The following is a 111608-nucleotide window of genomic DNA, read 5'->3' as shown; positions in this document are numbered from 1 at the left end:
GGAGCGCACCGGGTTGACGGTCAGCGGCGGGGAGTCGGCCGGGTAGTCGCCACCGGTCATCCGGTAGAAGGTGGTGTTCCACGGCGAGGTCAGCTCGCGGCGCGACACCTCGAGCGAGCCGAGCCACTTGATGCTCGCGATGCCGATCCAGCCCGGCAGCACCAGCCGCAGCGGGAAGCCGTGGTCGGGCAGGAGGTCCTGGCCGTTGGCGCCCCACGCGAGGATCGCGTCGTCGAGGGCCTTCTCGACGCTGAAGGGGCGCCGTACGCGGCCGTAGTTGGTCTCGCCGCTGACGAACTCGTCGTCCAGGCCCGTGGCCATGATCGAGACGGCCCGCGGCGAGACGCCGAGGCGGCGCAGCACGTGGCGCAGCCGGACGCCCTCCCAGCGGACGGTGCCGACCGCGCCGAGCTTCCACGAGGTGCCGCTGACGGTCTGCTCCTGCTGGCTCGTGAAGAAGCTGCGGCCGTTGCCGGTGCACTCGAGCACCGTGGTGCGGGTGTGGGCCGGCATCCGCTTCAGGTCCCTCAGGGTCAGGACGTGCGCCTCGGCCTCGGTACGACGCTCGCCGAGGCCGTCGCCGAACACCCTCAGCGCGTACGTCGCGGGGTCGATCGTGGGCGTCCGCGTGTGGTTGCGGACGAACAGGTCGCGCTGGGCGGTGAAGTAGCGCTCCGGGTCGACGGAGTCCCACCGCATCTCGGCGTTGGTGCCGTAGTCGTGGAACCGCTCGGCGGGCAGCGGCTTGAGGATGTTCGGCGCACCGGCGTGCGCGAGGGGGCCGGGTCGGACGAGGGTGGCGGCGAGCGGGGCCACCGCGGCCGCGGACAGGACGGTGCGGCGCGTGGGCCGGGGGCGGGTCGTCATCGGAGCATTCAACACTATTGAGTTAGTCGACTTTGATCGATCTACCCTCGTGTCGTGCAGCTCAGCTTCGACGGCGTCGTGTGGGAGTGGCGCGGGCCGGCGCCGTACCACTTCGTCACCGTGCCGCCCGACGAGGCCGAGGAGATCGCCGAGGTCGCCCGGGCGGTCACCTACGGCTGGGGGATGATCCCGGTCGAGGTCCGGGTGGGGGTGACGGTCTCGACGACGTCGCTGTGGCCGAAGGACGGCGGGTACGTCGTCCCGCTCAAGGTCGCGCTGCGGAGGCCGGAGCGCATCGCGCTGGACGACACGATCACCGTGACGCTGACGATCGACGTCTGAGGCGACGTCTAGCCTGCGTCGGGTGAGCGAGCCCGTCGTGCTGAGCGCCGCCGAGGCGCGGCGGGTCGCGGTGCGCGCGCAGCTGCTGGCCGGCCCGCGGGCGACGGACGCGCTCGACGTGGTCCGGCACCTGACGTCGCTGCAGCTGGACCCGACGGCGTACGTCGCCCGCAGCGCCGACCTCGTCCTGTGGGGGCGGCTCGGGTCGTCGTACGACCCCGGCGACCTGCGGGACCTGCTGGAGACCGGTCAGCTGGTGGAGCTGCGGATGCACGCGGTCCCGGCCGAGGACCTCCGCCTGCACACCGCCGAGATGGCCGCCTGGCCCGCGGCGGCGGGGACCGAGGCGGAGGCGGAGCACCTCGCCGGGTGGGTCGCCGCCAACGACGGCTGCCGGCGTGACGTCCTCGCGGCGCTCCGGGCCGACGGGCCGCTGCCGACCGCGGACCTGCCGGACACCTGCGTGAAGCCCTGGCGCTCGACGGGGTGGACCGGCGGCAGGAACCTCCAGCGGCTGCTCGACCTGCTCGTGCAGCGCGGCGAGGTCGCCGTCGCCGGCCGCGAGGGCCGGGTGCCGCTGTGGGACCTGGCCTCACGCGTCTACCCGGACGACGAGCCGGTGCCGCTCGACGAGGCGCGCGCGGAGCGGGGTCGTCGCCTGCTCGCGGCCCGGGGGATCGCCCGGCCCCGTGACGTCGGTGAGGCGGGCGTGGAGACGCGCGTCGACGGCGTCCGGGGGCGCTGGCGGGTGGACGGGTCCCACCTGGCCCACCTGGCCCGGCCCTGGGACGACGAGGAGGGGCGCGTCGTCCTGCTGTCGCCGCTCGACCACCTCGTGCTCGACCGCCGGCGGACGAGCGAGCTGTTCGCCTTCGAGTACGTCCTCGAGATGTACAAGCCGGTCGCGCAGCGCCGACACGGCTACTGGGCGCTGCCCGTCCTCGCCGGTGACCGGCTCGTCGGTCAGGTCGACGTGGAGCGGGTCGTGGACGCCGGGGAGCTCCACGTGAGGGGCGTCCACCCCGACGGCGTCTGGTCGTCGGCCCTGCGGGCCGCGGTCGACGCGCAGCTCGAAGAGCTCGCCGCCTGGCTCGGCGTTGCGCGCGAGGACGTGGCCCCCGGGGGTCGATGATCGGCGCATGATGCCTCGCCTGGCGTCCGCCGTGGTCGCCGCCCTCGTCGCCGGTCTGCTCGCCGCGCCCGCCCCGCAGGCGAGCGCCGAGGGCGCCGGCGGGTCCACGAAGGACCTCGACCTGTTCGTCCCCCGCGGGTACGCCGACCAGCGGGTGCAGGCCACCGTCCGCCTGCGCAAGGCCGACGGGCGGCCCGACGTCGGGCAGCGGGTCCGCCTGCAGCGCTTCGACGGCCGCACCTGGCAGCTCCTCGCCTCCCTCGAGACGGGCGAGGACGGCCGCGTCAACCGGCCCGTCCTCCTGCGCCGGCGTACCGAGCTCAACCGCTTCCGGGTCAAGCACACGACCCCGAGCCGCACCCTGACCACCCGCCGCGACCTCGCGCTGCGCAAGCGGAACAGCCGCGTGGTGCTCTTCGGGCAGAAGAAGCTCCGCGACGAGCGGTCGATGACGCTGCGGATCGGCTGGGCGACCGGCCAGGGGGAGCGGCTGAAGGGCAAGGTCCGGCTCGAGCAGGACACCGGCTCGGGCTGGCGGGCGGTGGACACCGTCAAGACCAGCAGGCGCGGCAAGGCGCGGGTGCGCGTCCGACCCCGGGTCGACACCCGGTTCCGGGCCGTCGGGCTCGCGTCGACCTGGTTCGACGGCGACACCAGCAACGAGGTCGCCGTCGACAACCTGCCGCCCGGGGACCCCGTCCGCCTGCCCTCCGGGGCGCCCCGCCCGCGCCGCGCCCTCCCGCTCCAGCCCCGCGCGGTCGGTGGCGGCGCCAACGCGGTCGCGACCCGCATCCCGGACGACGTCTGGAACGACATGGTCGGCGTCAGCTGGCGCCGCGGCTGCCCGGTCGGCCGCGCCGGCCTCCGGCTCGTGCGGACCAACTACTGGGCCTTCGACGGCTACCGCCGCCGCGGCCAGCTGGTCGTCAACGCCGACGTCGTCGGTCGGGTCCTCGGCGTGGTCCGCGACCTGTACGCCGAGGAGCTGCCGGTCCGCGGGATGTACCGGGTCGACCGGTTCGGCTACTCGCCGCGGTTCCGCGGGGCCGACCCGATCGCGTCGATGGCCGCCGACAACACCTCCGCCTTCAACTGCCGCGGCGCACTCGGACGCCCGCGCGACCGGGCCGTGTCCGCCACCGGGCGCACCATCGAGATGAACCCCTGGGAGAACCCGTCGCTGACCCCGAACGGGTGGGTCCCCGACGACTGGTGGGTCGGGAACGCCCACCCCCGCGTCGCCTGGCGCTCGACCAGCCACCCGGTGGTCCGGGTCTTCGCCCGCCACGGGTTCCGCTGGCGCTACGGCAGCTTCACCGCGCGCCGCTGACCACACAGGCCCCACGGGCCCCATGATCGTCCGGTGCTGACACGCCTCGGAGCCCTGCTGGCCCTGGTCCTCACCGCCGGACTGCTCGCCGCGCCCGCCACGGCGGCGGACCGCGACGCCCGCGCCGCCGACGGCCGCCTCGACCTCGCCGTGCCGCGCGGGTACGCCGACGCGACGGTCACCGCGACCGTGCGGCTGCTCGACGCCGACGGTGCGCCGCAGCCGGAGCAGCAGGTGGACCTGCAGCGCTTCGACGGCAGCGACTGGCAGCCGGTGGCGACCCTCACGACCGGCCCGGACGGCACCGTCGAGCTGCCGGTGACGCTGCGCCGTACGCCGGAGCGCAACCGGTTCCGGGCGCTGCACACGACGGCGGACGGCCGGTTGAGCGATCGTCGCGACGTCGCCGTCCTGCGTCGCAACACCGTCCTGAAGGGGTTCGTGCAGAAGAAGGTCCGCGACGGCCGCCCGGTCACCCTCCGGATCAGCTGGGCCACCGGCAGCGGCGTCGCCGTCCCCGGGGCGGTCCGGGTCGAGCGGGGGGTGAGGTCGGGCTGGACGACGGTCCGCCGCCTGCGCACCGACCGCGACGGCAAGGCCCGCTGGACCACGACACCGCGCTCCGACGTCCGCTACCGCCTCGTGGGTGAGGCGTCGTCCTGGCACACCGGCGACACCTCCCCGGTGCTGCGCGTCGACAACCTGCCGCCCGGCACCCCGGTGAACCTCCCGGCCGGCGCGCCGGACCCGCGCCGCGACCTGCCCGACCAGGCCCGGGCGGTCGGGAAGGGCGCCAACGCCTCGGCGGTCCGGATCCCCGACGCCACCTGGCGCTCGATGGTCGGGACGAGCTGGCGGGAGGGCTGCCCGGTCGGGCGGCCCGGTCTGCGCCTGGTCCGCACCAACTACTGGGACTTCGAGGGATACCGACGCCGCGGGGAGCTGGTCGTGAACGCCGCGATCGCCGGCAAGACCGTCGGCGTGATGCGCGCGCTGTACGCCGCGGACATCCCGATCCGCCACATGTACCGCGTCGACCGCTTCGGCTACTCCGACCGTCTGCGCGGCGCGGACGACTACGCCTCGATGGCCGCCGACAACACCTCGGCGTTCAACTGCCGCGACGTGGTCGGGGCCCCGGGTCGGACCTCCCCGCACTCCTACGGCCGCTCCATCGACATCAACCCGTGGGAGAACCCCTACCGGTCCAACGACGGCTGGACGCCCAACACCTGGTGGGTCGGGAAGTCCCACCCCCGCGTGGCCTGGCGCTCCTCCGAGCACCCGGTGGTCCGGATCTTCGCCGCCCACGGTTTCCGCTGGACCTACGGCACCTTCGACGCCCACCACTTCGACGGCCGCCCCGTCGCCCGCACCACCCGCCGCCCGCTCGCCTGCGGTGGGGGCGTCTGCCACTGACGTGGGTCTGCCGGTGGTCGAGGTGTCCCGGAGCGACGCAGGAGCGCAGGGGCCACGAGACCCGGTGAGGGGCCGTCGTACGTCGTGCGGGATCTCGTGGCTCGGTCGCTGCGCGACGCTCGCACCTCGATCTCCGCGCTCCAGGTGGTCGAGCAGCACGCGAGCGCAGCGAGCGTGCGTCGTCGAGACCCGTTGAGCGGCCGTCGTACGTCGTGCGCGGTCTTTGCGGGCGGTTTTCCGCTCCAGCAGCGGAGAACTGCCCGCGAACACGAGACGCTGCCGCCTCGTGTGCGTGACCTACCGGTGGTCGAGGTGTCCCGGAGCGACGCAGGAGCGCAGGGACCACGAGACCCGGTGAGGGCCGTCGTACGTCGTGCGGGATCTCGTGGCTCGGTCGCTGCGCGACGCTCGCACCTCGATCTCCGGCCGGGCGCGCCGAGCGAGGAGTGACACAGTGACGTCATGCACCCCGCGCGCACCTACTGGCGGGCCTCCGAGCCCCTCCACGCGATCAGCTACTTCCAGCCGGCGTTCAGGGAGGACATGGCCGCCCGCGGCCTGACCGGCGGCTGGAACGACTACTTCGCGGCAAGGTCCGCCCCGCTGGGCGAGGTCCCGCCGGCGGTCGTGACCGCGCTGTTCTTCGGTTTCGCCCCGGCCCGGGTCGAGCGGGCGCTGCCGAAGGTGTGGGGCCGCATCACCCCGGACGTCGCGATCACCTCCCGCCTCGAGACCGCCGGCCGGGTCCTCGAGCCCGCCGCGGCGACGGTCGACCGCGCCGATCTCGAGCTCGCCGTCACCGCGCTCGAGCGCGCCGCCGACGTCGCGTCATATGACGGGCGCGCGCTCGCCGCGGCCTGGGCGAGCGTGCCGCGGCCCGACGACCTGCTCGCCCGGCTGTGGCTGGCCACCGCCGTGCTGCGCGAGCACCGCGGCGACGGCCACGTCCTGGCCTGCGTGCACGCCGGGCTGACCGGGCTGACGGCGTCCGTGTCGCACGTCGCCACCGGCGACACCGGCCGCGAGATGGTGCAGGGCAGCCGGGGCTGGACCGACGAGGAGTGGGAGGCGGCCCTCGACGACCTCCGCGGGCGGGGCCTGGTCGAGGGGGAGACCCTCACCGACGCCGGGCGCGCCCACCGCGAGGCCGTCGAGGCCGAGACCGACCGGCTCGCGGAGTCCGTCCCGGCCGCGCTCGGCGAGGACGCCGACAGGGTCGTCGAGACCCTGCGGACCATGTCGCGCGACGTCGTGGACCGGGGCGAGGTCGGCATGCCGAACCCGATGGGCCTGCCGCGGCCGTGAGCGGGCGCTGCGTGTTCTGCGCGATCCTCGCCGGGGAGACCGAGGCCGAGGTGGTGCTCGACGAGCCGTCGTACGTCGGGTTCCTCGACGTCCGTCCCCTCTTCCCCGGCCACGTGCTCGTCGTGCCCCGCGAGCACGTCGACACGCTGCCGGACCTGCCCGCGGAGCTGCGCGACGGCTTCCTCGAGGCCGTCCAGCGGGTGTGCCGCGCGGTGGTCGACGGCCTGGGCGCCCAGGGGTCGTTCGTCGCGATGAACAACGTGGTCTCGCAGTCCGTGCCCCACCTGCACTGCCACGTCGCGCCCCGCACCAAGGGCGACGGGCTGCGGGGGTTCTTCTGGCCCCGCACCACGTACGCCGAGGGGGAGGCCGCCGAGGTCGGCGACCGCCTCCGCGCGGCGCTGGCGCCGCCCGGCGCGTGAGCCCGCGCGGGCTGCGCCTATCGTGACGGGCGTCCAGTTACCGAACGGTAGGAGTCATTCTGATGGGTCGCTTCGACGAGCGCGTCGCCGTCGTCACGGGTGCGGCGCGAGGGATCGGGCTGGCGATCGCCACCCGGTTCGCCGAGGAGGGCGCCGCCGTCGCGGTCCTCGACCTCGACGAGTCCGCCGCCCAGCAGGCCGCCTCGGGCCTCCCCGGCAAGGCCGTCGGCATCGGCTGCGACGTGTCGAGCGTGGCGGGCGCCGAGGCAGCCGTCGACCGGGTCGTCGCCGAGCTCGGGGGCGTCCACGTGCTGGTGAACAACGCCGGCATCACGCGCGACAACCTGCTGTTCAAGATGAGCGAGGACGACTGGGACCTCGTCATGGGCGTCCACCTCAAGGGCGCCTTCGCCATGACGAAGGCCGCGCAGAAGCACTTCGTGCCGCAGCGCTACGGCAAGATCGTGAACCTCTCCAGCGTCTCCGCGCTGGGCAACCGCGGCCAGGCCAACTACTCCGCGGCCAAGATGGGCGTCCAGGGCTTCACGCGGACCCTCGGCATCGAGCTCGGCCCGTTCGGGGTCAACGCCAACGCCATCGCCCCCGGCTTCATCGCCACCGACATGACCGACGCGACCGCCGCGCGGGTCGGGATGAGCGTGGAGGACTTCCGCGCCGCCGCCGCCGACCGCAACCCGGTCAAGCGCGTCGGCCACCCCGAGGACATCGCCGCCATCGCCGCCTTCCTGTGCAGCGACGAGGCGTCGTACGTCACCGGCCAGACGCTGTACGTCGACGGCGGGGCCACGCTGGTCTGAGTGCGTCGGCCCCCGGCCGGCACCGCGCCGGGGTCGGCGCGCCTCCCGCGGGCGCTCCACCCCGGTGCCACACTCGAAGTCGACCCAATCGGTAGACCATGAGGAGGGACGCCGTGCGCACTCGCCGCGGGCTCGCCCTGAGCGCAGCCGTCCTGAGCACCACCCTGCTGCTCTCCGCGTGCAGCGGGGACGACGAGCCGCAGGCCGCCGGTGGCGGTGACCCGCTTGGTGTCTCCGAGGGTCACAAGCTCACCTCCTACTGGCCGCTGACCGGCGAGCCGGTCGGCGCCGACGAGACCTCCGAGCGCACCCACCCCGTGCTCGTGACGAAGATCGACAACTCGTCGTCCTCGAGCCCGCAGGAGGGGCTGGGGGAGGCCGAGCTCGTCGTGGAGCAGCTCGTCGAGGGCGGGACGACGCGTCTCGCGGCGTTCTTCTACCGCGACCTGCCCACCGAGGTCGGCCCGGTCCGCTCGATGCGCGCCTCCGACGTCGGCATCGTCGAGCCCGCCGGGGGCTCGATGGTCACCAGCGGCGGCGCGGCCCCGACCGTGGCCCGCATCCGCGGCGCCGGCATCCCGATCCTCACCGAGGGCTCGAAGGGCTTCTACCGGGCCTCCGACCGCTCGGCGCCGTACAACCTGATGGCGAACCTGAAGGAGGTCGGCGGCTCCGGCGAGCCCACCCGGCCGCCGGACTACCTGCCGTTCGGCGACGCCTCGGACAACCCGCAGGGCAAGCCCGCGAGGACGATCGCGGCGACCTTCTCCGGCGCCCGGACGTCGACCTGGCAGCTCACGGACGGGGCGTACGACCTCACGAACGGCTACGCGGCCGAGGGCGACCGATTCCGGGCCGACACCGTGCTGGTGCTGAAGGCCGAGGTGGGCGACGCCGGCTACCTCGACCCGGCGGGCAACCCGGTGCCCGAGACGATCTTCCAGGGCAGCGGCGACGCGACCCTGTTCCACGACGGCCGCGGGGTCAGCGGGACCTGGTCGAAGGACGGGTTCGGCGGCGCGCTGCGCCTGCGGACCGGCGACGACGAGCCGCTGGTGGTGCCGCCCGGCAAGACGTGGATCGAGCTGATCCCGGCCGACGGCGGGTCGGTCAGCTCCGGGAAGTGACGGCCGTGGTGGGGGCCCCGCTGCTCGGCAGCGGGACGCCCGCCTCGACCATCGTCCGGAGCCCGGTCACCAGGTAGGCCACCGCCGCCTCGACCCGGGCACTCGCCGCGTCGGGGTCGTCCGAGGCCGTCACGGTCTCGCCCGCGGTCGACATCGCGCCGAAGAAGATGTCGCTGATCGTCTCCAGCATCGGCTGGTCGACGACGCCGTCCGCGTCGGCCAGCACCGCCGCGACGAGGTCGACCACGATGGCCTGGCAGGTGCGCTCCTGCTCGCGGAACCGCTCGTGGCCCAGCACGGCCGGCCCCTCCTGCACCACGACGCGGCGGTACGCCGGCTCGCGGACGACGTCGAGGAAGGCGCGGAGGCCGACCAGGGCCTGGTCCCACGGTCCGCCCGCGTCGGCCAGCGAGGCGCGGATGCGGTCGCCGGCGTCGCGCTCGACGGTCGCGAAGACGTCCTCGAACAGCGCCTGCTTGCCGCCGAAGTGGTGGTAGAGCGCGCCCTTCGTGACCTCGGCCCCGGCCACGATGGAGTCGAGCGAGGTCGCGGCGTACCCCTGCTCGGTGAAGAGCTCCGTCGCGACGTCGACGAGGGTGCGGCGGGTGGCCGCGGAGTACTGCGCACGCCGCGTCGAGCCCGGCAGGGCGGGCACCGCGGGGCGGAGCCGCTTGGCGGCTCGTGCGACAGGCATCACACCAGTCTAGGCCCGTGCCGGACATCACCCCCGGACCGCTGGCATACCGCGAGTATGCGACGTACCCTCGGTACGTACCGTCAGTATGTGAGCCGACGCCCACGAGGAGTCCACGATGGCCCGCACGGACCGCACCCCCCGCCGCTCGACCCTCCCCCCGACCCGCCCCTCGACCCGCCACCGCCGCGCCGAGGTGCTGCGCGCGGTGATCGTCGCCGCCGACCGGCGCCGCGACGCGCTGCTGCCCACCGACGTCCCGGGCGTGTCCGAGACCTTCGCGGACGACCTCGACCTCGTCGCCGCCCTCCAGCTGCGCTGGTACACCCGCCTGGCCTCCCGCATCGAGGCCGCCCAGGCGTCCTCGCCCGAGGACCTGGCCGCCGCGACCCGGCGCGCCTGGGTGGGAGTGGCCGACGAGATGCCCGGCGTCCGCGCCGTCCTCGATCTCGCCCGGACCCGCGGCGACGACCCCCGCCTGGCCCGCGCCATGGGCCGGGCGCGTGCCAAGGAGCGCCTCCTGCTCGCCGCGTCCGCGGGCTGGTGCGGCCCCCACGACCTCGCCCGCGGCGCGGTCCTGGGCGCACGGCTCGAGGAGGAGGCCCGCGAGCAGTGGGCCGGCCCCGGGGCCGCGCCCCGGTCCCCGTCCGGCGACGAGCGCGGTGCCGTCGCCCTCCTCGGACGACTCCGGGCCCTGCTGCCTGCCTGAGGAACCCGTCCGGGGCCATGATGGGTCCATGAGCGGAGCATCGGGTGGGGTGACCGGAGGCGTCGGGGAGGTCGTCCCGGGGACGCTGCTCGTCGCCAGCCCCGAGCTGCTCGACCCGAACTTCGCCGACACCGTCGTCCTCATGATCGACGTGGACGACGACGGCGCGGTCGGTCTCGTGCTGAACCGCCCGTCAGCGGTCATGGTCGCGGACGTGCTCGCTGCCTGGCGCGACGTCGTCAGCCCGCCGGAGACCCTCTTCACCGGGGGGCCGGTGGGCTCCGACGGCGCTCTCGGGCTGGTCCGCCTCGCCGACCCGGACCCCGGGACCGCCCCCGTGGGCTTCCGCGCCCTCGTCGACGACCTCGGCCTGGTCGACCTCGACACCCCCGTCGAGCTCGTCGAGGGCAGCGTCAGCGCCGTCCGGATCTACGCCGGGTACGCCGGCTGGGGGGCCGAGCAGCTGCGTGGGGAGATCGCCGAGGGCAGCTGGTACGTCGTCCCCGGCGAGGTCGGCGACGTCTTCCGCCCCGAGGTCGAGGACCTGCGCCGCGACGTCCTGCGCCGTCAGCCGGGGGAGCGGGCCTGGGCGGCGACGCGGCCCGCCGACCCCGGCCTGAACTGACCCGTGCGCGCCGTAGGGTGGACGACGTGAGCACGCGCATCGGATTCGCTGAGCCGGAGACCCTGGGCGACGTCCGCGAGGACGAGCGGACCGTCCCCACCGACTCCGGCGACCACGAGCGGTTCAGCCACTTCGTCCCGAAGGACAAGCTGACCGAGGCGATGGTCATGGGCACGCCCGTCGTGGCGCTGTGCGGCAAGGTCTGGGTGCCGAGCCGCTCGGGCGACAAGTTCCCCGTCTGCCCGGAGTGCAAGGAGATCTGGGAGACGATGAAGGGCGACGACGCTGGGGACGGCGAGTGACGGGTCGGCCCCGTCCCTCCTCCGACCGCGACCTGCTCAGCACCGACGAACCCGACCTGCTCTCCCCGGAGCTGCCCGAGCCGGCCCTGCCGCCGGCCTGGCCCGAGCGGGCCGCGTGGGGCACGGCGCCGTCGCTGCGGGCCTGGCAGACGGCCGCCCTGCGGCTCTACACCGAGCGCGCGCCGCGTGACTTCCTCGCCGTCGCCACCCCGGGCGCCGGCAAGACGACCTTCGCCCTCACCGTCGCCGCCGACCTGCTCGGACGCCGCGTGGTCGACCGCGTCATCGTCGTCACCCCGACCGAGCACCTGAAGACCCAGTGGGCCCAGGCCGGCGAGCGCGCCGGCGTGCCGCTCGACCCGGCGTACGGCGCGGGGCGGGCGAAGACCTCGACGGACTACGTCGGCGTCGCCGTCACCTACGCCGGGGTCGCCGCGAACCCGCTCGCGCTCCGCATCCGCGTCGAGCGCTCCAAGACGCTGGTGATCCTCGACGAGGTGCACCACGCCGGGGACGCCCTGAGCTGGGGCGAGGGTGTCGAGGAGGCCTTCGGCCCCGCCACCCGCCGCCTGGCGCTCACGGGCACGCCGTTCCGCTCCGACACCAACCCCATCCCGTTCGTCACCTACGTCCCCGGCGACGACGGGGTGCCGCGCTCGATGGCGGACTACACCTACGGCTACGCCCAGGCGCTCAAGGACCACGTCGTGCGGCCCGTGCTGTTCATGGCCTACTCCGGGCAGATGCAGTGGCGCACCCGGGCGGGCGACGAGATCGACGTGCGGCTCGGCGAGCCGCTGACGAAGGACATGCACGCCCAGGCGCTGCGCACCGCCCTCGACCCCCACGGGTCGTGGATGCCCGCGGTGCTCGCCGCCGCCGACCGCCGCCTCGAGGAGGTCCGCCGCCACGTGCCGGACGCCGGCGGCCTCGTCATCGCCTCCGACCAGGACAAGGCCCGCGCGTACGCCGCCCTGCTCCGCGAGATCACCGGCCAGGCGCCCACCGTGGTGCTGTCCGACGAGAAGGCCTCCTCGGCTCGCATCGGCGCGTTCTCCGAGTCCGAGGACCGCTGGATGGTCGCGGTCCGCATGGTCTCCGAGGGCGTCGACGTGCCGCGGCTCGCCGTCGGCGTCTACGCGACGACGACCGCGACGCCGCTGTTCTTCGCCCAGGCCGTCGGCCGCTTCGTGCGCGCCCGCCGCCGCGGCGAGATGGCCTCGGTGTTCGTGCCGTCCGTGCCCAGCCTGCTCGGGCACGCCGCCGCGCTCGAGGTCGAGCGGGACCACGTGCTCGGCCGGGCCGTCCGCGACGACGACGACATCTTCGCCGCCGAGGACCAGCTGCTGGCCCGCGCGAACGCCTCCGAGGGCGCCTCCGACGAGCTCGAGGGGTCCTACGAGGCCATCGGCTCCGAGGCCCGCTTCGACCGGGTGCTCTACGACGGCGGCGAGTTCGGCCACGCCGGCGAGGTGCACGTCGGCTCCGAGGAGGAGATGGACTTCCTCGGGATCCCCGGCCTGCTCGAGCCCGACCAGGTGCGCGAGCTGCTGCACACCCGGCAGAGCGAGCGGGCCGCGGCCACCCGTCGTACGGCCGGACCGGCGCCCGTCCCGACGGTCGCCGACGACGCCGAGACCCGTCGTACGGCGCACGAGCAGCTCGCGATGCTCCGCCGCGAGCTGAACGGCCTGGTCGCCGCCTGGCACCACCGCACCGGCACCCCGCACGGCGTCACCCACTCCACGCTCCGCAAGGACTGCGGCGGCCCCGCCGCGGCGGCCGCCACCGCCGAGCAGCTGCAGCGCCGCATCGACCGCCTGCGCGACTGGGCGGCCCGGCCGACCGGCTGAGGGGTCCGGCGCCGGCCCGGGATTGTTCCCGCAGCCGGGTCACGGTCCGGCAACGATCGCCGCGCCGGTCTATCCGGGCGTCCCCGCGACACAGGAATCTCCTGGGGTTCCACCCCACCACTCCTCATCTCGGAAGGAGTCGACTGTGTCCGTCACACGTCGACGCCGTCTCGGGGCCGCCACCGTGGCCTCCGCAGCCGGCATCACCCTCGCCCTCTCGGCCGCCACCCCGACCGCCACCGCGGTCGTCGTCTCCGAGCGCGCGCCGTCCACCACCGCCGCGACCGACTCCGCGTCGATGCGCGCCGCCATCAAGCCCGCCGGGCTGCGCTCGCACCTCGAGGCGCTCGAGACCCTCGGCACCCGCTACAGCGGCCGCGCCTCGACCACCGAGGGCTACCAGGCCGCCGCCCGGTACGTCGAGTTCCAGCTCCGCGAGGCCGGCTACAAGCCGCAGCGCGACTACTTCTCCTACGACGCCGAGGAGATCGAGGCCGAGTCCCTGACCGTGGGGGAGGAGCCCGTCGACATCCTCTCCATGGCCTTCACCAACAGCACCCCGGAGGGCGGGGTGACCGGCGAGCTGGTCGTGCCCGCCGAGCCGCTGGGCTGCAACGCCGCCGCCTGGGACGGTGTCGACGCCACCGGCCAGATCGCCGTCGTGAGCCGGGGCACCTGCAGCTTCGCCGAGAAGGCCGACGCCGCCACGGCCGCCGGCGCGGTCGGTGTCGTCGTCTACAACAACACCGAGGGTGAGCTGAACGGCACCCTGGGTGCCGTGCAGGAGGGTCGCGCCCCCGCCGGTGGCGTCACCCAGGAGGCCGGCCAGGCGCTCGTGGCCGCCGCCGAGGAGGGCACCACCGCCACCCTGGACATCCGGATCCGACGCTTCGAGGCCGAGAGCTTCAACATCACCGCCGCCCGCGGCGGCGACGCGGAGAACGAGATCCTCCTGGGCGCCCACCTCGACGGCGTCGAGGACACCACCGCGGTCAACGACAACGGCACCGGCGTCGCCGCGCTGCTCGAGGTCGCGAAGAACATGCCCAAGAAGTCGCGCAACATGGTGCGCTTCGCCTTCTGGGGCGCCGAGGAGCTCGGCCTGATCGGCTCGACGGAGTACGTGAACGACCTCGTCGAGCAGCCGGGGCGCCAGCTCGACAACATCGCGACGTACCTGAACTTCGACATGCTCGGCTCGCCGAACCACATCATCGGCGTGTACGACGCCGACGAGTCGAAGTTCCCCGCGAGCGCCCCGGTCACGGCCGGGTCGATCGAGACGGAGCAGATGTTCCGCAGCTACTTCCGCAGCCAGAAGCAGGTCGCGGTCGACACCGAGTTCTCCGGCCGGTCGGACTACCAGGCGTTCCTGCTGAACGGCGTCGCCGCGGGCGGTCTGTTCACCGGCGCCGACGGCGTCAAGACGCCCTACCAGGCGAAGGTCTTCGGCGGCACCGCCGGCGAGACCTACGACCCGAACTACCACACCGCCGACGACAACCTGGCGAACGTGAAGATCGGGCCGCTGCACACGATGGCCGACGCGATCGGCCACATGGCGATCACCCTGGCCAGGAGCACCCGGGAGATCGACTCCCCGAACCGCGCGCCCGAGCGCACGGTCAGGAGCGGGCTGGCGGCCGAGCCGCGCCGCTGATCCACCGCTGTTCCACGGCTGGTCCACAGCCGTACGACGGCCCCCGAGCGTCCGCGCCCGGGGGCCGTCCGCATCACGGAGTTTAGTTAGGCTAGCCTTGCCTACATGACAGCGACCGTCGGCGGAGGAGCCCTCAGCGGGCACGACCTCGTGCTCGGCTACCGGGCGACCACGGTCGTCCACGGCGCCAGCATCGACCTGCGACCCGGGTGCGTCACCGCCCTCGTCGGTCCCAACGGCAGCGGCAAGTCGACCCTGCTGCGAGCCCTGGCCCGGCTGCACCGCGTCGACGCCGGCTCCGTGACGGTGGGCGGCGCGGACGACGCCCACGCGCTGTCCGCCCGCGACTTCGCCCGCCGCGTCACCCTGCTCTCCCAGTCGCGCCCCAGCCCCTCCGGCCTCTGCGTGCGCGACGTCGTCGGCTTCGGCCGCCACCCCCACCGCACCCGCTTCGGCGGCCTGTCCGACGCCGACACTGCCCAGATCGACCGTGCCCTGGCCGTCACCGGCACAGCCAACATGGCCGACCGCGCCGTCGACCAGCTCTCCGGTGGGGAGCTCCAGCGCGTCTGGCTGGCCTCCTGCCTCGCGCAGGACACCGGCGTCCTGCTGCTCGACGAGCCCACGAACCACCTCGACCTGCGCTACCAGGTCGAGATGCTCGACATGGTCCGCGAGCTCGCCGACGACCACGACGTGGCCCTCGGCGTCGTCCTGCACGACCTCGGCCAGGCCGCGTCCGTCGCCGACGAGGTCCTGCTGCTGCACGACGGCGTCGTCCGCGCCGCCGGCGCCCCCGCCGAGGTGCTGACCGGCGACCTGCTCAGCGAGGTCTACGGCCTCGAGGTCCACGCGCACGCCGACCCCGTCTCCGGCCTCGTCCGGATCGAGCCCCGCGGTCGCCACCACCGGCGCCGCCAGCCCGCCCCCGCCCCCGCACGACCGATCCAGGAGACCGCATGACCCGCCGCACCACCCTCGCCGTGACCTGCGCCGCCGCCGGCCTCGTCCTGTCCGCCTGCGGCACGACGCAGCCGTCGTCCGAGGAGGAGGAGCCCGCCGCCGACGGCGCGAGCGAGGCCAGCTCCGGCCCGATCGAGGTGACCGACCAGGCGAACCGCACGGTGAGCCTCGACGCGGCGCCCGAGCGGGTCGTCGTCCTCGAGTGGGGCCAGACCGAGTCGGTGCTGACGCTGGGCGTCGAGCCTGTCGGCGTCGCCGACGTCGAGGGCTACAACACCTGGGACACCGCCGAGGAGCTCGACCCCGACACCACCGACGTCGGCGTGCGCGGCGAGCCGAACCTCGACGCCGTCTTCAGCGAGAACCCCGACCTCGTGATCGTCGAGGCGACCCGTGGGGACCCGATCATCCGCCAGCTCGAGGAGTACGACGTCCCGATCCTGGTCACCGCCGCCGCCGACGCGGAGGACCCGATCGGCAACATGGTCGAGACCTTCGAGCTGATCGGCGCCGCGCTGGGCCGCGAGGAGCAGGCCGCCGAGGAGGTCGCGGCGTTCGAGGACGCCCTCGCCGAGGGCCGCGAGGCCATCGACGCCGCCGACCCCGAGAACCGGTCGTTCACCTACGTCGACGCGTACGCCGACGGCGCCAACGTCGCCATCCGGCCCTTCGGCCAGGGCTCCCAGACCGGTGAGATCGGCGAGGAGCTCGGTCTCGAGAACGCCTGGACCGGCGAGGTCGACGAGCTCTACGGCCTCGGCAACACCGACGTCGAGGGCATGACCGCGGTCAGCGACTCCACCCTGCTCTACACCGGCACCGAGTCCGAGTCGTGGCTCTCGCAGCTCGAGGGCAACCCCGTCTGGGACGACCTCGCCTTCGTCCGCGAGGACCGCGTCGAGGAGTTCCCGGCCGGCATCTGGACGTTCGGCGGCCCGAAGTCGTCGATCCAGCTGATCGACGCCTACGTGGCGGCGTACGGCGGGTGACCGCCCGCGTCGCGGAGGACGTCGCCGTCGCCGGTCCGGCCACCGGGGCCCCGCCCCGGCGGCTGGGCGCGGCGGCGGCGCTGCTCGGCGCGACCGCGCTGCTCGTCGTCGTCGCCGCCTGGCACCTGACCCAGGGCACCTCGGGGGTCGGCGCCGGGGACCTGCTGCGGCTCGACGACGCCGCGGTCGACCTCCTCCTGGGGTCGCGGGTCCCGCGCACCCTCGCGGGACTGGCGATCGGGTTCGCGCTCGGCGTCTCCGGCGCCTTGTTCCAGTCGCTCTCGCGCAACGCGCTGGCCTCGCCCGACACCCTCGCGGTCAACGCCGGCGCCTACCTGGCCGTCGTCCTCGCCGCGGTCACCGGCTTCACCCTGCCGGTGCTGGGCTCCAGCGCGGTGGCGTTCGGCGGCGGGATGCTCGCCGCCGGGCTCGTGCTGGTGATGTCGGGGGCGGGCGGCAGTTCGACCACCCGGCTCGTCCTCGCCGGCTCCGCGGTCTCCCTGGCGCTGTTCGCGCTGACCTCGACGCTGCTGATCCTGTTCGAGGAGGAGACCACCGGCCTCTTCGCGTGGGGCAGCGGGACGCTCTCGCAGCGCGGGCTCGACGCCGTCGTCGCGGTGGCCCCGCTGCTGGTCCCCGCGGTCGTGGTGGCGCTGCTGCTCACGCGCCGCCTCGACCTCCTCGCCGCCGGGGACGACGCCGCCCGCTCGCTCGGGGTGCCCGTCGTCGCGACCCGGGTGCTGGGGGTCGTCCTCGCCGTCCTGCTCGCCTCCGTGGCGGTCACGCTGGCCGGACCGGTCGGGTTCGTCGGGCTGTGCGCGCCCGCGCTCGTCCGGCTCGTGGCGGCGCGGGTGCCCGCGGTCGCCCGCCACCTCGTGCAGCTGCCGCTCGCCGGGATGGTCGGGGCGCTCATCGTGCTCGGCGCCGACGCCGTCCTCCGGGCGGCCATCGGCCCCGAGGCGTCCCTGCGCATCCCCACCGGCGTGACCACGACGCTGCTGGGGGCGGTCGTCCTCGTGCTGCTGGCCCGGCGCGCACCGGACGCCGGGCCGACCCGCACGCCGCCCGGCGCGGGCGGCAGGGTGGCCACCCGCCGTCGTACGATGCTCGCGCTGGCGCTCGTGTGGGTCCTCGCGGCGGGCGCGGTGCTCGCCGGGGTGCTGTCGGGCTACACGATGCTGCTCACCGGCGACGTCGCGAACTACCTCGCGGGTGAGGCCGTCCCGTCGGTGGCGTTCGCGCTCGACGAGCGCCTGCCCCGGGTGGCCGCGGCGGTCCTCGCCGGGGGAGCGCTCGCGCTGGCCGGCACCGTCGTGCAGGCCGTCTGCCGCAACCCGCTCGCGGAGCCCGGGATCATCGGCATCACCGGTGGCGCCGGGGTGGGGGCGGTCGTCGTCGTCACCACCGTCACCACCGCGTCGACCGCGCTGCTGGCGGGTGGTGCGCTCGCGGGCGCGATGGTCGCCTTCCTCGTCGTCTACCTCGCCTCCTGGCGGGGCGGGCTCGACTCCGACCGGCTCGTCCTGGTCGGCGTCGGCGTCTCCGCCGGCGCGACGGCGATCACGACGTTCCTGCTCGTGCGGTCGAACCCCTTCGACACCCCGCGGATCTTCACCTGGCTCGCCGGGTCGACGTACGACCGGAGCTGGGAGCAGATCCTGCCGGTGATGGTCGTACTGGGCGTCGGCCTGCCGGTCGTGTGGGCCCTGCACAGCCGGCTCGACCTGCTGGCCCTCGACGAGGACACCCCCCGCCTGGTGGGCGTCCCCCTGGAGGCGCTGCGCCTCGGGCTGCTGACGCTGGCGGCGCTGCTCACCGCGGTGGCCGTCAGTGCGGCGGGCGTGGTCGCCTTCGTCGGGCTCGTCGCCCCCCACGCCGCCCGGGCCCTGGTGGGCGCCCGCCACCTCCGCGTCGTCCCCCTGGCCACCGGGCTCGGGGTGCTGCTGCTGAGCGTCGCCGACACGATCGGCCGGACCGCCATCGCGCCCGCGCAGGTGCCGGCCGGGCTCGTGGTGGCGGTCATCGGGGCGCCGTACTTCATCTGGCTGCTGGCCCGCTCGCGGGCCTGAGTAGCCTCTGGCCGTGCCCGACCTGACCGCCGTCCACGTCGCCCCCCACGTCGCCCACGCCGTCGCCGGCGGCACACCCGTCGTCGCGCTCGAGTCGACGATCTTCACCCACGGCCTGCCCCGCCCGCGCAACGTCGAGGTCGCCCTGGAGGCGGAGGAGTCGCTGCGCGCCGCCGGCGTCGTCCCGGCCACGATCGGCGTCGTCGACGGCGTCCCGACCGTCGGGATGAGCGCCGAGCAGATCGCCGACCTGGCCGCGACCGACGGCATCGACAAGGCCAGCGTCCGGGACCTGCCGGTGCTGATGGCGCTCGGCCGCCACGGCGGGACGACGGTCGCGGCGACGGCGTACCTGGCCCACGCGGCGGGCGTCCGGGTCTTCGCCACCGGCGGGCTGGGCGGCGTGCACCGCGGCGCCTCGGAGAGCTTCGACGAGTCCGCCGACCTGCCGACCCTGGCCACCACGCCGATCGCGCTGATCAGCGCGGGCGTGAAGTCGATCCTCGACATCCCGGCCACGCTCGAGCGGTTCGAGACGCTCAACCTGCCCGTCGTGGGCTACCGGACCACCCGCTACCCGGGCTTCTACGTCGCCGACTCCGGCCACGAGATCGCGTACGCCGTCCAGTCGCCGCAGCAGGTCGCGTCGGTGCTGCGGGCCCGCGACGACCTCGGGCTCGCGCAGGCGGTGCTGGTCGCGAACCCGGTCGCCGCCGACGCCCAGCTGCCGCCCGAGGAGCACGACGCCGTCCTGGCGCGGGCGCTCGCCGCCGCCGAGGCCGACGGCGCGCGCGGCAACGCGGCGACGCCGTACCTGCTCGACTTCGTCCAGCGCGAGACCGGCGGGCGCAGCCTCGAGGTCAACGTCGCGGTCTACCGCGGCAACGTGGCCCTCGCCGGCGAGGTCGCCCGCGCGCTTGCCGACGGCTGAGCGGACGCGCCATGGTGCTCGCAGTGCTCGGCGACCTCGTCGAGGACGTCGTGGTGTGGCTCGACGGGCCACTCGTGATCGGGGCCGACTCGCCGTCGCGCGTGTTCCGCTCGCGGGGCGGCAGCGCCGCCAACGTCGCCGCGACCGCGGCGGCGCGGGTGCCCACCCGCTTCCTCGGGTGCGTCGGCGACGACGCCGCCGGCGACGCGCTGGTGGCCGCCCTGGAGCGCTCGGACGTCGACGTGCGGGTGGCCCGCGCGGGGGAGACCGGCACGGTCGTGGTGGTCGTGGACGAGTCCGGCGAGCGCACGATGTTCCCCGAGCGCGGGGCCTCCCGGCTGCTGGGGTCCGTGCCGGGCAACTGGCTCGAGGGGGTCCGGCACCTGCACGTGCCGGCGTACTCGTTCGACGGCGGACCGACCGCGGCCGCGGCCCACGACGCCCTGCTGCGCGTCCGGGCGGCCGGCGGCTCCACCTCGGTCGACGCGTCCTCGCTCGGGGTCGTCACCTCCCTGGGCGTGGGGCCGATGCTGGACCTGCTCACCGACGTCGCCCCGGACCTGCTGTTCGCCAACGCCGACGAGGCGAGGGCGCTCGACCTGCGCGGCGCCTCACGGTCCCGGTTGCCCGGGACCGCCCTGGTGCTCAAGCACGGTGCCCGGGCGACGGTGGTCGACGCGCCGGGCGAGCCGCCCGTCGAGGTGCCGGTGCCGCCGGTCGCCGACGTCCGGGACCTGACCGGGGCGGGCGACGCGTTCGCCGCCGGGTTCCTCGCGGCCCACCTCGACGGCGAAACGGTCACCGTCGCCGCCGAGCGGGGCCACGCGGCCGCCGCGGCGGTGCTGGCGACGCCGGGCGCCTAGGGGGTCCCCACCGCGGCCCGCGCCAGCGGCAGGACCCGCTGCCCGACCTGCTCGGCCAGGGCGATGACGGCGGTGGAGCGCAGCACGGACTCGTGGGCCAGGACGGCGTCGATGACGCGCTGGAGGTCGTCGTTCGACCGGGCGACGACGCGGCACCACAGGTCGCCGGCGCCGGTGATCGTCTGCGCCTCGATGACCTCGGGGATCCCCGCGAGGTGGGCGGCGGCCCGGCCGTGGCCGTGGGCCTGGGCGATCTCGAGGGTGAGGAACGCGGTCACCGGGTAGCCGAGCGCGGCGGGGGAGAGCCGCGGGCCCCACCCCGTGATCACCCCGCGGGCGGCCAGCTTGTCGAGCCGCGCCTGGACGGTCCCGCGGGCCAGTCCCAGCCGGCGCGAGGCGCCGAGCACGCCGATGTGCGGCTCGGCGCTGAACAGCTCGATCACGTTGCGGTCGATCTCGTCGATCACGGGGTCGCTCCTGGTCAGGTTGTGCAGTGCCTGACGGCAGCGTTGCACACTTTGTCCCCACCGGGCACGGTGCGCACATGAGCATCGACGCCCGACCCGAGACCCACGCCCTCACCGCCGAGGAGCTCAAGGCCGACCTGACGCTGGAGCAGCTGAAGGAGCTCGTCGGCCTCGTCGAGTACGACGCCTCCCGCGACCCGTTCCCGGTCACCGCGATGGACGCCGTCTGCTTCGTCGTCGGCAACGCCACCCAGACCGCGGCGTTCTACCAGCTCGCCTTCGGCATGACCCTCGAGGCGTACCGCGGCCCGGAGACCGGTCACCGCGAGTCCAAGTCGTTCGTGCTGCGCTCCGGCTCCGCCCGCTTCGTGGTCTCCGGCGGCGTCACCCCCGACAGCCCGCTGCTCGAGCACCACCGCGCCCACGGCGACGGCGTCGTCGACCTGGCCCTCGAGGTCCCGGACGTCGACCGCTGCATCGAGCACGCCCGCTCCGTCGGCGCGACGGTCCTCGTCGAGCCCCACGACGTCTCCGACGAGCACGGCACCGTCCGCACCGCCGCCATCGCGACGTACGGCGAGACCCGTCACACCCTCGTCGACCGGTCGTCGTACGACGGGCCCTACCTGCCCGGCTTCGCGGCCCGGACCTCCACGATCCAGCGCCCCGAGGGCCACCCCAAGCGCCTCTTCCAGGCCGTCGACCACTGCGTCGGCAACGTCGAGCTGGGCCGGATGGACGAGTGGGTGTCGTTCTACAACCGCGTCATGGGCTTCACGAACATGGCCGAGTTCGTCGGTGACGACATCGCCACCGAGTACTCCGCGCTGATGAGCAAGGTCGTCGCGAGTGGCAACCACCGCGTCAAGTTCCCGCTCAACGAGCCGGCCGTGGCGAAGAAGCGCTCGCAGATCGACGAGTACCTCGAGTTCTACGGCGGGCCCGGCTGCCAGCACATCGCGCTCGCGACCGGCGACCTGCTCACCACCGTCGACCACCTGCGCGCCAACGGCGTGGAGTTCCTCGCCACCCCGGACTCCTACTACGACGACCCGAAGCTCCGCGCCCGCATCGGCGAGGTCCGCGTGCCGATCGAGGAGCTCAAGTCGCGCGGCATCCTCGTCGACCGTGACGAGGACGGCTACCTGCTGCAGATCTTCGCCCGCCCGCTCGGCGACCGCCCGACGGTCTTCTACGAGTTCATCGAGCGCCACGGCTCGCTCGGCTTCGGCAAGGGCAACTTCAAGGCGCTCTTCGAGGCCATCGAGCGCGAGCAGGACGCCCGCGGCAACCTCTGAGGAGCTCCCGCACGACCGATCGGTGTCGCTGAGCGACACCGATCGGTCGTCGTGCGGCTCAGGCCAGGTCGCCCACGAGCTCGGCGTCCGCCTCGGCGGGGGAGTGCGCAGCGGGCGCCTCGCGCAGCGCGCGGACGACGACGCGCGAGCCCAGCAGCGCCACCACGGCGCCGACGGCGACGGCCGCGCCGCCGAACCAGAACGGTGCCCCGACGGACACGTTCTCGGCGAGCTTCAGCGCCACGAACGGGCCCGCGGCGCCGCCCGAGAACCGGACGAACGAGTACGCCGCCGACGCGACCGGGCGCGGCACCGGGGCGGCCCCCATGACGGCCTCGGTGACCAGCGTGTTGTTGATGCCGATGAACGCGCCCGCCAGCACGATGCCGGCGACCACGAACCCCTGGTTGCCGGAGAACGCGGCCACGGCCAGCAGGTCGACCGAGAACAGCGCGAGGCAGCCGATCATCGCCGGGACGGTGCCGACGAGGCGCTGCAGCCACGGGGCGACGACGACCGAGGTGAACGCGAGCAGCAGGCCCCAGCCGAAGAAGACCCAGCCGATGGCCATGATCCCGAAGTCCGGCAGCGCGAACGGGCCGGCGGCCAGCAGGCTGAAGAAGCCGAGGTTGTAGAACACCGCGACGACCGCGAGCAGCAGCAGTGCCGGGTGGCGCAGGGCGCGGAAGGGGTCCGCGAGCGAGGTCTTGGGGCCGTCGGGCGGGGTGGCGGGAAGCAGCACGGCGGTGGCGACCAGTGCAATCGTCATGAGCACCGAGACCCCGAAGAACGGCCCGCGCCACGACTGCTCGCCGAGGATCCCGCCGAGCAGCGGACCGGTCGCGATGCCGAGGCCCAGGGCGGCCTCGAAGAGGATCACGGCCTGCGCGACCGAGCCGGCCGACGAGGCGACGATGGTCGACAGCGCGGTCGCGATGAAGAGCGCGTTGCCGAGGCCCCAACCGGCGCGGAAGCCGATGACGGCGCCGACGGAGTCCGAGGCGCCGGCCAGGCCGGCGAACGCGATGATCAGCACGAGGCCCGTCAGCAGCGTCTTCTTGGCGCCGATGCGGCTCGACACGACGCCGGTGACGAGCATCGAGACGCCCATGACGGCCATGTAGCCGGTGAACAGCAGCGACACCTGGCTCGGCGTCGCGTCGAGCTTCGCCGCGATCTCCTTGAGGATCGGGTCGACGAGCCCGATGCCCATGAAGGCGATGACGCAGGCGAAGGCCACGGCCCAGACGGCGCGGGGCTGGCGGAGACTCATGAGGTTCCTTCCTGGGTGGGGTCGGCGAGGTCGGTGACGAGGACCTCCCGGAGCAGGCGGGCCGCCGTGTGCAGGTCCGCGGCGTCGTGGTCGGCCAGACGTGCGGCCACGGCGCGGGCGTTGCGACGTCGTACGTCGGCCAGGACGGCGCGTCCCTCGGCGGTCATGTCGACCAGGCGGGAGCGGCCGTCGGCGGGGTCCGGCCGGGTCGCGACCCACCCGCGGGCGACGAGCCCCTTGACGAGGGTCGACGCCGCCGGCTGCGACGTGCGGTCGAGCTCGGCCAGGCGGGTGACCGCCATCGGGCCGTGCTCGTCGAGCACCGACAGCGTGCGCAGACCCGCCGGCGGGAGGTCGCCCTCGAGCCGGCGCACGGCGCGGACGAGCCGGGCGGCCTGGATCACCAGGTCCTCGGCGGCGTCCTCGAGCGGGGTCGGAGCGTCGGTCACGAGAGACCAAACTACATAAGGACCTTATGCATTCCGCACTTGGGGGGTTGAGCGGTGACCGACCGGGGAAGAAGGCAGGGGTGTCGACACCTGGCCCGGGCCCCGCTGCGGGCGAGCCCGACTTCGCCACGCTGCTGCGCGACTCCGCACCCGCGCGGCGGCAGTACGACGACTCGGAGCTCGCGCGCCCGTGGCGACGCGGGTGCGCGCTCGCGCTCGACGCCGTCCTGGTCGCCGGGCTCGTCTCCGCGCTGGTGGGCTGGGCGGGTGCGGACCACGAGCTGGTGCTGTGGCTCGTCGCCGGCAGCCTCTACGAGGTGGTCTTCCTGGTGACCCGGCAGGCGACGCCGGCCCGGATGCTGCTCGGCCTGCGGGTCGAGCGCGTGGGTGGGGACCGGCTCGGCGTCGGTGTCGCGCTGGGGCGGCACCTGCTGGTGGCCCTGCCGCTGACGCTCGACGGCACCGGCGCGGCCTGGGTGGTCGCCGGGGCCTGGGTGCTCCTCGACCACCTCTGGGCGCTGGTGGAGAAGGAGCGCCGCACCCTGCACGACCTGGTCGTCGGCACCGTGGTGGTGCGGACGTGACGAGCCGCTAGAGCACCTTCGACAGGAACGACTGCGTGCGCTCGTGCTGCGGGTCGCCGAGGACCTGCCGCGGGTCGCCCCGCTCGACCACGACGCCGCCGTCCATGAAGACCAGGTCGTCGCCGACCTCGCGGGCGAAGCCCATCTCGTGGGTCACGACCATCATCGTCATGCCCTCGGTCGCGAGGTCCTTCATGACGGCGAGGACGTCGCCGACGAGCTCCGGGTCGAGCGCGGAGGTGGGCTCGTCGAACAGCATCATGTCGGGGTCCATCGACAGCGCCCGCGCGATCGCGATGCGCTGCTGCTGCCCGCCCGACAGGTGAGCCGGGTACGACGTCTCCCGCTCCGCCAGCCCGACCTTCTCGAGGTTCTTCCGCGCGATCGTGCGGGCCTCCTCGGTGCTGCGGCCCTTCACCTTGCGCTGGGCCAGCGTCAGGTTGCCCATGACGTCGAGGTGGGGGAAGAGGTTGAACTGCTGGAAGACCATGCCGATGCGGCTGCGGAGCCCGTCGACGTCCGCGTCGGGGTCGGTGATCTCGTCGCCCTCGACGAAGATCCGCCCGGACGTCGGCTGCTCGAGCAGGTTCACGCACCGCAGCAGGGTCGACTTGCCGGAGCCCGAGGGCCCGATGACGCAGACGACCTTGCCCTCGGCGACCTCGAGGTCGATGCCCGTGAGGACCTTGTTGTCGCCGAAGTACTTGTGGACGTCCTCCATGCGGATGGCGGGGGTGCTCATCAGCGGGCCCTCTCGGCTCGACGCTCCATCTGGCGCACCAGGATGCTGAGCGGGACGGTGATCAGCAGGTAGCAGAGCGCGACCACGACCAGCGGGGTCAGGTTGTTCTCGGTGTTGAGCCCCTGACGACCGAACGACGTCAGCTCGTAGGTGGCCAGCGACAGGCCGAGGACGTAGACCAGCGAGGAGTCCTTCGTCAGCAGGATCAGCTCGTTGGTCAGCGGCGGGAGGACGATCCGGAACGCCTGCGGGATGACCACGGAGATCATGGCCCGGCTCGACGACATGCCCAGCGAGCGCGCCGCCTCGGCCTGGCCCTTCGGCACCGCCTGGATGCCGGCCCGGATGGTCTCGGCCATGTACGCCGCCCCGACCAGGCCGAGGGCGATGGTGACGACGCCGAGCGTGCCCCCGGGGATCTGGCGGCCGGGGAAGGCGACCGGGAGCCCGTACTGGAAGGCGATGAACACCACCAGTGCGGGCACCCCGCGGAAGAACTCGATGATGCCCGTCGCGATCCACCGGTACGGCGCCACCGGCGACAGCCGCATGAGCGCCAGGACGAGACCCAGGACGAGGCCGAACGCGAACGCGCAGGCCGTGTAGATGACGGTGTTCTTCAACGCGACCACGAGCACGTCGGGGAACATCCCCGCCGCGATCTCGAGGTTGAAGAAGGTCTCGCCCAGCTTCGCCCAGTCCGCGGTGACGGCGAACGCCAGGACGACGATCGCCAGGACGGCGTACTGGATCAGGCGGTTCCTCTGGGCGCGCTTGCGCGGGCTCGTCGCCACGACGTCGACCCGGTCAGCCGGCGGGGGCGTCGCCGAACCACTCGGCGTACACCTCGTCGTAGGTGCCGTCCTCCTGGGAGTCGGAGATGACCGTGTTGATGGCGTCGAGGAGCTCGGGGTTGCCGTCCTTGCGGACCGCGAAGCCGTACTGCTCACCGGTGTCGAACTCGGCGACGACCTCGACGTCGTCGTTGGTGTTGGCGAAGTCGTAGAGCACGCCGTTGTCGTTGATGCCGGCGTCGACCTGGCCGGTGGCGACCGCGGTGGTCAGCAGGCCCAGGTCCTCGAAGACCCGCAGCTCGACGTCGTCGGGCGCGTTCTCGTTGGCGTAGATCTCCCCGGTCGTGCCCTGCTGGACGGCGAGCACGCCGCCGGACAGGTCCTCCAGCGAGGTGGCGTCGGAGTCCGCGGGCACCATGAGCGCCTGGGTGGCGTCGAAGTACGGGTCGGAGAAGTCGAGGACGCGGGCGCGCTCGTCGGTGATGGTCATGCCGGCCGCCGCGACGTCGCAGTCGCCGTTGTTGAGGGACTGACCGGACTGGATGCCCTCGAACCCGGTGTTGACGATCGTCGTCTCGAGGTCCTGGGTCTCGGCGACGAGGTCCATCATCGCGATGTCGAAGCCGACGACCTCGCCGCCCTGCTCGAACTCGAAGGGCTTGTACGGCAGGTGCGTGCACACGGTCAGCTCGCCGTCGGAGACCAGCTCGACACCGGACTCGGTGGTCGTGGTCTCGGTCGCGCAGCCGGCGAGACCGGTGACGAGGACGGTGGCGGCGAGGGCCGCGCCGGGCAGGCGGAGGCGGGAGCACGTCATGACGGAGCACCCTAGACCCGAGACGGACGTCACCTGTCGGGTGAGTCACCCCGTGCGCGGTCGGAGATGCCGACGCGCAGGTGCTCGGCGTGGTGCACGGCCTGCTCGATGAGCGCCGACAGGTGGTCGTCGAACAGCGAGTAGACGACGTGCCGGCCCTGGCGCTCCGACTCGACCAGCCCCATCGTCCGTAGCAGACGGAGCTGGTGGGACACCGCGGACTGCTCGAGGTCGACGGCGGTCACGATCTCGCCGACGCTCATCGGTCCCTCGCGCAGGGCGGCCAGGATCCGCAGCCGGCTGGGCGTCGCTAGCGCTTGCAGCGTCGAGGCCACCGAGGCCGCCGTGGCGGCGTCCAACCGCACCGCGACGTCGTCCCCACCGTGTCCCACACCCCGAGCCTACCGATCAACACATGAACATATGTACATGTATGGTCGGTCGGGTGAGACTGCTACGACTCGCCGCCGACGTCCCCGAGGCGCGGTGGGCCGCCGCCTCGACCGTGCTCTTCGCCCTGGGCGGGGTGGTCCACCTGCTCCACGGGCCCACCCTCGTCTTCTGGGCCCTCTACCTGGCCTGCTACGCCGCGGGCGGCTGGGACCCGCTGCTCGAGGGCCTGCGCGCCCTGCGGGAGAGGCGGCTGGACGTCGACCTGCTGATGGTGGTCGCGGCCGTCGCCGCGGCCTCGATCGGCGCGGTGTTCGACGGCGCGCTGCTCATCGTCATCTTCGCCACCTCGGGCGCCCTCGAGGCCCTGGCGACCCGGCGCACCGAGGAGTCGATCCGGTCCCTGCTGACCCTGGCACCGGAGCGCGCGACCCGCCTCGGCGCCGACGACGCCGAGGAGGAGGTCGACGCCGCGGTCCTCCTGCCCGGCGACCGCGTCCTCGTCCGGCCGGGGGAGCGGATCGGCGCGGACGGGACCGTCGTCGACGGGATCTCGGAGGTCGACCAGGCCGGGGTGACCGGCGAGCCTCTGCCCGTACGGCGGGAGCCCGGCGAGGCCGTGTACGCGGGGACGGTCAACGGCAGCGGCGCGCTGGTCGTCCGCGTCGAGGTGCCGGCAGGGGAGTCCGTGGTCGCCCGGATCGTGGCCCTCGTCGAGGAGGCCTCGGCCACCAAGGCGCGGACGCAGCTGCTCATCGAGCGCGTCGAGCAGCGTTACTCCGTGCTGGTGGTCGTGGCGACCGTGGCGCTGCTGACGCTCCCGCTGGCGTTCGGGGCGGCGTTCGAGCCGACCCTGCTGCGCGCGATGACGTTCATGATCGTCGCGTCGCCGTGCGCGATCGTCCTCGCGACCATGCCGCCGCTGCTCGCGGCGATGGCGAACGCGGGACGCCACGGCGTGCTGGTCCGCTCGGCGGTGGCGCTCGAGCGACTCGCCCGGGTCGACCGGGTCGCCCTCGACAAGACCGGCACGCTGACCCGCGGCGTGCCGGAGGTGACGACGGTGGTCCCGCTCGCAGGTCACGACCGCGACACCGTGCTCCGCCTCGCGGCGGCCGCCGAGCAGCCCAGCGAGCACCCGGTGGGCCGGGCGGTCGTCGCGGCCGCGGGAGGACCGGCGCCGCGGTGCTCCGAGTTCCGCTCGCTCGCCGGCCGGGGCGTCGAGGCGACCGTCGTCACCGACGGTGACCCGCGACGCGTGGTGGTCGGTGCCCCGCGCCTGCTGGACGACGCCGCCGCCGGGGCGGACGACGCCCGCGCTGTCGTCGCGACGCTGGAGGCCGAGGGCCGCACGGTCGTCGTCGTCCTGCTCGACGGCGGGGCCGCGGGCGTGCTGGCCCTCACGGACACGGCCCGGCCCGAGGCCGCCGCGGCGGTGGCCGCGACGCGGGGGCTGACGGCGGCGCCACCGGTCCTGCTGACCGGCGACAACGCGGTCGCCGCGCGCGCCCTGGCGGGCGAGGTCGGGATCGACGACGTCCGCGCGGGCCTGCTGCCGCACGAGAAGGTCACGGAGGTCCGGGCCCTGCAGGCCGACGGGACCCGGCTGGCGGTGGTGGGGGACGGCGTCAACGACGCCCCCGCCCTGGCCGGCGCCCACGTCGGGGTGGCCATGGGCCGGTCCGGCTCCGACCTCGCGGTCGAGAGCGCCGACGTCGTCCTGGTGCGCGACGACCTGACGGCGCTCCCGCAGGCCGTCGCCCTGGCGCGCCGGGCCGAGCGGGTGGTGCGGGCCAACCTCGTGATCGCGGGGTCGGTCATCGTCGCCCTGGTGACCTGGGACGTCGTCGGCACCCTCCCGCTGGTCCTGGGCGTCGCGGGCCACGAGGGCTCCACCGTCGTCGTCGCGCTGAATGGGATGCGCCTGCTCCGCGAGCGGGCCTGGCGTGACGCTCAGCCGGACGCGGTGGCCCCGGCGCGCTCCAGCCGTCGTACGTCGGAGCTGAGCAGCGTCACCAGCGCGAGCACGAGGTAGGCCACCCCCGCGGCGGCGACGACGGCGCCGATCCCGACGGCTGCGCCCAGCGGGCCGAACGTGAGCTGGCCGACCGGGATGGCGGCGAACGAGCCGAGCATGTCGTAGGAGTAGACCCGCGACAGCTTGTCGGCGGGCACGTGCTCCTGCAGCGAGAGGTTCCACCCGAGGTTGAAGAGCTCGGTGCCGGCGCCGGCGAGGAAGGCGGTGGCGACGAGCAGCACCAGCGTCGTCGTCCCCGACCCGCCGAGCCCGAGGACGAGCAGCGGCACGCCGCCGAGCGACACCCCGAGCATCCCGACCAGCAGCGGTCGCCTCAGCTCGACCCGGAGCATGACGAGGGTGGCGAGGAGCAGGCCCGCGGCGGTGGCGGACAGGGCGAGGCCCCAGCCCCGCTCGCCGACCGTCTCGAGCGCCCGGACGGGGCCGAGGGTGCTCCAGCCGCCGTTCCGCACCGCGTTCATGAGGGCGAAGGCGCCGACCACGACCCAGAGCCAGGTGGTGCCGCGGACGAAGGTCCACCCGACCCGCAGGTCCTCCAGGACGCCGGCGGTCGCCTCCTTCTCCCGCGGGGGCAGCCGGACGGCGAGGAGCAGCAGGGCGGCGAGCAGCCAGGTGGTCGCGTCGACGGCGAGCGCCCAGCCCGGTCCGGCGGTGACCACCAGCAGCGCCGACACCGACGGCCCGACCACGGCGAGCCCGCCGCGGGACATCGACACCAGCACGTTCGCGCGCTGGAGGTCCTCGCGCGGCACGAGCTGGGGCAGGATGCCGGCCATCGCGGGCAGGCTCGCGGCTGCGACGGTGCCGTTCAGGGCTCCGAGGACGGCCATGCTCCAGACCTCGGCGGTGTCGGTGAGCACCAGCGCCGCGAAGGTCGCCGACGTCGCGAACGCCGCGAGGTTGCAGCCCCGCAGCAGGATCCCGCGGTCGACGCGGTCGGCCAGCACGCCGCCGAGCAGCAGGAACACGATCATCGGGATGCTGTTCGCGGCGAGGACGACGCCCAGCGCGGTGGGGGAGTCGTCGACCTCCAGCACGGCGAACGCGAGCGCCACCGAGACCATCGTGGTCCCGAGCACGTTGACGGTCTGGGCGGCGAAGAACCAGCGGAACGAACGGTGACGCAGCGGCCCCGCCGAGATCGGGGCGGCCCTCACCGAGGTGGCCCGCCGCCGGAGTCGTCGACCTCCAGCACCTCGACGGGGTCGCCGAGCCGGACGGTGCCGGTGCCGTCCGGGATGAGGTTCATCCCGAACCAGGACTTGCCGTCCCAGCGCCGGTGCCGCACGAGCGTGGCCAGGGGCTCGCGACCGAGCTCGCCGGACGCGGGGTCGGTGGCGGTCATGACGCACCGCGCGCAGCCCTTGGGCATCCGGAACTCGACGGCGTCGTCCCCCGTGCCGACCCGGATGCGCCGCCAGGTGTCCTCCTCCCACGCCTCGGCGCCCGCGACGACGAGGTTGGGCCGGAAGCGGGACATCGGCAGCGGTCCCTCGTCGGCCCGGGGGCCGTCGTCGATGAGGTGGTTGAGCGCCGTCAGCGACCGGTCGGTGGTGAGGTGCAGCGGGAAGCCGTCGGCGAAGTTCACCCGGTCGTCCGTGCCGGCGTAGCGCGGGTCGACCGGACGCCGGGCCGGGTCGTCGAGGTGCAGCAGCAGCAGCTCGCCCGGGGCGGCGTCGAGCAGGTCGCCCAGCCACGCACTCGCGGCCGCGCCGGCGTCGGTGCCGGACGTGGCGGTGCCCCACAGGTCGACGGGGCGCTGGTCCTCGGCGGGGGCGGGGTCGGGCACGGCGACCGTGAACGGCCCACGGCCGGGCGCGCGCAGCGTGACGGAGCCGTCCGACGCCAGGTCGACCCCGACGCCGAGCAGCGTGGGGCACTCCCGCGCCGAGACCATCAGTCCCGTGGCGGTGGCGACCATCCAGCGGTGGTCGCCCGCCAGCCCCCAGGGCTCGACCCGGGCCTCGCCGAGGTCCTGGCCCCCGGCCGACTTCACGGGATAGCGGTGCAACGAGGACACGACGAGCGGCATACCCGGGACCCTAAGGGCCCGGGCACGCCGCTCGCCGTCGGTGCGCGAGGGTGGTGCGGGTCAGTCGCGGTCCTCGCGGTCGAGGCTGAGGACCTGCCGGCAGGTCTCGCCGTACCCGGACTTCGCGAACACGGTGAAGCGGGCGTCGTCCTCGGCCCGGACGACGCGGGTCACGGTGAGGTTGCCGCGGTTGTTCGTGCGCTTCGTCGTGGTGGCGACGCGCTGGCCGCCGCGCTTGACCTGGACCCTCCAGCTCCGGTTCGACTTGTCCGAGTTGATGAAGAAGGAGACGCGGGTGCGGTCCCGGTCGTCGCCGCCGGTGTCCCGCAGCTTCATCGTGTACGACGCGTCGCGGCTGCAGGAGCCGGACTTCTTGGCGAAGTCGTCGGCCTGGGCGGCGGGTGCGGACAGGCCGACGAGGCCGGCGGTGGCGAGGGTCAGGGTGGCGGTGGCCAGGAGCTTCTTCATGCCGAGGACTCCACCGCACCCCGGTGAGGTGCGGGTGAGGTGCGGGTGAGGAAGTTCTTAGGCGCCCCGGCTCGGTGCTCGACGGTTCAGTGCTCGACGGTTCAGTGCTCGACGGTCGGCAGCACGGCGTCGCCGCGCGACATCCGGGTCGCGGCGGCGGGCAGCTCGGCGACGACGCGGGCGTGCCGGTCGCGCGCCTCGGTCAGCGCCTCGCCCCCGACGGGCTCGCCGTCACGGACCAGCGGCACCAGCAGGTCCCGGAGTGCGGGGTCGTCGGGGCGCTCGCCGACGCCGACGACCTCGGCCGTGGCCGTGCCGTCCTCCACCCGCCGGCCCGCCCACTTGCGGCCCCCGTGGCTGTCCTTGCCGGGGCTGCGCTTCGCGACGGCGACCATGCCACCGTCGGCGCCCTCCCGGGCGACGAGCTTGTAGACGAGCCCGGTGGTCGGGTGGCCGGAGCCGGTGACGAGCTGGGTGCCGACGCCGTACCCGTCGACGGGCGCGGCCGCGAGCGCGGCGATCGCGTGCTCGTCGAGGTCGCTGGTCACCACGATCCGGGTGCCGGTGGCCCCCAGGGAGTCGAGCTGGTCACGCACCTCGTCGGCGAGGGCGCCGAGGTCACCGGAGTCGAGCCGGACGGCGCCCAGGCCGGTCCCGGCGACCTCCACGGCGGTGCGGACCGCCTCCTCGACGTCGTAGGTGTCGACCAGCAGCGTCGTCCCCGGACCCAGCGAGGCCACCTGGGCCGTGAACGCGTCCCGCTCGGAGTCGTGCAGGAGCGTGAAGGAGTGGGCGCTCGTGCCGGCGGTCGGGATGCCGTGACGACGGCCGGCCTCGAGGTTCGAGGTGCTCGTGAAGCCCGCGACGTACGCCGCCCGCGCGGCCGCGACGGCCGACTCCTCGTGGGTGCGGCGCGAGCCCATCTCGATGCAGGGCCGCCCGCCGGCGGCCACGACCATCCGCGACGCGGCGGCGGCCACGGCGCAGTCGTGGTTGTAGACGGACAGCGCGAGCGTCTCCAGCAGGACCGCCTCCGCGAAGGTGCCCTCCACCACGAGCAGGGGGGAGTGGGGGAACCAGACCTCGCCCTCGGGGTAGCCCCAGACGTCGCCGGTGAAGCGGTAGTCGGCGAGCCAGGTCAGGGTGGGCTCGTCGACGACCCCGGCGTCGGCGAGGTGGGCCAGTGCCTGCTGGTCGAACCGGAAGTCGCGCAGGGCCTCGAGCAGGCGGCCCACGCCGGCCACCACGCCGTACCGCCGGCCCGGCGGCAGCCGGCGCCCGAACATCTCGAACACCGAGCGACGGTGCGCGGTGCCGGAGGCGAGGGCGGCCTGCACCATCGTCAGCTCGTAGGCGTCGGTCAGCAGCGCGGTGCTCTGGCTCACCTGCCCGAGCGTAGGACCCCCCTGTGCCACGATGAGACGGTGACCGCACCGACACCCGTCGAGGTCGAGCCCGACCTCACCGCCGACGAGGTCCCCGCCGAGGTCACGGTCCCCGAGAAGCCGTGGACCACGATCGTGTGGAACGACCCCGTCAACCTCATGTCCTACGTGACCTACGTCTTCCGGACCTACTTCGGCTACTCCGAGAAGAAGGCGACCCGACTGATGATGGAGGTCCACGAGGACGGCCGCTCGGCCGTCAGCTCCGGCAGCCGCGAGGAGATGGAGCGCGACGTCCAGGCCATGCACGAGTACGGCCTGTGGGCCACGCTCGAGAAGGACGAGTGAGGCCCCGATGAGCGGTTTCGCCTGGCACCGGCGCAGCAAGCGGGTGATCGCGACCTTCTCGGGCTTCGAGGCCGACCTGCTGCGGTCGCTGACCTCCCAGCTCGTCGAGCTGCTCCGCAACGAGCAGGCCGCGCCCACGGACAGCGTGGACCCGCTCGAGGCGATGATGGACTTCAGCGGCCCGACCACCGAGCCCGAGGACCCGGTCCTGCGGCGGCTGTTCCCGACGGCGTACCCCGACGACGAGGAGGCCGCCGGCGACTTCCGGCGCTTCACCGAGGGCGCGCTGCGGGACACCAAGGCGACGTCGGCGAGCGCGATCATCGACGCCCTCGAGGAGGCCGGGCTGCCGCCCGAGCTCACCGAGGACGGGCTCGTGATCGACGTCGAGCTCGACCGCGGCGAGGCGCACGCGTGGATGAGGACGTTCACGGACGTCCGGCTCGCCCTGGCCACCCGGCTCGAGGTCGAGGAGGGCGACGAGGAGCGCTGGGCGGCGATGCCGGAGGACGACCCCCGCGCCCGCGCCCACGACATCTACGACTGGGTCGGCTACCTGCAGGAGACGCTCGTCCACGCCCTGACCAAGGCGGCCTGAGTGCCCGTCCCCGCGTTCGTCCTGCGGCTCCGGGAGCGCGTGGGGCACGACGAGCTCTGGCTGCCCGCGGTCACGGCCGTGGTGGTCCGTGGGGCCGGGGCCGACCGCGAGGTGCTGCTCGTCCAGCGCGCCGACAACGGCCGCTGGACGCCGGTGACCGGGATCCTCGACCCCGGCGAGCAGCCCGCCGTCGGTGCCCGCCGCGAGGTCCTGGAGGAGACCGGCGTCGACGTGTCGGTCGACCGGCTCGTCGACACCTCGTCCGGTCCGCCCGTGACCCACGTCAACGGCGACCGGGCGCGCTACCTGGACCTCACCTTCGCCTGCACCTGGCTGGCGGGCGAGGCGCACGTGGCGGACGACGAGTCGTCGGCGGTCCGCTGGTGCGATGTCGCCGAGGTCGAGGCGGCCCTCGACGTGCCGGCGCACCGCGAGCGGGTCGCCGCGGCGCTGTCGGGGGAGGACCGGGCGCGGTTTCGGGTCTGATCCCCGTGGGGATCCTCCGTGCATGACTCGCCCCGCCGCCGTCGTCGCGACGCTCGCGGCCGTCCTGCTCCTGGGTGCCTGCTCGGACGGCGCAGGGAGGACCCCCTCGGAGTCCGAGCCTGCGGGCCCGGCTCGGAGCTCCGCGGCGCCGGAACCGCCGGGTGTGCGGATCGGTGAGCCGGTCTGGGCGACGCGCACCTCGGGCCTGGAGGTCCCCCAGCTGCTGGGAGCCGGGGACGACGTGCTCCTCGTGGGCGACGTCCGGGGCGGTGGCGAGAGCAGCCTGCAGGTGCTGGACGCGGACTCGGGCCGGCGGCTCTGGCGGCTGCGCGACGACGACGGTGACGGCTCGAGCACGTACTACGCCGAGCCCGGGGTCGAGGTGGGGCGGGCCGGGAGCGGCCGGTACCTCGTCACCGTGCCGTACGAGCAGTACACCTGCCCGGCGACGGGCGATCCCGACGACTGCGTGGTCGAGGCCGGGATCGAGGCGAGGGACGCTCGTTCCGGCGAGGTGCCGTGGAGGTGGCGGGCGTCCGGCACGGACAGCTCGGACGGGTTCGTGACGGGGGCCGTGGTCACCGAGCAGGCGGTGCTGGTGCCCCGACGCGGGGGAACCCTCGGCCTGGACCCCACCACGGGCGAGCGCGCGTGGTGGGCCGACGTCCAGCCTCCCGGGGCCGTCGAGGGCGACGTCGGGGTCAGCGGACCGGCCGCGGGTGGCGACGGGCCCTACCGGGTCCTCGACCTCGCATCCGGGGACACCGTCCGCTCGATCGACCCGGACGAGGCGCCCGCCGGCCCGGTCGGCGACGTGCTGGCGCTGCCGGACGGCGACGCGGTCCGGCTCGAGGACGCCCGCTCCGGCCGGGTGCTGGGGTCGGTCGACGGCGGCGAGGTGCCACCGCTGGCCCTGCGCGCCGACGGGGGCCTGGCGTGGCGCGTGGCCGGCGACCGCCTGGTCTCGCTCGTCCCGGGTGAGGCCGAGCCGGTCGTGACACGGCTGCCGGAGGAGGTGGCGTCCGCGGACACCGCCCTGGCCCACTTCGCCGGTGGTGTCGACGGGGGCGTCTGGTTCGTCCTGGTCGACGGTGTCGTGCGGACGGTGGGTCGCGACGGTGCCGTCGACGACGACCCGGGGCCGGAGGCGGTCACGGTCCGCTCGGTGTCGGGTCGGACGCTGGTGCTCCAGGTCGGCACCGAGCTGGTCGGCCCCGAGCCGGCGGTCGCGGTCCGACGGATCCACTGAGCCCGACCCGGTCCGTGCCGCCTAGGCTGGTCCGGTGCTGAGGATCGACCGGGCGACGTACGACGCCATCGTGGCCCACGCCAAGCGGGACCACCCCGACGAGGCGTGCGGCATCGTCGCGGGCCCCGAGGGCTCCGACCGCCCCGAGCGGATGGTCGAGATGGTCAACGCCGCGGGCTCGCCCACGTTCTACGAGTTCGACTCCACCGAGCTGCTCGCGCTCTACAAGCAGATGTGGGCGAACGACGAGGAGCCGGTGGTCGTCTACCACTCCCACACCGCCACCGAGGCCTACCCCAGCCGCACGGACATCGGCCTCGCGCAGGAGCCCGGGGCCCACTACGTCCTGGTCAGCACCCGTGAGCACGGGAATAACGACGGCCCTGTGGAGTTCAGGTCGTACACCATCGTGGACGGCGAGGTGACCGAGGAAGAGGTCGACGTCGTCGCGGCACTACCCCCGAGGAGCGAGTAACCCCATGAGCGTCGAGGTCCGGATCCCGACCATCCTGCGCACCTACACCGGCGGCGAGAAGGCCGTCAGCGGTGAGGGTGCCAGCCTGAGCGCCCTGATCGACGACCTCGAGGCCAACCACCCCGGGATCAAGGAGCGCCTCGTCGAGTCGAAGGACGCGGGCCCCGACCTGCGCCGGTTCGTCAACGTCTACGTCAACGACGAGGACGTGCGCTTCCTCGGCGGGCTCGACGCCGAGCTGTCGGACGGCGACCAGGTCGTCGTCCTCCCCGCCGTCGCGGGGGGCTGACCCCCTAGGCTCCGGTCATGGAGCCGGAGCCCCGCCGTACCTACGTCCTGGTCGACGGCGAGAACATCGACGCCACGCTGGGCACCGGCGTCCTCCAGCGTCGCCCCGGACCCGAGGAGCGGCCCCGCTGGGAGCGGGTCACCCGTTACGCCGAGACACAGTGGGGCCAGCCCGTCACCGGGCTGTTCTTCCTCAACGCCTCGTCGGGCCACATGCCGACCGGCTTCGTCTCCGCCCTGCTGGCGATGGACTACCGGCCGGTGCCGCTGTCGGGATCCGCTGACGTCAAGGTCGTCGACGTCGGTATCCAGCGCACGCTGGACGCGCTCGTGGGTAGGGATGCGGACGTCTTCCTCGTCAGCCACGACGGCGACTTCATCGACCAGATGTCGGCGCTGCTCGGCGGGGAGCGGCGCCTCGGCGTCCTCGGCTTCCGGGAGTACGTCAACGCCCAGTACGCCGCCGCCGGGATCGGGATCCACGACCTCGAGGACGACGTCAAGGCGTTCAACGTCCCGCTGCCCCGCGTGCGGATCATCAGCCTCGACGACTTCGACCCGGACTACTTCCTGCGCTGAGGCGCCGGCGTGGCGCGGGCCACGGAATGTCGACCGCCGGGCTGCGGTTCACCCGGTGGCGCGGACGCTCCTGCCCGCGCGGCCCCTGACAGACTGGAACCCATGCGCTACGACAGCCTGATCGCCTCCGTCGGCGGGACCCCGCTGGTGGGTCTGCCGACGCTGTCGCCCTCGGCGGACGTCCGGCTGTGGGCGAAGCTGGAGGACCGCAACCCCACCGGCTCGATCAAGGACCGCCCCGCGCTGGCCATGATCGAGGAGGCCGAGAAGGACGGGAGGCTCCGTCCGGGCTGCACCATCCTCGAGCCCACCTCCGGCAACACGGGGATCTCGCTGGCCATGGCCGCGACGCTCAAGGGCTACCGGATCGTCTGCGTGATGCCCGAGAACACCTCGGAGGAGCGCCGTCAGCTGCTGCGCATGTGGGGCGCGGAGATCATCTCGAGCCCCGCCGCCGGTGGTTCCAACGAGGCCGTCCGGGTCGCGAAGCAGGTCGCCGAGGAGCACCCGGACTGGGTGATGCTCTACCAGTACGGCAACCCCGCCAACGCGCTCGCGCACGAGCGCACGACCGGCCCCGAGCTGCTCGAGGACCTGCCCGGCATCACCCACTTCGTCGCCGGCCTCGGGACGACCGGCACGCTGATGGGCGTCGGCCGCTTCTTCCGCACGGCCAAGCCGGGGGTGAAGATCGTCGCCGCCGAGCCGCGGTACGGCGAGCTGGTCTACGGCCTGCGCAACCTCGACGAGGGCTTCGTCCCCGAGCTGTACGACGCCGACCTCATCGACTCCCGCTTCTCGGTCGGGCCGCGCGACGCCGTACGCCGGACCCGGGAGCTGCTGGAGCGCGAGGGGATCTTCGCCGGCATCTCGACCGGCGCGATCCTGCACGCCGCCCTCGGTCAGGCGGCCAAGGCGATCAAGGCGGGGGAGTCCGCCGACATCGCCTTCGTCGTGTGCGACGGCGGCTGGAAGTACCTGTCGACCGGCGCCTACGAGGGCACCGTCGACGAGGCGGAGGACCGCCTCGAGGGTCAGCTCTGGGCCTGAGGCCCGTCGCCGTCCTCCTCCCCGCCGCCGAGCGAGCCCGACAGCCGCGTGAGCCGTGACTGCTCGTCGAACTCGCACTCGACGCTGCTGTGGGTGACCGGGTCGGTCAGCCGGACCGCGGCGAACTCCGGCGCCCACTCGGCCCGGAAGCCGGCGAGGTCGGCCAGACCCTGCACGGCGAGCCGGTGGTCCTCGACGAGGCCGGTGGCGAGCGCGGCGGGCACCCGCGTGCCGAAGCGGTGGTCGATGCGCACCGTCGGCAGCTCGGGGGCCGCGAGGAGGGTCACGAGGCGCGTGCCGCCCCCGGCGGGCGCCGAGTAGTAGTGGGACGGTCCGGTGACCGCGATCGCCGCCCGGGCCACCGTGTGCGTGACCGCGGTGAGGTCCGCGGCCAGCTCCTCGCCCTGCGCCTCGGTGGGCAGGGGGACCTCCGAGGCGGTGAGGGAGGCGATGTCGTGCTGCTCGCCGTACTCACGGGTGGCGGGCAGGCTGATCGCCTCCATCTGCGGGTGCGACCAGCCCCACAGCAGCGAGCGGGGGCCCGGCGCGACCGTCGCCACGATCGTCATCCGGGTGTCGAGGCGCGCGTCGCGCTCCTCGGAGACGAAGGACAGCCGCCGCTCGTCGAGGTCGGACTCCCAGCGGTGCCGGCCGAGGGTCTCCTCCAGGTGCTCGGCCAGCAGCTGCTGGGCGAGGTGGGTGAAGACGGCGGCCCGGTCGGACAGTGGCTGCAGGTCAGGCAGGAGCATGGGCCCACGATCCCATCCCGGAGGGCTGTCATGCTTGCGAGGTGACTCCACCCAGGACGGTCCTCGTGGTCGCCCTGGCGAGCCTGCTGCTCCCGCTGGGCGCGGCCGCCCCGTCCGCGGCGACCGACCGGGACCGTGAGCGCGTCCGGACCGGGACCGCGACCGGGGTCACGGAGCGGGCCGGCGAGCCGATGGCGAGCACCGAGCGGCCCCGCGTGCAGGGCGTCCGGCGGTACGGCGAGACGCTCCGCGCGACGCAGGGCCGGTGGACCCGGCCGCCGCAGACGGTCCGCTTCCAGTGGTTCCGCGGGCCGGACCCGGTGCGGGGAGCGACCTCCCAGCGCTACCGGGTGAGGCCGGAGGACGTCGGCCGCCAGGTCTCCGTCCGCGTCAAGGCGTGGCGCGAGGGCGCCGGGTCGGCGTACGGCCGCTCGCGCTGGGTGGGCCCGGTCGAGCACCGCACCGGCGTACGACGGGTGGTCAGCTACCACGTCGAGACCCGAGGTCGGATCGTGGCGAGCCTCCCCGAGTTCCGCCGCCAGGCCGCCGAGAGCTACGCCGACGCCCGCGGGTGGCGCGGGCGGGGCGTGGTGTTCCGGCGGGTGGCCCGCGGCGGGGACTTCACGCTCGTGCTGGCCGAGGCGAGCGAGGTGCCGCGCTTCTCCCCGGGCTGCAGCGCCGAGTGGTCCTGCCGCGTCGGGCGCTACGTGATCATCAACCAGCTGCGCTGGCGCACCGCCTCCCCGGCGTGGAACCGCGCCGGCGGTTCACGACGCGACTACCGGCACATGGTGGTCAACCACGAGACGGGGCACTGGTTGGGGCGCGGCCACGTCGGCTGCCCCGGCCGCGGCAGGCCGGCCCCGGTGATGATGCAGCAGTCCAAGGGACTGGACGGGTGCCGCCACAACCCTTGGCCCACCCTCGGCGAGCTGCGGTAGGAGCACGGTCATGAGCGAGGTCGTCGTCTTCTCCGGAGCAGCCCACCGGGCGCTCGCCACCGAGATCTGCGCGGGCCTGGGCGTCGACCTCAGCCCCGTCGAGATCACCCGCTTCAGCAACGACTGCCTCCAGGCCCAGCTGCAGGTCAACTGCCGCCAGCGTGACGTCTACATCGTCCAGCCGCTGGTGCCGCCCACGCAGGAGCACCTGATGGAGCTGCTGCTGATGATCGACGCGGCCCGCGGGGCCTCGGCCGCGCAGATCACGGCGGTGATCCCGTACTACGCCTACGCGCGCTCGGACAAGAAGGACGCCTCCCGGCTCTCCATCGGCGGTCGCCTCGTCGCCGACCTCCTCGCGACCGCCGGCGTCCACCGCGTCCTGACCATGACGCTGCACGCGCCTCAGGTGCACGGCTTCTTCTCGGTGCCGGTCGACCACCTCACGGCCCTCGGCGTCCTCGCCGAGCACTTCGTCGAGCAGGACCTCTCCGACGCCGTGGTCGTCTCCCCGGACTTCGGCAACGCGAAGACCGCCACCCAGTTCGCCCGCCTGCTCGGGCTGCCGGTCGCGGCGGGCAGCAAGAAGAGGCTGGCCGACGACCGGGTCGTCATCGACGCCATCGTCGGCGACGTCGAGGGCCGGCGGGCCATCGTGCTGGACGACGAGATCGCCACGGGCGGCTCGATCATCGAGCTCCTCGACCGGCTCGCGGAGCAGGGCTGCACGTCCGCGGCGGTCGCCTGCACGCACGGACTGTTCGTCGGCAAGGCCGTCGAGCGCCTGCGCGACCACCCGATGATCACCGAGGTCGTCGCCACCGACACCGTCCCCCGCCCGGACGTCGACTGGCCGGGTCTGCGCACTCGCTCGGTGGCCGGGCTGTTCGCCACCGCCATCGAGCGGACCCACGCGGGGGAGTCGATCAGCAGCCTCTTCGACGGCGTCGACCCGTCGCTCGGCCCGCCTCAGCCGAAGCTGTTCGACTGACGGTCGCACCTCGCTCTCCGGGCTCCCGCTGGTCGAGCAGCACGCGAGCGCAGCGAGCGCGCGTCGTCGAGACCCGGCGAGGGGGCGTCTCTCGTCTTCCGGGATCTCGTGGCTCGGTCGCTGCGCGACGCTCGCACCTCGATCTCCGGGCTCCCGCTGGTCGAGCAGCACGCGAGCGCAGCGAGCGCGCGTCGTCGAGACCCGGTGAGGGGTCTGAGTGACCGATCGGTGTCGCTGAGAGACACCGATCAGTCACTCAGCTGGCGGTTACTCGCGTCGGGGGTGCGCCGGTGGTGGTCTGGTCTCGTGGACGTGGCCGGTGGGGGTGGTGGTCTCCACGACGTGGGTGCCGTCGGGATCGATCCTGGTCTTGGACCGCCAGCCGGGGGCCTGCTTGGCGTAGTTGCACGCCTCGCACAGCCCCTGGCCGTTGTCCGCGGACGTGGGGCCGCCCTCCTCGACGCTCACGGCGTGGTCGGTGTGGCGGATCGGGGCGCCGCACCAGGGGTTGCGGCAGTACCTGTCCCGGCGGCGCAGGAACAGCGCGAGGAGCAGCGGGAAGCAGCGGGCCGCGGACTCCATCGCGACGAGCTGTCCGGTGGTGGGGTCGGTGAACAGGCGCCGGAAGACGCCGAGGGTCTCGACGGCGTCGGCGGTGAGGGAGCGGGCGAGGTCGGCGGGGACCTCGCCGTACCCGTCGACCCACCCGAACGCGTGAGGTTGCTGCCCGGTGTGGGAGCCCTCCGGGAGGAGTGCGTCCAGCGGGACGGTGACGTCGACGTGCACCGGGACCGGCTCGGTCACGGGGTCCCGGCCGGTGACGCGTCCGACGAGGGTGTCGGCCATGACCTGGCCCCGGGACCGCTCGTCACCGGCGGCGCGGGCCTGGTCCGCGGCGAGCGTCAACGCGGCGATCACTGCGACGCCCTCCTTGACGGGCAGGAGCGCCGACAACCTGAGCATGGTGTCCGGGGCCGGGCGGGAGGACACGTGGCGGTCGGCCTCCGCGGCGGCCCGACGGCGGACCGCGCCCGCCGGGTCGGCCGCGCACGCGAGGGCGTCGGCGGCGCCGCGGGCCTGCCAGTCGTTCATCTGACACAACCGCTCCGCCCGGTCGGGGTCACCGGCGAGCTGGGCGTCCACCCCACGGCGGTCGTCCAGGTCGAGCCACACGATCCGACCCAGGATCAGCGACACCCGCCGCTCCGTGATCCGACCCTGCCGCCACAGCCCAGCCAGGTGCGGCAGCGCCGCGACCTCCCGCGCCAGCCCCAGGTGCGCCGAGCCCCGGGACGGGGGCTCGCGGCGGGCCAGGGCGATCTGGTGCCCGATCCCGCGACCGACCCGCGACCCACGCATGCCCGCGGCTTCCTGCCGGGCGACCGCGGCGGCGTACACGCCACGCGTCGCCGTCGCCTGCGCGGACTCCGCGACGCACTTCAGCGTCTCGAGCTCGCCGATCACGTCGATCAGGTCCGCCTCGCACGAGTTGCCGGCGTCAAGACCGGACAGGCCGGCGACCACCGCGCGCAACGACGCGACGGGGTTCTCCCGCACCATCGTCTCGATCACCGATGTTTCGCTCATGTGTTCGATTGTATTCTCGACCACCGACAACGAATACCCGGAGAAGGCGTTCTCCGAACATCTGTGGAGAACTCCTTCGCCGGCGGATCCGTGAGCCGGGTGGTCCCGGCTCAGCGCACGCGCAGGTTCTGCTTGCTGTCGATGCGTGAGCCGGGGATCGGCCCGATCCCCAGCAGGTCCAGCGAGAGGTTGCCGATCGCGGCGTTGCGGATGGGCTGCTCGCCGGCGTAGCCGGGGCGGCTCTTGCCGGGGTAGGCGTACGCCGGGTTGATGCGGTAGAGGTTCGCCCCCTGGCGCGCCTGGGCGCCCCAGGCCATGAACGCGACGCGGTAGTTGATGCGGGCCCGGTTGTCGTAGTGGCCCTGGTCCATGCCGCCGTGGTCGGAGGTCAGCAGCACCGTCGTCCGGCCTTCGAGGGCGGGGCGGGACTCGATGGTGTCCATGAGCTCTCCGACGACCTGGTCGACGTAGCGGACCGCGGTGCGGTACTCCTCGCTGTCCCACCCGTAGGCGTGGCCCATGACGTCGGGCGCCGCGAGGTGGACGAAGGAGAAGGGCCGCGGGCGGCGGACGAGGTCCTGGCGCACCTGGTCCATCAGCCGGCCGGTGCTGCCCTCGATGTGGACGTACCGGTCGATGCCGCGGGGCCACGACCGCCTGAAGAGCGCGAACTTCTCCTTGCCGGTGTAGAGGTTGCCGGTCCGGCCCGCCCGGGCGAGCCGCGAGAAGGCGGACTCGATGCGCCGGCCGGCGTTGGACGACACCGTGCCGCCGGGGTCGTCGTTCACCGTGACGCCGTGACCCTGGTCGGTCTCGATCCGGCGGCCGGTGAGCATCCCCGTGTGGTTCGGCAGGGTGACGGTCTGCTCGACCGCGGTGCGGGCCTCGAGCGTGGTCGCGCCCTCGTCGATCATGCGGTGCAGGGAGGGGGTGCCGGTCCGGCCGAGCTCGGTGATCACGGAGGGGCGCATCCCGTCGACGGAGATCGCCACCACCCGCCGCATGCGGGGCGCGGCGAGGGGGCCGGGGACGTCGACCGGCACGTCCTCCGCCGCGGGCTCGGCGCTGCCGGAGGTGTCCGAGGCGGACGCCGCCCCGTCCGCCTGGGAAGGCGGCCGCCCGGCGTCCTCGGACCCGGGGAGGGTCGCCACGAGCACGACGGCGACGACGGCGGCGAGGATCGCGAGGACACGGACGGGGATCTGCACCCTCACACGGTAGGAGACGAACGTCGCGTGGCGGGGCGATCGCCCCACGCCGTACCGTTCGTGGCGTGGGCCAGGTGAGTGCGGACGCGCCGATCGGCATCTTCGACTCCGGCTTCGGCGGCCTCACGGTCGCCCGGTCGGTGGTCGACCAGCTGCCGCACGAGTCGATCACCTACGTCGGGGACACCGCCCGCCAGCCGTACGGCCCGAAGCCGATCGCCGAGGTGCGCGAGTACGCGCTGGAGTGCCTCGACCACCTCGTCGAGCTGGGGGTCAAGGCCCTCGTCATCGCCTGCAACTCGGCGAGCGCCGCCATGCTCCGCGACGCCCGGGAGCGGTACGACGTCCCGGTGGTCGAGGTGATCCTGCCGGCGACCCGCCGCGCCGCCGCAGCGAGCAGCTCGGGCCGCATCGGAGTCATCTGCACCACCGCGACCGCCCAGTCCCAGGCGTACGACGACGCGTTCGCCGCCGCCCGCCACGTCACGCTGACGACGCAGGCCTGCCCGTCGTTCGTGGACTACGTCGAGCGGGGCGTCACCGCCGGGCCCGAGCTGATCGGCGTCGCCCACGCCTACCTCGAGCCGCTGGTGGCGAAGGACGTCGACACCCTTGTGCTGGGTTGCACCCACTACCCGCTGCTGACCGGGGTCATCTCCTACGTCATGGGCACCGGGGTGACGCTGGTGAGCAGCGCCGAGGAGTGCGCGAAGGACCTGTTCGCGCTCCTCGTCGACCGGGACCTGCTGCGACCCGACACGGCCGGGCCGGCGACGTACCGCTTCCTGACCACGGGCGACACCGCCGAGTTCGAGCACGTCGGGGGCCGCTTCCTGGGCGCGCACCTGCCCGCCGCCGTGCAGTTCGGCCAGTTCGCGGGGGGCCTGCGATGAGGATGACCGTGATCGGGTGCTCCGGCTCCTACCCCGGACCCCACTCGCCCGCCAGCTGCTACCTCCTCGAGGCGCCGTACGACGACGGCACGGGGGAGCGGACCTGGCGCGTGCTCCTGGACCTCGGCAACGGCGCGCTCGGCTCGTTGCAGAACTTCGCGGACCCACTGGCGATCGACGGCGTGCTGCTGAGCCACCTGCACGCCGACCACTGCCTGGACCTCTGCGGCTACCACGTGCTGCGCCGCTACCACCCGGCCGGCAAGCAGCCGCGCATCCCCGTCTGGGGCCCGGAGGGCACCGCCGACCGGATCGCGCGCGGCTACGACCTCGACCCCGACCCCGGGATGCACGAGGACTTCGTGTTCAGCGAGTTCGACGCCGCCGGCCACGACCTCACGCTCGGCCCGTTCACGGTGCGCGCCGAGCCGGTCCTGCATCCCGTCACGGCGTACGCCCTGCGGGTCACGGCGGGCGGTCGCACCCTGACCTACTCCGGCGACACCGCTCCCTGCGAGGGCCTCGATCGCGCGGCGGCCGGTGCCGACCTGCTGCTCGCCGAGGCGTCGTTCCGCCACGGCGACGTGAACCCGCCCGCCATCCACCTGACGGGCCGGGAGTGTGGCGAGACGGCCGACCGCGCCGGGGTGCCGCGGCTGGTGATCACCCACGTGCCGCCCTGGTACTCCGCGGCCGACGCCGCGGACGAGGCCCTTACGGTGTACGCCGGCGAGGTGCACGTGGCCACGGTCGGTCAGGCGCACGACATCTGAAGATCCCCTGAGAAGGGCGTGTCGTGCCCTACCTTTCTCCGTGAGCCCACTTTCGGGCCACTTCCCCAAGGAGGAACGCTTGTCCTCGTACGCCCCCGGCCGCTCCACCAGGCCCAAGTCCGTCCAGACCGCCGTCATGCTCATCTGGGTCAGGATCGCCGTCGGCCTGATCGCCGGCCTCGTGAGCTTCTTCACCATCGACGACCAGCTCGCTGCCGCCGGTATCGCGGCCGCCGACCGCTCGAACGCCGAGGGCGGCATCATCATCGGCGCCGTCATCGCGCTGGTGATCAGCGTCGCGATCCCGGTCATCCTCGCCATCTTCATCGGCAAGGGTCACAACTGGGCCCGCATCGTCTACACGGTCCTCGCCGTCATCGGCCTCGTGGTCGGCCTGCTCGGCCTCATCGGCGCGGCGCAGCTCGGCACGTTCAACCTGATCCTGTCGATCGTCGGCCTGGCCCTCACCGCGGCGACGCTCTTCTTCCTGTTCCGTCCGGACGCGAACGCCTACTTCAAGAGCTGACGTCTCCACCGCACACGGCGCGGCGCCACCTCCGGGTGGTTCCGCGCCGTTCGCGCGTCCGCAGCGAACGCGCGACACAGCGGATCCACAAGCTCTACGCTCCGGGGACGGTCGCACCCGGACGACGAGGAGCCAGGATGTCGCAGTACGAGTCCTACCCGAAGGGGCCCGACGGGCAGCAGAACCCCTACGGCCAGCCGAACCCGTACGACCCGTCCGCCTACGGCTCGCCGGCCAGTGCGGGGACGGTGGCGCGGCCTCCGTCGGTCGCGCTGGCGGTCAAGCTCATCTTCGGCGCCGTCGCCCTGAGCGTGGTCTCCGCAGTCATCGCGCTGCTGACGATCGACGACCAGGTCAGGGCACAGGCGGAGACCGCAGGCGTGGACCCGGACACGGTGCGGACCATCGCCCTGGTCACGGTCCTCGTGGTCGTGGTGCTGACGGTGGTGATCTTCACGGTCCTCGCCCTGCTCATCAACCGGGGCAAGAACTGGGCCCGGATCGTCTACACGATCCTGGGCGCGCTGTCCGTGCTGTCGTTGGGCACGTCCTTCAACGGCGAGGTGATCGCCGCGTCGCTGGTCGTCGAGATCGTGCAGGCGCTGCTGACGATCGGCGCGATCGTGCTGCTGTTCCGCGACGAGGCGCGGCCCTTCTTCGCGTCGAGGTAGACGCCCTCAGAGCAGCCCCGCGTCGTGGACCGTCATGGCGATCTGCACACGGTTGGTCGCGCCGAGCTTGTCGAAGAGCCGGGACACGTGCGCCTTGACGGTGGGCACCGACAGGTGGAGCTCCGCGCCGATCTCGGCGTTCGAGAGCCCCCGGCCGACGGCGACCGCCACCTCGCGCTCGCGCCCGGTCAGCCGGGCGAGGGCCTCCTCGGCCGCGGCGGCCTGACGACTGGGCTCGGCCGCCGAGACCTCCTCCCGGACCCGCCGGACGAGGGTGGCCGTGGCGGACGGCGACATCATGGGCTCGCCCGCCGCCACCCGTCGTACGGCGGTGATGAGGTCGGCGGGGGCCGTGTCCTTCAGCAGGAAGCCGTCGGCACCGGCCGCGACGGCCCCGACGACGTACTCGTCGGCGTCGAAGGTCGTCAGCACCACCACCCGCGGCGGCGGGATGGCGGCGCTCGCCCCGGTGGCGTGGAGGGCGCGCGTGGCCTCCAGGCCGTCCATGACCGGCATCCGGATGTCCATGAGGACCACGCGCGGTCGCAGCTCGCGCACCTTCGCGAGGGCCTCGCGCCCGTTGACAGCCTCACCGACCACGCGCAGGTCGGACTGTCCGCCCAGCATCAGCGCGAGGGCCTGCCGCACCAGGGGGTCGTCGTCGACCAGCAGCACCGTCACGTCGGTCATGTCGGTCACGTCCGCCACGGCACCCACCCTCGCAGGACGAACGTCTCCCCGTCGTCGCGGTGCGTCAGCCGGCCCCCACGCAGGGCGGTCCGCTCGGACAGCCCAAGCAGGCCCAGGCCCGACCCCGGGGGACGCGGCCCGGCCACGCGTCCGACCGGCCGCGGGTTGCAGACCTCCACGGTCAGCCCGTCGTCCGGCCCGCCCGTGGTCGTCACCCGCACCGCGGCGCCCGGCGCGTGCTTGGCGGCGTTCGTGATGCCCTCCTGGACGATCCGGTAGACCGTGCGGCCGGCGCCCTCCGGCACGAGCTCGGGGTGCGCCACCCGGTCGTCGTGCTCGACGCGGACGCCGTCCTCCCGGGCGCGACCGAGGAGCTCGCCGAGGTCGGCGTACGTCGGCTGCGGGCGGCCGGCCAGCTCGCCGGACTCGGGGTCGCGCAGGACGCCGAGGACGTCCCGGAGGTCGGTGAGCGCCTCGTTGGCCCGCTCCCGGATGGTGGCGGCGCCGGTGCGCAGCTCGTCGGCGTCGAGGTCGTCGCGGATCGCCAGGGCGCCCGCGTGCATCGAGATCTGGGAGATGCGGTGCGCCAGGACGTCGTGCATCTCGCGGGCGACCTGGGTGCGCTCGCCGACCCGGGCGCGGGAGACGCGGAGCTCCTGCTCCGCCTCGGCGCGCTCCGCGCGCTGCCGCAGCGTCCAGAGCAGCTCGCGGCGCGAGCCGATGTACATGCCCCAGCCGATGATGGCGATGGTGGCGACGACGTTCGCCGAGGCGGTCACCCACCAGGGCTCGGACGGCGCTGGCGTCAGCAGGGCGTACACCTCGGCGGAGACCAGCGAAAGCACCGCGACCGCCACCAGCTGACGGGGCCGCCGGCGGGTGGCGACCGAGACGGTGGCCAGCACCGCGGGCCCCGCGGCGACGGCGGAGACCATCGCGATCGCGTTGACGACGAGGAAGACGGTCATCGGGGCCCGGCGGCGCCACCAGACCAGGACGTAGGCCGCGACGGCGCCGACGAGCTCGGCGACCACGGACCAGGCCGTGTCCCGGGAGCCCTCCTCGATCGCCGTCGACAGGGCGATCGCGCTGATGAGCAGCATGCCGACGATCCGGGTCAGCTGACCCCACACCGAGATCGGCGGTGGCGGCACTCCGCGGGCGTCGTCGGTCTCCATCGTCGGTCACGGTAGTCGCGACCGGGTCCCGTGCGGTGCCGTCGCCGGTCGCGACGTACCCCCTACTTTGGTCGCGCGACACGCCCCCGGGTGTGGACCGCGGACCGATGCCACGGACCGCCGGACCCGCCAGGCTGGGGTCATGATCACAGTCGAGAACCTCACGAAGTCCTACGGCGGGTTCACCGCCGTCGACGACGTCAGCTTCACGGCCGAGGCGGGCCGGGTCACCGGCTTCCTCGGTCCGAACGGAGCGGGCAAGACGACCACGATGCGCGTCATGACGGGGCTCACCCCGCCCACCCGCGGGTCGGTCACCATCGGGGGCCACCTCTACCGCGACCTGCCCAACCCGGGCCGCCACGTCGGCGTCCTCCTCGACGCCTCCGCCCAGCACGCCGGCCGGACCGGTCGCGAGGTGCTCACCCTCGGGGCGAGGACGATGGGGCTGCCGGCCTCGCGCGTCGACGAGATGCTCGCCCTGGTGAGCCTCGACGAGCGGGAGTCGAAGCGCCGCATCAAGAACTACTCGCTCGGCATGCGCCAGCGCCTCGGCATCGCCCACGCCCTGCTCGGCGACCCGTCGGTCCTCATCCTCGACGAGCCCGCCAACGGCCTCGACCCCGCCGGCATCCGGTGGATGCGCGGCCTGCTCAAGTCGTACGCCGACCGCGGCGGCGCCGTCCTGCTGTCCAGCCACCTGCTGCACGAGGTGGAGCAGATCGCCGACGAGATGATCCTCATCGGCCGCGGCCGCATCGTCGCCCGCGGCACCAAGGCCGAGCTGCTCGCCGTCCAGGGCGACGGCAGCACCCTGGTCCAGGCCGTCGACAACGACCTGCTCGCCAAGGCGCTCGTCGCCGCCGGCCACGAGGTCACCGCCGCCGGCGCCGGGCTCAGCGTGAGCACCCAGCCCGCCGTCGTCGGCCAGGTCGCTCTCGAGGCCCAGGTCGCGCTCGTCGACCTGCGTGCCACCGAGGGCCGCGGGCTCGAGGACCTGTTCCTCGAGCTCACCGCCGACACCCAGCGCGAGGCCCCCGCCGGGGCGCCGAGCGCCCAGCCCGCCACCCCCGCCCACGCTGCCCCCCAGGGAGGCCCCCGATGAGCACGACCGCCCCGACGCCCCGCGCGTCCGTCCCGCGCACCCTGGACGTCTCCGGGACCCCGAAGGTCCCGTTCACCCGCACCGTCTCCGTCGAGCTGCGCAAGATGCTCGACACCCGCGCCGGCTTCTGGCTGCTCGCCGTCAGCGGACTGCTGCTCGTGGTCGTCGCGGGCATCGTGATGGCCGTCGTGCTCGCCAACGACATCGGCATCACCGCCAACGGCTGGGTGCAGGTGATGACCGTGCCGCTGTCGCTGCTGCTGCCCATCTTCGCGATCACCTCGGTCACCGCCGAGTGGAGCCAGCGCACGGGCCTGGTGTCGTTCACCCTGGAGCCGCACCGGCTCAAGATCATCGGCGCCAAGCTGGTCGCCGTCGTGATCCTGGTGGTCGCCACCATGGCCCTCGCGGTCGCCCTGGGCGCCGTCGCCAACCTCCTGTACGGCGCCTTCAGCGGCAACGACGTGGTCTGGAACGTCGACGGCTCGGCGTTCTTCTGGACCGTCGTCAACCAGCTGCTGTACTTCCTGATGGCCTTCGGCCTGGCGATGCTCATCCTGAGCACGCCGGCGAGCATCGCGGTCTACTACGTGGTCTCGCTGCTGCTGCCCTTCATGGTCTACAGCGCGGTCTACGTCCTCGTCTCGTGGGGTCCGGACGTGCTGCCGTGGGTCGACCTCGGCTACGCGATGGCGCCGCTGGTCGGTGGCGGTCCCACCGGCCCCGGTGGACCCGGGCTCGAGGTGACCGGCACGACGTACGCGCAGGTCGCGGTGGCCACCCTGATCTGGGTGGTGCTCCCGATGGTCCTCGGCGGCCGCCGGGTCATGCGCACCGAGATCAAGTAGGCGAGGTCCGGAAGGGTCGGCGGCACGTCCTAGGGTCGAGGTCATGACTACCCCCACGCAGGGTCGAGCCGACGGACGTGCCGACGACCAGCTCCGCGACGTACGCATCACTCGGGGCTGGCTGGACCACGCGGCGGGCTCCGTGCTCGTCGAGTTCGGCCGGACCCGGGTGCTGTGCGCCGCCTCCGCCTCGGAGGGGGTGCCGCGCTGGCGCAAGGGCTCCGGCCTCGGGTGGGTGACCGCGGAGTACGCGATGCTCCCCGCCTCGACCAACACCCGCAGCGACCGCGAGTCGGTCAAGGGCCGCATCGGCGGCCGCACGCACGAGATCTCCCGCCTGATCGGGCGCAGCCTCCGCGCCGTCGTCGATTACCAGGCGCTGGGGGAGAACACCATCCAGCTCGACTGCGACGTCCTCCAGGCCGACGGCGGCACGCGCACCGCAGCCATCACCGGGGCGTACGTCGCCCTCGCCGACGCCGTCTCCCACCTCCGCTCGACCGGCGCGCTGAAGGGTGAGCCGCTCACCGGCTCGGTGGCCGCGATCAGCGTCGGGATCATCGACGGCGTCCCGCGCCTGGACCTCCCGTACGAGGAGGACGTGCGCGCCGACACGGACATGAACGTCGTGATGACCGGCGACGGCGGCTTCGTCGAGGTGCAGGGCACCGCCGAGGGCGCGGCGTTCTCCCGCACCGAGCTCGACGTGCTCCTCGCCCTGGCGGAGAAGGGCTGCGGCGACCTCACCCGCCTGCAGCGCGAGGCGCTGGCCGGGGACCCCGCGGGCCGATGAGCCGGGTCCTGCTGGCCTCCGGCAACGCCAAGAAGCTCGAGGAGCTCCGCCGCATCGTCGTCCCGCTGGTGCCCGGCGTCGAGGTGCTCGGCCTGGCGGACCTGCCCGACCCCGACGCGTGGACCGAGCCCGTCGAGGACGGCGCCACCTTCGCCGAGAACGCCCTGATCAAGGCCCGCGTCGCCCACGCCCTCACCGGCTGGCCGTCGCTGGCCGACGACTCGGGCCTCTGCGTGGACGCGCTGAACGGGATGCCGGGGGTCCTGTCCGCCCGGTGGAGCGGTCCGCCGAAGGACGACGCCCGCAACAACCGGCTGCTCCTCGACCAGCTCGCCGACGTCCCCGACGAGCGCCGCGGCGGTCACTTCGCCTGCGCGATGGCCCTCGTCCACGGGCCGGTCGACGCCCCGGTCGAGGAGGTCGTCGAGGGACGCATGGCGGGGCGCGTGGAGCGCGAGGTCCGCGGCTCCGGCGGCTTCGGGTACGACGTCCTGTTCACCGCCGACGACCGACCCGGCCTGACCACCGCCGAGCTCAGCCGCGAGGAGAAGGACGCCGTCAGCCACCGCGGCCACGCCCTCCGGGCCATGGCCCCGCTGCTGGCGAGGATCCTGACCGCCTGACCGCCTGACCGCCTGACCGCCTGACCGCCTGACCGCCTGCCGCCGGCCGTTCGACCACCTCGCGCGGTCCGGTCGGTCAGGCCTCCGGGTCGCCCGGGTAGAGCCGGTAGCCGGCGAGCCGCCGGTGGGGGAACGTCCCGTAGAACCCGTCCGCGGCGCCGTCGGTGACGAGGTCGACCCGCTTGGCGCCGGTGGCCTGGAAGGTCGCCACGGTCAGCAGGCGACCGATCCCGCGGCGACGGTGCCCGGGGTGGACCGCGAGGAAGCTGAGGTGGGCCTGCAGGACGCCGTCGGTCAGCGCCTGGGCCCAGCCCACCAAGCCGGCGTCCTCGTCGCGGGCGACGTACGACACCGAGCCGGGGGCGGCACACACCCGGGCGACGACCTCCGGGTCGGTGAGGCTCGGCCACTGCACCGTCGTGGCGAGGCGGGCGACGTCGCGCGCGTGGGCGTCCTCGAACGGGAGCACCTCCACCGTCGCCATCTGGTCGACGCTAGCGCCCTTGACCTCGAGCGTGCTCGAGCTCCTAGCGTCACGCCCATGAGCGTCGAGGTGGTCCCCGTCGTGCTCCGGCCCCGCGTGCGGGCGCTGTGGGCCGAGCCACGGGTCGGGACCCTGGGGGTGGTCCGGGCCGACGGCAGCCCGCACCTGACCCCGGTGAAGTCGCTGCTCGACCTGGAGAGTCCGACGGCGCGGGTGCTCGTCCTCACCCGCCCCGACACCGTCAAGGCGCGGGTCGTCGGCCGGACCGGACGGGCGAGCGTCGCCGAGCACACGCCCCACGCCGACTGGGCGACGCTGGAGGGGCCGGCGTACGTCAGCGGGGACAGCCAGCTCCTGACCCGCGCGCGAGACCTGTACGCCGACCGCTACGGCGAGCCCGACGGCTGGGGCACCTGCGTGCTGGTCGTCGCCGTCGAGCGGGTGCTCACCGGCTCGTAGGATCCCGGCTGGGCCGGAGTGGTGGAACGGCAGACACGCAGGTTTTAGGTACCTGTGCCCCAGGGCGTGCGGGTTCGAGTCCCGCCTCCGGCACCCGCGGGCGCCGCACGGCGTCCGACCGGGGCTCAGTCGAGCCCGAGGTCGCGGCGCAGCTTGGCGACGTGGCCGGTGGCCTTCACGTTGTACTGCGCCAGCGAGACCGTGCCCTCCTCGTCGACGACCACGGTGGAGCGGATGACGCCCTCGACGACCTTGCCGTACAGCTTCTTCTCGCCGAAGGCGCCGTACGCCTGCATGGTCGCCTTGTCGGGGTCCGACAGCAGGGTGATGCCCAGGCCGTCGCGCTCGCGGAACTTCGCGAGCTTCTCCGGCTTGTCGGGCGAGATGCCCAGCACCTCGTAGCCCTCACCGCGCAGGGAGGCGAGCGAGTCGCTGAAGTCGCACGCCTGCGTCGTGCAGCCCGGCGTCATCGCCGCGGGGTAGAAGTACACGATCGTCTTGCGTCCGCGCAGGTCGGACAGCGTGGTGGTGCCGCCCGCGTCGTCGCTCAGCGTGAAGTCCGGGGCGGTGTCGCCGGGGGAGAGTCGGTCGCTCACAGGGTCTCCTAGCCAGTCGGGGGGTACTGCGAATGATGGGCAACAACCTAGATTGAGCACATGCACGTTCCAGACGGATTCCTCGACGCCCCGACGTCCGTGGCCACCGGGGTGATCGCGGCCGGCGGGATCGCCCTCGCCCTCCGCGGCGCCCGCCGGGAGCTCGACGACCGTACCGCTCCCATGGCGGGCCTGGTGGCGACGTTCGTGTTCGCCGCGCAGATGGTGAACTTCCCCGTCGGTGCGGGCACCAGCGGCCACCTGCTGGGCGGGGCGCTCGCCGCCGTGCTGGTCGGGCCGTGGACCGGGACGCTGTGCCTGTCCGTCGTCCTCGGGGTCCAGGCCCTCCTCATGGCGGACGGCGGGATCACCGCGATCGGCACGAACATCACCCTGATGGGGCTCGTCGGGGTCTGGGTCGGCTGGTTCGTCTTCCGCGGCGTCGCAGCGGTGCTGCCGAAGCGCCCGGCCTCCGTGCCGCCGGCCGCCGCGGCGGGTGCCCTCCTCAGCGTGCCCGTGGCCGCCCTGGTCTTCACCGCCCTCTTCGCGATCGGCGGCACCGTCCCGGTGGCGGTGGGCGACGTCGCCCTGGCGATGGTGACCTGGCACACCGTCATCGGCGTCGGGGAGGCCGTCGTGACGGCACTCGTGGTGGCGGCCGTCGTCGCCGTCCGCCCCGACCTCGTGTACGGCGCCCGGAAGGTCCTGCCCGTCCGCGAGCTCGAGATCCGCGACACGCCCTCGGTGCGGCCCGGAGCCGCCGCGTGAGCGCCCCGGCTCCCCAGCGGGACCAGGGGCAGGAGCAGGAGCGGCGCGGACGGCCCCGTGGCCGCACCGTGTGGATGCTCGGCCTCCTCGTCTGCGTGCTGGTCGCGGGCGGCATCAGCTACTACGCCAGCGGCCACCCCGACGGCCTCGAGTTCGTCGCCGGCACCCAGGGCTTCCTCGACGCGGGCCGCGACAGCGCCACGGCCGGGAGCCCCCTGTCGGACTACCAGACCACCGGCGTCGAGAACTCCTGGCTCTCCGGGGCGGTCGCCGGGCTCGTCGGCTGCGCGGTCGTGCTGCTGCTCATGACCGGCATCGCCCTCGTCGTCCGTCGTCGTCGCCGGTGAGCGGCGCGCACAGCCACCTTTGGCACCACCACGGGCACGGCCCGCTGCACCGGGCCCCGGCGCACCTGAAGCTCGTCGCCCTGATCGGGTTCATGCTCGCCGTCGTGGCGATCCCGCGCGACGCCCTGGCCTGGCACGCCGTCCCCGCCGCGGTCGTCGCGGTGGTCGTCGCGGTCTCGGGGGTGCCGCTGCGCCACCTCGCGCCGCGGATGCTGGTCGAGACCCCGTTCGTCGTCTTCGCCCTGCTGGTGCCGTTCGTGGCCACCGGCCCGCGGGTCGACGTCCTCGGGGTGCCGCTGTCCGAGCCGGGCCTCGTCGCCGCCGGGGCGTTCCTCGCGAAGGCCACCATCGGCGTCGTCGCGTCCCTGACCGTCGCGTCCACCACCACGGCCCAGCAGCTGGTCGACGGCCTCACCCGGCTGCGGGTGCCCGCCCTGCTGGTCCAGATCACTGGCTTCATGCTGCGCTACCTCGAGGTCGTCACGGGCGACATGGGCCGCATGACCGTCGCGATGCGCGCCCGCGGCCTCGAGCCACGCCGTCCCCGCCACTGGCCCGTCCTCGCGCGGTCGCTGGGGTCGTTGTTCATCCGGTCCTACGAGCGCGGCGAGCGCGTGCACCTGGCGATGCTGGCGCGCGGTCACACCACGGGCCGCACCGGATGAGCGGGTCCGGGAGCCCCCCCGTCCTCGACGTCCGCGGCCTCGCCCACGCCTACCCCGACGGGCACCAGGCCCTGTACGGCGTCGACCTGCGGGTCGACGCGGGGGAGCGGGTCGCCCTGCTGGGGCCGAACGGCGCCGGCAAGACCACGCTCGTCCTGCACCTCAACGGCATCCTCGCCCCGGGGGCGGGCAGCGTCCACGTCAGCGGGCTCCCCGTCGAGGGCAAGCACGTCGCGGAGGTGCGACGCCGCGTCGGCGTGGTCTTCCAGGACCCCGACGACCAGCTCTTCATGGGCACGGTCCGCGCCGACGTCGAGTTCGGGCCGCGCAACCTCGGCCTGCGCGGCGCCGAGCTCGAGGAGCGGGTGGCGGAGTCCCTCGCGGCGGTCGGCATGACCGAGGTCGTGGACCGCACTCCTCACCACCTCTCGTTCGGTCAGCGCCGCCGGGTGGCCGTCGCCACGGTCCTGGCGATGCGGCCCGACGTCCTCGTGCTCGACGAGCCGTCGTCGAACCTCGACCCGGCGTCCCGTCGGGAGCTCGCCGACGTCCTGCGGAGCCTGGACACCACGGTGCTGATGGTCACGCACGACCTGCCGTACGCGTCCGAGCTGTGCCCCCGCTCCGTCGTCCTGGACGGCGGCGTCGTCGTCGCGGACGGTCCCACCCTCGACGTCCTCGGCGACGCGGACCTGATGCGGCGGCACCGGTTGGAGCTGCCCTTCGGGTTCGACCCCCGGCGGGCCGGGGAGCGACCCACGACGGGTTGATAGCGTGCGCGGACGCAGGGTAGGTCGCTGACCAGGTCGCAGGACCCGTCGAGAGGTGTGCACGTGAGCAAGGAGCTGTCCGGTCTCGAGACCGAGATCGAGAACACGCGCGACCGGCTGGCGGCCAACATCGACCAGCTGCTCTACCGGGCCCACCCGAAGACGATCGCGCAGCGCGAGGTCGCGAGCGTGAAGGGCTTCTTCGTCGACGCCCGGACCGGGGAGCCCCGCACCGACAACATCCTCAAGGTCGTCGGCGGCGTCGCGGGTGTGGTGGGCTTCTTCGTGCTGGTCCGTCACATCACCCGTTGAGTCGCTCCGCGGCCATGGACAAGACCCCGATCGAGATGCTGCACGACCGGGTCCTGGTCGAGCTCGACAAGGACGCCGGCGAGCGGACGTCGTCCGGCGGCATCGTCATCCCCGCCACCGCGGCGATGGGCAGCGCCCGGCGTCTCGCCTGGTCGCGCGTCGTGGCCTGCGGTCCCCAGGCACGCTCCGTCGAGACCGGCGACCGCGTCCTCTACGACCCGGTCGACAAGGCCGAGGTCGAGATCCACGGCGAGACGTACGTCGTCATGCGGGAGCGCGACGTCCACGGCGTCGCGGCCGACCGGCTCGGCGACTCCGCCACCGGTCTGTACCTGTGAACGCTTGACAGGAATCGGCCGCCGGGTCGAGTGTGCCCAGCACACACTCTCCCCCCGGAGGTCGCCATGCGCGCCGTTCCCCGTCTCGCCGGACTGACGTCGATCGGCGCGCTGCTCGCCGCGCTGCTGGCCGGCGTACCCGCGGCCTCGACCGCCGAGGAGGGCGTCGGCGAGGACCGCTCGGCCCGCAGCAGCGGCAGCGACCGCCTCGAGGTGTACGTCGGCCAGGTCCGCCGTGACCAGCTGTCCGCCCTGGTCGCCACCGGCGTCGACCGCCACGAGCTCGAGCTGTCACCCGTGCGCAGCTCGCAGCAGGAGGGTGAGGACGCCCCCGTCGGCGTCGAGCTGGTCCTGTCCGGCGCGCAGGCCTCGCGCCTGGCCGCGGACGGCATCGACCTGGAGCCCAAGACCACCGGCGGGATGACCGCCTCGGAGCGGGCCGACGCCGAGCGGGCGGACGGCTACGAGGTGTGGCAGAGGTACTCCGGCAAGGGCGGCCTGCGCGCCGAGGTGCGGGCCCTGGCCGCACGCTTCCCCGGCTACACCAAGCCCGTCACCATCGGCCGCACGCTCCGCGGCAAGCCGATCGACGCGGTCAAGGTGACCGCGGGGGCCGACAAGGTCGCCGACGGCAGCCGGCCCGCGGTCCTCTACTTCTCCGCCCAGCACGCCCGGGAGTGGATCACCCCCGAGATGACGACCCGCCTGCTGAAGCACGTGCTGCAGCAGGCGCGCTCGAAGCCCGCGATGCGGAAGATGCTGGCCACCAACGAGCTGTGGTTCCTGCCGGTCGCCAACCCCGACGGCTACGACTTCACCTTCACCGAGGGCAACCGCCTGTGGCGCAAGAACCTCCGTGACAACGACGGCGACGGCGAGATCGCCCCGGGCGACGGCGTCGACCTGAACCGCAACTGGCCCGCCAAGTGGGGCTACGACAACGAGGGCTCGTCGCCGAACCCCGCCAGCGAGACCTACCGCGGCGCGAGCCCGACCTCCGAGCCGGAGACCAGGGCCCTCGACCGCTTCGCCGGCCGGATCGACTTCGAGTTCGTCATCAACTACCACTCCGCGGCCGAGCTCCTGCTGTACGGCACGGGCTGGCAGGTCGCCACGCCGAGCCCCGACGACGTGATCTACGAGGCGCTCGCCGGGGACGACGAGCGCCCCGCGGTCCCGGGCTACGACCCGGACCTGTCCGCCGAGCTGTACACCACCAACGGTGACACCGACTCCGGCATCACCGAGCGGCACGGCGCCCTCGGCTTCACCCCGGAGATGTCCACCTGCGAGGTGGCGTCCGAGTCGGACCCGGACGACGAGTTCGAGGCCGAGGACTGCAACAGCGGCTTCGAGTTCCCCGACAGCGAGGAGCTCGTCGAGGCGGAGTTCCGCAAGAACATCCCCTTCGCGATGTCGGTCGCCCGCTCGGCCGCCGACCCGGACGACCCGAGGACGGTCACGGGCCGCAGCGCCGCGGACTTCGTCACCGACCCCTTCGAGACCTCCCTCGGCGGACGCCAGCCGGTCGCCGTCACCGCGAAGCAGGCCCTGCGGGACCACCGCATGCGCTTCCGCATCGGCTCCGGTCCCGTGCGGACCGTGCCCGCCCGTGAGTGGGACGGCGGGGAGCGGTACGGCACCGACAACCGGCTCTACTACGCCGAGTACCGCGGCACCGTCACCGGCGCCCGCCCGGGCGACCGGGTGACCGTCTGGTTCGCCGGCGACAAGGGGCGCGGGAGCAACGCCCGCACCGTGACCAGCGAGCGCTTCACGTACACGGTGAGGTCCAGCACGGGTTCCGACGTGCTCGTGATCGCCGACGAGGACTACACCGGCGTCAACCCGACGTACCCCGAGGGCACCGACGCCCCAAAGTACGACGAGGCGCACGTCGCCGCGATCGAGGACGCCGGCTACTCCGCCGACGTCTGGGACGTCGACGCCCAGGGGGTGCCGCACCACCTCGGCGCGCTGTCGCACTACGACGCCGTGCTCTGGTACCTCGGGGACAACCGGCTGACTCAGGACCCGGAGGACGAGGAGACGGACACGCCCTTCGGCCCGCTCGAGGACATCTCGGTCGCCGAGAAGGAGCAGTACCTGACGATCGCCGTCCGGGACTACCTCAACGAGGGCGGCAAGCTGGTCCACGCCGGTGAGACCGCCCAGTTCGAGGGGCTCGTCGGGATCTCCGACTCCGTCGGCGGCCTGTACTACGGGCTCAACGGCGACCCGGGCGCCGAGTGCACCGTCGGCGGCGAGCCCGGCACCTCGGCGGGCTTCTTCGAGGACTGCCTGATCCTCGCCGACGACTTCCGCCAGTACTACCTGGGAGCGTTCCAGCGGACCTCGACCAGCGGTCCCACCGGCTTCGAGGGCACGGGGGCGCCGTTCCTCGGCACCTCCACCACCCTGGGCGGCCCGGTCGTCGAGGGTGACAACCCGCTGGACGAGGCCGGGGTGTTCCTCCCGACCAGCCAGGTCCTGCCGCCCGCGCAGTTCCCGCAGTTCCGCAGCCGTGGCGTGGGTCTCTACGAGGTCGAGAACGGCCCGTACGCCCCGGCCGAGGGCGACCGGTACGCCGGGGTGCTGCACGCCGACGACGCCTACTCCCGGCTGACCCGCACCGTCGACGTCCCGACCAGCGTCTCGACGGCGACGTTGGAGTTCCAGGGCTCCTGGAACGTCGAGCCCGAGTACGACCACCTGATCGTCGAGGCCCGGACCGCGGGCGGCGACGACTGGACGACGCTGCCCGAGGCCGGCGGAGCGACGTCCACGGCCTCACCGGCGGAGTGCGAGGCCGGGGGCTTCCTGTTCGACTCCCACCCGTTCCTCACCACCTACCTCGGAGAGGACTGCAGCAACCCGGAGGGTCGGTGGAACGCCCTGACGGGTGACAGCGAGGGCTACCAGGACCTCACCTACGACCTGTCGGCGTACGCCGGGTCCACGGTGGAGCTGTCGATCACCTACGTCTCCGACCCGGCGTCGGGCGGTGTGGGCGCGTTCGTCGACGACACCCGCGTGGTGATCGACGGTGTCGAGGACGCCGACGGCTTCGAGGGCGCCACCAGCGACTGGGCCCCGGGCACCCCGCCCGCCTCCAGCCCGCCGCAGCTGACCCAGTGGGAGATCGGCGGCAACCTGGTGGAGAACATCGGCGCCACGGCCACGGAGGACACGATCCTCCTCGGCTTCGGCCTGGAGCAGGTCGAGCGGTCCCCGCAGCGGGCCCTGCTCGTCCAGCGGTCCCTGGACTCGCTCCTCCGCTGACCCGCACCACCCCACCTCGACCCCCGGGCCCCACCCGGGGGTCGAGGTGTCTCCGCAGGTCGACCAGCAGTACGGAGGTCGAGGTGTGAGGGCCGCTAGGCCCGGGTCCGGCGTTCCGGAGGTCGAGGTGTGAGGGCCGCCTGGCCCGGGCTCGGCGTTCCGGAGGTCGAGGTGTGAGGGCCGCTAGGCCCGAGCCACGAGACCCGGTGAGGGGTCTGTGGTCCGGTTGCGGGGTCTCGTGGCTCCTCGCCGGGGCTCGGAGCGCCTCGACCTCCGGGGACGTGCGGAGGTCGAGGTGTGAGGGCTGCCTGGCCCGGGTCCGGCGTTCCGGAGGTCGAGGTGTGAGGGCCGCTAGGCCCGAGCCACGAGACCCGGTGAGGGGTCTGTGGTCCGGTCGCGGGGTCTCGTGGCTCCTCGCCAGGGCTCGGAGCGCCTCGACCTCCGGGGCGCTCGAGGCCCGGTGAGGACTCCTACCCACCCGGGGTGGAGCGGTCCCTCACGGCCTTGCGACGGCTGAGCGCCGAGATCGCAGCCCAGTCGCCTCGAATGAGTGCTTCCCGCTTGGCTCGCCCCCACCCCTGAACCCGCTTCTCGAAGGCGAACGCGTCGTCGATGCGGTCGAAGTGCTGCGACCAGACGAGGACGACCGGCCGCCGCGACTGCGTGTAGTTCGCTCCGAGACCGACGCCTGTGTTGTGGTCGGCGATCCGTCGGTCCAGGTCCCAGGTGCTTCCGACGTAGTAGGAGCCGTCGCGGCAGCGGACGATGTAGGTGTAGGGCATGACGAGGATCGTCATCGGGAGACGTGGACCCAGCAACGCGTTCTCCACAGGCTCGGTGGTCCGGTCGCGGGGTCTCGTGGCTCCTCGCCAGGGCTCGGAGCACCTCGACCTCCGGCCACCGCGGTGGTCGAGGTGTGAGGGCCGCTAGGCCCGAGCCACGAGACCCGGTGAGTTGCCCGTGGTCCGGTCGCGGGGTCTCGTGGCTCCTCGCCAGGGCTCGGAGCACCTCGACCTCCGGGGTGGTCGGGCCGTGGAGCACCTGGACCTCCGGGGAGGTGGCGCTCGGAGCGGACCGGCGTCGGGGGTGCGGGCTAGCGTCGGGGCATGGCCACGACGATCAGCAGCGTGCTCGGGCGGGCCCGCGGGGAGCTGCGGCACCAGCCCACCGGGGTCCGGGTGCGGGCGGAGTGGGGCGGGGAGACCGTCCTGGACACCACCGGGGCGCACCTGCTCTGGGAACCGCGACGGCTGCTCTGCGTGTACGCCGTGCCGGAGGCCGACCTGCGCGGGGTGACGCTGGCGCCCGCGACCGGGGAGGCGCCGCTCGCACCCGAGGACGGCGTGCTGCTCCCGGACGTGCCGTTCGCCGCCCACACGACACCGGGGGAGTCCCTCGACCTCGTCCGGGGTGAGAGCCGGGCCACGCGCGCTGTGCTCCGGCCCGACGACCCCGACCTCGCCGGGCTCGTCGTCCTCGACGCCGAGGCGCTCGACGTGTGGTGGCACGAGGACGAGCGGATCATGGGCCACCCCCGCGACCCGTTCCACCGCGTCGACGCCCTGCCCAGCACCCGGCGGGTGACGGTACGGCGCGGCGGCGAGGTCCTCGCCCGCACCGACCGCGCCGTCGCGGTCAACGAGACCGGTTTCCCGATGCGCTGGTACGTCCCGCGCGAGGACGTCCTCACCGAGGTGACGCGCACGGCGACGAGCACGCTGTGCCCGTACAAGGGCGAGGCCTCGTACTGGAGCGCCGCGGGGGCCGACGACGTCGCCTGGTCCTACGAGGAGCCCCTGACCGAGGTGGTCCCGGCGCGCGGGCACCTGTGCTTCGACGACACCGCCTGTGAGATCGAGGTGGAGATCCCCGTCGGGGGCTGAGGGTCCATGCGGTAGCAATAAGGCATGGCTCATCAGGAGAGCACCACTCCGCCGCCCCACGTCCTCCTTCTCTTCGGCGCCACCGGCGACCTCGCCAAGCGCAAGCTCTTCCCGGGCCTGTACAAGCTCGCCGCGGCCGGCCGGCTGCCCGAGGAGTACGTCGTCATCGGCTCCGGACGCCACTCGCCCGGCACCGATGACGAGTTCCGCGACCAGGTCCGCGGCGGGCTCGAGGAGTCCGTGGACGACCTGGACGCCGGCGTCCTCGACGACCTGCTCGGCCGCGTCAGCTTCCAGACCTCGAACGCCGACGACGGGTCCGACCTCGCCGCCGCCGTGACGAGGGCCGAGGAGAAGTTCTCCGACGACGGCCACGGCGAGACCAAGCGACTGGTCTACCTCTCGGTCCCGCCCGCGGCGATGGAGGGCATGATCGCGATGCTCGGTCGTGAGGGCCTGACCGAGCGTGCCCGCCTCGTCGTCGAGAAGCCCTTCGGCCTCGACCTGGCGTCCTCCCGCGAGCTCGACAAGGCGCTGAAGGAGGTCGTCGACGAGGACCAGGTGTTCCGCATCGACCACTTCCTCGGCAAGGAGGCGGTGCAGAACATCCTCGCCCTCCGGTTCGCCAACGGGCTGTTCGAGCCGGCCTGGAACGCCCACAGCATCGAGTCGGTCCAGATCGACGTCCCCGAGACGCTCCAGATGGAGGGCCGCGGCAGCTTCTACGAGTCGACCGGCTGCCTGCGCGACATGATCTCCACCCACCTGAGCCAGCTGCTCGGGTTCGTCGCCCTCGAGGACCCGGGCGCCTTCGAGGAGACCAAGCTGCGCGACGCCAAGTCCGCGGTCTTCTCCCGGCTGCGCCCGCTCGACCCCGAGCGCGTCGTCTTCGGGCAGTACGACGGCTACCGCGACGAGGAGGACGTCGACGCCGACTCCGACGTCGAGACCTTCGTCGCGCTCGAGGCGTACATCGACTCGCACCGGTGGCGCGACGTCCCGTTCTACCTCCGCACGGGCAAGGCCCTGGCCGAAACCCGACGCACGATCACCCTGCGGTTCCGCACCCCGGAGTCGCACATCTTCGACGACGGTTCCGCGAACGGCGGCCCGGCGGCGGGCTGCAACGAGCTCGTGCTCGAGCTCACCGACGAGCCCGAGGTGAGCGTCGAGATCCGCGCCAAGCGCCCGGGCCCGGTCATGGAGCTCGCCGACGCGACCCTGCGGCTGGACTTCGCCGACGCGATGCCCGACGACAAGCCGCTGGAGGCCTACGAGCGCCTGCTGCTCGACGTCCTGCGAGGCGACCAGACCCTCTTCACGCGCTCCGACGAGGTCGACCGCCTGTGGCAGGTCTGCCAGCCGGTGCTGGAGAACCGTCCCGCGGTGCAGTCCTACGAGCCCGGCTCGTGGGGACCGCAGGCCGCCATCGACCTCCCGCGCGGCGGTTGGCACCTGCGGTGAGCCCTCGTACGACGGTCGGCAACGACCAGCCGTGGACGCCCATCAGCGGGCACGGCCTCATCGGCGACATGCGGTCCTGCGCACTGGTCGACACCGAGGGCACCGTCGCCTGGTTCTGCGCGCCCCGCTTCGACTCGCCCAGCGTCTTCGGCTCGATCCTCGACCCCGAGAAGGGCGGGTCGTGGCGGCTGGCCCCGGCGGAGGGGACCCCGACGACGCAGCAGTACTACTTCCCCGACTCCAACATCCTCGTCACCCGCTTCCTCACCGAGCAGGGCGTCGCCGAGGTGCACGACTTCATGCCGGTGCTGGCCTCGCACGACCCCGACCACCGTCAGCGCCTCGTACGGCGGGTGGTGGCGGTGCGCGGTTCCGTCACGCTCCGGATGACGATGGCCGCCCGGCCGGACTACGCACGCTCCGAGGCGCGCCCCGAGCAGCACGACAACGGCGTCAGGATCGTCGACGGCGAGGTCGCGCTCGGGCTGAGCGCCTCGGTCGACCTGACGATCGACGGCGCGGACGTCACGGCGGACCTCAGCCTGGCCACGGGGGAGCAGGCGCTGTTCGTGCTCGAGGTGCTCGCCCCCGACGAGGAGATGCGCGGCACCGACGACGAGGACGTGGCGGACCTCTTCGACACCACCGCGGCGTTCTGGCGCGGCTGGCTGTCGCAGTCGACGTACACCGGCCGGTGGCGGGAGATGGTCGACCGCTCCGCGCTGACCCTCAAGCTCCTCACCCACGAGCCCACGGGCGCGATCATCGCCGCCCCGACGTGCAGCCTGCCCGAGGAGATCGGCGGGGAGCGCAACTGGGACTACCGCTACGTGTGGATGCGCGACGCGGCCTTCAGCCTGTACGCACTGCTGCGGCTGGGTTTCACCGACGAGGCGGGCGCCTTCGTCGAGTGGCTCTCGCAGCGCCTCGGCGACCGGGACGGTGAGACGGCCGAGCTGGGCCCGCTGCGGGTGCTCTACACGATCGACGGCGAGGTGCCGGAGGCCGAGCACGAGCTCGACCACCTCTCGGGCTACCGCGACTCCCGACCGGTGCGCGTCGGCAACGCGGCGGTCGAGCAGCTGCAGCTCGACATCTACGGCGAGCTCATCGACTCGATCTACCTGTTCAACAAGTACGGCCCCGGCATCAGTCACGACGCCTGGTCGGACCTGCTCGTCATCGTGGGCTGGCTGATGGAGCACTGGGACGACGTCGACGCCGGCATGTGGGAGATCCGCGACGAGCCGAAGGCGCACACCACGTCGCGGCTGATGGCCTGGGTGGCCATCGAGCGGATGATCCGCATCGCGCGCCAGCGCGGCCTGCCCGGCGACGTCCCCGCCTGGTCGCAGGTCCGCGACGAGATCTACGACCGCATCCAGACGGAGAGCTGGGACGCCGAGGTCGGCGCCTACATGCAGTACGAGGGGTCGGACGTCCTCGACGCCGGCGTCCTGCTGATGCCGATGGTCAAGTTCTGTGCCCCCAGCGACCCCCGGTTCGTCTCGACCCTCCGGGTGATCGAGGAGCGACTGGTCTCCGACAGCCTCGTCTTCCGCTACGACCTGGAGCAGGCCAGCGACGGACTGTCGGGGGAGGAGGGCACCTTCTCCCTCTGCTCCTTCTGGTACGTCGAGGCGCTCACCCGGGTCGGTCGGCTGCCGGAGGCGCGGCTCGCGCTGGAGAAGATGTTCACCTACGCCAACCACCTCGGCCTGTACGCCGAGCAGGTCGGTCTCACCGGCGAGCAGCTGGGCAACTTCCCGCAGGCGTTCACCCACCTGTCGCTGATCAGTGCCGCGATCAACCTGGACCGGTCCCTGGGCTGAGGCGACCGCGACGCGATTACGGGCGTGGGCGGGGCGGCTGTTAGAGTTCACGTCGGCTCGACGAGCCGTGCGCCACTAGCTCAATTGGTAGAGCAGCTGACTCTTAATCAGCGGGTTGTAGGTTCAAGTCCTACGTGGCGTACCGAAGCCGAGGCGGCCTTCGACCACAGCGATGGTGGTCGGGGGCCGTTTCCACGTCGTCGGCCCTGACGAATGACCACGTCGCCCCCCACTCGGCCGAGGCCGAGCGGGGACGCTGCCGAGCAGACCCCGCGTACCCGCGGGTCCACGACGTCGACGTCCGTCCGCCCGCCTCCCCCCGGAGTGCGGGCGGCCGAAGGTCAGCGCCGAGTCACACCACGTCTTCGACACCGACCCCCCGGCACGGATGGGTCGTGGCCCCGTGCCCGTCAGGAAGCTGCCGGGCGCGTCCACCATGCCGTCCGTGTGACTCCCCCGGGCCGAGGTGCGGCCGACCGACGGGCTGTGCCCTCCCCCGGTGCGTGACCTGGGCGCAGCCCGTCGGCCGGGCTTCGCGGGCGAGGTCTGGGCCCACACAACGGTTCGACCATAGGAGAACCGCTTCCACATGCGACGTGCTGGAGTGTGGATCTCCCCGGAGCACTCGGCGGACCGACCCGAGGGCGCGTCCGGTCGAGGGCCCCACGCCCTACGCGGCGTACCAGTTCCTCACGAGGCGGGTCCACCGCCGGTCCCGGACCGCGGGTCCGACCTCGTCGTCAGAGGCCGTCTCCAGCGACTCGGCCACGTGGTCCTCGGCGCGGGAGTGGGCGACCGCTGCCGCCTCGTCCAGCTCCCGGGCGATGCCCACCGTCCGCCACCCGCAGGTGCAGCGCGTCGAGACCTTGCGCAGCTCGCCGCTGCGCACCGGCGTGAGCGTCTCCACCTGGTGCGCCCCGTGGCCGATGGTCCGCGTGTCCACGCTGGTCGTCGTCATGCTCGTCCCCCCGGGTCGTCGCCACCCCTGTGCGGCGTGCGCCCACCGTAGGACCGCTCGGGGCGGTGCAGCGGGTTCTGGAGGGTGACCTGCACGGACCTTGTGCGCGGCTTGCGGGAGGGCCTCAGGCGGCCTCAGCGGGCCTCCAGCACCGCCATGGCCGCGTCGTGGCCCCCGAGGCCCGAGACCGCGCCGCCGCGCCGCGCCCCGGACCCGCAGAGCAGGACGGCCTCGGCGTCGGTCTGGACGCCCCACCGCTGGGCCGGGGTGTCGAGCGCCGCGCGGGAGGACGCCCAGGGCCAGTCCAGCTCGCCGTGGAAGATGTGGCCGCCGGGGAGCGCGAGCTCGCGCTCGAGGTCGACCGGGGTGTGGACCTCGACGCAGGGCCGGCCGTCGGCGTCCCGGGCCAGGCAGTCCTCCAGCGGCTCGGCGAGGTGGCGCTGCAGTCCGGCGAGCGCCCGGCGGGCGGCCTCGTCCCGCACGGCGTCCCCGTCGGGCCCCTCGAAGAGCGTCGACGGCGTGTGCAGCCCGAAGTAGGTCAGCGTGTGCTGCCCCTCCGGGGCGTCCGGACCCAGGATCGAGGGGTCGGTCAGCGAGTGGCAGTAGACCTCGCCCGGGATGCGCTCGGGCAGCCGGCCCGCGGCCGCGTCGGCGTACGCCGCCTCGAGGGCGTCGAACCCCTCGTCGAGGTGCAGGGTGCCGGCGAAGGCGACGGCCGGGTCGACGCCGGACGCGAGCCGGGGGAGCCGGTCGAGCAGCAGGTTGATCTTCAGCTGTGCGCCGACGGGCTTGGTGGCGGCGTCCTGCTCGCCGCCGCGGAGGATCCGCAGCACCCAGGGCGCGACGTTCGCGAGCACGTGCCGAGCGGTGACGGTGTGTCGCCCTGACGCGTCGTCCCAGGTCACCTCGGCGCCGCCGCTCCCGCCACCGGTGCCGTCGCCGGCGTCGGTGTCGATCCGCGACACCCCCGCTCCCGTGAGGACCGTCGCGCCGAGCTCCTCGGCCCGGGCGCGCAAGGCGTCGGTCACCGCGCCCATCCCGCCGACGGGCACCCGCCACTCGCCCGTGCCGTTGCCGACCACGTGGTAGAGGAAGCAGCGGTTCGCGACGAGCCCGGGGTCGTCCAGGGACACCGAGGTGCCGATGAGGCCGTCGGTGGCGACCGTGCCCCGCAGCAGGTCGTCGTGGAGCCGGTCGCGGACCGTGAGGCCGAGCGGGGTCGTGACCAGCTCTCGCCAGACGCGCTCGTCCACGGCGGCGCGGACCTCGGACTCGCGGGGGAGCGGCTGCATCAGCGTGGGCGCCACCGCCGCGGCGAGGGCCTCGGAGTCGGCGGCGAACGCCTGCCACTGGTCGTACGCCGTCTCCGAGCCGGTGACCTCGGCGAACGAGCGACGGGTCGCCTCGCCCTCGGGCCGCTCCACGAGCAGCCCCGTCGGACGACCGTCGCGCACCAGCGGCGTGTACGACGCCGTCCGCCGCGACTCCAGCCGCAGGTCGAGGCCCAGGTCGGCGACCATCGCGTCGGGCAGCACGCTCACCAGGTAGCTGTAGCGGGACAGCCGCGCGGCGTGTCCGCTGAACGCCTGTGCGGACACGGCGGCGCCGCCCGTGGCGGCGAGCCGCTCGAGGACGAGGACGGACAGTCCGGCGCGGGCCAGGTAGCAGGCGGCGACGAGGCCGTTGTGGCCTCCGCCGACGACGACGACGTCGTGGGGTGCGGGCATGGCCGCCAACCTAGGGCCTGGGACACGTGTGGCCCCGCCCGGACCGGGCGGGGCCACACGCAGGTGGGGTGAACGACGGGACTTGAACCCGCGACATCCGCGACCACAACGCGGCGCTCTACCAGCTGAGCTACGCCCACCATGGCGGCACGCGGACCAGCCGCGAACCGGGAGAGATCATAGCGGTCGGCTCAGGAGGGAGCCGAACCGGCAGCCTCCTCGCCGGGGGCCTCGCCCGGGGCGTCGGGCTCACCCAGCCCGGTGAGGGCCCCCGCGTGGCGCTCGGCGATCCGGCGGGCGGTCGCGCTGTCGGGTCCGGGGGCGTCAACGAAGACGGCCTCGCGGTAGTAGCGCAGCTCCTCGATGCTCTCGCGGATGTCGGCCAGCGCCCGGTGGTTGCCGCGCTTGGCGGGCGCCTGGAAGTAGGCGCGGGGGAACCAGCGGCGGGCGAGCTCCTTGATCGAGGAGACGTCGACGATCCGGTAGTGCAGGGCCTTCTCGAGCTCGAGCATGTCGCGGGCGATGAAGGCGCGGTCGGTGCCGACGGAGTTGCCGGCGAGTGGCGGGCGTGAGCCCTCGGGGCAGTGCTCCCGCACGTAGGCGAGCACCTGCGCCTCGGCGTCGGCGAGCGTCGTCCCGGCCTCCAGCTCCTCCAGCAGGCCGGAGCTGCGGTGCATCTCGGTGACGTACTCGCCCATCTGCTCCAGCGCCTCCGCCGGGGGTCGGACGATGACGTCGACGCCCTCGCCGAGGACGTTGAGGTCGTAGTCGGTGACCAGGGCGGCGACCTCGACCAGCGCGTCGGCCTCCAGGTCGAGGCCGGTCATCTCGCAGTCGATCCACACCAGTCGCTCGTTCACGAGCGTTCACCCTACGCACCGGCCCGGTCCGGGGGTCCTCAGGACGGGCTCAGGATCCGTGACTACCGTTCTCAGCATGGCGAACCGACCGAGCGGGAAGACGACACCGAAGGGCTCCGGAGCCTCCACGAAGGGGGGCTCGGCCGCCCGCGCTGCCGCCGTGCGTGAGGAGCAGCAACGCCGCGAGAAGCGCCGCGTGCTGGTGATGGCCGGCTCGGTCGCGGCCGTCGTCCTCGCCCTGATCGTCGGCGCCGTGCTGGTGGTCTCGAACTCCGGCGTCGACGCCGACGAGGTGCAGGCCGGTTCCAGCGACTACGGCCTCACCATCGGTCCCGAGGACGCCCCCACCGAGATCGTCGTCTTCGAGGACTTCCTCTGCCCCGCCTGCGGTGCCTTCGAGTCGGAGACCAACACCGAGCTCGCGCAGGCCGCGGCGGACGGCGACGTCCGGGTGGAGTACCGCCCGTTCGTCCTGCTCGACGGCTTCGAGGACTACTCCTCCCGCGCGGTCAACGCCTTCGCCGTCGTCCTGGAGGAGTCGGGGCCCGAGGTCGCCAAGGCCTTCCACGACGAGCTGTACGCCGACCAGCCGTCGGAGTCCGACACCTCGTTCCCCGACGCGGACTGGCTGGTCGAGAAGGCCGTCGCCGCCGGCGCCGAGGAGGACGCCGTCCGCCCGGGCATCGAGGACATGGCGCAGCAGGACTTCGTCGAGCAGGCCACCTCCGAGGCGCAGTCCGCCGGGGTGTCGAGCACCCCGACGGTCATCGTGGACGGCGAGGTCGTCGGTGGCCAGACCATGGACGAGGTCGCCCAGAACACCCTCGACCAGATCGGCTGAGCCCCGCTCCGGACCCACCTCGGGGTCGGGCGGTCGTCGGATCCGGGAATGCACAGCCCCCGGCGTGGTTGGCTGCTGACATGAGCGACGCCACCACCTCCGAGCCCCGCGCGACGATCGGCCTCACCGGCCTGGCCACCATGGGGCGCAACCTCGCCCGCAACATCGCGCGCAACGGGTTCACGGTCGCGGTCCACAACCGCACCGGGGCCAAGACCACCGCCCTGATCGACGAGTTCGGCGACGAGGGCGACTTCGTGGCCTCCGAGAGCCTCGAGGACTTCGTCGCGTCGATCCAGCGGCCCCGGGCGATCATCATCATGGTCAAGGCCGGCCAGGCCACGGACGCCGTCATCGACGACCTGCTGCCGCTGCTGGACGCCGACGACATCGTCATCGACGGCGGCAACGCCCACTACGAGGACACCCGGCGCCGGGAGAAGGCGCTGGCCGAGAAGGACGTCCACTTCGTCGGCATGGGCGTCTCCGGCGGCGAGGTCGGGGCCCTCGAGGGCCCCTCGATCATGGTCGGCGGCTCGGAGCACGCGTACGGGACGCTGGGCCCGGTGGTGGAGAAGATCGCCGCCCAGGTGGACGGCACGCCCTGCGCGACCCACGTCGGCGCCGACGGCGCGGGGCACTTCGTGAAGATGGTGCACAACGGCATCGAGTACGCCGACATGCAGCTCATCGCGGAGTCGTACGACCTGCTGCGCAACGTCCTCGGCATGGAGCCCGCCGAGATCGCGCGGGTCTTCCAGGACTGGAACGAGGGCGACCTGGAGTCGTTCCTCATCGAGATGACCGCCGACGTCCTGGCGCACACGGACGCCGACACCGGCAAGCCGTTCGTCGACGTGGTCGCCGACGAGGCCGAGCAGAAGGGCACCGGACGCTGGACCGTCCAGACGGGCCTCGAGCTCGGCGTCCCCATCACCGGCATCGCCGAGGCGACCTTCGCCCGCAGCCTGTCCGGTCACGTCGACCAGCGCGCCGCTGCGCGCTCGATGTTCGCCGAGGACCCCGAGCGGACCCCCGACGACGCGATCGACGACCGCGAGCGGTTCGTCGAGGAGGTCCGGCTGGCGCTGTACGCCTCGAAGATCGTTGCCTACGCGCAGGGCTTCGACATGATCCGCGCGGGTGCGGAGCAGTTCGACTGGGACATCGACCTCGGCTCCATGGCCACGATCTGGCGCGGCGGCTGCATCATCCGCGCCCGCTTCCTCGACCGCATCAAGGAGGCCTTCGCCGACGAGCCCGACCTGACCACCCTGATGACGAACGGGTTCTTCGCCGACGCCCTGCACTCCGGCGTCGACGCGTGGCGCCACGTGGTCGCCACGGCCGCGCGGACCGGCGTACCGGTGCCGGCGTTCGGGTCCTCGCTGTCCTACTTCGACGGCCTGCGGCGCGACCGCCTCCCGGCGTCCCTGATCCAGGGGCTGCGCGACAACTTCGGCGCGCACACCTACCGTCGGGTCGACCGCGAGGGCACCTTCCACACGCTGTGGGCCCAGGACCGCTCGGAGCAGGAGCAGGAGTGAGGCTCGTTCCGCCCTCGGCGTCATGCTCCGTCTGTCATCGTGAAGTCATGACCGCCGTGAGCAGGGCTCGTTCGTGAAGGCAGCGAAGGAGTACACGTTCAAGATCCTGGGTTGGCTGCTGCTCGTGGTCGGGATCCTCGCGATCCCGTTGCCGGGCCCGGGTGCCCTCATCATCCTGCTCGCCGTCCTGGTGCTCGCCCAGCAGTACGAGTGGGCGGAGCGACGCCTCGAGTCCGTCAAGCGGTGGGCCTTCAAGAGCGCCGCCGACGGGGTCCAGACGTGGCCGCGCATCATCGCCTCCGCCTTCGGCGTGATCTGGCTGATCGGGTTCGGCGTCCTCTGGGTCGTGTCGCCCCCGGAGCCGTCCTGGTGGCCGTCGCAGCTGCCGGCGTGGACCTGGCTGCCCGGCGGTGCCGTGGCTGGCGGGACGCTGATCTTCTCCGGCGTGGTCGCGCTCGGCATCCTGGTCTACTCGTTCGTCAACTTCCGCAACGCGGACGACCCCGAGGACGAGGCCGAGGCCAAGGTCGCCTCCGAGAAGACGCCTCCCGCCTGACGGTTCCGCCCGCGCCCGGTTGCCGATACGATCGCCGATCAAGTCATCAACTTCCGTCGGCGACGGCGGACTCGACGGCCACCTCCAGCACCAGGGGGGTCGGTGGCCTGAGGCCTGGGGGGGCAGAGTGGCAAGGGCACTGAGTCATGCCCGCGGGACGACCGCGGACGTGGTGGAGAGAACCGTGGAGGCGCTCGGCGCTGCGCTCGGGGGGGCCGAGGTACGCCTCGAGGACCCCGACGGCAGCGGGGGGACGGCCGACACCGGGGGACCCCACGACGTACGACTGACGGTCGACCGTGCGCTCGGCGCGGCCGAGCAGGGCCTGGTCGACGCCGCGGCCGCGCTCGTGCGTGCGGCGCTGAAGGCGGACCGCGAGGCCGCCCTGGCCGACCACCTGGCCGACCTCGTGGACCGGACCCTCCTCGAGCTCGACGGCATGATCGGCGCGACCGTCGAGGAGCGCCTGGTCAAGGTCGCGCGTGACGTCGGCGAGGTGATGGACGTCAAGGGCTGGTCCGTCCGCATCCTCAGCGAGGCGGAGTGGAGCATCGTCGCGGACGAGAATCGCCGCGGTCGCGTGCCGGACTCGATCACCGCCTGGCGCCCCTTCGACCCCCGCACCCTGGAGCTCGAGGAGGGCTCGGTGGTGGTCCGTCCCGGCGACGGCACCCCCGTGGCCGACTCCCTGTCCCGCTGCGGCCTGACCACCCTGCTCGGCGCGACCGGCTACGACCCCGACGCCGTGTCCTGGACCGTGTGCATGGTCGGCGACGACGTCTCCGGTGACCTCGGCCCCGGCCGCACGGCGCTCGGCGCGCTCGTCCCCGCCGCCCTCGGCTTCCCGCTGCCCCCGCGCAGCGGCGGCCTGCTGCGCTCGGCCGGCTGACCGCTCAGCACGCTGGAACGCCGCGACACGCCGTACGCCCTGGCGTGTCGGTGGTGGCGCGCGCGCCCGGCGGTCGCCCGCGCCGGGCGGGCTACTCGATGAGACGGACGGGGTCGCCCTCGAGCGAGGCGTCCCAGGTGGTGAAGTCGGTGATGTTGCCGTTGAGCGCGATCCTGACCTGGAACCAGCACCCCGTGAGCTCGCTGTCCTTGCAGGTGTAGTCGTCGGGGATGGGGATCGACATACGCTGGACCTGACCGTTGTGGTCGGCGTTGCTGACGGAGACCTTGCACCCGACACCGGTGTCTGCGAAGGCCTCGTCGTTCAGTGCTTCCTGGCAGTCGTCGTACGGGGCCGGTGCCGTGGTCTCCCCGGCGCGGACCGGTGGCAGGACCTGGACGGTGCCGACGTCGTCGGCGCCGTCTGCCACGTCGTAGAACTCGAAGGAGATGCTCTGCCCCGCTGCGGCCGGCAGCACCCGGAGCAGGTTGAAGGTCGCCGTGCTGTTGGGCACGTTCTGCAGCATCGGCATGCGAGACCATCCGGAGACCGAGATGTCGGTCGCCGTCGAGATGGCCCGGATCCCGAACGCGTTCACGCCCTCGCCGGTGCCGTACGGAGTGCCGGTCGACGCGGCGTGGACCGCACTGTTGCCGTCGTACCGGTACGTCGTGGGTCGGTTGGCCTGGGAGCTGGCCGAGAACGCGCGGTAGGGGTAGTAGCCGACGTTGACGGTCGAGCCCCGGTACTCGTGGGGCATCACACCGCCGGGGAGGGCCACATTGGTCCGCACCTGCAGGTAGTAGTCACCCGCCCGAGTGGGCGTGAAGCTGCAGAGCTTGACCCACTGGTGGAACAGCTGGGCCGCCGGTTGGCGGTAGCCGCTGCTGGTGCTGGTCAGCTCGGCGAGGGTGGGCGGGTTGAGCTGACCGGCGAACTGGGCCGTGCAGCCGGTGAGAGCGGCTCCCTGGGTGGGGTCCTGCGCGTCGTTCGCCGCGCGGACGGCGAAGGAGGTGGTGGGTGCGTACTGCCGGGTCTCCGGTGCCGAGGTCCCGCGCAGGGGGACGGAGTCACCGGTGCAGAAGCGGCGAGAGTAGGTGCGGTAGGAGCTCTGCACCTGGTCGACGCGCGTGTAGCGGAAGTAGGAGTCGTACGACTCGGTCGAGTACGGGTTGCGATTGTTCAGGTAGTTGCCGCCGTCGGAGTTGGGCATGCTGGTGCACGAGGCCCCCGTGTTGAAGAAGGCGGGGTCGTACAGCTGGAGGGTGATCGCGGTGCCGACAGCCGACTGCGGCACCTTGATCGAGTAGAAGTAGCCGTCGGGGTAGGTGGCCTCGGCGTTGATCGAGGACGCGCATCCGTAGGGCAGGGGCCCCGCACCGTCCCGGGACCTCAGCGTGCACGATGCCGTGCTGTAGCGGTCCCCGTTCTGCTTGTCGGTCTGCGGACCCTCGATCGCCGCCCAGAAGTTCGGTTCCGCGCTGCAGATGCTGCGGTAGGCCACGGGGATCGTGGAGTCGCGGGGCCCACTGGAGGACGGACCCGCGGCGCTGGCGGTGCCGCCGGGGGGTTCGTTGCCGAAGACGTTGCACGGGCTGCCCATGGGAGCAGGGCTGGTGTAGTCCGCGGTCGCGCGTCGACTGATCGTCGCCGTCTCCACGCCGACGGCCGAGCCGAACTGGTTGGCGACGTTCGTCGAGATGGAGACCGCGAGCTGGCTGCGACGGTCCCCGAAGGTGACGTCCACCTGGGCGTTGACGCCGTGCTCGAACCCGTTCAGCTTCGCGCTCGTCCTCGCGGTCTGCACGGCCCGCGGCAGGTTGTCGGGCAGGAAGACCACCCCGGCGAGGGCGGCCGAGTCCGCCGCGGTCTGTACTCTCTCCGCCGCCACCCACCACCGGGCGACGTCGACGCCGATGGCGGCCACAGCGAGCATGACCGTCGCGAAGAGGACCGCGACGACCACCGCGACGTACCCGTCCTCGCCGCGCCGGTGCCGACGGGTCCACATCACCCGCGACACGTCTCGATCGCCAGGGGCTCGAAGGACATCACGGCGTGGTCGTCGACCTGGAGACTGTCCGGGAACCCGGGCCACAGGTCGAAGCCGACGACCCACGGGTGCTGGGTGATCAGGCGGACGCCCACCCGCTTCCCAGCGGTGAGACAGGGATCGGCTGCGACCTCCGACCACCTGCCGGGCCCGCGGTACAGGAAGGTGTTGGCACTGGTCGACCAGATGAACCTGACGCAACGGGTCGCGCAGGTGGCGTCGTCCATCGTGGTCGCCGTCCCCGGGAGACCGTCGAGGTTGGCGTCGTACACCCAGATCTCGTCGATCTGCTCCGAGGGGATGGCGCTCCCGTTGGTACGCATCGCGCTTGCTGCCGCCTGGACGAACCCGGGGACGCTCCCCGCGACGCACACCGTGGCCGCGTCCTCGCCGGTGCAGGGCTGCACCTCGGCGGCCGGCTGGGCCGAAGCGATCCGTGCCCCCACCCGGGTGGCTGAGGCGACGGCCACGTTGTCCTTCATCAGGAACGCCATCTCGATGATGCCGAAGACCATGAGCAGCAGCACCGGCGTGACGAGGGCGGCCTCGACCGCCGCCGCACCCCGCTCGCCGCGGAGCCTGCGCCCACGCCTCATCGCACGCCCTCTGCTCGACCCCTGACCTGGAAGAACGGTAGGTGTGCGACACCCCCGCCCGGGGGTGAATGGGGAATCTGGGGACACGGCAGAGTGGGATCACGCCCGCTTCGGGGCACGGGGTCCTCGCGGGCCACGCCCGGAGGACACGAACGGAGGAGCAGACGATGACCGGAGTCGTACGACGGGGACTGCTGGCCGGCGCGGCCGGGACCACGGCCCTGAACGCGGTGACCTACCTCGACATGGCGCTGCGGGGCCGTCCGGCCAGTGACCTGCCGGAGCAGACGGTCGAGGGCCTGATCGAGGCGGCCGGAGGGTCGATCGACGGCTCCGGGGCGGCGTACGACGCCCGCCGGACGGCGTGGGGCGCTGTCGGCGGCATCGGGGCGGGCCTGGCGACCGGGCTGGTGACCAGCGCGGCCAGGCGGGCCGGGGTGCGGCTGCCGTTCTGGGCCGCCGCCGTGGGCACCGGCGCGGTCGCGATGGCGGCCTCCGACCTCCCGGCGGCGTACGTCGGCGCCACCGACCCGCGCGAGTGGACGGCGGGCGACTGGGTCGCGGACGCCGTGCCGCACCTCGTCATGGGTGCGGTCACCGTCGCGGCGGTCCGGGCGCAGGACCCCGACCCGGTCCCCGAGGTGCACGTGGTCGACCTGACGAAGCCGGGCCGGGCGGGGGCCGGACTCGTGACGCGGTCCTTCGCCCTCGGTGCCGCCGCCGGCGCCCGGACGGCGCTGGGCGTCGCGGGACCGGTGCTCACCAGCGGTCCCGGCAGGGTCGCGGGCACCGCGGCGACGCTCGCGGTCGTGGGGGAGATGGCCGCCGACAAGTCGCCGGTCGTCCCCAGCCGTCTCGACAACGGGGCGTTCTACGGCCGGGTCGCCGCCGGCGCCGCGGGCGCGCGCCTGCTCGCCCGCCGCGAGGACGCCCGCACGCTCGTCCCGGCCGTCGCCGGCGGGCTCGGTGCGGCCGCCGGCTCGTTCGCGGGGGCGGGGTGGCGGTCGCGTGCGGCCAACACCATGCCGAACTGGGCCGCGGGACTGGTCGAGGACGCCGTCGCCGTCGGTCTCACGACGCTCGCCTGCCGCCGTCGGGGTGGTCGCTGACACGGACGACGCCGACGGAGGCGATCACTGTCGCTGAGGGACAGTGATCGCCTCCGTTCAACCCGCGGCGGCGGATCAGGTCTGACGCGCCCCCGAGGGTGAGACGGAGTCGTCCGGGGTGCCGGGCGCCTGGGGTGCGTCCTCCGGGGTCTGGGGTGCGTCCTCCGGAGGCTGCGGAGCGTCCTCGGGCGCCTCGGGAGCGCCCTCCGGCGGCTCGGGAGCGCCCTCCGGCGGCTGGGGGGCCTCGCCCTCGGCGCCGGGTCCACCGGGTCCGTGGCCGTGCTCGCCCGGGCCGCCGGGGCCACCGGGACCACCGGGACCGCAGGGCGCGGCGCCGTCCTCACCGGGAGCGCCGGGCTCGGCGGGTGCGGACTCGGAGGACCTGTCACCGCGGTCCGCGTCGCCGTCGCCGGCCTGGTCGGCCAGCGCCGGGCCGCCGAGGCCGACGGCCAGACCGGCGAGCGCGCCGACGCCGATGCCGGCGGCGATGCCGCTCCTCCAGGTGCGCCCGGGCCGGGCGGGACGCCACGAGCGCCAGGAGCGACGGGAGGCGGGGGTCTCACCCGGGTCGGCGGCGAGCTGGGCCGTGTCGGCCTCCTCGCGCGGCAGGCGCTCGGTCGGGTGGTCGTCGGGTCGATCGTTCGTGCTCATCGGTGCTCCTCGGTTCGGTGACGGACTGGGGGATGGGAGGGGATCGGGGGGGACGGGCAGGTCAGCGGGCGGTGCTGCCGACGAGGTCGTCGGCCTCGCGCTGCGCGCGGAGGGGCACGGGGGCGACCTCCAGCAGGGCGCTGTCGCGGGCGACCCGGTCGGTCGGGCCGGGGCCCCAGGTCGCGGTTGCGGCGACGGCCACCCAGGCGACGACGAGGGTGCCGATCGCGGCCCCCGCGCCGGCCAGGACTCCGCCGCCGCGCCGCAGGGCGGCGGCGAAGGACAGGACGACGACGGCGGCGACGACGAGGTCGACGAGGGTGAGGTCAGCGGGCAGCTCCATGACCACGACGGTGGTCGTCGTACCTGAAGGCGACCTCAAGACCGGCCCGCGGAGGGCGGACCTTCAGGTGCTCTTCAGCCGCGCGTCGGCACACTGGGGCCATGCCTCGCACCGTCGGTCCGCGCCTGCTCCTCGTCGAGGACGACGCCGCGATCCGTGAGTCCCTGGGGGCCGCGCTCACGTCCGCCGGCTTCGAGGTGCGCGCGCTGCCGGACGGGGAGCGGCTGGAGTCCGAGCTGGACACGTGGCGGCCCGCCCTCGTCGTCCTCGACTGGATGCTGCCGGGTCGGGACGGACCCGCGCTGGTCAAGGTCGTCCACGCCCGCTCGGCGGCGGGGGTCGTCATGCTGACGGCGCGCGAGGCCGTCAGCGACCGCCTGAAGGGCTTCGACGCCGGCGTCGACGACTACGTGGCCAAGCCCTTCGCGACCGAGGAGCTGGTGGCGCGCATCCGCGCCGTGCTGCGGCGGCTGGGGGCGGTGCCGAGCACCGTGACGGTGGGCGACCTGGTGGTCGACCCCGACGGCGGCCGCGCCGACCGCGACGGCCACCGGCTGCCCCTGACGGCGACCGAGTTCCGCCTGCTGTGCTTCCTCGCCGAGCACCGCGACCGGGTGCTGTCGCCGGCGCAGATCCTGACCCAGGTGTGGGGCTACGACGAGTACGCCGACAACCTCGTGCAGGTCCACGTCAGCGCGCTGCGTCGCAAGATCGAGGCCCACGGGCCGCGGCTGCTGCACACCGAGCGGGGCCTCGGCTACGTCCTGCGGGCCACCGGGTGAGGACCCGCGCCGCCCCGGGGGCGGGGCTGCGGACCCCGTCGCTGCGCCGACGGGTGGTGGCGGTCGTGCTCCTGGCCCTCGCCCTCCTCCTGGTGGTGCTGGTCGTGGCGACCGACCAGGCCCTGTCGGCACGCCTGGAGTCCCAGCTCCGCGAGCGCCTGTCGGACCGGGCCGGGTTCGCCGTCGTGCTGGCCGAGGACTACGACGGGGAGGAGCTCGCCCGTCGCCTGGAGGGCAACGGCATCTCCGTGCGGGTGACCGACGACGACGGGGAGACCTACACCGCCGGCCCCCGGGTGCCGGCCGGGCCGGGCCCGGGTGGCCTCGACGGGCCCCGAGGTCCGGGTGGTCCGCCCGCCGAGGACGTGGTGACCCGCGGTGACCTGCTCGAGGTCACGGCCGACCTGGACGACGAGGGGAGGGTCGTCCTCTCCGCCGACGCCTCCTCGGTGGACGCCACCGTCACCCAGGTCCGCCTCGTCCTGGTCGCCACGGCGCTGCTCGTGCTCCTCCTCGCCGGCCTCGCCGTGCCCGTCGTCGTCGCCCGGGCCCTCGCGCCGCTGGACCGCATCACCGAGGTCGCCCGCTCCATCACCCGCGGCGACCGGGGCCGACGCCTCGACCCGACGGTGCCGACCTCGGAGCTGGGCCGCACGGCGACGGCGTTCGACGAGATGCTCGACGAGGTGGTGGGGGCCGAGCAGCGGGCCCGTGCCTCCGAGCAGCGGCTGCGGACCTTCCTCTCCGACGCCGCGCACGACCTGCGGACCCCGATCACCGGCGTGCAGGCCGCCGCCGAGCACGTGCTCCGCGACGACCCGCCCCGCGACGAGCGGGAGCGGGTGCTGACCACCCTGATCCGCGAGTCGCGACGGGCCGGCCGGCTCGTCGACGACATGCTCCTCATCACCACCATCGACGCCGGCCTGCAGCTGCGGCGCGAGCCGGTCGACCTGCTGGCCCTGGCCCGCGACGTCGTGGCCGCCCGGGAGCTGTCCCACCCGGGGATCGACCTGCGCGCTGACGGTGACGCGGTGACGGTGCCCGGCGACCGCGACCGGCTGGCCCGCGCGCTCGGCAACCTCGTCGACAACGCCCTGGGCGTCGCCCGCGACGCCGTCGTCGTCACGGTCCGCTCCGGCGGTGGACGAGCCGGGTTCGAGGTGGACGACGACGGCCCCGGGGTCCCTCCCGCGGACCGGGACCGCGTCTTCGACCGCATGGTCCGCCTCGACGGGGCCCGCCGGAGCGGCGGCGCCGGCCTCGGGCTGCCCATCGCCCGCGGCATCGCCCGCGCCCACGGCGGCGACGTCACCTGCCACGACGTCCCCGCGGGACCCGGGGCGCGCTTCGCCCTCGTCCTGCCCTCCGCCTGACGCGGCGCGTCGGGAACGGGCTCAGCCCTCGCAGCAGGCCCGGTGCAGCCACTCCGGCTCGTGCCACCAGTACTCGCCCTCGGCGTGGTCACCGAGCCGCCAGTCCCGGGCCTCGGGGGCGGCGTCGGGACCGATCGCGGCCGGGACGTCGGCCGCACGGCCGCCCGGGGACCCGGCCCCGCCCGACCCGTCTTCGTACGCCGCGAGGAGCTCGTCGACGGTCCACGTCCGGCCGCCGACCATCACCCGCTCCACCGCGGCGGCGGCGTCGACGTCGGCCAGCGGGTCGCCGCGCACGAACGACAGGTCGGCCTGCGCGCCGGGCTCCACCACGCCGAGCTGGCCCTCCAGCCCGAGCCAGCGGGCGGGGTTCACGGTCGCCGTCCGCAGCACGTCGTACGGCGTCATGCCGCCGCCGACCATCGCGCGCAGGTTGGCGTGCAGCGAGACGGCGACGTTGTCCAGGGGCGCGTCGGTGCCGGCGATGACGAAGCCGCCGCCGTCGTGGATGCGGCGGACCATCTCGACGTTGCCGGCCAGCAGCGCCCGCGTGGTCTCCCCGGCCGGGCCGGCGGCGGTGGCGACCTCGTCGAGCAGCAGCTGGTACTCCCACGACGGGAACAGCGTCCGGGTGCGCCGGTCCTCCACCAGGGACGGGTCGTCGACGTGGACGACGGTCGAGTTGAACAGCGTCGGGGTGATCGACATCCCGGACGCGGTGAAGAGGGTGACCGCGTCGCCGTACGAGCGGCCGAGGCGGGTCACGGTGTGGGAGTAGCCGAGCCGGTTCGTGGCGCCGGTGTGCTCCTGGCCGTCCATCCCGATGCGCTCGGCCGGGTAGAGGTAGTGCGAGCTGAGGCGCAGCCCCAGCCGGTGCACCAGCCCGACCGCGCGGCGCTGCAGGACGACGGGCAAGCGGACGTAGGTCTTCACCAGGTCGTAGTCGAGCCCCGCGGCCCGCTCCACCTCGCGGCGCAGCTGCGTCGCCGACAGCGTGGGCCGCATGAAGTTGTAGTAGACCCGCGAGCCGTCGATCGCCTCGCCGGTGGCGAAGAACCGCGGCCCCACCAGCGTGCCCGCGCGCAGCGCCTCCCGGGTCTCGGCCATCTGGTACGCCGGGTCGCCGGGCGAGCGCGTCGAGGTGATGCCGTACGACAGCCACAGCCGGCCCTGCCGGGCTCCCCACGCGCGACCGCGCAGGTGCCAGTGGTTGTGGGCGTCGATCAGGCCGGGCATCGCGGTCAGCCCGGAGGCGTCGACGTCGGGCCGTCCCCGGTGGTCGCGCACCTGCTGCACCCGGCCGTCCCGGACCAGGACGTCGACGTCGCGGCGCAGGCTGCGGGCGGTGCCGTCCCACAGGGCGCCGGCGTGGACGACCTGGGCCCGCTCGGTGCGCGCGGGGGAGTAGGACAGGTCGAGGGGGATCGTCCGCGCCCGCCCCCGCAGCGGGTGGCGGCGCAGGCGGCCGTTGCTCAGCGTCAGCAGGGTGCGGTCGTCGAGCCAGACGGGGGCGTCGGTGACCTCGTCGGTGACCTCGCGGGGGGTCCCACGCGGCCGGAAGGTGCCCGGCTCGAGCGGGACGACGTACAACCGGCTCTCGACGACGAACGCCGCCCGCCGGCCGTCGGGGGACACGACCGGGCCGTCGTCCCCCCGCGTGGACAGCGAGCGGTCGGGCATCGGGGCGACGTACTCGAGGTCGCCGGAGGCCACGTCGACGTACAGCAGCTGGCTGGTGCCCTCCCGGAACCGCGCGGAGGAGGGCCGCACGGCGGCGAGCACGAGGGTGGACTCGTCCGGCGTCCAGCTCATCCGGCCGGGTTGGAACAGCGCGTCGTGGACCTGGCGCACCGAGGAGTCCTCCAGGTCGACGACGAAGCCGGCGCCGTCCTGGTCGTGGTAGGCGACGTACCGGCCGGTGGGGGAGACCCGCGGTGCCGTCTGGGCCCCCGGCAGGGCGGTCAGGCGGACGTCCCGCCCGGTCGCCAGGTCGTGGCGCCAGAGGTCGGCCTCGCCGGCGCGGTCGCTCGCGTAGACCAGCGACTCCCCGTCCGGGGTGAAGTCGGGGTCGGAGGAGAAGTAGCCGTCCGAGACCACCCGGCGGGGCCGGCCGCCGGTCGCGTCGGCGACCCACAGGGCGTTGAGCGCACGGAACGCGATCCGGCTCCCGTCGGGCGAGGCCACCGGGCTCGCGATGCCGAGGGCGCGGCGCCGTGAGCGGTCCGCGAGGTCCGGCGTCCGGGGCTCGGGGCGGCTCGAGGTCACGGCCACGGCGGCGGCGAACCCGAGGCGGGTGGCGTCCCCGGAGTCGACCGCGATCCGCGTGAGGCGGCCGTCGACCACGTGGACGACCTCGTCGTCCGACACCCAGGCCGGTGGGAGGCAGCAGACATCGGCGTCGTCCGGGGTCGCGACGTCCTCCCCGTCGACCACGAGCGTCGTGGTGGCGCCCGTCAGGCGGACGTGGGCCAGCCGGCCCTCCGGCGAGTACGACGGCCCGAAGACCGTGCTGCCGTCGTCGCGGGCGGCGACGACCGTCCGGCGGCCGCTGCCGTCGAGGGCGGCCTCGTCGATGCGGGCGCCGCCGGTGGTGGAGGTACCGACGCTGAAGGCGACCCGGGTCCCGTCGGGGGAGACCGCGGGCTCCCCCTCCTCCGCGGCGGAGTCGGTGACCGCCCTCAGGCGGCCGGTCGCGAGGTCGAGGCGCCACAGGCCGTACGACCCGGCACCGCCGCGGTCCGAGGACAGCACGAGGCCGGAGCCGTCGGGGAGCCACGTCGGCTCGCGGTGGTCCGCGGTGCCGCGGGTGTGCTGGGTCAGGCGGCTGCCGTCGCGGCGGACGGTCCAGACGTGGTAGTTGCCGTCGCGGTAGGACTGGAACGCGATCGTGCGCCCGTCCGGCGAGAAGGCCGGGCGGGTGGCGTCCTGCAGGTCGCCGGTCAGGCGCCGGGCGTCGCCGCCCTCGACGGGCAGCACCCAGATGGAGACGACCAGGTCGAGCGCGAGCCACCGACCGTCCGGCGACGCCGCGACCATGGTGTTCGTGCCCTGCCGCAGGGTCACCCGCTGCTCCGCGGGAGCGGGAGCCGCGGCGGCCGCGCCGACGGGATCGACCGCCCGGGTCGCGGCGCCGACGAGGGCGGCGGTCCCCGTCGTCTGCAGCAGGCGCCGGCGGCGCAGTGCGAACGTCGTGGACAGCGGGTCGTGGGCGCGGCGGGGCTGGGGCACGGTGACCTCCCGAGTGGTGGCGTACGTCACACGCAGGCCTACGCGCCCTGCCCGGGCCGCGGGAAGCCCGCCGGGCGCGCGTCACGACGAACGGTCGCTCCGGCGCGACGAACGGCTCCGGGCGGGTCAGCCCTCGGGCAGCCCGAGGTCGGCGACGAGCAGGTCGAGCAGGTGGGCGAAGTGGACGTCGAGGTCGAGCACCGCGTTCTCCAGGTGGCCGAACAGCTCGAGCGACACGTGCCCGAGCAGGGTGGCCCAGGCGCCCAGCAGGCGGGCGGTCTCCGCGGGCGGCAGGGGCGGGTCCAGCAGCCGCCCGACCGGCTCGACAGACCTCGCCTCCGCGTCGCTCACGGCGGGGGAGCCGGGCCCCGGGCCCCTGTCGGCAGCGGGCCGGTCGGCCGTCACGCGCCCGACGATCCCCAGCAGCACCGTCGCGACGCGGCCGGCGGGGGCGACGGTGTCGGCGGGCGCGACGTAGCCGGGCACCGGGCTGCCGTAGGCCAGCGCGTACCGGTGGGGCTGGTCGCGGGCCCAGTCCCGCAGGGCGTGGCAGGCGACGCGCCAGCGGACGGCGGGCGGGCTGCCGGCCGCGGCCGCGTGAGCACGCTCCACGGCCTCGCCCAGGTCGTCGTACGCCTCGACGAGGAGCGCCGTGAGCAGGCTGTCCCGGCTGGGGAAGTAGCGGTAGACCGCCGACGAGACCATCCCGACGTCGCGGGCCACGGCGCGGACGGACAGGGCCGCGGGGCCGACCTCCCGCAGCTGCTCCCGGGCGCTGTCGAGGATCGCCCGCGTCAGCTCGACGCGGGCGAGGTCGCGGGCGGTGCGCGAGGCGGACGGCATGGGCTCATCCTGGAGCACCGTCGAGAGCGGTGGCAAGAAAAGAGAGCACCGCTCTTGCTCTGACGGTCCCGGGCAGGCATGCTCGGCACGGAGAGAACGAGAGCGGTGCTCTCGCGACAGGGCTGGACGAGTGGAGGAGCAGGACGATGGAGACAGCACACGTGGTGGTGGGGGCCGGCCCGGTCGGGCGAGCGACAGCGACGCACCTGGCCTCGCTGGGACGGACGGACGTCGTGCTCGCGAGCCGGTCCGGCTCCGGGGAGGAGCTGGACGGCGTCCGCCGGGTGGCGCTCGACGCGGCCGACGCGGCGGCGCTGTCCGCCCTGGTGACGAGGGTGTCCGGGGGTGGGCCGGCCGTCCTCCACAACTGCGTCAACCCGCCGTCGTACGACGTGTGGTCGACGTGGTGGCCACCGGTGCACGAGGCCCTCCTGGCCGCGGCGGAGCGGACGGGGGCGGTCCTCGCGACGGCCTCCTGCCTCTACCCCTACGGCCGTGTCACCGGGCCCATGACCGAGGGCATGCCCGACGCCGGGACGGGACCGAAGGAGAGGTTGCGGGCCCGCATGTGGGCGGACGCCCTGCAGGCGCACCGCGAGGGCCGGATCCGCGCGGTCGAGGTGCGCGGCTCGGACTACATGGGGCCCGGGGTCGCCACGGCCCACGTCCCGATGGTGGCGCGGCGCGCCCTCACCGGTCGGGCCGTCCGGGTCTTCGGCCGGGCCGACGTGCCCCACTCCTTCACGGACGTCCGCGACATGGCGCGTGCGCTGGTCGCGACCGCCGAGGACCCGGCCGCGCACGGTCGGGTCTGGCACGCGCCCACCAACCCGCCGGTCACGCAGCGACAGGCGGTCGCCGACGTCTGTCGCGCCGCGGGCGTCGAGCCGGTCGCGGTGCGCGCGTGGCCGCGGGCCCTCCTCGGGCTGGGTGGCGTGGTCGTCCCGATGCTGCGCGAGCTGCGGGAGACGGTCCACCAGTTCGAGGCGCCGTACGTCCTCGACTCCTCCGCGATCACCCGCGAGCTCGGCCTCGCGCCGACGCCGTGGGCCGAGGTCTGCCGCGCGACCGCCGAGACGTCGGGGCCCGCGACGGCCGCGGCAGAGCGCCCCCGACAGGACTCGAACCTGTGACCGGCGGATTAGAAGGCCGCTGCTCTATCCAGCTGAGCTACGGAGGCAGTGCGCCCAGTATGGCGGGCGGGTGGGACCGGCCGACTTCCCAGGCTAGGCAGTGACCTCGGCACCTACCGTGCCGAATTCGGCACGGTAGGTGCCGACATCCCCGCTTACCCTGGGAAGTCGGCCAGGGCCCACCCGGCTCCGACCCGGTGGTCAGCCGCGGTGGGACGCCATCCACTCGACGATGTCGTCGGGGTCGCGGGGGAGGGCGGCGGAGAGGTTCTCGCAGCCGTCGGCGGTGACGAGGACGTCGTCCTCGATGCGGATGCCGATGCCGCGCAGCTCCTCGGGGACCAGGAGGTCGTCGGGCTGGAAGTACAGGCCCGGCTCGACCGTGAGGCACATCCCCTCCGCGAGGTCGCCGCGCGGGTAGACGTCGAGCGAGGCGCTGGCGCAGTCGTGGACGTCCATGCCGAGCATGTGGCTGGTGCCGTGCAGCGTCCAGCGGGCGTAGACCTTCGACTCGGGGTCCAGCGCCTCCTCGGCGGACACGGGCAGCAGGCCGAGGTCCTCCAGGCCGTGGGCGAGCACGTCCATCGCCGCGTGGTGGGCGGCGAGGAACGCCGCCCCCGGGCGGACCGCCTCGATGCCGGCGGTCTGGGCGGCCAGCACGAGGGAGTAGAGGTCGCGCTGCACCGGTGTCCAGGTGCCGCTGACCGGCAGCGTGCGGGTGACGTCGGCGGTGTAGAGGTTGTGACCCTCCACGCCCATGTCGAGCAGGATCAGCTCGCCGGGGACGACGGCCCCGGAGTTCTCGATCCAGTGCAGCGTCGTCGCGTGGGCGCCGTTGCCGACGATGGCGTCGTAGCCCAGGTCGTTGCCCATCGCGCGGGCGCGGCGGAAGAAGGTGCCCTCGATCCAGCGCTCGCCGTGCTCGAGCACGCGGTCCCACTCGCGGACCGAGTCCTCGAAGCCGAGCGTCGTGATGTCGCAGGCCTCCTGCAGCTCGCCGACCTCCCACTCGTCCTTGACGAGCCGCATCTCCGACAGCACGCGGGCGAGCTCGCCGTCACGACCCTCGTCGCCGGCCAGGGTCGCGTCGACGCGGGCGTCGACCCCCCGGTGCACGCGTGTCTTCGCGGACGACGTCAGGGCGGCCTCGAGGTCGTTGACGTGACGGACCTCGAGGCCCAGCGAGTCCGACATCTCGCGCAGCGACGGACGGCGGCCGGCCCACAGGTCGCCGTACTGGCGGTCGCGGAAGAACTCGTCGGTCTCCCGGTCCGAGCCGGGGCGGGCGTACAGCACCGCCTCGCCGTCCTCGACGACCAGGACCGCGTCGGAGGTCTGGTTGCCCGACAGCCACGTGTGGGCCGTGTCGGGCCGGAAGCGGTAGTCGGTGTCGTTGCTGCGGACCTTGAAGGTGCCGGCCGGGACCACCAGGCGCTCGCCGGGGAAGGCCTCCGCCAGCGCCGTACGACGACCCGCGGCCCACGAGGCCACCGGGTGCGGGGGCAGGTCGGTCTCGCGCGTGCCCCACCCGGTCCGCATGAAGGTGGCGTAGGCCTCCGGCACGGCGGGGTCGTGGGACTCCACGTGGAGGTCCTCGGCCTGCGCCGCCTCGGCGGGGGTCACGTCCGTCTGCTGGGTGTCCTGGGCGTCGTCCACGGTCGTCCACCCTACGCCGCACCGCGCCCGGTACGACCGGCCTGGCGTGGTGCAGGAGTGGCCTCCGTTACGCTCCCCCCATGGTCAGCCCGGACGGAGCCGAGCCGCCGCCGGGCCACACGGGCACCGGCGCCGCGGCGGGTCCCGACGCGGGCAGCCGCGTCGGCGGCACCCGCATGCTGACCGCCCTGGTGCGGCTGCACGGCGTGGTCGGCGAGGTGGCGCTGCCGCTCGACGTCGACGGGGCGCCCGCGGCGCGCGACGACCGCGTCGAGCTGGTCTCGCAGCTCGAGGACTACCTGATCCCGCGGGTCACGACCATGGAGGGCCCGCTGCTCGCCGTGGTCGGCGGCTCCACGGGCGCCGGGAAGTCCACGCTCGTGAACTCCCTGGTCGGCCACCCCGTCACCCAGTCCGGCGTGCTGCGTCCGACCACCCGGTCCCCGGTGCTCGTCCACCACCCCGACGACGCCGGCTGGTTCGACCAGGACCGGCTGCTGCCCGAGCTCACCCGCGTCGACAAGCCCACCGACGACCCCGCCGCCATCCAGCTCGTCGTCAGCGACGCGGTGCCCCCGGGTGTCGCCGTCCTGGACGCCCCCGACGTCGACTCTGTCGAGGCCGCCAACCGCGCCCTCGCGGCCGAGCTGCTCGCCGCCGGCGACCTGTGGCTGTTCGTGACGTCGGCGGCCCGCTACTCCGACCTCGTCCCGTGGGAGCTGCTGCGGCAGGCCGCGGACCGCGCGACCTCCGTGGCGATCGTCCTGGACCGCACCTCGGCCGAGGACGCCGGGACCGTCGCGACCCACCTCGCCCGGATGCTCGCCAGCCGCGGTCTCAAGGACTGCCCCCTGTTCACCGTGCCCGAGTCCGAGCTCGACGAGCAGGGGCTGCTGCCCCCCGACGCCGTCCGTGGCGTGCGGGACTGGATGCAGACGCTCGCCGACGACACCGACGCCCGGGCCGCGGTCGCGGCGCGGACCGTCGGTGGGGCCATCCGGACCCTCGGCGCCCGGTCCCACACCCTCGCCGGGGCCTACGAGCACCAGCTCCGCGCTGCCGCCGAGCTCCGCGAGAGGTCGCAGGCGGCGTACGCCCAGGCGGTCGTCGCGGCCAAGGAGGCGACGGCGGACGGCACCATGCTGCGCGGCGAGGTGCTGGCGCAGTGGCAGGAGCTCATCGGCACCGGCGACCTCCTGCGCACCCTGGAGGAGCGCGTCGGCCGGCTCCGCGAGCGCGTCGTCAACGCCGTCCGCGGACGCCCGCAGTCCGCGGACCACGTCACCGCCGCGATCCAGGGCAGCCTCGTGGCCGTGCTCGTCGAGCATGCGAAGGTCGCCGCCCAGCAGGCGGCCGTGGCCTGGCGCGAGCACGAGACCGGTGCCCGCCTCCTGGACTCCGGGTCGTCCGACCTCAGCCGCGCCACCTCCGACGTCCGCGCCCGGGCCGAGCGCCTGGCCGTCGAGTGGCGGGAGGGTCTGTTGCGGATGGTCAAGGCCGAGGGCTCCGACAAGCGCTCGACCGCCCGCTACCTCGCCTTCGGCGCCGACGGCCTCACGGTCGCGCTGATGGTGGTCGTGTTCAGCCAGTCCCAGGGGGCCCTGGTCAGCTCCGGCGATGCCGCCGACAGCGCGCTCCTGGGGGAGCGGTTGCTCGCCGCCGTGTTCGGCGAGCAGGCCGTCCGGTCGCTGTCGTCGCGCGCCCGGTCCGACCTCGACCGCCGCGTGGCGTCGCTGATGACCGCCGAGGGCGCCCGTCACCTCGACCTGCTCGACGGCCTCGAGCTGGACCCCGCCCTGCCCGAGCGGGTGCGCGAGGCGGCCCGCCGCGTGGACGACGTCCGCTTCCGATCGTCCCGTCCTGCCGTCGACGGAGCGGGCACACCCTAGGCTGTGCACAGGGTCGGCACCGTGCCGACACGGCCGGACACCCGTCCGGTCCGCCAGCCAGTGCCTGCGAGGAACCACATGACGTCCCTGCTCGAGGGGGCCCGCCCGCGTCCCGGTGACGAGCCGCAGCGCGGCACGGGCACCGGTGACCGCGTCGAGGCCCTCGTCGCCGCCGTCGACCTGGCGCGCGAGCGCGTCGACCCCGACGCCGTCGAGCAGGCCGAGTCCACCGCGCACCGCGCCGCCGGCCGCATGCGGCTCTCCGCCGACCACACCGTCGTCGCGATCGCCGGCGCCACCGGCTCCGGGAAGTCCTCCACCTTCAATGCCCTCACCGGGCTGGAGCTCGCCGCGACCGGCGTGCGCCGCCCCACGACGTCCTGGGCCGCGGCCTGCGTGTGGGGCTCCCGTGACGCCAGCGAGGTCCTCGACTGGCTCGGCATCCCGCCGCGTCACCAGACCAGTCGCGGCTCGATGCTCGACGGCAGCCGCCACGAGGGCGCCGACCTGGACGGCGTCGTCCTCCTCGACCTACCCGACCACGACTCGACCGAGGTCTCCCACCACCTCGAGGTGGACCGCCTCGTCGAGAAGGCCGACCTCATGGTCTGGGTCCTCGACCCCCAGAAGTACGCCGACAACGCGGTCCACGACCGCTACCTGCGTCCGCTCGCGGCCCACGCCGACCAGATCGTCGTCGTCCTCAACCACCTCGACGCCGTGCCCGAGGCCCGCCGCGACGCGATGCTCGCCGACGTGCGCCGCCTGCTCGTCGCCGACGGCCTCGCCGAGGTGCCGCTCATCGGGGTGTCGGCCCGGGAGGGCTGGGGCGTCGACGAGCTGCGCAGCGAGATCGGTCGCCGGGTCTCCGACAAGGCGCTCGCCCGCGGTCGTGTCGACGTCGACGTCCGCGCCGCCGCGGACCGGCTCGCGGAGGCGGCCGGCGCCGGGAGCGGCGCACCGCCGCGCGAGCTCGGCGACGACCGCGTCGCCGCCTTCACCGACGCGCTCGCCGACGCGGCGGGCGTGCCCGTCGTCACCCGCGCGGTCGGGGGCTCGGTACGCCGCCGCGCCCGCCGGGCCACCGCCTGGCCGCTGCTGGCGTGGCTGCCCGCGCTGCGCAAGGACCCGGTCGCGGCCAGCGGCCTGGAGCTCGGCGAGGAGTCGGGCCGACAGCTGGGTGGCCGCTCCTACCTGCCGCGCGTCGCGCCCGTCGAGCGTCCCCGCTTCGACGCCGCGACCCGCGACCTCGCCGACGAGCACTCCGCCGGCCTGCCCCCGGCCTGGGCCGACGCCGTACGGCGGGTCACGACCGAGCGGTCGGGCGACCTCGCGGAGCGCGTCGACGGTGCGCTCGGCTCCTCCGACCTCGGCGTCGCGAGGCTGCCCCTCTGGGTGCGCCTGGTCCAGGTGCTCCAGTGGGTGCTGCTGCTGGTGGCCGTCGGCGGTGCGGTCTGGTTCGGGCTGGTCGCCGCCGGGGTGGCCCCCGGGTACGCGCTGGGACCCGTCGACCTCCCGCTCCTGCTGCTGGCGGTGGGCCTCGTCGGTGGCCTGCTGCTCACCGTCGTGGCCTGGTCGTCGGTCGGCCGGACGGCGCGCTTCCGCGCCGACGTGGCCGACCGGATGATGCGCCACACCGTCTCCGAGGCGGCCGGCGACCTCGTCGTGACGCCCCTGCGCTCCGAGCTCGCCGCCCACGCGCAGCTCTCCGCGGCGATCGCCCGCGCCCGCGGCTGAGCCGGTCCGACCACGGCGGCCCCGGCGCCCCACCGGCCGGGGGCGGCCCACGGGGCGCGGGGTCCTAGGGTTGAGGCCATGGCCGACTACGTGTTCACCCTGCGCAAGGTGCGCAAGTCCCACGGCGACAAGGTCGTGCTCGACGACGTCACCCTCTCGTTCCTCCACGGGGCCAAGATCGGCGTCGTGGGGCCGAACGGCGCCGGCAAGTCCTCCCTGCTGAAGATCATGGCCGGCCTCGACCAGCCCAACAACGGCGACGCGTTCCTCGACCCCGAGGCCACCGTCGGGATGCTCCAGCAGGAGCCCCCGCTGAGCGAGGGCCGGACCGTCCTGGAGAACGTCCAGGAGGCCGTCGGCGACATCACGACCAAGATGGCGCGCTACAACGAGATCTCCGAGGCCATGGCCGACCCGGACGCCGACTTCGACGCCCTCATGGCCGAGATGGGCGACCTGCAGACCGACCTCGACAACGCCAACGCCTGGGACATCGACTCCCGCCTCGACCAGGCCATGGACGCGCTGCGCTGCCCGCCGCCCGACGCGATCGTGGACACCCTGTCCGGTGGTGAGCGACGCCGTGTGGCCCTGTGCAAGCTGCTGCTCCAGCAGCCCAGCCTGCTGCTGCTCGACGAGCCCACCAACCACCTCGACGCCGAGTCGGTGCAGTGGCTCGAGGGCCACCTGAAGAGCTACCCCGGCGCCGTCCTCGCCGTCACCCACGACCGGTACTTCCTCGACAACGTCGCCGAGTGGATCGCCGAGGTCGACCGCGGCAGCATCCACGGCTACGAGGGCAACTACTCGACCTACCTCGAGACGAAGAAGGACCGCCTCAAGATCGAGGGCGCGAAGGACGCGAAGCGCGCGAAGATGCTGGAGAAGGAGCTGGAGTGGGTCCGCTCCAACGCCAAGGCCCGCCAGACGAAGAGCCGCTCCCGCCTCGCGCGCTACGAGGAGATGGCCGCCGAGGCCGACCGCGCGCGCAAGATCGACACCTCCGAGATCAACATCCCCGCCGGCCCGCGCCTCGGTGACGTCGTCCTCGACTCGAACGACCTGACCAAGGGCTTCGAGGGACGCGTGCTGATCGACGACCTGTCGTTCACGCTGCCCCGCGCCGGCATCGTCGGCGTCATCGGCCCCAACGGCGTCGGCAAGACCACCCTGTTCCGCATGATCACTGGCGGCGAGGAGCCGGACGAGGGTGTCCTGAACGTCGGCAAGACCGTGAAGATCTCGTACGTCGACCAGAGTCGCGGCGGTCTCGACCCGCAGAAGAACGTCTGGGAGGTCGTCTCCGACGGGCTCGACTTCATCAAGGTCGCCAACTTCGAGATGAACTCCCGCGCCTACGTGGCGTCGTTCGGGTTCAAGGGCCCGGACCAGCAGAAGAAGGCGGGCGTCCTGTCCGGTGGTGAGCGCAACCGGCTGAACCTCGCGCTGACCCTGAAGATGGGCGGCAACCTGCTGCTGCTCGACGAGCCCACCAACGACCTGGACGTCGAGACGCTGTCGTCGCTCGAGGACGCGCTGCTCGACTTCCCCGGCTGCGCCGTGGTGACCTCCCACGACCGGTGGTTCCTCGACCGCGTCGCGACCCATATCCTGGCCTGGGAGGGCGACGACGAGAACCCCGCGAAGTGGTTCTGGTTCGAGGGCAACTTCGCGGCGTACGAGGAGAACAAGATCCAGCGCCTCGGCGCGGAGGCCGCTCGGCCGCACCGCGTGACGCACCGCCGCCTCACGCGCGACTGACGCGCGACCGACGGGTGGGAGACCCGCGCACCCGGCCCCGGCCCGCCACCTGGCGCGCCGGGGTCGGGTGCGTCCGGGCTCAGGCCGAGGTGGTCTCCTGCCGCTGGGGCTCCTCGGCCGGGGCGGCCGGGCTGATCAGCCCCGTGAGCTTCAGGGAGGCGAGGCCGAGCAGGCAGCCGCACAGCAGGCTGACGGTGACGTTCACGAACACCATCTCGAGCGGGGTCGAGATGACGCCGCCGAAGGCACCGGCGCCGGCGGTGAGCGGGTCGGCCAGCGCCTGCACGCTGTTGCCGACGCCGCCGCCGTCGGGTGCCCACGTGTCCAGGCCGGTCGCGGTCCACCAGAAGAACACCGACGCGAAGGCGCCGAAGGTGGCCGGCACGTAGTGCCAGTCACCGAGCGCGCTCATCAGGACCAGGATGATGGCGAAGACGGCGACGGCGAGCGCGATGCCCCAGAAGTCGGGGAGCGGAGCGATCGCCGAGGAGAACAGCATCGCGGCGAGACCGGCCACGCCGCCGACGACGCTGGCCACGGTGACCTTGACGAACGCGGCCGTGTCGGCGCCGGCGGCGAAGATGAAGCCCCACGAGATGAAGGCGGCGGGGACCACGAGGTGGAAGTTGCTGGGCAGGTCCAGGCCGTTGCCCAGGTCGCCGTTCGTGACCCAGTGGAAGGTGAAGTTGAGGGCGAACTCGCACCACAGGAAGGCGAGGACGCCGATGACGAGGGCGAGGGGGACGGAGGACTTGAGACGGGCGAGCATGACGGACTCGTTTCTGACGCGCGCCGAGGACCCGGGTCGCGAGGGGCGTGACCGGGGCAGGTGCGCGTCGGGAGGGGGCAGGAGAGGGGCGGGAGGACGTCCCGCACAGGGCACCCCGGGTCGGGTGCCGGTCACGGCCTGTGACGGTGGTCACGGACGGGACGACGGTAGGCCGCCCCAGAGCCGTCGTCGCGCCCGTCGCGTCTCAATCTGACACGCGCACCCGGTCAGGCGCGCGGTCGTCGTGCTGCGGTCAGCGGATCTCGGCGTCCGGGTTCTGCGCGACCAGGGCGTCGGACACGGCGTCCATGACCCGCCCCAGGCTGCGGAAGTCGGACGGGTCGACGAGGTCCACGAGGTGCTCGCGGACCGCAGCGACGTGGGACGGCGAGGCCTCCTGCAGGCGCTGCTCGCCGCCGTCGGTCATCACGGCCACCACCCCCCGGCCGTCCTGCTGGCTCGCGCGCCGCTCGACCAGTCCCGCGGCCTCCATGCGGGCGACCGTGTGGGTGATGCGGCTGCGGCTCAGGCACAGCGAGTCGGCGAGCGCCGCCATCCGCATCTCGCGCTCGGTCGACTCCGCCAGGCGCACGAGGATCTCGTACTCCGTGAGCGACAGGCCGAACCCGCGGCGCAGCTCGTCGTCCAACCGGTGCGTCAGCAGGGTCATGCCCAGGACGAGGGCGCGCCACGAGCGTTGCTGGTCCGCATCGAGCCATGCCGGCTCCGTGACGTTCTGTCCCCCGACACTCACCTGGGAATGTTAGAGCCTCGGGGCCCCGCAGGTCAGGGGCACGGTCGGCTCAGCCCATCCGCTCGAGCACGAGCGCCATGCCCTGCCCGCCGCCGACGCACATGGTGACGAGCCCGGTGGACTTGTCGTGCCAGTCCAGCGAGTTCAGCATCGTGGCCGTGAGGCGGGCGCCGGTCATGCCGAACGGGTGCCCGATCGCGATCGCCCCGCCGTTGACGTTGAGCCGGTCCAGGTCGATGCCCAGGTCCTGGTAGGACGGCACGACCTGGGCCGCGAACGCCTCGTTGATCTCGACCAGGTCGATGTCGCCGATGCTCATCCCGGCGCGCGCCAGGGCCTGCTTGCTGGCCTCGACGGGCCCGAGGCCCATGATCTCGGGGGACAGGCCCGACACGCCGGTGGACACGATGCGGGCCAGCGGGGTCAGGCCGAGCTCGGCGGCGCGGGTGTCGGACATCACGACCACCGCGGCGGCGCCGTCGTTCAGCGGGCAGCAGTTGGCGGCGGTGACGACGCCGTCCGGGCGGAAGACGGGCTGCAGCGACGAGACGGCCTCGTAGGTGACGCCGGCACGGGGACCGTCGTCGGTGTCGACGACGGTGCCGTCGGGCAGGGTCACGGGGGTGATCTCGCGAGCCCAGAAGCCGTCGTTGATCGCCTTCTCGGCCAGGTTCTGGGAGCGGACGCCGAACTCGTCGAGCTCGCGGCGGTCCAGCCCGCGCAGCTTCGCGACGTTCTCGGCGGTGTAGCCCATCGCGATGTAGGCGTCGGGAAGGACGCCGTCCTGGCGCGGGTCGTGCCAGCCCTCGCCGTTCTCGGCGGTGGCCTTGGTGCGGGCGCGGGCGTCGGCGAACAGCGGGTTCTGGGTGTCGGGGATGTGGTCCGAGGTGCCCTTCGCGAACCGCGAGACGGTCTCGACGCCGGCGGACACGAAGACGTCGCCCTCGCCGGCCTTGATGGCGTGGAACGCCATCCGGGTGGTCTGCACGGACGAGGAGCAGTAGCGGGTGACGGTGGCGCCGGGGACCGAGTCCATGCCGTTGATGACGTTCACGACGCGGGCCATGTTGAAGCCGGACTCGCCGCCGGGGAGCCCGCAGCCGAGGTAGAGGTCGTCGACGTCGTTGCGGTCGAGCGCCGGCACCTTGTCCAGGGCGGCGGCGACCATGGACGCCGCCAGGTCGTCAGGACGCAGGTCCTTGAGCGAGCCCTTGTTGGCCCGTCCGATCGGGGAGCGTGCGGTCGCGACGATGACTGCCTCGGGCATGGGGGTCCTTCCAGACGTCCAGGAGCGGGTTACCACACAGTAACCAGTCCTCCTCTCTGCCAGGATCCACCCCGTGCGCCACGTCTACGAGTGCCCCCTGCGGTGGGCCGACCTGGACCTGCTGGGTCACGTCAACAACGTCGCCCACGTCGACGTGCTGCAGGAGGCGCGCATCGACATGCTCCGCAGCCACGGCGCCACCCCCGACGGGCCGGCGCCGCTGACCCGCGGGTCGGTGGTGGTCCGTCTCGAGGTGTCGTACGTCGCCCCGCTGCGGCTGCGCCGTCACGTGCGGGTCGAGATGTGGACCAGCGAGGTCCGCGCCGGGGCGTTCACCCTCGACTACGAGGTGACGGCGGGGCGCTCGTCCTCGGACGACACCGAGCGAGAGGTCGTCCTGCGGGCCCGCACCCTGCTGGCGCCGTACGACTTCGACGCGGACCGGCCCCGGCGCCTGACGCACGCCGAGCGTGAGGGCCTCTCGGCCTTCCTGGAGCCGGGGGAGCCCGTCCGTCGCGCCCGGCCCTCGCCCGGTCCGGCCGCCTGGACCGACGTGCCCACCGCCGTCCGGTTCTCCGACGTCGACGTCTTCGGCCACGTGAACAACGTGGCGTACGTCGAGCTGTTCCAGGAGGCCCGCATCCGGACCTTCTCCGAGCTCATGGCGGGGGTGCCGGAGGGCACGCCGCCGATGTCGGTGGTCGTGGCCCGCACGGACGTCGACTACCTGCGGCCGGTGCTGTTCCGCGGCGAGCCGTACCGGACCCGCACCCGGGTCGAGGAGGTCCGCCGGACCTCCTTCGTCCTGGTCTCGGAGCTCGACGACCCCACCGAGGAGCCCCCGGAGAACGGCGGTCCGGGCCCGCTGGCCCGCGCCCGCGTGGTCGTCGTCGGCTTCGACCCCGAGGCCCAGCGCGCCGCGGTGCCGCCCGCGCCGTACCTCGAGGTGCTGCGGTCCCGGCTCACGCCCTGACGGGCCGTCAGTCCAGGGTGTTGACCATGAAGTCGGCGGCGTAGGTCACGTAGCCCCACAGCCGCTCGTCCTGCGCCGGGGTGAGCCCGGCCGTGTCCATCGCGGCCCGGAAGCTGCTGAGCCAGTGGTCGCGGGCCTCGGGCGTGACCCGGAAGGGCGCGTGGCGCATCCGCAGCCGGGGGTGGCCGCGCTGCTCCGAGTAGGTCTTCGGCCCGCCCCAGTACTGCACCAGGAAGAGCGTGAACCGCTCCTGGGCGGGCGCGAGGTCCTCCTCGGGGTACATCGGGCGCAGCACCGGGTCGGTCGCCACGCCCTCGTAGAACCGGGCCACGATGCCGGCGAGGACGTCGTACCCGCCGATCTCGTCGTAGAAGGTCGCCTCGGGCGCTCCTCCGTCGGTGGCGGTCACGCGCCGGCCCCGGTCGTGGTGCCCGCGCCGCGCTGGTCGCCCGACCACAGGACACGCTGGGGGAGGAGCATCTGGATGCCCTCGGCGTCGAAGCGGTTCTTGATGCGGAGGCGCATCTCGCGGGACACCGCCCACTGCTCGCCGGGGGCGGTCTTGATGGACAGGCGGATGAGCACGCCGTCGACGGCGAGGTCCTGGATGCCGAGGACGGTGGGCTCCTCGAGGATCTGGCCGCGGTAGTCCTCGTCCTCCCACATGTCGTGGGCGGCCTCCTCGAGGATGCGGGTGACCCGGTCGAGGTCCTCGCCGTACCCGACGGAGATGTCGAGCACGGACTTCGACCAGTTCTGGCTCTGGTTGCCGACGCGGACGATCTCGCCGTTGCGGACGTACCAGACCACGCCGTGGATGTCGCGCACCCGGGTGACGCGCAGGCTCACCGCCTCCACGGTGCCGATGGCCTCGCCGAGGTCCACCTCGTCGCCCACGCCGTACTGGTCCTCGACGAGCATGAACACGCCGCTGATGACGTCGCTCACGAGGCTCTGCGCGCCGAAGCCGAGGGCGACGCCGACGATCCCGGCGCTGGCGATCAGCGGCGCGACGTTCACCCCGATCTCGGAGAGCGCCATGATCGAGACGATCGCGACGATGGCTCCCGTCGCGACGCTCTTCAGCAGCGAGCCCAGCGTGCGGGTCCGCTGCTTGCGGCGGTGGCTGACGGGAGCGGGGGCGACGAGGTCGTCGGCGGGCGGGATCGTCAGCGACGGCTTGTTGCCCGCCATGCTGTGCTCGGCGCGACGCACCAGGCGGTCGATGAGGCGGTGGATGATCCACCGCCCGAGCGCGCCCAGCAGCACGATCCCGAGGACGGCTGCGGGCTTGCCCAGGAGGAGCTCGGCGAGGGTCGCCGCGGTGTCGTTGCCGGTCAGCTCGCGGGTGATGCGGCAGGACCAGGCCTGGTCCGGCTCGCAGGCCGCGAAGGTGTCGATCGCAAGCATCGGTCCAGTATCGGGGCGGCCGGTGGGGTCGGCCGAATCAGGGACGCCCGGGCCCGGGGGGCCGGGGGGACCGATACCCTCCTCCGTGTGGACGTGCTTCGCCGAGCCTCGCTGCTGACCGCCCTCGTCGGTGGTCTCCTCCTCGCCCTGGCCGGGCCGGCCGCCGCCGTGCCCGTCGGCTGGAGCGACCCGCCGCCGGTCAGCGGCCTGACGGTCGTCTGGCTGCTCGTCGGCATCCCGGTGGGGCTGTTCGCCCTGGTCGTGCTGATGGTCTACCTGCCGCCGCTCGCGCGCGGCGAGCGCGTCGCGCCCGGGTCGGGCCAGCTGGAGGACCAGTGGATCGGCGGCCCCCGCCACGGCACGAAGGAGCTGGCCGCGCCGGACTCCGCCGACTCCGAGGCCGGAGGCGCTCGCGGTGCGTGGTGAGACCTTCAGCGCCTCGCAGCGTCAGTCCATCGACGTCGCGCTGAGGCGCGCCGAGGAGCAGACGCGGCTGGAGTTCTCCGTCTTCGCGGGGGAGACCGAGGGCGACAGCCGGGAGTACGCCACCCGGCTGCACAACTCGCTCGTCTCGCCGTCGCACAGCGTGCTGATCATGCTCGACCCGGTACGCCGGGTGGTCGAGGTCGTCACCGGCGCCGAGGTGCGCCGCCGCCTCCCCGACACCCGCGTCCACTTCGCGGTGCTCCAGATGGAGACCGCCTTCGCCCAGGGCGACTTCGTCGGCGGCCTCACCTCGGGCATCGCGATGATGGCCGACACAGCCGCCTCGTCCTGAGGTAGCACCTTCCCGTCACCCGATCTCGTGGCTCGGCCGTGGCCGGCCCCACACTGCCGAGGTCAGCAGCGCCACCGGGAGAGTGTGTCGATTCGCTGTCGCCATGGCGACAGCGAATCGACACACTTCAGCCGTGCGGCGCTGCACCCGACCCGCGGCTCAGCCCTCCGCGTCGCGCGCCTGGGCGGCGAGGGCGCGGGCCATGTCGGAGCGGCCCTCGCGCACGTAGCGCTTCGCGGCGGGGTTCGCCGACGAGGTCTCGAGCCACTCGTCGAGCCGGGCCACGGTCGCCTCGGACGCCAGCGGCATCGGGAACATCGCCTCCAGGACGGTCGAGGCGCGCTGGACGCCCTTGTCCTCCCAGATGGTCTCGGCCGCGGTGAGGTACTTCTCGAGGTAGGGCTCGAGCAGCTCCGCCTGCCCCGGCGTCGCGAAGGCGATCGCGACCTGGCGCTGCGTCTCGTTGGCGACGTCGTCGCGCTCGACGGCGTCCCGCCACGCCTCGGCCTTGGCCTCGGCGGTCGGGCGCACGGTGCGGGCCATGGCGGCGCGCTCCTGGCCGGAGATCGTGTTGTCGCGGCGCGACTCCTCGGCGATCCGGTCCTCGCCGACCCGGCCGTTGCGGGCCAGGGCGGTCAGCAGCACCCAGCGCACCTCGGTGTCGACGACCAGGCCGGGGACCTCCGCCGTCCCGTCGAGCAGACCGGTGAGCAGGTCCAGGGCGTCGTCGTTGCGGGCCGCCGCGGCGAAGGCGCGGACGAAGGCCAGCTGGCGGTCCGAGCCGGCCTCGGCCGTCGTGAGCAGCTCACGCAGCCCCACCTCGGCGACCCGGCGCAGCTCGTCGCGCCCGGCGGGGTCGGAGTAGCTCTCCACCGCCGTGCGCACGTACACCGGCAGCCGGCCGACGGCGGTCATGTCCGTCTCGGTCGCCAGCCCGCGCAGGGCGAGGGCGACGAAGTCGGTGGCCCGCATCTCGGCGTCGCGGGTCATGTCCCAGGTGGCGCCCCACAGCAGGGCCCGGGTCAGGGAGTCGTCGAGGGTGTCGACGTGGGCCACCGCGGTGGCCAGCGAGCGCTCGTCGAGCCGGATCTTGGCGTACGTGAGGTCGCCCTCGTTGAGCAGCAGCAGGTCGGGCCGGCGCTGGCCGACGAGCTCGGCGACCTCCGTCACCTCGTCGCGGACGTCGGTCTCGAACGAGGTACGGCGGCGCAGGCCGTCGTCGGTGAGGTCGTACAGACCGACGCCGATGCGGTGGCGGCGCAGGGTCGGGTGGTCCGGGTGCGCGCCCTGGCGGACGGCGGCCGCCGTGATCACGCCGTCGGCGTCCACCTCGAGCTCGGGGGTCAGGGTGTTGACGCCGGTGGTCTGCAGCCACTCCGTCGCCCAGCTCTGCAGCTCGCGGCCCGAGGTCTCCTCGAGGGCGCGCAGCAGGTCGGAGAACTCCGAGTTCGAGAAGGCGTGGGCCTGGAAGTACGCCCGCAGGCCGACCAGGAACTCCTCGATGCCCACCCAGGCCACGAGCTGCTTGAGCGTCGAGGCGCCCTTGGCGTAGGTGATGCCGTCGAAGTTGACCTCCACGGCCTCCAGGTCGTGGTTGTCGGCCGCGATGGGGTGCGTGGAGGGGAGCTGGTCCTGGCGGTAGGCCCAGTTCTTGCGCGCGTTGGTGAAGCCCGTCCACGCCTCGGTGTAGCGGGTGGCCTCGACGAGCGCGTGGTGCGAGGCCCACTCGGCGAACGACTCGTTCAGCCAGAGGTCGTCCCACCACTTCATGGTCACGAGGTCGCCGAACCACATGTGGGCCATCTCGTGGAGCACGGTGTTGGCGCGCTGCTCGTAGAACGAGTGGGTCTGGCGGGACCGCGGCAGGTACTCGTCGCGGTAGGTCACGCAGCCCGCGTTCTCCATCGCGCCCATGTTGTACTCCGGCACGTAGAGCTGGTCGTACTTGCCGAACGGGTAGGGGAAGTCGAACGCCTCCTCGTAGAAGGCGAAGCCCTGCTTGGTCAGCTCGACGAGCTCGTCGTCGTCGAGGTGCTCCTTGACCGACTGGCGGCAGTAGTGGCCGAGGTCGACGGTGCCGTGCTTGCCCTCGTAGACGTCCCGCACCTCGTGGTACTCGCCCGCCACCAGCGCCGTGATGTACGTCGACATCCGCTCGGTGGTCGGGAACGACCAGGTGGCGACGGCGCGGCCGTCGGTGTCGGGGACCGGCTCCGGGGTCGGCGCGTTCGAGACGACCTTCCAGTGCTCGGGGGCGGTGACGGTGAAGGTGAAGACCGACTTGAGGTCCGGCTGCTCGAAGGTGGTGTAGACGCGGCGGGCGTCGGGGACCTCGAACTGCGTGTAGAGGTAGACGCGGTCGTCGGCGGGGTCGACGAAGCGGTGCAGGCCCTCCCCGGTGCGGCTGTAGGGGAGGTCGCACTCGACGACCAGGGTGTTCTCGGCCTCGAGGTCGTCGAGGGCGATCCGCGACTCGGCGTACGCCGCGGTCGCGTCGAGGTCGCGGCCGTTGAGCGCGACGCGCAGGTCGCGGGCGTTGACCAGGTCCGCGAAGGTCGCCGCGCCCGGCTCGGCGCAGGTGAAGCGCAGCGTCGTCCGGCTGCCGAACACCTCCTCGCCGCGGGTCAGGTCGAGGTCGACGTCGTAGGAGGTCACGTCCACGAGGGAGGACCGGGTCGCGGCCTCGTCACGGGTCAGGTTGGTGCCAGGCATGTCTCGATCATGGCACCGGCGGCGGGAATCGGCGCCGCGGGTGCGACGTTGCCCACGTCATGACCGACACCGCTGAGTTCTGGTTCGACCCCCGCTGCCCCTTCGCCTGGATCTCCTCGCGCTTCATGCTCGAGGTCGAGCAGGTGCGCGACGTGAAGGTGACCTGGCGGATCATGAGCCTCGCCTACCTCAACCAGGACAAGGACATCCCGCAGGAGTACCGCGACATGCTCGCGAACGCGTGGGAGCTGGTCCGGGTCGCCATGGCCGTCGAGCAGCAGCACGGCCAGGAGAAGCTCCTCGCGCTCTACACGGCGCTCGGCACCCGGCTGCACAACGAGGGCCGCGAGCAGTCCCGCGAGCTCACCGAGGAGGCACTCGCCGAGGCCGGCCTGCCGACCGAGCTGGCGGACGCCGCCGGTGACGACTCGTACGACGAGGCCATCAAGAAGTCCCACCACGACGGCATGGACCAGGTCGGCGACGACGTCGGCACGCCGACCATCTCGGTCAACGGCACCGCCTTCTTCGGGCCGATCCTCGGCTCGATCCCGCGGGGCGAGCAGGCCGGGAAGATCTGGGACGGCGCCGTGGCCATGGCCGCGTACCCCGAGTTCTACGAGCTGAAGCGCAGCCGCAGCGGGGGTCTCGACTTCAGCTGACCCGCTGACCGGCTGGTCCGCTGACCGGTCGGTGAGACGTTCAGGACGAGCCCGCCGCCGCCACCCCGGCGGCGGCGATGCTCGTCGCGATCGCCGCCTGCGTGCCCTGGACGGCGTCACGCACGGCGTCGGGCGCCCAGCCGCCGGACTCGGCGACCTCCTTGGCGCGGCGTCGTACGTCGCGGGCGGGCACGTCCTTGCGGCTGCTGACCTTCTGGGCCTCGCCGACGGCGTGCAGCAGCGACACGAGCGCCCCGGTCCGTTCGTCGGGCTCCGCGCCGTCGAGCAGGACGGCGTCGATCGCCCGGCGCACCTCGTCCTCGTGGGTCGAGTCGGTCGCGGGGTGGCGGGTGCGGGGGAACAGCCCGAGGACCTTGTCCTTCTCCCGGCGCACCAGGCCCCGCTCGACGAGGCGGTCGAGGAGCGCGGCGCGGGACCTCGCGCCGACGACGTACACCAGCGTGTGGGCGCTCCGGGGCTTCTCGGCGACCTTGTCGTACGCCGTCCGCAGCAGCGGGTCGGCGGGCGGCGCGAGGTGCTCGACGGGGTGGACCTTCGCCTGGGCGAACCACCCCTCGCCCTCCCGGGTCTCCAGGTGACCGCCGAGCGCCAGCTCGGTGAGGTGGGCGCCGCCGAACAGGTACTCGGAGTAGGTCGCCGCCTCGGCGGCGCCGGTCTCGTCGTCGAGCAGCAGGAGCAGCAGCTCCTCGGCGAGCAGGGGCTCGGGGTTCATCGGAGCGTCCATGGCGCGACGCTACTGCGACTCGTACGGGTAGCCGTGGGCCGTGAACGCCTCCCGGACCCGCTCACGGGGGGCCTCCACCTTCTCCGCGAAGAGCCGGCGGCCGTCGCGGCCGTCGATGGTGACCGTCCTGCCGTCGCGGTGCACCCCGATGATCGCCGAGCGCTGCAGGCTCCGCCGGTCGTCGCCGTGGACGACGACGACGTCCTCCGGACCGACCTCGAGGCGGTACTCCTCGTGCAGGACGACCACGGCGGCGACCAGGCCGACCGCCAGGCCCGCCGCCGGCCTCGCCAGCCAGGTCCACCACGCCTCGTCGAGGCCGCCGACCCACTCCAGCACGCCGCCGAACGGCACGAACGGGACGTCCCCGAGCCACCTCGCGAGGAGGGGCGCCGCCAGGAGGAGCAGGGCTCCGCCCCCGCCGAGGAGGGCGTAGGTCCACGCCTCGTCCGCCCGGGTCGAGCCGAGGTGCTCCACGTCCTTCGTCATGACGGCCACGCTAGGAAGCGCCGCCCGGCGCGACCAGCGACCGAGGTCGTGACCGTCCGCGACTTTGGTCGTTCACCCGGTGTGACCACAGGCGTCCCACGCGCCACGCCCGTCACAGTGGTTCCGCGAACGACCGCCCCCCGACCCGCATGATGGAGCACCATGACTTCCCCCACCGAGCCGATCCGCCTCACCCGGCGGCGTACGGCGCTCCTCGCCGTCCCCGTGGCCGCCGCGGCGGCGACCGCCGCCACCGCCCTCCGCTCCGCACCGGCAGGTGCCCAGCCCGACGGGGGACGGGTGCGGCTGCGGCGCGACCCCGGCTCCGTCGTGCGCGCCGCCGAGGTGACGGTGGCCCAGGACCCGGGCCCGATGGCCCGGGGCGGGGCGCTGGTGGCCAGCCTGGCCGCCGACCGCTTCGGCCTGGTGGCGCTCACCTGGAAGGCGGGCTCGGCGGCGCCGGACCTGCAGCTCCGCGTGCGCCGTGGCGGCGACTGGCAGCCCTGGACCCGCGTCCACGTCCTGCACGACGGCCCGACCGCCGGCAACGCGGAGGCGGACGGCGGTCGCGAGGGCAGCGACCTCGTCTGGGCCCGTGACGCCGACGCCGTCCAGGTCCGCCGGGTCTCGGGACGCGTCCCCGCCGACCTGCGCGTCGTCCTCATCGACCCCGGCAGCCGCGACGAGGACGACGCCCCGGACACCCCGGCGCTCACCCGCGCGGCGCGGCGCAACGCCAAGGGCCGGCCCACCAAGCCGCCGCTGCGCGGCCGCAAGCTGTGGGGCGCCGACGAGCGGCTGACGTCCGGCCGGCCCAGCTACTGCAACCGGCTGCAGCAGGTGCACCTGCACCACACGGTCAACGCGAACGACTACGGCAAGAACGACGTGCCCGGGCTGATCCGCGGGATGTACCGCTACCACACCCAGTCGCTGGGCTGGTCCGACATCGGCTACAACTTCCTCGTCGACCGCTTCGGCCGGATCTGGGTGGGCCGCAAGGGCGGTCCGACCAAGCTGGTCCGCGGGGCCCACACCCTGGGCTTCAACCACACCTCCACCGGCATCGCCGTCATCGGCAACATGGAGGCCGGCCGGCCCAGCGACCGCACCGTCACCGCGATCGTCATGCTCGCGGCCTGGAAGCTGCGCAAGGCGGGCAAGTCCCCGATGGGCCGCTCGAAGGTCCGCTCCGAGGGCAGCGACCGGTTCCCGCCGGGCCAGTCGGTGTGGCTGCCGCGCATCGACGGCCACCGCGACACCAACGAGACGGCCTGCCCGGGGATCAAGCTCTACAACCGGTTGCCCGAGATCCGCCGTCGCGCCCAGCGGCGCTGGAAGCGCGGCACCAAGCGCTCCAACGGCTAGCCAGAACCGGCGTGTGGAGGGCGGTGCCCCGCTCCTAGGCTGGGGTCCATGACCAGCACCCCCTCCGCCCGCCGGCGGGTCCTCGCGGCCGTGGCCTGGCCGTACGCCAACGGACCCCGCCACATCGGCCACGTGGCCGGCTTCGGCGTCCCCAGCGACGTCTTCGCCCGCTACCAGCGGATGGTGGGCCACGAGGTGCTGATGGTCTCGGGCTCCGACGAGCACGGGACGCCGATCCTCATCGCCGCCGACGAGGCCGGGGTGAGCCCGCAGGAGCTGGCCGACCGCAACCACCGCCTGATCGCGGAGGACCTGGTCGCCCTGGGGCTCAGCTACGACCTCTACACGCGCACGACGACGCCGAACCACCACGCCGTGGTGCAGGAGCTGTTCACCGGCGTCCACGCGAACGGCTACTTCGTTGAGCAGACGACGTACGGCGCCATCTCGCCGTCCACCGGCCGCACCCTGCCCGACCGCTACATCGAGGGCACCTGCCCGATCTGCGGGACGCCGGGCGCCCGCGGCGACCAGTGCGACGCCTGCGGCAACCAGCTGGACCCCGCCGACCTCGTCGACCCGGTCTCGCGCATCAACGGCGAGACGCCGGAGTTCGTCGAGACCCAGCACTTCTTCCTCGACCTGCCCGCCCTCGCCGACGCGCTGACGGAGTGGCTCGACGAGCGCGAGGCGAGCGGCACGTGGCGGCCCAACGTCATCCGTTTCAGCCAGAACATCCTCGCCGAGATCCGCCCCCGGGCGATGACGCGCGACATCGACTGGGGCATCGCCGTCCCCCTCGACGGGTGGCGCGAGAACCCGACGAAGAAGCTCTACGTCTGGTTCGACGCCGTCATCGGCTACCTGTCCGCCTCGATCGAGTGGGCCCGCCGCACCGGCGACCCCGAGGCGTGGCGGGCCTGGTGGGGCGATCCCGAGGCGCTGTCGTACTACTTCATGGGCAAGGACAACATCACCTTCCACTCCCAGATCTGGCCCGCCGAGCTCCTCGCGTACGCCGGCCGCGGCTCCCGCGGCGGCTCCCCGGGGACGTACGGCGAGCTGAACCTGCCCACCGAGGTCGTCAGCTCGGAGTTCCTCACGATGGAGGGACGGAAGTTCTCCTCCTCCAAGCGCGTCGTCATCTACGTGCGCGACCTGCTCGAGCGCTACCAGCCCGACGCCTTCCGCTACTTCGTCGCCGCGGCGGGCCCCGAGAACCAGGACTCCGACTTCACCTGGGCGGAGTTCGTGCGCCGCACCAACGACGAGCTCGTCGCCGGCTGGGGCAACCTCGTCAACCGGACGGCCAGCATGGTCGCGAAGAACTTCGGCGAGGTCCCCGCGCCGGTCACGCCGACCGACGACGACACCGCGATCCTCGCCCTCGTCGAGGCCACCTTCACGACGGTCGGCGACCTGCTCGGACGCCACCGCATGCGGCAGGCGATCGGCGAGGCGATGCGCGCCGTCGGCGAGGTGAACCGCTACGTCACCGAGCAGGCGCCGTGGACGCTGAAGTCCGAGGAGCAGCGCGACCGCCTCGCGACCGTGCTGCACACGCTGACGCAGTGCGTGGCGGACCTGAACGTCGTGCTGTCGCCGTTCCTGCCGTTCTCGGCCAACGCCGTCGACCGCGTTTTGGGCGGTGACGGCACGGTCCAGCCGATGCCGTCGATCGTGGAGGCCGACGACCTCGACGGCGGGGCGCCGTACCCGATCATCACGGGGGACTACACCGGCGTCAGGCCGTGGGAGCGTCGACCGGTCGTGGTCGGGACGCCGATCGCGAAGCCCACGCCGGTCTTCACCAAGCTCGACCCGGAGATCGTGGACGACGAGCTCGCACGGCTGGGGGACTCCTGATGCTGCACCCCCAGGCCCGCGCGGCCCTCGAGCGCACCGCGGCCGAGACACCGGTCCACCACCCGGACTTCGACCTCGCCGTCGACCGGGCGGCCTCGCGGGAGGCCGCGCTGGCGGAGCCCCGCGAGGACGTCGCGTCGGCGACCGACGAGGTCGTCGGGGGAGTGCCCTGCCGGCGCTACGTGCCCCTCGGCGACCCCTCCGTGCTTCCGGGCGTCGTGGTGCACCTGCACGGCGGCGGGTTCGTGCTGAACGACGTCGAGGTCCACGACGCGGTCTGCCGCCTGCTGGCGAACCGGTCCGGGCTCGAGGTGCTGAGCGTCGACTACCGCCGCCCGCCCGAGGACCGCTTCCCCGCGGCCGTCGACGACGCGTGCGCGGTCGTGGCCGCTCTGGACCCGGCGGTCCCGCTGTTCCTGCACGGCGACAGCGCCGGCGCGAACCTCGCCCTCGTGGCCGCGCTGAAGAACCCCGGCCGCGCCACCGCCCTCGGCCTGATCTACCCGTTCCTGGACCCGCGCGGCGACCATCCGTCGTACGACGAGCCGGAGGTGGCGGGCTCGCGGGCGGTCATGGGGTGGTTCTGGGACCAGTACGCCACCACCGACGCCGACCGGGACCACCCCGACATGGCCCCGCTGCGCTCCGACGCCCTCGGCACCCTGCCCCCGACGCTGGTGGTCACCGCCGAGCACGACCCGCTGCGCGACGAGGGCGAGGAGCTCGTCGTCCGCCTCGCGGACGCGGGCGTCTCCGTGGTCGGGTCCCGCTACCTCGGCCAGACCCACGGCTTCTGGCGCCACCCCGCCGTCTTCGACGCCGCCGAGCCCCTCACCGGCCAGGTCGCGGCCTTCCTGCGCCAGCACGCGCGGTAGCGCGCCCGGGCGGTCCCGGCCCGCCCACACCCCGGCCCTCCCCGCGCAGGGCCCGGTGGGACGATCGGGGCATGCGCGTGCACCTCGGATCCGACCATGCCGGCCTCGAGCTCAAGGCTCACCTGGTCGGCTGGTTGGAGGCCCACGGGCACGAGCCGGTCGACCACGGTCCGCACCACTACGACGCCGAGGACGACTACCCGGCGTTCTGCCTGCGGGCGGGCGAGGGCGTCGTGGCGGACCAGCAGTCCGGCGTCGAGGCGCTGGCCGTCGTGATCGGCGGCTCCGGCAACGGCGAGCAGATCGCGGCCAACAAGGTCCGGGGCGTGCGGGCGGCACTGGCCTGGTCCGACGAGACGGCCCGGCTCGCCCGGGAGCACAACGACGCCAACGTCGTCGCGGTCGGCGGTCGCCTCCACCCGCTCGAGGACATGACCCGCTTCGTCGACGTCTTCCTCTCGACGCCCTTCACCGGAGCCGAGCGGCACGCGCGCCGGATCGGTCAGCTCGCGACGTACGAGACCGGCGGCGGGCTGCCGCCGCTGCCCGCGCCGCCGTCCGGCGACGCCTGATGCCCGAGGGCCACACCCTCCACCGGCTCGCCCGCGACCTCGGCGCCGCCTTCACCGGCCGGACGGTCGCCAGCACGAGTCCCCAGGGCCGGTTCGCGGACTCCGCGGCCGCCCTCGACGGTGCCCTCGTCGAGGGAGCCGAGGCCTACGGCAAGCACCTCTTCGTCGACCTGCGCACCGTGGCCGGCGAGCCGCAGGTGGTCCACGTGCACCTCGGTCTCTACGGGTCCTTCGCGGTGCACCCCGACGCAGGCCCCGAGGGCGTCCCGGAGCCGCGCGGCCAGGTGCGGTGGCGGCTGGTCACCCAGGACGGGCCCCCGGCGTACGCCGACCTGCGGGGCGCCACGGCGTGCGAGCTGATGGTGCCGGGGGAGCGGCAGGGGATCCTCGACCGGCTCGGCCCGGACCCGCTGCGCGCCGACGCGGACCCCGACCGCGGCTGGGAGCGGGTCCGTCGCAGCCGCGCCCCGATCGGGACGCTGCTGATGGACCAGTCGGTCCTCGCCGGGGTCGGCAACGTCTACCGCGCCGAGGTGCTCTTCCGGCACCGCCTGCACCCGCTGCGTCCCGGCAACACGCTGCGGGCGGGGCAGTTCGCCGCCGTGTGGGAGGACCTGGTCGCGCTGCTCGAGGCTGGCGTGGAGGCGGGACGGATCGTCACCACCCGCCCCGAGCACCCCGGGCAGGTGTACGTCTACCGCCGCGACGGCGAGCCCTGCCGGGTGTGCGGGGCGACGGTGCGGACCGCCGAGCAGGCCGCCCGCAACGTGTTCTGGTGTCCGCGCTGCCAGCCGGTGTTCCGGTCCCGGGCCAAGGCCTGACGCCGATCGGCGTGTGACACGATTGGCGACGCACCGGCCCTGCCGGCGCTCGCGGGTGTAGCTCAATGGTAGAGCCCCAGTCTTCCAAACTGGCTACGCGGGTTCGATTCCCGTCACCCGCTCCAGCTCACCCGCTCACGCTGCCGGCCCGGTGCTGGCCCGGTGCTGGCCCACCGCCTCGCCGCGGTGCTCACCGTGGCCCGCGTCCGACCCGGGCGCCACCCGGCTCGGCCACCAGAAGCGCTCGCCGAGCAGCACCGCCAGCGACGGCACCACGATCGTGCGCACCAGCAGCGTGTCGAGCAGGACGCCGATGCAGATGACCGTGCCCAGCTGCGCCAGCACCACGAGCGGCAGCACGCCGAGGACGGCGAAGACCGCCGCGAGCAGGATGCCGGCGCTGGTGATGACGCCACCGGTGGCCGCGAGGGCGCGCAGCATCCCCGACGGGGTGTCCGAGAGGCGTGCCTCCTCGCGGGCGCGGGTGACCAGGAAGATGCTGTAGTCCACGCCCAGGGCCACCAGGAACAGGAAGGCCAGCAGCGGCATCGAGGAGTCGACGGCGCCGAAGCCGAAGACGCCGGTGAAGACCCACCACGAGACGCCGAGCGCCGCGACGTACGTCGCCACCACGGCCGCGACGAGCAGCAGCGGCGCGACCAGGGCCCGCAGCAGCAGCACGAGCGCGACGAGGACCAGCCCGAGGATCAGCGGGAAGACGACCAGCCGGTCGCGGGCGGCGCCCGCCGCCTCGTCGACGGCCTCGGCCTCGCTCCCGGTGACGTGGGTGTCGGGAAGGTCGGCCAGTGCGTCGCGCATCCGCTCGACCGTGGCCTCCGCGTCGTCCGAGCCGGGCTCGACGGACAGGACGACGTCCGTGGTCGAGATGCCGGCCTGCTCCTCGCCGGGCGCGACCGTGCCGACGCCCTCGACCCCGTCGAGGGCCGCGGCGACGTCCTCCGCCGACGCCCTGCTCGCGACCGTGGTGGGGTCCGACAGACCCGCCGGGAACGACTCCCCGAGCCGGGTGGCGGCCGTGATGGCCTCGGGGGTCTCGAGGAACTGGTCCTCCGTGTCCAGGCCGGTCCTGAGCTGGGTCAGGCCGGCCGCCAGGGCGACGAGGACCAGACCGCTCGCGACGACGAGGGTGCCGGGCCGGGCCTGCACCCGGCGGCCGATGGCGCGCCACACCGAGGGGGAGTCGGCCAGGGCCGGCTGACCGACGCGGGGGACCTTGGGCCAGAAGATCCAGCGGCCGGGGAGCACCAGGGCGGCGGGCAGGACGACCAGCACGAAGAACGCCGCGACGACGACGCCCGCGGCGCACGCCAGCCCGAGGCCACGGGTGGTGGGCGTCAGGGCGAGCAGGAGGCAGAGCAGACCGATGACGACGGTGGTGGCGCTGGCCACCACCGGCTCGACGGTGCGGCGCAGCGCGAGCGACATCGCCTCACGGCGGTCGTCGTGGCGGCGCAGCTCGTCGCGGTAGCGGGAGATCAGCAGCAGCGCGTAGTTGGTCCCGGCGCCGAAGACGAGGACCGACAGGATGCCGACGGTCGACTCGTCCCAGGCCTGGCCGGTGGCCTCGAGGAGCCGGGTGGCGACCACGGCGCCGAGACGGTCGGCGACGCCCACGACGGCCAGCGGGACCACCCACAGGACCGGGCTGCGGTAGGTGATGACGAGCAGGACGGCGACGACCAGGGCGGTGACGCCGAGCAGGCGCACGTCGGCGCCCTCGAAGACGGCCGCCAGGTCGGCCTGGATGGCCGCGGGACCGGTGACGGCGACCTCGAGGCCGTCGGGCGCGGAGTCCCCGAGCTCCGCGCGCAGGTCGCCGACGATCTCCGAGGCGTCGGTCGCCGTCGGCGCGGTCACCGGGGCGACGGCGATGGCCGCGGTGCCGTCCTCGGCCACGGTCACAGGGGAGTCCCCCCCGGTGGGCACGGCGCCGATCGAGCCCGCTGCGCTCTCGAGGTCCGGCAGCGCGGCCTCGACGTCCTCCGGGGACCCGGTCCACAGCACCAGGACCGAGCTGGCCGGGTCGTCGGGCAGCTCGTCCAGCAGGGCGACGCCCTCGGTCGAGTCGAGCCCGGCGGGGAGGGCGTCGGTCGGGCTGACGTCGCGCTCACCCTCGCCGACGGCGCCGATCATCAGCCCGGCCAGGAGGATCGGCACGAGGGCGACCAGCCAGGCGGTGCGTCGACCGACGATGGTGGAGACGAGACGATGGCGCATGACGGTCCTGTCGCTGAGAGGTAGGATCATTCAGAAGGTAAACCATTAAGGAGGTGAAAGGAAATCGCCACCGACGAGTACGCCGAGCCCGTCCTCGGGGAGGAGCTGCGGGCGTTGATCGCCGCCGGCGCCGAGATCCGCCAGGAGGTCGCCCGGCGCATGACGCTGTCGGAGTACGAGCTGCTCACCCTGGAGCACCTGGGGGAGACGGCCCGGGGACCCGGTGAGCTCGCGCGCCTGGTCGGGGTCAGCCCGGCCGCCGCGACCGGCATCGTGGACCGCCTGGCCGAGCGGGGGCACGTCGAGCGCGCCCCGGACGCCCAGGACCGCCGCCGCGTGACCGTGCGCCTCACCGACGCGGGACGGGAGGCCGTCTTCGCCGAGCTCATGCCGATGTTCGTGGCGCTCCGCGACGCCCACGCCGGCTTCGACGCCGACGAGCGGGAGTTCCTCGGCCGCTACCTGCGCTCCGCGACCGCCGCCCTGCACGCCTCCGGCCTCACACGCTCGGGCCCCGAGGTCACCGACTAGAGTCGCTCCTCGCCGCGGGGTGTGGCGCAGTTGGTAGCGCGGGCCGTTTGGGACGGTCAGGTCGCAGGTTCAAGTCCTGTCACCCCGACCAGCTCCAAGACGCCGGGACCCGATCGGATTCGGAGGCGCGCCCGGGCGTGTCCTAGGCTCGTTCCTCGGTGCCCGGCGTGCGTTCGCCGCGGCCCGACTTCCCTGAACCACGATCTAGGAGACCACCTGTGAAGAGCGCCGTCGAGACCTTGAGCCCGACCCGGGCCAAGCTGACCGTCGAGGTGCCCTTCGAGGAGCTCAAGCCGAGCCTCGACGCGGCGTACAAGGCCATCGCCCAGCAGATCAACGTCCCCGGCTTCCGCCGCGGCAAGGTCCCCCCGATGGTCATCGACCGCCAGGTCGGCCGCGAGGCCGTGCTCGGCCAGGCCATCAACGAGGCCCTCCCGCAGGTGTACGGCGACGCGCTGCGCGAGAACGAGCTCGAGCCGCTCGGCCAGCCCGAGCTCGAGATCACCCGCCAGGACGAGGACGGCCTCGAGTTCGTCGCCGAGCTCGACATCCGACCCGAGGTGACCGTCCCCGACTTCGAGGGCCTGACCGTCGAGGTCGAGGACGCCGTCGTGTCCGACGAGGACCTCGACGAGCAGCTCGGCGCGATGCGCGAGCGCTTCGGCACCCTCGCCGACGTGGAGCGCCCCGCCGCCGACGGCGACTTCGTGACCATCGACCTGCAGGCCACCTCCGACGGCGAGCCCGTCGAGGGCGCCGAGGTCACCGGCACGTCGTACCGCGTGGGCCGCGGCGGCATGCTCGACGGCCTCGACGAGGCCGTCACCGGCATGAGCGCCGGCGACGAGACCACGTTCACCTCCCAGCTCGTCGGCGGCGACCTCGTCGGCCAGGACGTCGAGGTGGCCCTGAAGGTCACCGGCGTGCAGGAGCAGGAGCTCCCCGAGCTCGACGACGAGTTCGCCCAGACCGCCTCCGAGTTCGACACCCTCGAGGAGCTCCGCGAGGACCTCCGCGAGCGCCTCGGCCGCGGCAAGCGCCTCGAGCAGGCCGCCGAGGCCCGCGACGCCGTCCTCGAGAAGCTCCTCGAGTCCGTCGAGATCCCGCTGCCCGAGTCGATGGTCGCCGAGGAGCTCACCGCCCGTCGCCAGAGCATCGAGCAGCAGCTCGTGCAGGCCGGGATGACCCTGCAGGCCTACCTCGACGAGGAGGAGCAGACGGTCGACGAGTTCGAGGC

112 protein-coding genes and 6 tRNA genes (2 of these 118 only partly in view) are annotated in these 111608 nt (G+C 73.7%); 76 read left to right on the top strand and 42 right to left on the bottom strand.

Annotated features, from left to right (window positions below):
• Positions 1-867, bottom strand: partial view of a sulfite oxidase gene (locus Q0858_RS06890; RefSeq protein WP_299052114.1) — the 5' portion only. The gene continues 360 nt to the left of window position 1, outside the view; 867 of the gene's 1227 nt are visible here — the first part of the coding sequence; the start codon lies at positions 865-867; its stop codon lies off the left edge, out of view.
• A 54-nt stretch (positions 868-921) separates the two neighbouring features.
• On the opposite strand from Q0858_RS06890, the gene Q0858_RS06885 reads away from it, so the two are divergent.
• The 8 genes from Q0858_RS06885 to Q0858_RS06850 all read left to right on the top strand — a co-directional run bounded on the left by Q0858_RS06885 (position 922) and on the right by Q0858_RS06850 (position 8762).
• Positions 922-1209, top strand: coding sequence for a DUF1905 domain-containing protein (locus Q0858_RS06885; protein ID WP_299052113.1), 288 nt, complete (start codon positions 922-924; stop codon positions 1207-1209).
• A 22-nt stretch (positions 1210-1231) separates the two neighbouring features.
• Positions 1232-2341, top strand: a complete 1110-nt coding sequence (locus Q0858_RS06880; protein ID WP_299052112.1) for a crosslink repair DNA glycosylase YcaQ family protein — start codon at positions 1232-1234, stop codon at positions 2339-2341.
• 7 nt (positions 2342-2348) lie between these two features.
• Positions 2349-3671, top strand: a complete 1323-nt coding sequence (locus Q0858_RS06875) for a hypothetical protein (protein ID WP_299052111.1) — start codon at positions 2349-2351, stop codon at positions 3669-3671.
• 33 nt (positions 3672-3704) lie between these two features.
• Positions 3705-5090 (top strand): M15 family metallopeptidase, encoded by a 1386-nt coding sequence (locus Q0858_RS06870; RefSeq protein WP_299052110.1) that lies wholly within the window; start codon positions 3705-3707, stop codon positions 5088-5090.
• Between the two features lie 462 nt (positions 5091-5552).
• Positions 5553-6395 carry a hypothetical protein gene (locus Q0858_RS06865; RefSeq protein WP_299052109.1) on the top strand — a complete coding sequence of 281 codons (843 nt, stop codon included), beginning with the start codon at positions 5553-5555 and terminating at the stop codon, positions 6393-6395.
• Positions 6392-6817 carry an HIT family protein gene (locus Q0858_RS06860; protein WP_299052108.1) on the top strand — a complete coding sequence of 142 codons (426 nt, stop codon included), beginning with the start codon at positions 6392-6394 and terminating at the stop codon, positions 6815-6817. Before Q0858_RS06865 ends, Q0858_RS06860 begins: the two co-directional genes overlap by 4 nt.
• A gap of 62 nt (positions 6818-6879) precedes the next feature.
• The gene (fabG, locus tag Q0858_RS06855; RefSeq protein WP_299052107.1) at positions 6880-7635 is read left to right on the top strand and encodes a 3-oxoacyl-ACP reductase FabG; all 756 of its coding nucleotides are present in this window, start codon (positions 6880-6882) and stop codon (positions 7633-7635) included.
• Between the two features lie 113 nt (positions 7636-7748).
• Positions 7749-8762, top strand: a complete 1014-nt coding sequence (locus Q0858_RS06850) for a DUF3048 domain-containing protein (RefSeq protein WP_299052106.1) — start codon at positions 7749-7751, stop codon at positions 8760-8762.
• Here Q0858_RS06850 and Q0858_RS06845 read toward each other — a convergent pair.
• On the bottom strand, positions 8746-9456 hold the full coding sequence (locus Q0858_RS06845) for a TetR/AcrR family transcriptional regulator (protein ID WP_299052105.1): 711 nt from the start codon (positions 9454-9456) through the stop codon (positions 8746-8748). The two genes, Q0858_RS06850 and Q0858_RS06845, sit on opposite strands and share 17 nt — an antisense overlap.
• A 118-nt stretch (positions 9457-9574) precedes the next feature.
• Between Q0858_RS06845 and Q0858_RS06840 the strand changes: the two genes are divergently transcribed.
• The 10 genes from Q0858_RS06840 to Q0858_RS06795 all read left to right on the top strand — a co-directional run bounded on the left by Q0858_RS06840 (position 9575) and on the right by Q0858_RS06795 (position 20420).
• On the top strand, positions 9575-10165 hold the full coding sequence (locus tag Q0858_RS06840) for a hypothetical protein (RefSeq protein WP_299052104.1): 591 nt from the start codon (positions 9575-9577) through the stop codon (positions 10163-10165).
• Positions 10166-10193: 28 nt separating this feature from the next.
• Positions 10194-10790, top strand: coding sequence for a YqgE/AlgH family protein (locus Q0858_RS06835; protein ID WP_299052103.1), 597 nt, complete (start codon positions 10194-10196; stop codon positions 10788-10790).
• A 62-nt stretch (positions 10791-10852) separates the two neighbouring features.
• The gene (locus Q0858_RS06830; protein WP_299052967.1) at positions 10853-11092 is read left to right on the top strand and encodes a DUF3039 domain-containing protein; all 240 of its coding nucleotides are present in this window, start codon (positions 10853-10855) and stop codon (positions 11090-11092) included.
• A gap of 86 nt (positions 11093-11178) precedes the next feature.
• Positions 11179-12945 (top strand): DEAD/DEAH box helicase, encoded by a 1767-nt coding sequence (locus Q0858_RS06825; RefSeq protein WP_299052965.1) that lies wholly within the window; start codon positions 11179-11181, stop codon positions 12943-12945.
• A gap of 145 nt (positions 12946-13090) precedes the next feature.
• Positions 13091-14605, top strand: coding sequence for a M28 family peptidase (locus Q0858_RS06820; protein WP_299052102.1), 1515 nt, complete (start codon positions 13091-13093; stop codon positions 14603-14605).
• Positions 14606-14710: 105 nt separating this feature from the next.
• Positions 14711-15568, top strand: coding sequence for an ABC transporter ATP-binding protein (locus tag Q0858_RS06815; protein ID WP_299052101.1), 858 nt, complete (start codon positions 14711-14713; stop codon positions 15566-15568).
• Positions 15565-16557 carry an iron-siderophore ABC transporter substrate-binding protein gene (locus Q0858_RS06810; protein ID WP_299052100.1) on the top strand — a complete coding sequence of 331 codons (993 nt, stop codon included), beginning with the start codon at positions 15565-15567 and terminating at the stop codon, positions 16555-16557. The genes Q0858_RS06815 and Q0858_RS06810 overlap by 4 nt, the downstream gene beginning before the upstream one ends.
• Positions 16554-18626, top strand: coding sequence for an iron ABC transporter permease (locus Q0858_RS06805; RefSeq protein ID WP_299052099.1), 2073 nt, complete (start codon positions 16554-16556; stop codon positions 18624-18626). Before Q0858_RS06810 ends, Q0858_RS06805 begins: the two co-directional genes overlap by 4 nt.
• A gap of 13 nt (positions 18627-18639) precedes the next feature.
• A complete protein-coding gene (locus tag Q0858_RS06800; protein WP_299052098.1) occupies positions 18640-19557 on the top strand; it encodes a pseudouridine-5'-phosphate glycosidase in 918 nt (305 codons plus the stop codon).
• A gap of 11 nt (positions 19558-19568) precedes the next feature.
• The gene (locus Q0858_RS06795) at positions 19569-20420 is read left to right on the top strand and encodes a carbohydrate kinase family protein (RefSeq protein ID WP_299052097.1); all 852 of its coding nucleotides are present in this window, start codon (positions 19569-19571) and stop codon (positions 20418-20420) included.
• On the opposite strand, the gene Q0858_RS06790 is transcribed toward Q0858_RS06795, so the two are convergent.
• Complete coding sequence (locus tag Q0858_RS06790) at positions 20417-20887, bottom strand: Lrp/AsnC family transcriptional regulator (protein WP_366915997.1); 471 nt, start codon at positions 20885-20887, stop codon at positions 20417-20419. The genes Q0858_RS06795 and Q0858_RS06790 overlap by 4 nt on opposite strands.
• Before the next feature lie 77 nt (positions 20888-20964).
• Here Q0858_RS06790 and hppD point away from each other — a divergent pair, with 77 nt between their 5' ends.
• Positions 20965-22185: a 4-hydroxyphenylpyruvate dioxygenase gene (gene hppD / locus Q0858_RS06785; protein ID WP_299052096.1), complete on the top strand. Its 1221-nt coding sequence runs from the start codon at positions 20965-20967 to the stop codon at positions 22183-22185.
• 58 nt (positions 22186-22243) lie between these two features.
• Here the strand turns inward: hppD and Q0858_RS06780 are convergent, their stop codons facing one another.
• Together Q0858_RS06780 and Q0858_RS06775 are read right to left on the bottom strand one after the other, a co-directional pair.
• Positions 22244-23458 (bottom strand): MFS transporter, encoded by a 1215-nt coding sequence (locus tag Q0858_RS06780; protein WP_299052095.1) that lies wholly within the window; start codon positions 23456-23458, stop codon positions 22244-22246.
• Complete coding sequence (locus tag Q0858_RS06775; RefSeq protein ID WP_299052094.1) at positions 23455-23907, bottom strand: MarR family transcriptional regulator; 453 nt, start codon at positions 23905-23907, stop codon at positions 23455-23457. Before Q0858_RS06775 ends, Q0858_RS06780 begins: the two co-directional genes overlap by 4 nt.
• 80 nt (positions 23908-23987) lie before the next feature.
• Between Q0858_RS06775 and Q0858_RS06770 the strand changes: the two genes are divergently transcribed.
• On the top strand, positions 23988-24491 hold the full coding sequence (locus Q0858_RS06770; RefSeq protein WP_299052093.1) for an RDD family protein: 504 nt from the start codon (positions 23988-23990) through the stop codon (positions 24489-24491).
• Positions 24492-24498: 7 nt separating this feature from the next.
• On the opposite strand, the gene Q0858_RS06765 is transcribed toward Q0858_RS06770, so the two are convergent.
• From Q0858_RS06765 to Q0858_RS06750, 4 genes are read right to left on the bottom strand one after another with little or no spacing between them, the layout of a single operon-like run.
• Positions 24499-25233: an amino acid ABC transporter ATP-binding protein gene (locus Q0858_RS06765; protein ID WP_299052092.1), complete on the bottom strand. Its 735-nt coding sequence runs from the start codon at positions 25231-25233 to the stop codon at positions 24499-24501.
• Positions 25233-26027 carry an amino acid ABC transporter permease gene (locus Q0858_RS06760; RefSeq protein WP_299052091.1) on the bottom strand — a complete coding sequence of 265 codons (795 nt, stop codon included), beginning with the start codon at positions 26025-26027 and terminating at the stop codon, positions 25233-25235. The genes Q0858_RS06765 and Q0858_RS06760 overlap by 1 nt, the downstream gene beginning before the upstream one ends.
• 13 nt (positions 26028-26040) lie before the next feature.
• A complete protein-coding gene (locus Q0858_RS06755; protein WP_299052090.1) occupies positions 26041-26844 on the bottom strand; it encodes a basic amino acid ABC transporter substrate-binding protein in 804 nt (267 codons plus the stop codon).
• A gap of 29 nt (positions 26845-26873) precedes the next feature.
• Positions 26874-27236: a metalloregulator ArsR/SmtB family transcription factor gene (locus Q0858_RS06750; RefSeq protein ID WP_299052089.1), complete on the bottom strand. Its 363-nt coding sequence runs from the start codon at positions 27234-27236 to the stop codon at positions 26874-26876.
• Between the two features lie 53 nt (positions 27237-27289).
• Here Q0858_RS06750 and Q0858_RS06745 point away from each other — a divergent pair, with 53 nt between their 5' ends.
• Positions 27290-29269, top strand: coding sequence for a heavy metal translocating P-type ATPase (locus Q0858_RS06745; RefSeq protein ID WP_299052088.1), 1980 nt, complete (start codon positions 27290-27292; stop codon positions 29267-29269).
• On the opposite strand, the gene Q0858_RS06740 is transcribed toward Q0858_RS06745, so the two are convergent.
• The 4 genes from Q0858_RS06740 to Q0858_RS06725 form a co-directional block, all read right to left on the bottom strand.
• Complete coding sequence (locus Q0858_RS06740; protein ID WP_299052087.1) at positions 29188-30429, bottom strand: MFS transporter; 1242 nt, start codon at positions 30427-30429, stop codon at positions 29188-29190. The genes Q0858_RS06745 and Q0858_RS06740 overlap by 82 nt on opposite strands.
• The gene (locus Q0858_RS06735) at positions 30426-31304 is read right to left on the bottom strand and encodes an MOSC N-terminal beta barrel domain-containing protein (protein ID WP_299052086.1); all 879 of its coding nucleotides are present in this window, start codon (positions 31302-31304) and stop codon (positions 30426-30428) included. Before Q0858_RS06735 ends, Q0858_RS06740 begins: the two co-directional genes overlap by 4 nt.
• Before the next feature lie 60 nt (positions 31305-31364).
• Positions 31365-31772 carry a hypothetical protein gene (locus tag Q0858_RS06730; protein ID WP_299052085.1) on the bottom strand — a complete coding sequence of 136 codons (408 nt, stop codon included), beginning with the start codon at positions 31770-31772 and terminating at the stop codon, positions 31365-31367.
• 101 nt (positions 31773-31873) lie between these two features.
• Positions 31874-33157 carry a nicotinate phosphoribosyltransferase gene (locus Q0858_RS06725; protein WP_299052084.1) on the bottom strand — a complete coding sequence of 428 codons (1284 nt, stop codon included), beginning with the start codon at positions 33155-33157 and terminating at the stop codon, positions 31874-31876.
• A gap of 39 nt (positions 33158-33196) precedes the next feature.
• Between Q0858_RS06725 and clpS the strand changes: the two genes are divergently transcribed.
• The 8 genes from clpS to Q0858_RS06685 all read left to right on the top strand — a co-directional run bounded on the left by clpS (position 33197) and on the right by Q0858_RS06685 (position 38230).
• The gene (gene clpS, locus Q0858_RS06720; RefSeq protein ID WP_299052083.1) at positions 33197-33505 is read left to right on the top strand and encodes an ATP-dependent Clp protease adapter ClpS; all 309 of its coding nucleotides are present in this window, start codon (positions 33197-33199) and stop codon (positions 33503-33505) included.
• Between the two features lie 7 nt (positions 33506-33512).
• Positions 33513-34103, top strand: coding sequence for a DUF2017 domain-containing protein (locus tag Q0858_RS06715; protein WP_299052082.1), 591 nt, complete (start codon positions 33513-33515; stop codon positions 34101-34103).
• On the top strand, positions 34104-34589 hold the full coding sequence (locus tag Q0858_RS06710) for an NUDIX domain-containing protein (RefSeq protein WP_299052081.1): 486 nt from the start codon (positions 34104-34106) through the stop codon (positions 34587-34589).
• Between the two features lie 22 nt (positions 34590-34611).
• Positions 34612-35838: a hypothetical protein gene (locus Q0858_RS06705; protein ID WP_299052080.1), complete on the top strand. Its 1227-nt coding sequence runs from the start codon at positions 34612-34614 to the stop codon at positions 35836-35838.
• Positions 35839-35872: 34 nt separating this feature from the next.
• Entirely contained in the window at positions 35873-36313 is a 441-nt protein-coding gene (locus Q0858_RS06700) for a M67 family metallopeptidase (protein WP_299052079.1), read from the top strand.
• Between the two features lie 4 nt (positions 36314-36317).
• Entirely contained in the window at positions 36318-36602 is a 285-nt protein-coding gene (locus Q0858_RS06695; protein WP_299052078.1) for a MoaD/ThiS family protein, read from the top strand.
• Positions 36603-36619: 17 nt separating this feature from the next.
• On the top strand, positions 36620-37180 hold the full coding sequence (locus tag Q0858_RS06690; protein WP_299052077.1) for an NYN domain-containing protein: 561 nt from the start codon (positions 36620-36622) through the stop codon (positions 37178-37180).
• Between the two features lie 102 nt (positions 37181-37282).
• A complete protein-coding gene (locus Q0858_RS06685; RefSeq protein ID WP_299052076.1) occupies positions 37283-38230 on the top strand; it encodes a PLP-dependent cysteine synthase family protein in 948 nt (315 codons plus the stop codon).
• Here the strand turns inward: Q0858_RS06685 and Q0858_RS06680 are convergent.
• Positions 38215-38979: a DUF6882 domain-containing protein gene (locus tag Q0858_RS06680; RefSeq protein WP_299052075.1), complete on the bottom strand. Its 765-nt coding sequence runs from the start codon at positions 38977-38979 to the stop codon at positions 38215-38217. The two genes, Q0858_RS06685 and Q0858_RS06680, sit on opposite strands and share 16 nt — an antisense overlap.
• A 41-nt stretch (positions 38980-39020) precedes the next feature.
• Between Q0858_RS06680 and Q0858_RS06675 the strand changes: the two genes are divergently transcribed.
• Positions 39021-39920, top strand: coding sequence for a DUF3152 domain-containing protein (locus Q0858_RS06675; protein WP_299052074.1), 900 nt, complete (start codon positions 39021-39023; stop codon positions 39918-39920).
• Between the two features lie 10 nt (positions 39921-39930).
• Positions 39931-40911 carry a ribose-phosphate pyrophosphokinase gene (locus Q0858_RS06670; protein ID WP_299052073.1) on the top strand — a complete coding sequence of 327 codons (981 nt, stop codon included), beginning with the start codon at positions 39931-39933 and terminating at the stop codon, positions 40909-40911.
• A gap of 267 nt (positions 40912-41178) precedes the next feature.
• Here Q0858_RS06670 and Q0858_RS06665 read toward each other — a convergent pair whose 3' ends face one another.
• Both Q0858_RS06665 and Q0858_RS06660 read right to left on the bottom strand, forming a co-directional pair.
• On the bottom strand, positions 41179-42498 hold the full coding sequence (locus Q0858_RS06665; protein WP_299052072.1) for an HNH endonuclease: 1320 nt from the start codon (positions 42496-42498) through the stop codon (positions 41179-41181).
• 110 nt (positions 42499-42608) lie between these two features.
• Positions 42609-43706, bottom strand: a complete 1098-nt coding sequence (locus tag Q0858_RS06660) for an alkaline phosphatase family protein (protein WP_299052071.1) — start codon at positions 43704-43706, stop codon at positions 42609-42611.
• A 65-nt stretch (positions 43707-43771) separates the two neighbouring features.
• On the opposite strand from Q0858_RS06660, the gene murI reads away from it, so the two are divergent.
• The 4 genes from murI to Q0858_RS06640 all read left to right on the top strand — a co-directional run bounded on the left by murI (position 43772) and on the right by Q0858_RS06640 (position 46569).
• Entirely contained in the window at positions 43772-44599 is an 828-nt protein-coding gene (gene murI, locus Q0858_RS06655; RefSeq protein ID WP_299052070.1) for a glutamate racemase, read from the top strand.
• Positions 44596-45372, top strand: coding sequence for an MBL fold metallo-hydrolase (locus tag Q0858_RS06650; RefSeq protein WP_299052069.1), 777 nt, complete (start codon positions 44596-44598; stop codon positions 45370-45372). The genes murI and Q0858_RS06650 overlap by 4 nt, the downstream gene beginning before the upstream one ends.
• A 79-nt stretch (positions 45373-45451) precedes the next feature.
• Complete coding sequence (locus Q0858_RS06645) at positions 45452-45898, top strand: hypothetical protein (RefSeq protein ID WP_299052068.1); 447 nt, start codon at positions 45452-45454, stop codon at positions 45896-45898.
• A 137-nt stretch (positions 45899-46035) separates the two neighbouring features.
• On the top strand, positions 46036-46569 hold the full coding sequence (locus Q0858_RS06640) for a hypothetical protein (protein WP_299052067.1): 534 nt from the start codon (positions 46036-46038) through the stop codon (positions 46567-46569).
• Between the two features lie 6 nt (positions 46570-46575).
• Here the strand turns inward: Q0858_RS06640 and Q0858_RS06635 are convergent, their stop codons facing one another.
• Together Q0858_RS06635 and Q0858_RS06630 are read right to left on the bottom strand one after the other, a co-directional pair.
• Entirely contained in the window at positions 46576-47259 is a 684-nt protein-coding gene (locus Q0858_RS06635) for a response regulator transcription factor (protein WP_299052961.1), read from the bottom strand.
• Between the two features lie 5 nt (positions 47260-47264).
• Positions 47265-48437 (bottom strand): histidine kinase, encoded by a 1173-nt coding sequence (locus Q0858_RS06630; protein ID WP_299052066.1) that lies wholly within the window; start codon positions 48435-48437, stop codon positions 47265-47267.
• Between the two features lie 142 nt (positions 48438-48579).
• On the opposite strand from Q0858_RS06630, the gene Q0858_RS06625 reads away from it, so the two are divergent.
• Genes Q0858_RS06625 through Q0858_RS06610 form a run of 4 tightly spaced genes read left to right on the top strand, consistent with a single transcriptional unit; the run spans position 48580 to position 51806 of the window.
• Complete coding sequence (locus Q0858_RS06625) at positions 48580-49542, top strand: ATP-binding cassette domain-containing protein (RefSeq protein WP_299052065.1); 963 nt, start codon at positions 48580-48582, stop codon at positions 49540-49542.
• The gene (locus tag Q0858_RS06620; RefSeq protein WP_299052064.1) at positions 49539-50390 is read left to right on the top strand and encodes an ABC transporter permease; all 852 of its coding nucleotides are present in this window, start codon (positions 49539-49541) and stop codon (positions 50388-50390) included. Before Q0858_RS06625 ends, Q0858_RS06620 begins: the two co-directional genes overlap by 4 nt.
• Positions 50391-50433: 43 nt before the next feature.
• Positions 50434-51183, top strand: coding sequence for a ribonuclease PH (rph, locus tag Q0858_RS06615; protein WP_299052063.1), 750 nt, complete (start codon positions 50434-50436; stop codon positions 51181-51183).
• Entirely contained in the window at positions 51180-51806 is a 627-nt protein-coding gene (locus tag Q0858_RS06610) for a non-canonical purine NTP pyrophosphatase (RefSeq protein WP_299052062.1), read from the top strand. Before rph ends, Q0858_RS06610 begins: the two co-directional genes overlap by 4 nt.
• A 76-nt stretch (positions 51807-51882) precedes the next feature.
• Here the strand turns inward: Q0858_RS06610 and Q0858_RS06605 are convergent, their stop codons facing one another.
• The gene (locus tag Q0858_RS06605; RefSeq protein WP_299052061.1) at positions 51883-52290 is read right to left on the bottom strand and encodes a GNAT family N-acetyltransferase; all 408 of its coding nucleotides are present in this window, start codon (positions 52288-52290) and stop codon (positions 51883-51885) included.
• Positions 52291-52347: 57 nt separating this feature from the next.
• Here Q0858_RS06605 and Q0858_RS06600 point away from each other — a divergent pair, with 57 nt between their 5' ends.
• On the top strand, positions 52348-52749 hold the full coding sequence (locus Q0858_RS06600) for a pyridoxamine 5'-phosphate oxidase family protein (RefSeq protein ID WP_299052060.1): 402 nt from the start codon (positions 52348-52350) through the stop codon (positions 52747-52749).
• A 12-nt stretch (positions 52750-52761) separates the two neighbouring features.
• Positions 52762-52842, top strand: a tRNA-Leu gene (locus tag Q0858_RS06595).
• 32 nt (positions 52843-52874) lie between these two features.
• On the opposite strand, the gene bcp is transcribed toward Q0858_RS06595, so the two are convergent.
• A complete protein-coding gene (gene bcp / locus Q0858_RS06590; protein ID WP_299052059.1) occupies positions 52875-53345 on the bottom strand; it encodes a thioredoxin-dependent thiol peroxidase in 471 nt (156 codons plus the stop codon).
• Positions 53346-53405: 60 nt separating this feature from the next.
• Here bcp and Q0858_RS06585 point away from each other — a divergent pair, with 60 nt between their 5' ends.
• The 7 genes from Q0858_RS06585 (at position 53406) to Q0858_RS06555 (ending at position 59827) form a co-directional block, all read left to right on the top strand.
• On the top strand, positions 53406-54113 hold the full coding sequence (locus Q0858_RS06585) for an energy-coupling factor ABC transporter permease (protein ID WP_299052058.1): 708 nt from the start codon (positions 53406-53408) through the stop codon (positions 54111-54113).
• On the top strand, positions 54110-54460 hold the full coding sequence (locus tag Q0858_RS06580) for a PDGLE domain-containing protein (RefSeq protein WP_299052057.1): 351 nt from the start codon (positions 54110-54112) through the stop codon (positions 54458-54460). The genes Q0858_RS06585 and Q0858_RS06580 overlap by 4 nt, the downstream gene beginning before the upstream one ends.
• A complete protein-coding gene (cbiQ, locus tag Q0858_RS06575) occupies positions 54457-55125 on the top strand; it encodes a cobalt ECF transporter T component CbiQ (protein WP_299052056.1) in 669 nt (222 codons plus the stop codon). Before Q0858_RS06580 ends, cbiQ begins: the two co-directional genes overlap by 4 nt.
• Positions 55122-55895: an ABC transporter ATP-binding protein gene (locus tag Q0858_RS06570; RefSeq protein WP_299052055.1), complete on the top strand. Its 774-nt coding sequence runs from the start codon at positions 55122-55124 to the stop codon at positions 55893-55895. The genes cbiQ and Q0858_RS06570 overlap by 4 nt, the downstream gene beginning before the upstream one ends.
• 63 nt (positions 55896-55958) lie before the next feature.
• The gene (locus Q0858_RS06565) at positions 55959-56207 is read left to right on the top strand and encodes a DUF3618 domain-containing protein (protein ID WP_299052054.1); all 249 of its coding nucleotides are present in this window, start codon (positions 55959-55961) and stop codon (positions 56205-56207) included.
• 14 nt (positions 56208-56221) lie between these two features.
• Positions 56222-56545, top strand: coding sequence for a co-chaperone GroES (locus Q0858_RS06560; RefSeq protein ID WP_299052053.1), 324 nt, complete (start codon positions 56222-56224; stop codon positions 56543-56545).
• 66 nt (positions 56546-56611) lie between these two features.
• Positions 56612-59827 (top strand): M14 family metallopeptidase, encoded by a 3216-nt coding sequence (locus Q0858_RS06555; protein WP_299052052.1) that lies wholly within the window; start codon positions 56612-56614, stop codon positions 59825-59827.
• A 470-nt stretch (positions 59828-60297) separates the two neighbouring features.
• On the opposite strand, the gene Q0858_RS06550 is transcribed toward Q0858_RS06555, so the two are convergent.
• A complete protein-coding gene (locus tag Q0858_RS06550; protein ID WP_299052051.1) occupies positions 60298-60609 on the bottom strand; it encodes a GIY-YIG nuclease family protein in 312 nt (103 codons plus the stop codon).
• Between the two features lie 324 nt (positions 60610-60933).
• Between Q0858_RS06550 and Q0858_RS06545 the strand changes: the two genes are divergently transcribed.
• The 4 genes from Q0858_RS06545 (at position 60934) to Q0858_RS06530 (ending at position 65148) form a co-directional block, all read left to right on the top strand.
• Positions 60934-61710 (top strand): DUF427 domain-containing protein, encoded by a 777-nt coding sequence (locus tag Q0858_RS06545; protein ID WP_299052050.1) that lies wholly within the window; start codon positions 60934-60936, stop codon positions 61708-61710.
• 24 nt (positions 61711-61734) lie between these two features.
• Positions 61735-63174 carry a glucose-6-phosphate dehydrogenase gene (gene zwf, locus Q0858_RS06540; RefSeq protein ID WP_299052049.1) on the top strand — a complete coding sequence of 480 codons (1440 nt, stop codon included), beginning with the start codon at positions 61735-61737 and terminating at the stop codon, positions 63172-63174.
• Positions 63171-65006, top strand: a complete 1836-nt coding sequence (locus tag Q0858_RS06535) for a glycoside hydrolase family 15 protein (RefSeq protein ID WP_299052048.1) — start codon at positions 63171-63173, stop codon at positions 65004-65006. The genes zwf and Q0858_RS06535 overlap by 4 nt, the downstream gene beginning before the upstream one ends.
• 69 nt (positions 65007-65075) lie before the next feature.
• Positions 65076-65148: transfer RNA gene (locus Q0858_RS06530), tRNA-Lys, on the top strand.
• Between the two features lie 528 nt (positions 65149-65676).
• Here Q0858_RS06530 and Q0858_RS06525 read toward each other — a convergent pair.
• The 4 genes from Q0858_RS06525 to orn all read right to left on the bottom strand — a co-directional run bounded on the left by Q0858_RS06525 (position 65677) and on the right by orn (position 68551).
• Entirely contained in the window at positions 65677-65964 is a 288-nt protein-coding gene (locus tag Q0858_RS06525) for a hypothetical protein (RefSeq protein ID WP_299052047.1), read from the bottom strand.
• 134 nt (positions 65965-66098) lie between these two features.
• A complete protein-coding gene (locus tag Q0858_RS06520) occupies positions 66099-67691 on the bottom strand; it encodes an NAD(P)/FAD-dependent oxidoreductase (RefSeq protein WP_299052046.1) in 1593 nt (530 codons plus the stop codon).
• A gap of 64 nt (positions 67692-67755) precedes the next feature.
• Positions 67756-67831 (bottom strand) — tRNA-His (locus Q0858_RS06515).
• A gap of 51 nt (positions 67832-67882) precedes the next feature.
• Positions 67883-68551 (bottom strand): oligoribonuclease, encoded by a 669-nt coding sequence (gene orn / locus Q0858_RS06510; RefSeq protein ID WP_299052045.1) that lies wholly within the window; start codon positions 68549-68551, stop codon positions 67883-67885.
• Between the two features lie 76 nt (positions 68552-68627).
• Between orn and Q0858_RS06505 the strand changes: the two genes are divergently transcribed.
• From Q0858_RS06505 to Q0858_RS06490, 4 genes are all read left to right on the top strand, one after another.
• Positions 68628-69392 (top strand): DsbA family protein, encoded by a 765-nt coding sequence (locus Q0858_RS06505; RefSeq protein ID WP_299052044.1) that lies wholly within the window; start codon positions 68628-68630, stop codon positions 69390-69392.
• Positions 69393-69472: 80 nt separating this feature from the next.
• Positions 69473-70939 carry an NADP-dependent phosphogluconate dehydrogenase gene (gene gndA, locus Q0858_RS06500; RefSeq protein WP_299052043.1) on the top strand — a complete coding sequence of 489 codons (1467 nt, stop codon included), beginning with the start codon at positions 69473-69475 and terminating at the stop codon, positions 70937-70939.
• A 73-nt stretch (positions 70940-71012) separates the two neighbouring features.
• Positions 71013-71495, top strand: coding sequence for a PGPGW domain-containing protein (locus Q0858_RS06495; RefSeq protein ID WP_299052042.1), 483 nt, complete (start codon positions 71013-71015; stop codon positions 71493-71495).
• Positions 71496-71664: 169 nt separating this feature from the next.
• Positions 71665-72384, top strand: a complete 720-nt coding sequence (locus tag Q0858_RS06490; protein ID WP_299052041.1) for a hypothetical protein — start codon at positions 71665-71667, stop codon at positions 72382-72384.
• Between the two features lie 91 nt (positions 72385-72475).
• Here Q0858_RS06490 and Q0858_RS06485 read toward each other — a convergent pair whose 3' ends face one another.
• Positions 72476-74395, bottom strand: a complete 1920-nt coding sequence (locus Q0858_RS06485) for a Tad domain-containing protein (RefSeq protein ID WP_299052959.1) — start codon at positions 74393-74395, stop codon at positions 72476-72478.
• Positions 74395-75033 (bottom strand): TadE family protein, encoded by a 639-nt coding sequence (locus tag Q0858_RS06480; RefSeq protein ID WP_299052040.1) that lies wholly within the window; start codon positions 75031-75033, stop codon positions 74395-74397. Before Q0858_RS06480 ends, Q0858_RS06485 begins: the two co-directional genes overlap by 1 nt.
• Before the next feature lie 167 nt (positions 75034-75200).
• Here Q0858_RS06480 and Q0858_RS06475 point away from each other — a divergent pair, with 167 nt between their 5' ends.
• Positions 75201-76142, top strand: coding sequence for a hypothetical protein (locus Q0858_RS06475; protein WP_299052039.1), 942 nt, complete (start codon positions 75201-75203; stop codon positions 76140-76142).
• A gap of 75 nt (positions 76143-76217) precedes the next feature.
• On the opposite strand, the gene Q0858_RS06470 is transcribed toward Q0858_RS06475, so the two are convergent.
• Both Q0858_RS06470 and Q0858_RS06465 read right to left on the bottom strand, forming a co-directional pair.
• On the bottom strand, positions 76218-76793 hold the full coding sequence (locus Q0858_RS06470; protein ID WP_299052038.1) for a hypothetical protein: 576 nt from the start codon (positions 76791-76793) through the stop codon (positions 76218-76220).
• Between the two features lie 61 nt (positions 76794-76854).
• A complete protein-coding gene (locus Q0858_RS06465; RefSeq protein WP_299052037.1) occupies positions 76855-77136 on the bottom strand; it encodes a hypothetical protein in 282 nt (93 codons plus the stop codon).
• A 101-nt stretch (positions 77137-77237) separates the two neighbouring features.
• On the opposite strand from Q0858_RS06465, the gene Q0858_RS06460 reads away from it, so the two are divergent.
• Entirely contained in the window at positions 77238-77918 is a 681-nt protein-coding gene (locus Q0858_RS06460) for a response regulator transcription factor (RefSeq protein ID WP_299052036.1), read from the top strand.
• The gene (locus tag Q0858_RS06455; protein ID WP_299052035.1) at positions 77915-79294 is read left to right on the top strand and encodes a HAMP domain-containing sensor histidine kinase; all 1380 of its coding nucleotides are present in this window, start codon (positions 77915-77917) and stop codon (positions 79292-79294) included. Before Q0858_RS06460 ends, Q0858_RS06455 begins: the two co-directional genes overlap by 4 nt.
• Positions 79295-79315: 21 nt before the next feature.
• On the opposite strand, the gene Q0858_RS06450 is transcribed toward Q0858_RS06455, so the two are convergent.
• Positions 79316-82522 carry an amidohydrolase family protein gene (locus Q0858_RS06450; RefSeq protein WP_299052034.1) on the bottom strand — a complete coding sequence of 1069 codons (3207 nt, stop codon included), beginning with the start codon at positions 82520-82522 and terminating at the stop codon, positions 79316-79318.
• A 126-nt stretch (positions 82523-82648) separates the two neighbouring features.
• Positions 82649-83365 (bottom strand): TetR/AcrR family transcriptional regulator, encoded by a 717-nt coding sequence (locus tag Q0858_RS06445; protein ID WP_299052033.1) that lies wholly within the window; start codon positions 83363-83365, stop codon positions 82649-82651.
• A 146-nt stretch (positions 83366-83511) separates the two neighbouring features.
• On the opposite strand from Q0858_RS06445, the gene Q0858_RS06440 reads away from it, so the two are divergent.
• Positions 83512-84498 carry an NAD-dependent epimerase/dehydratase family protein gene (locus tag Q0858_RS06440; RefSeq protein WP_299052032.1) on the top strand — a complete coding sequence of 329 codons (987 nt, stop codon included), beginning with the start codon at positions 83512-83514 and terminating at the stop codon, positions 84496-84498.
• Here the strand turns inward: Q0858_RS06440 and Q0858_RS06435 are convergent.
• Positions 84472-84545 (bottom strand) — tRNA-Arg (locus Q0858_RS06435). The genes Q0858_RS06440 and Q0858_RS06435 overlap by 27 nt on opposite strands.
• A gap of 154 nt (positions 84546-84699) precedes the next feature.
• A complete protein-coding gene (locus Q0858_RS06430; protein WP_366915996.1) occupies positions 84700-86154 on the bottom strand; it encodes an aminopeptidase P family protein in 1455 nt (484 codons plus the stop codon).
• An 80-nt stretch (positions 86155-86234) separates the two neighbouring features.
• Here Q0858_RS06430 and Q0858_RS06425 point away from each other — a divergent pair, with 80 nt between their 5' ends.
• The 3 genes from Q0858_RS06425 (at position 86235) to ettA (ending at position 91541) form a co-directional block, all read left to right on the top strand.
• Positions 86235-88043 carry a dynamin family protein gene (locus Q0858_RS06425; protein ID WP_299052031.1) on the top strand — a complete coding sequence of 603 codons (1809 nt, stop codon included), beginning with the start codon at positions 86235-86237 and terminating at the stop codon, positions 88041-88043.
• A 78-nt stretch (positions 88044-88121) separates the two neighbouring features.
• Complete coding sequence (locus Q0858_RS06420) at positions 88122-89780, top strand: GTPase (RefSeq protein ID WP_299052030.1); 1659 nt, start codon at positions 88122-88124, stop codon at positions 89778-89780.
• Positions 89781-89858: 78 nt separating this feature from the next.
• Entirely contained in the window at positions 89859-91541 is a 1683-nt protein-coding gene (gene ettA, locus Q0858_RS06415; protein WP_299052029.1) for an energy-dependent translational throttle protein EttA, read from the top strand.
• Between the two features lie 79 nt (positions 91542-91620).
• On the opposite strand, the gene Q0858_RS06410 is transcribed toward ettA, so the two are convergent.
• The 3 genes from Q0858_RS06410 to Q0858_RS06400 all read right to left on the bottom strand — a co-directional run bounded on the left by Q0858_RS06410 (position 91621) and on the right by Q0858_RS06400 (position 94331).
• Positions 91621-92310 carry a DUF1097 domain-containing protein gene (locus Q0858_RS06410; RefSeq protein WP_299052028.1) on the bottom strand — a complete coding sequence of 230 codons (690 nt, stop codon included), beginning with the start codon at positions 92308-92310 and terminating at the stop codon, positions 91621-91623.
• A 253-nt stretch (positions 92311-92563) separates the two neighbouring features.
• Positions 92564-93064, bottom strand: coding sequence for a MarR family transcriptional regulator (locus Q0858_RS06405; RefSeq protein WP_299052027.1), 501 nt, complete (start codon positions 93062-93064; stop codon positions 92564-92566).
• Positions 93065-93113: 49 nt separating this feature from the next.
• On the bottom strand, positions 93114-94331 hold the full coding sequence (locus tag Q0858_RS06400) for an acetyl-CoA C-acetyltransferase (protein WP_299052026.1): 1218 nt from the start codon (positions 94329-94331) through the stop codon (positions 93114-93116).
• Between the two features lie 73 nt (positions 94332-94404).
• Here Q0858_RS06400 and Q0858_RS06395 point away from each other — a divergent pair, with 73 nt between their 5' ends.
• Entirely contained in the window at positions 94405-95304 is a 900-nt protein-coding gene (locus Q0858_RS06395) for an acyl-CoA thioesterase (protein WP_299052025.1), read from the top strand.
• Between the two features lie 7 nt (positions 95305-95311).
• Here the strand turns inward: Q0858_RS06395 and Q0858_RS06390 are convergent, their stop codons facing one another.
• Positions 95312-95713: a globin gene (locus Q0858_RS06390; protein ID WP_299052024.1), complete on the bottom strand. Its 402-nt coding sequence runs from the start codon at positions 95711-95713 to the stop codon at positions 95312-95314.
• Positions 95710-96714, bottom strand: a complete 1005-nt coding sequence (locus Q0858_RS06385) for a mechanosensitive ion channel family protein (RefSeq protein ID WP_299052023.1) — start codon at positions 96712-96714, stop codon at positions 95710-95712. Before Q0858_RS06385 ends, Q0858_RS06390 begins: the two co-directional genes overlap by 4 nt.
• Before the next feature lie 87 nt (positions 96715-96801).
• Here Q0858_RS06385 and Q0858_RS06380 point away from each other — a divergent pair, with 87 nt between their 5' ends.
• Together Q0858_RS06380 and Q0858_RS06375 are read left to right on the top strand one after the other, a co-directional pair.
• Entirely contained in the window at positions 96802-97140 is a 339-nt protein-coding gene (locus Q0858_RS06380; protein WP_299052022.1) for a hypothetical protein, read from the top strand.
• A complete protein-coding gene (locus tag Q0858_RS06375) occupies positions 97130-97492 on the top strand; it encodes a DUF5130 family protein (RefSeq protein WP_299052021.1) in 363 nt (120 codons plus the stop codon). The genes Q0858_RS06380 and Q0858_RS06375 overlap by 11 nt, the downstream gene beginning before the upstream one ends.
• 159 nt (positions 97493-97651) lie before the next feature.
• On the opposite strand, the gene pepN is transcribed toward Q0858_RS06375, so the two are convergent.
• Positions 97652-100204, bottom strand: a complete 2553-nt coding sequence (gene pepN / locus Q0858_RS06370; RefSeq protein ID WP_299052020.1) for an aminopeptidase N — start codon at positions 100202-100204, stop codon at positions 97652-97654.
• Between the two features lie 59 nt (positions 100205-100263).
• On the opposite strand from pepN, the gene Q0858_RS06365 reads away from it, so the two are divergent.
• Positions 100264-100866, top strand: a complete 603-nt coding sequence (locus Q0858_RS06365; RefSeq protein ID WP_299052019.1) for a DsbA family protein — start codon at positions 100264-100266, stop codon at positions 100864-100866.
• 40 nt (positions 100867-100906) lie between these two features.
• Here the strand turns inward: Q0858_RS06365 and Q0858_RS06360 are convergent, their stop codons facing one another.
• Together Q0858_RS06360 and Q0858_RS06355 are read right to left on the bottom strand one after the other, a co-directional pair.
• Complete coding sequence (locus Q0858_RS06360; RefSeq protein ID WP_299052018.1) at positions 100907-101611, bottom strand: GPP34 family phosphoprotein; 705 nt, start codon at positions 101609-101611, stop codon at positions 100907-100909.
• Between the two features lie 9 nt (positions 101612-101620).
• Complete coding sequence (locus Q0858_RS06355) at positions 101621-102100, bottom strand: hypothetical protein (protein WP_299052017.1); 480 nt, start codon at positions 102098-102100, stop codon at positions 101621-101623.
• Positions 102101-102262: 162 nt separating this feature from the next.
• Between Q0858_RS06355 and Q0858_RS06350 the strand changes: the two genes are divergently transcribed.
• From Q0858_RS06350 to Q0858_RS06325, 6 genes are all read left to right on the top strand, one after another.
• Complete coding sequence (locus Q0858_RS06350; protein WP_299052016.1) at positions 102263-103468, top strand: N-acetylmuramoyl-L-alanine amidase; 1206 nt, start codon at positions 102263-102265, stop codon at positions 103466-103468.
• A gap of 48 nt (positions 103469-103516) precedes the next feature.
• On the top strand, positions 103517-105334 hold the full coding sequence (gene metG, locus Q0858_RS06345; protein ID WP_299052015.1) for a methionine--tRNA ligase: 1818 nt from the start codon (positions 103517-103519) through the stop codon (positions 105332-105334).
• The gene (locus Q0858_RS06340) at positions 105334-106209 is read left to right on the top strand and encodes an alpha/beta hydrolase (RefSeq protein WP_299052014.1); all 876 of its coding nucleotides are present in this window, start codon (positions 105334-105336) and stop codon (positions 106207-106209) included. The genes metG and Q0858_RS06340 overlap by 1 nt, the downstream gene beginning before the upstream one ends.
• Before the next feature lie 71 nt (positions 106210-106280).
• The gene (locus tag Q0858_RS06335) at positions 106281-106781 is read left to right on the top strand and encodes a ribose-5-phosphate isomerase (protein WP_299052013.1); all 501 of its coding nucleotides are present in this window, start codon (positions 106281-106283) and stop codon (positions 106779-106781) included.
• Positions 106781-107602 (top strand): DNA-formamidopyrimidine glycosylase family protein, encoded by an 822-nt coding sequence (locus Q0858_RS06330; protein WP_299052012.1) that lies wholly within the window; start codon positions 106781-106783, stop codon positions 107600-107602. The genes Q0858_RS06335 and Q0858_RS06330 overlap by 1 nt, the downstream gene beginning before the upstream one ends.
• A 51-nt stretch (positions 107603-107653) precedes the next feature.
• Positions 107654-107727 (top strand) — tRNA-Gly (locus Q0858_RS06325).
• A 10-nt stretch (positions 107728-107737) separates the two neighbouring features.
• On the opposite strand, the gene Q0858_RS06320 is transcribed toward Q0858_RS06325, so the two are convergent.
• Positions 107738-109840 carry an MMPL family transporter gene (locus Q0858_RS06320; protein ID WP_299052011.1) on the bottom strand — a complete coding sequence of 701 codons (2103 nt, stop codon included), beginning with the start codon at positions 109838-109840 and terminating at the stop codon, positions 107738-107740.
• Positions 109841-109954: 114 nt separating this feature from the next.
• On the opposite strand from Q0858_RS06320, the gene Q0858_RS06315 reads away from it, so the two are divergent.
• The 3 genes from Q0858_RS06315 to tig all read left to right on the top strand — a co-directional run.
• Positions 109955-110371 carry a MarR family transcriptional regulator gene (locus Q0858_RS06315; RefSeq protein ID WP_299052010.1) on the top strand — a complete coding sequence of 139 codons (417 nt, stop codon included), beginning with the start codon at positions 109955-109957 and terminating at the stop codon, positions 110369-110371.
• A gap of 15 nt (positions 110372-110386) precedes the next feature.
• A tRNA-Pro gene (locus Q0858_RS06310) sits at positions 110387-110462 on the top strand.
• A 127-nt stretch (positions 110463-110589) separates the two neighbouring features.
• A protein-coding gene (tig, locus tag Q0858_RS06305) for a trigger factor (RefSeq protein WP_299052009.1) crosses the window boundary here: on the top strand, positions 110590-111608 show its 5' portion. Its footprint extends 475 nt past the window's final position; the window shows 1019 of its 1494 coding nt (coding positions 1-1019); the start codon lies at positions 110590-110592; its stop codon lies off the right edge, out of view.

The sequence above is a fragment of the uncultured Nocardioides sp. genome, from assembly GCF_947489365.1.
Classification (GTDB): Bacteria; Actinomycetota; Actinomycetes; order Propionibacteriales; family Nocardioidaceae; genus Nocardioides.
The sequence above is the reverse complement of the archived record's forward strand: the minus strand, read 5'-3'. Positions and strand labels throughout refer to the sequence as shown.

What these genes read in the sequence shown, in the direction of transcription:
- Q0858_RS06875 (WP_299052111.1), top strand. Translation starts at nt 2,349, where the DNA reads ATGATGCCTCGCCTGGCGTCCGCCGTGGTCGCCGCCCTCGTCGCCGGT.
- Q0858_RS06865 (WP_299052109.1), top strand. Translation starts at nt 5,553, where the DNA reads ATGCACCCCGCGCGCACCTACTGGCGGGCCTCCGAGCCCCTCCACGCG.
- fabG (WP_299052107.1), top strand. Translation starts at nt 6,880, where the DNA reads ATGGGTCGCTTCGACGAGCGCGTCGCCGTCGTCACGGGTGCGGCGCGA.
- Q0858_RS06845 (WP_299052105.1), bottom strand. Translation starts at nt 9,456, where the DNA reads ATGCCTGTCGCACGAGCCGCCAAGCGGCTCCGCCCCGCGGTGCCCGCC.
- Q0858_RS06840 (WP_299052104.1), top strand. Translation starts at nt 9,575, where the DNA reads ATGGCCCGCACGGACCGCACCCCCCGCCGCTCGACCCTCCCCCCGACC.
- Q0858_RS06835 (WP_299052103.1), top strand. Translation starts at nt 10,194, where the DNA reads ATGAGCGGAGCATCGGGTGGGGTGACCGGAGGCGTCGGGGAGGTCGTC.
- Q0858_RS06815 (WP_299052101.1), top strand. Translation starts at nt 14,711, where the DNA reads ATGACAGCGACCGTCGGCGGAGGAGCCCTCAGCGGGCACGACCTCGTG.
- Q0858_RS06810 (WP_299052100.1), top strand. Translation starts at nt 15,565, where the DNA reads ATGACCCGCCGCACCACCCTCGCCGTGACCTGCGCCGCCGCCGGCCTC.
- Q0858_RS06795 (WP_299052097.1), top strand. Translation starts at nt 19,569, where the DNA reads ATGGTGCTCGCAGTGCTCGGCGACCTCGTCGAGGACGTCGTGGTGTGG.
- hppD (WP_299052096.1), top strand. Translation starts at nt 20,965, where the DNA reads ATGAGCATCGACGCCCGACCCGAGACCCACGCCCTCACCGCCGAGGAG.
- Q0858_RS06780 (WP_299052095.1), bottom strand. Translation starts at nt 23,458, where the DNA reads ATGAGTCTCCGCCAGCCCCGCGCCGTCTGGGCCGTGGCCTTCGCCTGC.
- Q0858_RS06765 (WP_299052092.1), bottom strand. Translation starts at nt 25,233, where the DNA reads ATGAGCACCCCCGCCATCCGCATGGAGGACGTCCACAAGTACTTCGGC.
- Q0858_RS06755 (WP_299052090.1), bottom strand. Translation starts at nt 26,844, where the DNA reads ATGACGTGCTCCCGCCTCCGCCTGCCCGGCGCGGCCCTCGCCGCCACC.
- Q0858_RS06735 (WP_299052086.1), bottom strand. Translation starts at nt 31,304, where the DNA reads ATGCCGCTCGTCGTGTCCTCGTTGCACCGCTATCCCGTGAAGTCGGCC.
- Q0858_RS06730 (WP_299052085.1), bottom strand. Translation starts at nt 31,772, where the DNA reads ATGAAGAAGCTCCTGGCCACCGCCACCCTGACCCTCGCCACCGCCGGC.
- Q0858_RS06715 (WP_299052082.1), top strand. Translation starts at nt 33,513, where the DNA reads ATGAGCGGTTTCGCCTGGCACCGGCGCAGCAAGCGGGTGATCGCGACC.
- Q0858_RS06705 (WP_299052080.1), top strand. Translation starts at nt 34,612, where the DNA reads ATGACTCGCCCCGCCGCCGTCGTCGCGACGCTCGCGGCCGTCCTGCTC.
- Q0858_RS06695 (WP_299052078.1), top strand. Translation starts at nt 36,318, where the DNA reads ATGAGCGTCGAGGTCCGGATCCCGACCATCCTGCGCACCTACACCGGC.
- Q0858_RS06690 (WP_299052077.1), top strand. Translation starts at nt 36,620, where the DNA reads ATGGAGCCGGAGCCCCGCCGTACCTACGTCCTGGTCGACGGCGAGAAC.
- Q0858_RS06685 (WP_299052076.1), top strand. Translation starts at nt 37,283, where the DNA reads ATGCGCTACGACAGCCTGATCGCCTCCGTCGGCGGGACCCCGCTGGTG.
- Q0858_RS06680 (WP_299052075.1), bottom strand. Translation starts at nt 38,979, where the DNA reads ATGCTCCTGCCTGACCTGCAGCCACTGTCCGACCGGGCCGCCGTCTTC.
- Q0858_RS06670 (WP_299052073.1), top strand. Translation starts at nt 39,931, where the DNA reads ATGAGCGAGGTCGTCGTCTTCTCCGGAGCAGCCCACCGGGCGCTCGCC.
- Q0858_RS06665 (WP_299052072.1), bottom strand. Translation starts at nt 42,498, where the DNA reads ATGAGCGAAACATCGGTGATCGAGACGATGGTGCGGGAGAACCCCGTC.
- Q0858_RS06650 (WP_299052069.1), top strand. Translation starts at nt 44,596, where the DNA reads ATGAGGATGACCGTGATCGGGTGCTCCGGCTCCTACCCCGGACCCCAC.
- Q0858_RS06640 (WP_299052067.1), top strand. Translation starts at nt 46,036, where the DNA reads ATGTCGCAGTACGAGTCCTACCCGAAGGGGCCCGACGGGCAGCAGAAC.
- Q0858_RS06635 (WP_299052961.1), bottom strand. Translation starts at nt 47,259, where the DNA reads ATGACCGACGTGACGGTGCTGCTGGTCGACGACGACCCCCTGGTGCGG.
- Q0858_RS06630 (WP_299052066.1), bottom strand. Translation starts at nt 48,437, where the DNA reads ATGGAGACCGACGACGCCCGCGGAGTGCCGCCACCGCCGATCTCGGTG.
- Q0858_RS06625 (WP_299052065.1), top strand. Translation starts at nt 48,580, where the DNA reads ATGATCACAGTCGAGAACCTCACGAAGTCCTACGGCGGGTTCACCGCC.
- Q0858_RS06620 (WP_299052064.1), top strand. Translation starts at nt 49,539, where the DNA reads ATGAGCACGACCGCCCCGACGCCCCGCGCGTCCGTCCCGCGCACCCTG.
- rph (WP_299052063.1), top strand. Translation starts at nt 50,434, where the DNA reads ATGACTACCCCCACGCAGGGTCGAGCCGACGGACGTGCCGACGACCAG.
- Q0858_RS06610 (WP_299052062.1), top strand. Translation starts at nt 51,180, where the DNA reads ATGAGCCGGGTCCTGCTGGCCTCCGGCAACGCCAAGAAGCTCGAGGAG.
- Q0858_RS06605 (WP_299052061.1), bottom strand. Translation starts at nt 52,290, where the DNA reads ATGGCGACGGTGGAGGTGCTCCCGTTCGAGGACGCCCACGCGCGCGAC.
- Q0858_RS06600 (WP_299052060.1), top strand. Translation starts at nt 52,348, where the DNA reads ATGAGCGTCGAGGTGGTCCCCGTCGTGCTCCGGCCCCGCGTGCGGGCG.
- Q0858_RS06585 (WP_299052058.1), top strand. Translation starts at nt 53,406, where the DNA reads ATGCACGTTCCAGACGGATTCCTCGACGCCCCGACGTCCGTGGCCACC.
- Q0858_RS06570 (WP_299052055.1), top strand. Translation starts at nt 55,122, where the DNA reads ATGAGCGGGTCCGGGAGCCCCCCCGTCCTCGACGTCCGCGGCCTCGCC.
- Q0858_RS06560 (WP_299052053.1), top strand. Translation starts at nt 56,222, where the DNA reads ATGGACAAGACCCCGATCGAGATGCTGCACGACCGGGTCCTGGTCGAG.
- Q0858_RS06555 (WP_299052052.1), top strand. Translation starts at nt 56,612, where the DNA reads ATGCGCGCCGTTCCCCGTCTCGCCGGACTGACGTCGATCGGCGCGCTG.
- Q0858_RS06550 (WP_299052051.1), bottom strand. Translation starts at nt 60,609, where the DNA reads ATGCCCTACACCTACATCGTCCGCTGCCGCGACGGCTCCTACTACGTC.
- Q0858_RS06545 (WP_299052050.1), top strand. Translation starts at nt 60,934, where the DNA reads ATGGCCACGACGATCAGCAGCGTGCTCGGGCGGGCCCGCGGGGAGCTG.
- zwf (WP_299052049.1), top strand. Translation starts at nt 61,735, where the DNA reads ATGGCTCATCAGGAGAGCACCACTCCGCCGCCCCACGTCCTCCTTCTC.
- Q0858_RS06525 (WP_299052047.1), bottom strand. Translation starts at nt 65,964, where the DNA reads ATGACGACGACCAGCGTGGACACGCGGACCATCGGCCACGGGGCGCAC.
- Q0858_RS06520 (WP_299052046.1), bottom strand. Translation starts at nt 67,691, where the DNA reads ATGCCCGCACCCCACGACGTCGTCGTCGTCGGCGGAGGCCACAACGGC.
- Q0858_RS06505 (WP_299052044.1), top strand. Translation starts at nt 68,628, where the DNA reads ATGGCGAACCGACCGAGCGGGAAGACGACACCGAAGGGCTCCGGAGCC.
- gndA (WP_299052043.1), top strand. Translation starts at nt 69,473, where the DNA reads ATGAGCGACGCCACCACCTCCGAGCCCCGCGCGACGATCGGCCTCACC.
- Q0858_RS06485 (WP_299052959.1), bottom strand. Translation starts at nt 74,395, where the DNA reads ATGTGGACCCGTCGGCACCGGCGCGGCGAGGACGGGTACGTCGCGGTG.
- Q0858_RS06480 (WP_299052040.1), bottom strand. Translation starts at nt 75,033, where the DNA reads ATGAGGCGTGGGCGCAGGCTCCGCGGCGAGCGGGGTGCGGCGGCGGTC.
- Q0858_RS06475 (WP_299052039.1), top strand. Translation starts at nt 75,201, where the DNA reads ATGACCGGAGTCGTACGACGGGGACTGCTGGCCGGCGCGGCCGGGACC.
- Q0858_RS06470 (WP_299052038.1), bottom strand. Translation starts at nt 76,793, where the DNA reads ATGAGCACGAACGATCGACCCGACGACCACCCGACCGAGCGCCTGCCG.
- Q0858_RS06465 (WP_299052037.1), bottom strand. Translation starts at nt 77,136, where the DNA reads ATGGAGCTGCCCGCTGACCTCACCCTCGTCGACCTCGTCGTCGCCGCC.
- Q0858_RS06460 (WP_299052036.1), top strand. Translation starts at nt 77,238, where the DNA reads ATGCCTCGCACCGTCGGTCCGCGCCTGCTCCTCGTCGAGGACGACGCC.
- Q0858_RS06445 (WP_299052033.1), bottom strand. Translation starts at nt 83,365, where the DNA reads ATGCCGTCCGCCTCGCGCACCGCCCGCGACCTCGCCCGCGTCGAGCTG.
- Q0858_RS06440 (WP_299052032.1), top strand. Translation starts at nt 83,512, where the DNA reads ATGGAGACAGCACACGTGGTGGTGGGGGCCGGCCCGGTCGGGCGAGCG.
- Q0858_RS06425 (WP_299052031.1), top strand. Translation starts at nt 86,235, where the DNA reads ATGGTCAGCCCGGACGGAGCCGAGCCGCCGCCGGGCCACACGGGCACC.
- Q0858_RS06420 (WP_299052030.1), top strand. Translation starts at nt 88,122, where the DNA reads ATGACGTCCCTGCTCGAGGGGGCCCGCCCGCGTCCCGGTGACGAGCCG.
- ettA (WP_299052029.1), top strand. Translation starts at nt 89,859, where the DNA reads ATGGCCGACTACGTGTTCACCCTGCGCAAGGTGCGCAAGTCCCACGGC.
- Q0858_RS06410 (WP_299052028.1), bottom strand. Translation starts at nt 92,310, where the DNA reads ATGCTCGCCCGTCTCAAGTCCTCCGTCCCCCTCGCCCTCGTCATCGGC.
- Q0858_RS06400 (WP_299052026.1), bottom strand. Translation starts at nt 94,331, where the DNA reads ATGCCCGAGGCAGTCATCGTCGCGACCGCACGCTCCCCGATCGGACGG.
- Q0858_RS06385 (WP_299052023.1), bottom strand. Translation starts at nt 96,714, where the DNA reads ATGCTTGCGATCGACACCTTCGCGGCCTGCGAGCCGGACCAGGCCTGG.
- pepN (WP_299052020.1), bottom strand. Translation starts at nt 100,204, where the DNA reads ATGCCTGGCACCAACCTGACCCGTGACGAGGCCGCGACCCGGTCCTCC.
- Q0858_RS06365 (WP_299052019.1), top strand. Translation starts at nt 100,264, where the DNA reads ATGACCGACACCGCTGAGTTCTGGTTCGACCCCCGCTGCCCCTTCGCC.
- Q0858_RS06360 (WP_299052018.1), bottom strand. Translation starts at nt 101,611, where the DNA reads ATGGACGCTCCGATGAACCCCGAGCCCCTGCTCGCCGAGGAGCTGCTG.
- Q0858_RS06355 (WP_299052017.1), bottom strand. Translation starts at nt 102,100, where the DNA reads ATGACGAAGGACGTGGAGCACCTCGGCTCGACCCGGGCGGACGAGGCG.
- Q0858_RS06350 (WP_299052016.1), top strand. Translation starts at nt 102,263, where the DNA reads ATGACTTCCCCCACCGAGCCGATCCGCCTCACCCGGCGGCGTACGGCG.
- metG (WP_299052015.1), top strand. Translation starts at nt 103,517, where the DNA reads ATGACCAGCACCCCCTCCGCCCGCCGGCGGGTCCTCGCGGCCGTGGCC.
- Q0858_RS06340 (WP_299052014.1), top strand. Translation starts at nt 105,334, where the DNA reads ATGCTGCACCCCCAGGCCCGCGCGGCCCTCGAGCGCACCGCGGCCGAG.
- Q0858_RS06335 (WP_299052013.1), top strand. Translation starts at nt 106,281, where the DNA reads ATGCGCGTGCACCTCGGATCCGACCATGCCGGCCTCGAGCTCAAGGCT.
- Q0858_RS06330 (WP_299052012.1), top strand. Translation starts at nt 106,781, where the DNA reads ATGCCCGAGGGCCACACCCTCCACCGGCTCGCCCGCGACCTCGGCGCC.
- Q0858_RS06320 (WP_299052011.1), bottom strand. Translation starts at nt 109,840, where the DNA reads ATGCGCCATCGTCTCGTCTCCACCATCGTCGGTCGACGCACCGCCTGG.